Origin of the sequence: Vibrio sp. CyArs1 (genome assembly GCF_022432925.1) — a bacterium.
GTDB classification, from domain to species: Bacteria; Pseudomonadota; Gammaproteobacteria; order Enterobacterales; family Vibrionaceae; genus Vibrio; species Vibrio mediterranei.
Genome location: NZ_JAKRBO010000008.1, coordinates 57,672 through 173,014 on the forward strand (window position 1 = coordinate 57,672; position 115,343 = coordinate 173,014).

Sequence of the window (115,343 nt, forward strand, 5' to 3'; positions counted from 1 at the left end):
TCTATGTAGCGATGCCTCCATTGTATCGTATCGACTGTGGCAAAGAAGTGTTCTATGCCCTAGACGATGATGAAAAAGATGGCATTCTTGAGCGCTTAAGTAAGAAGAAAGCGAAAATTAATGTACAGCGATTCAAAGGTCTGGGTGAAATGAACCCGCTTCAACTTCGCGAAACTACGATGGATCCAAACACTCGTCGTCTGGTTCAGTTGACTATTGATGACGATGAAGCGACCGACGAAATGATGGATATGCTGCTAGGTAAGAAACGAGCAGATGATCGCCGTAGTTGGCTGCAAAACAACGGTGATATGGCTGAGGTATAACAATGTCCACTGAAATGTCTTTTGATGGCGTAGAACAACTGCCTCTGCGAAAGTTCACCGAAGACGCCTATTTGAATTATTCAATGTACGTCATTATGGATCGTGCATTGCCTTATATTGGCGACGGCCTAAAACCAGTTCAACGTCGTATTATTTATGCGATGTCAGAACTTGGTTTGTCAGCCGCAGCCAAGTACAAAAAGTCTGCTCGTACCGTTGGTGACGTTCTAGGTAAATATCACCCGCATGGCGACTCGGCTTGTTATGAAGCTATGGTATTGATGGCTCAGCCGTTTTCCTACCGTTACCCTTTAGTTGATGGTCAGGGGAACTGGGGTGCGCCTGACGATCCTAAGTCATTCGCTGCAATGCGTTATACCGAAGCAAAACTGTCTAAGTTCGCGGAAGTCCTGCTAGGTGAAATTGGTCAAGGCACGGTTGAATGGCAACCAAACTTCGATGGCACCATGAAGGAGCCAAAGATTCTTCCCGCTCGTTTACCGCATATCTTGCTCAATGGTATTACTGGTATTGCCGTTGGTATGGCAACCGATATTCCGCCACATAATGTTCGTGAAATTGCGGATGCGACCATTCATCTTATCGACAATCCTAAAGCCGATTTGCCGCAAGTTATGGACTTTGTTAAAGGTCCAGACTATCCAACGGAAGCGGAAATTATCTCGCCAAGTGCTGACTTAGAGAAAATTTATCGTACCGGTCGTGGCAGCGTGAAGATGCGCGCTGTATGGCATAAAGAGGGCTCTGATATTGTTATCACTGCCTTGCCACACCAAGTTTCGGGCGCAAAACTGCTAGAGCAAATTGCCAACCAGATGCGTGCTAAGAAGCTACCTATGGTCGATGATCTGCGCGATGAATCAGACCATGAGAACCCGACTCGTATTGTCGTGGTGCCACGTTCAAACCGCATCGATTGTGAACAGCTAATGAACCACTTGTTTGCATCGACCGATCTTGAGAAGAACTTCCGAGTTAACCTCAATATGATTGGTCTGGACAATCGTCCACAAGTGAAAGGTTTGGTTCAAATCCTATCTGAATGGATTCAATTCCGTCGCGAGACAGTACGTAAACGCCTTCAATATCGCCTAGATAAAATCCTAGCTCGTTTGCACATCTTAGAAGGTTTGTTGGTCGCGTATCTAAACTTGGATGAAGTGATTGAAATCATTCGTACCGAAGACGAGCCGAAAGCTGTGCTTATGGAACGTTTCGGAATCACAGATATTCAAGCTGATGCTATTTTAGACACCAAACTTCGTCATCTTGCTAAGCTTGAGGAAATGAAAATCCGTGGCGAGCAAGAAGAATTAGAAAAAGAACGTGAGAAGCTAGAAAAACTTCTGGGCTCTGAGCGTCGCATGAATACTTTGCTCAAGAAAGAGATTCAAGCGGATGCAGAGAAATACGGCGATGACCGCCGCTCGCCAATTGTTGAGCGTGCAGAAGCAAAAGCAATGACCGAGCGAGACCTTGTTCCTAGTGAACCTATTACGGTTGTACTGTCTGAAAAAGGCTGGATTCGTCATGCTAAAGGGCATGACGTGGATGCTAGCAGCTTGAACTACAAAGCTGGTGATAAGTATCTGGCCAGCGCGCGAGGTAAGAGCAACCAGCCTGCGGTATTCCTGGGCAGTGATGGCCGAAGTTATTCGCTTGAGTCACATTCGTTGCCATCAGCAAGAAGTCAGGGCGAACCAATTACTGGTCGTTTGAACATTAATGCTGGCACGAACATTCGCCAAGTAGTGATGGGTGAAGAGTCTCAGTTATGGCTTGTGGGGTCTGATGCAGGCTATGGCTTCGTTTGTAAGGGTTCAGATTTGCTTTCTAAGAACCGTAGCGGTAAAGCACTTGTCACGCTTCCACAAGGAGCTGAAGTGATAACGCCGTCAATGATCGGTGACCTAGAGTCAGACGAGATTCTTGCCATCACTAACCAAGGGCGTATGCTACTGTTCCCGATTAAAGACTTACCTCAACTTGGTAAGGGTAAAGGGAACAAGATCATCAACATTCCTTCCGCCAAAGCGAAAGCCCGAGAAGAGTTTGTTTCCCATCTCATGGCATTGCCACAAGGCGCGACTATCACGCTCTATGCAGGTAAACGCAAGCTCGGCTTGAAGCCTGCCGACTTAGAGAACTTCCGTGGTGAGCGCGGTAGAAGAGGTGGTTTGTTGCCTCGTGGATTGCAGCGTGTCACGCGCATTGAAGTCGACTCGGGTGAGAGTGCCTTAGAAGAAGTTCAAGAATAACTCGAACTTTACGACCAAATAAAAAAATCTCCGAGCTCGCTCGGAGATTTTTTTGAGTTCAAAGGATTAATCTATAGTCTGGTCGTTAAACGAATCCCTTTTACTCGCGAGTATCTTCGCCTACTGTAACAGGTACGGTAAGCTCTTTGCCATCACGAAGTAGCTTAACGTCAACGGTGGTGCCAGGTCTTAGATCTGTTACTAAATCTAGCACTCCCTGACGTCCATTGAGTTTGTTGCCATCTATCATGAGGACGATGTCTTGAACTTTGATTCCTGCTTTTGCCGCTGGGCCTTCAGGGTCTAAGCCAAGAACAATAATACCGCCAATATGTTCATTTCCTAGTAACCGAGCGGTTACCGAGTTAATGTCCTGCCCATCGATACCAATATAGCCACGGATCACTCGACCATCGGCAATAATCTTTTCCATGATTTTGCTGGCTAACTGGTAAGGAATTGCAAAAGAAATACCATAGGTTTCAAGGTCGGTTGCTTGTTGGAAAGAAGCCGTATTAATGCCAACTAGCTCACCAAGTGTGTTGACTAGAGCTCCACCTGAATTACCTTGGTTTATCGCTGCATCTGTCTGGATGAACGCTTGAATTCCACCGGCACTAATAGAAGAGCGTCCTGTTGCCGAAATAATACCAAAAGTAGTGGTTTGTCCCAGGTTATAAGGGTTACCAATCGCTAAGACAACATCGCCAACTTTAGGGGAATAATTGGGGTTGAGTGGGATTACGGGTAGGTTACCACCTTCAATGCGCAGAACCGCAATATCCGTGCGTTGATCTTTACCAACCAGTTGTGCTGCTGCCACTCGGCCATCTTGCAGCGCGACTATGATTTGGTCGGCATTCGCGACCACATGATAGTTGGTAATGATGTAGCCCTTGTCGCTAACAATAACGCCAGATCCCAGTCCTTGTGTGGATAGAGTGGTGCGGTCATTTTCTTTATACTGTCGACTGTAGATATTCACAACCGCAGGAGCGGCTTTACGCACAGCTTGGTTAAATGAAATCTGTAGGCTGCTATTGTCTGCAGGTTGAGCAGTCAAGTTTTGAGGTATGATGTTCTGTCTTAGAGAAGGGACGGCCAATAGTACTAATAGTGCGGTTACTAGACCCATAGATACCGATCGGATTAGAAAATTCAGCATCATTTCCTCTATTCAAACGCAAAAACCGATGTCGTTAACGTGTTCTTCCAATGACTTCTACTTTGCAAGCATAGTATTGAGAGGCGACTCAAACGAGTTAATTTCATGATATTAACTAAAAAACTCGTGTACATGAAACGACAGCTATAAAGCCAGAGGATATCATTTAAAACTTAAATAATAAAAGAGCAGCCCTAATCAGAGCTGCTCTTTCACTTAGAATTTACAATTTTGTGAGCTTCTAGCGTACAACTAAGTAAATGCTTCGGTCATCACGCTGGATATTGAGAGCTAAAACGCCAGGTTTCTTCTCAAGTATCTTACGTAGTTCGCCAACATTCTTCACCCGAGTACGGTTCACTCCGATAATGATATCGCCTTGCTCAAGTTGATATTGAGCAGCTGGAGACCCTTCCGCTACCGATTTCACTTTGACCCCTTCAACAGGGTCGCTCTTATCAGTGTTTGCGAATTCCGCGCCTGTTAGCCCTTCATGAAGTTTATCGGCCTTGGTAATGGTTTTAGCAGCTTCAGTAAGGGTGACATTAAAGGATTTTTCTTTGCCATCACGTATAATGCCGAGCTTAACTGTTTTACCAGCACCAAGCGTTGCCACTTTGGCTCGGAGCTCGCTGAAGGTCGAGATCTTCTTACCGTTAACAGACACAATGATGTCACCCGCTTCAAGTCCAGCTTTATCTGCTGCGCTGTCAGGGACAACTTGACTTACGAAAGCACCTTTACTGGAATCGTAACCTAGTGCTTCCGCAAGTTCCGAAGTGACTTCTCCACCTTGAACTCCCAGCATGCCGCGTTTTACTTCGCCAAACTCGATGATTTGTTCGGTTAAGTTCTTCATCATATTTGAAGGGATTGCGAAGCCTATCCCGACGTTACCGCCGTTAGGGCCAAGGATCGCGGTATTGATGCCGATGAGTTCACCTTTCAGGTTCACTAATGCGCCACCAGAGTTACCACTGTTAATTGCGGCATCGGTTTGAATGAAGTTCTCAAAATTTTCTAGATTCAGTCCACTACGACCCAATGCAGAGACGATACCAGAGGTAACAGTTTGACCCAACCCAAACGGGTTACCGATTGCTACCGTAAAGTCACCGACGCGCAGCTGATCTGAGTCGGCAATTTTGATTTCTGTGAGGTTTTTAGCGCCATCAACTTTTAGTAACGCTACATCTGACATTTCATCACCACCGACAAGTTCAGCATCGTACTCTTTACCGTCATGAAGTTTAACGCGGATATCTTCTGCGCCATTGATGACGTGATAGTTAGTAACGATATAGCCTTTGTCTGCATCTACGACAACACCAGATCCTAACCCTCTAAAAGGCCTTTCTTGTAATTGCTCGGTTGGGAAGTCAGGGCCGAAGAAAAAACGGAATTGCTCAGGCAAACTTTGACGGGAAACCTGAGTACCTTCAACAGCAATACTAACAACTGCGGGCGTAACTTGCTCTAGCATAGGAGCAAGGCTTGGAAGCTGTTCGCCATCGACAGATAAAGGTAAAGCAGCGGTTGCAGGTAGTGGGGCGATGATTGAACTCAAGCTTAACGATAGAACAGTTAATGCAAGCAATGGTTTTTTCATCATAAAACTCCTCTATGGATCAGTAAGGGTTATGACTCAACGAATTCTATAAAGTTCACTTGGGGTGGTGAATTAGCCAGCAATTTGTGTAATTGCTGGCCAATAGATGAGGATGTTACGAAGCTTTAGCGGTGACGGGCTCTTGTGAGACAGCTTCTGGAGCTTCAATCACTTCCTTCTTCTCTTCTCTAAGAAGTCCTGTCGCGCCATTAACGTAATCCTTTGGCGGTTCTTCTGTAGTGTTAGCATCGTTTATCGTTTCTACATTGTGTTCAGCAATCTTTTTGACAAACGGGTTATCTTGCTCGGGTAGGTTTGGCAGCAGCTCCGAAGAGGTCTTCGCCATGTGTTGATAAAGCTTAGTGTAGTCTTTCCCCAATGTATCAAGCATTTCAGCGGTTTGTGCGAAATGATCAGACAATTCTTGACGCTGTTGCTCCAGTGCAAACTTCGCGGACTCAAGGTCTTTTTGGATGGTCTTTTGTTTCTTGTATTGTGGAGTAGTCAGTCGAGAAATCACAATTCCTAGAATAGCACCAACTAGCAAGCCGACAATGGCATATATCCAAGGCATAACAGCTCCTTTATAATGTTTATTAACATGTGCGTTACCAAGCGGTTACACACGTCGTTTAGCCATGTTACTATGAGAATTCAAGCCAATAAAGCAAAATACGCTAATAATAACAGTTGGATCAGTGTTGCGAGTTATCCATGACGCCCATAGAAAAATACAATAATGATATTGAAACAAATGGTTTCCAAAGCGACCCCGCGCAGAGGGCTGCCGTTGAAGCCTTAGACCGTTTGCATCATGAGTACGTCGATTATTTGAACTTCGAAGCCCCTGCGTTAAGTATGATGCAGAAGCTGCTAGGAAAATCACCCGAGCAAGCTACTCCGCCACAAGGGTTATACTTTTGGGGTGGGGTAGGTCGAGGGAAAACCTACTTAATGGACGCATTTTTCGACAGTCTGCCGACGTCTCAAAAGATGCGAGTTCATTTCCACCGTTTTATGTATCGAGTTCATGATGAGCTAAAGCGCTTAGGTGATGTGCAAGACCCTCTAGAACAGGTCGCAGATACGTTTGCTTCTGAAGCGAAAATCATCTGCTTTGATGAGTTTTATGTTTCTGATATTACGGATGCCATGATTCTAGCCACTTTGTTGCAAGCTCTATTTAAGCGTGGTGTTGTACTGGTAGCGACGTCGAATATTCCTCCAGAAAACCTATATCGAAACGGTTTGCAGCGAGCAAGGTTCCTTCCTGCTATTACTATGATTCAGAAAAACTGTAATGTACTGAACGTCGATAGTGGTATTGATTACCGTTTGAGAACATTAGAACAGGCAGAGATCTATCATTACCCGTTAGATGCCGCTGCGCATGCCAATCTAAAGCGTTATTTTGGTCAGTTAGTAACAGAGGATCGAGTTCAAGAGCAATCAATAGAGATTAATCATCGAGACATCGAAGTGATTGCCTCTGCCGATGATGTACTCTACGCCAGTTTTGCACAGCTTTGCCAAACCATGCGCAGCCAAAATGATTACATCGAGATATCGAGAATTTATCACACTGTATTGCTGGCTGATGTTAAGCAGATGGATGCCAAGTTAGATGATGCGGCGAGGCGCTTTATTGCCTTAGTTGATGAATTTTACGAGCGAAGGGTAAAACTTATCATTTCTGCTGAGGTAGCCCTTGAGAATATCTATACTAAAGGTCAGCTGGAGTTTGAATTTAAGCGCTGTATTTCGCGATTAACGGAAATGCAAAGCCATGACTATTTGGCATCAGAGCACTTAGCTTGAGGTTTTTACCAATTTTGTCCAAAAAATAGATGATTTTTTCTTCGAGCTTCTCTATAATCCTGCGACCCACCGTTACTGCAGGCTAGTTTCTCTGAAACAAATAGCCGAGAGTTTCAACACTCGAAGGGGTGATGTATGGGCTCTTAGACAGTGGGAGCGAAAGCTCCTTAAGTGTAAATTTAATTAACGGGTTATTATTAGCATGAAAACTTTCGTTGCTAAACCAGAAACTGTAAAACGCGACTGGTACGTTGTAGACGCTGAAGGTAAAACTCTTGGCCGTCTAGCAAGTGAAATTGCATCTCGCCTACGTGGCAAACATAAAGCTGAATACACTCCACACGTTGACACTGGTGATTACATCATCGTTGTAAACGCGGAGAAAGTTACTGTAACTGGTAACAAGGCTAAAAACAAAGTTTACTACCGTCACTCTGAGTTCCCAGGTGGCCTAAAATCAATCACTTTCGAAAAGCTGATTGATCGTAAGCCTGAAATGGCTCTTGAGCTAGCGGTTAAAGGTATGCTACCACGTGGTCCTCTAGGCCGTGCTATGTACCGTAAGCTTAAAGTTTACGCTGGCGCTGAGCACAACCATGTTGCTCAACAACCACAAGTACTAGACATCTAATCGGGGATTTCGAAAATGGCAGAGAATCAATACTACGGCACTGGCCGTCGCAAAAGCTCAGCTGCTCGTGTTTTCATCAAACCAGGCACTGGCAACATCGTAGTTAACAAGCGTGATCTAGAAACTTACTTCGGTCGCGAAACTTCTTGCATGGTAGTTCGTCAGCCTCTTGAGCTAACTGAACTAACTGAGAAGCTAGACCTATTCGTTACTGTTAAAGGTGGCGGTATTTCTGGTCAAGCAGGTGCTATCCGTCACGGTATCACTCGCGCGCTAATGGAATACGATGAGACTCTACGTCCTGCTCTACGTGCAGCTGGCTACGTTACTCGCGACGCTCGTTGCGTTGAGCGTAAGAAAGTTGGTCTACGTAAAGCACGTCGTCGTCCACAGTTCTCTAAGCGTTAATTTTCTCCTTATCGAGAAGATTATGCTTTCCAGTTTCGACTGGATTGTGGATCAAAAAGCTCAGCCTTATGGCTGGGCTTTTTTGTTTATTGCGTTTATCTAACCTCTGAAAATTGCTCAACTCCTCATAACAGACTGTCCTTTTCCTCCCTTTTGTGAACTAGCAAGCGATTTCCTGCTATAGATGTTACGAAAAGGTAGCTTTATCTTGTCAAAAAGTAGGGTTTTCTTTATCATTTGCTATCAAATAAATACAACAAAAATTTGTACTTTGTTAGCCATGCTCTGCTGGTCGGAATCGATGTCTGAGCTGACTCAAGTAGCCAAAATAATAAACTAGATTTGGCTCGTTCAATTCAAGGAAAATAACCCAAGGAATGGTTCCCCGTAAGGTTATTTAACATGAAAGAGCAACTTGGATTCGCTCGGTATTGACCCAAAGGAGCAAATGGGAGAAATGTTGGATGAGCAATGCGCCTTTAAATAACGGTCGCAGGCGTTTCCTAACTGCTACAACTGCGGTTGTTGGTGGTCTGGGGGCAGCTGCAGTCGCCGTTCCTTTTATTAAATCTTGGAACCCAAGTGCCAAAGCTAAAGCTGCTGGTGCCCCTGTAGAGGTGGAAGTCAGTAAGCTCGAAGAAGGCCAAATGGTCCGTGTCGAATGGCAGGGTAAGCCCGTTTGGATCGTACGTCGAGCTCAATCAGTTTTGGACAACCTGACCACTATCGATGGTCAGTTACGAGATCCTAAATCTGTTGAAGAACAGCAACCTGAATATGCACAAAATGAATTCCGCTCAATTAAACCTGAGTATTTTGTTGCCGTCGGTTTCTGTACCCACCTAGGATGTTCACCTACTTATCTACCAGACACTTTTAGTGAACAAGTTCAAGGTGTACGTTCTGGATTCTTCTGTCCATGCCACGGTTCTAAGTTCGACATGGCGGGACGTGTATTCCAGAGTGTTCCTGCGCCACTTAACCTAGTGGTCCCTAAACATATGTATTTGAGTGACACGAAAATACTCATTGGTGTTGATGAGGGGGATGCATAATGCAAGCGTTACTTGATTGGGTAGAAAAACGTATACCTGCAATGAATGCTTATAAGAAGCATTTATCTGAATACCCGATGCCAAAGAACTTCAACTTTTGGTATCTATTTGGCTCTCTAGCCATGCTTGTTCTGGTTAACCAAATCCTTACAGGCATTTGGCTAACCATGAACTACGTACCTTCTGGCGAAGGTGCATTTGCATCTGTTGAATACATCATGCGTGATGTGGAATACGGTTGGCTACTGCGTTATATGCACTCTACGGGTGCTTCAGCATTCTTTGTTGTCGTCTATCTTCACATGTTCCGTGGCTTGATTTATGGTTCATACCAAAAGCCTCGTGAGCTACTGTGGGTATTCGGCATGCTCATCTTCCTAGTATTGATGGCAGAAGCTTTCATGGGTTATCTATTGCCATGGGGACAAATGTCATACTGGGGTGCTCAGGTAATTATCTCACTATTTGGTGCGATTCCTGTTATTGGCGACGACCTTACTCTTTGGATTCGTGGTGATTACATCATCTCTGGAGCGACGCTCAACCGCTTCTTTGCTCTGCATGTTATTGCTCTGCCTATCGTGCTACTTCTTCTTATCGTTTTACACGTTTTGGCACTTCACGAAGTCGGTTCGAACAACCCTGATGGCATTGAGACTAAGCTACCGAAAGGGACAATGGGCGACGATTATAAGACGCAGTTTAAGTTCCACGATTACTACAGCAAGAAATATGACATCATCGATTCCATTCCATTCCACCCTTATGGAACTGTTAAGGATATGGTGGGTATCGCAGGTTTCTTCTTCTTGTTCTGTTACGTGTTGTTCTTCAATCCAGAAATGGGCGGCTATTTCCTTGAGCCACCTAACTTTGAAGCAGCAAACCCTCTGAAAACGCCTGAGCATATTGCTCCTGTATGGTACTTCACCCCGTTCTACGCGATTCTTCGTGCTGTACCGGACAAGTTACTAGGTGTTGTTGCAATGGGACTATCGATTGTATTCCTATTCCTATTGCCATGGTTCGACCGTTGTAAAGTACGCTCTTATCGCTACAGAAGTAAGATTCACCTACTGAACATCATCCAGTTCACCATCAGCTTCATTGCTTTGGGTATTCTTGGTGCGCTACCTGCAACACCAACGTATACGCTGCTGGCTCAGATCTTCAGTTTAGGTTACTTCATGTTCTTCGTTCTGTTGTATTTCTACAGTAAGAATGAAAAAACTAAGCCATTACCAGAGAGGGTGACTTTCAAATGAAAAAGTGGATTGTAGTACTTTTCGCATTGCTACCATCTCTAGCACTAGCTGCTGGTGGTAATGTACATCTAGATAAAGCAAACAACGATCTTAGTGACCAAGCATCACTTCAAAATGGCGCGAAGCTGTTTATGAACTACTGCTTTGCATGTCACTCGACGCAATATCAACGTTATGAGCGTGTCGCGAATGACTTAGGTATCCCAGTAGATCTCGCAAAAGAAAACCTTGTTTTCGACCCAGAAGCGAAGATTGGTGATTTGATGGTGAATGCAATGCCACAGAAGCAAGCAGCGGCTTGGTTTGGTGCTGCGCCACCTGATCTAACACTTGTTGCACGTGTTCGTGGTGTTGATTGGCTATATACCTATCTGCGTTCATTCTATGTGGACCCAAGCCGTCCATTTGGCGTGAACAACGTGACGTTCCCGAACGTAGGTATGCCACACGTTCTTGAAGAGCTTCAAGGCATTCCAACTCCAATCTATGAGACGCAACTTGTTGATGGTCAAGAAGTCCAAGTGGTTATTGGTACAGAAACTGATGGCCGTGGTGAACTGAGTTCGAGTGAGTATGATGATGCCGTTCGCGACTTGGTGAACTTCCTAGAATACTCTGGTGACCCAGTGAAACTTGAGCGTCATGCGCTTGGTTGGTGGGTGATGGGTTTCCTAGTCATCTTCACCATTGTTGTAGTGTTGCTCAAGAAAGAGTATTGGCGTGATGTTCACTAATTGTGCTATAATCTCGCGCTAATTCCAAATTTGTTCACAATGGAGGCGTCGCCTCCATTGTTTTTTTGTAAGTATCCCGGAGGGCTCCATGGCTGTAGCTGCCAATAAACGTTCTGTGATGACTCTTTTCTCAAGTGCTACCGATTTATATAGCCACCAGGTTCGAATCGTTCTAGCTGAAAAAGGTGTCAGTGTTGAAGTTGAGTTAGTGGATGAAATGAACATCCCTGCTGAGCTTGCTGAGCTAAACCCATATAAGACCGTTCCTACTTTGGTTGATCGTGAGCTAGCCCTTTACGATTCAAAGATCATTATGGAATATCTTGATGAGCGTTTCCCTCATCCGCCACTTATGCCTGTTTACCCAGTTGCACGTGGTAATAGCCGACTAATGATCTACCGTATTGAGCGTAACTGGTACACGCTTGCGGAGAAAGTTATGAAAGGTTCTGCAGAAGAATCTGAGGCGGCTCGCAATAAACTACGCAATGATCTTCTGACACTTGCACCGATTTTTGCTGAGTACGAATACTTCATGAGTGAAGAATTCAGCTTGATCGATTGCTACCTAGCACCACTACTATGGCGCTTACCTGAAATGGGTATCGAGCTAATTGGTCCTGGATCTAAAGAGATCAAAGTTTACATGAATCGTGTATTTGAACGTGATTCATTCCTTGCTTCACTGACTGAAGCTGAACGTGAGATGCGTTTGGTTCGCTAAGTGACCATGGATATTGAAAAAATGACACCTCGCCGACCATACATGCTGCGTGCATTCTATGATTGGCTGGTGGAAAATGATCTAACGCCACACATTGTTGTCGATGCAATGTTACCTGGCGTTCGCGTTCCTCAAGAGTTTATTCAAGATGGTCAAATCATCCTGAATATTGCTCCTAGAGCAGTAGGTCAACTCGAATTGGGCAATGAAGCGATAACCTTCCATGCTCGATTTGGTGGCCGACCACACTCGGTTATCGTGCCTCTCTATTCTGTACAAGCTATTTATGCTCGTGAGAATGGTGCAGGAACAATGTTCGAGCCAGAAGATGCTTATCTTTCGATTGAGGAAGAGGAGACGATTGAGGCAACACCAGTTTCTGGCTTGTCTGTCGCATCTGAACCGGAAGTTACCGAGTCTGAAATAAACTCACCTGATGGCGATGATGAGCCACCAAAGCCGAAAGGCCGCCCTAGTCTTCGTGTGGTAAAATAGACGTTAGAATGAAAAAAAGCTGCAAGTGATTGCAGCTTTTTTTATACCTCAAGAATCAACATCTAAAGCCCTAACTATCGCTTCTACATCTTATGAGTCTTCATCTTGAGACATGAAAAATGCGTGCCACTGTATTAGACTAAAGTCTAACGCTGGTTAAAACTTGACCTAAAAGGAATAATCAGTAAACTACCAGTTCTTGAATATAGGTCACACTTTTTTACAAACACTTTTTCTTATTTCAAGAACGGAATTCTTCAAGTTTTTGACAAAATATATCAAGGATGTCAAATAGTTGGGTGGTAGAGGTTCGTTATGTACAATCACTTTTTGGTAAGACTTACCATTGGGACTCTCGTTGTTTTAGGTATTAAGCTGAGTGCATTATACTTTTTGCCTATGGTGCTACTATTGAATACGCACCACAAAGAGTTTTTTGGATGGTAAAAATCGGGGCTAGCCCCGATTTTTTTATGCCATTTCTATCTCATCAACCGTTGACTCAATCTCTTTCATCATTCGATATAGCTGTTCAGCAAGTTGCTGTTTCGCACCATCAAGATCTTTGTCTAGCGTTAGCTTCATGATCTTCTCATGTTCATCGAGGTTGAATAGCTGTGAGAAGTTTTTTGGTGAATGGGTTAACGAGATACGTCGATAACGTTTAACCTGCCTGATAATATCGCTAAAAAACTCAAGCATGTTCTTAGAGAAGCAACCACTTAATAGAGAACTGTAGAAGGCTTCTTGACGCTCTTCCCACTCTTGCCAATTGAAGTTTTCTGCTTGGAACTTAAAGCGCGATAGCTTATGGAACTCAGTCAGTATTTCCAGCTCCCAGCTTTCACTGCCTTCTTTGATTGATTTTTCTAGTAACACAGAGGACACAACCTTGAGGCTTTCATATAGGTCGTAGAGTTCGACCTTAGAAACAGGTGCAACCCAGCATCCTTTTTGCGGTTCAAGCTTTACGTACTTAATCCACGAAAGCTGAATTAGTGCCTCTCGGATAGGGGATGCTCCTACGTTATATTTTTCTTTAAGCTCCGCAACAACCAGCTTTTGGTTTGGTTTAAGCTCTCCGGAAAGAATATCCTGACAGATTAGCTTCGCTACTTTGTCTGTCAAAGTTGGGCTAGACACAATGCACCTCATTAACTTAATAGAATTACCTAAAAGCAACTCAGCAGTATGCTGTGTTGTAAAAACGTAAGGATAGTACAGCGTGTTGAAAAATTGGGCAAGATAATTATAAAAAAAAGAGGGCGTATGCCCTCTTTTTATAGATGTTCTGAATGTACTGTAAGAATTATAGTACGTGAACAGAAGCTGTGTTAGTTGTGCCTGAAGCTACTAGAGCACCAGAAACCATTACTACGATGTCGCCTTTCTTACCAAAACCAGACTCTAGAGCGTACTCTTTACCGTTTTTGTAGAACTCATCAGTGCTGTCGATTGAATCAACAAGAACTGGGCGAACACCCTTAGTAAGAACTAGCTGTGCAGCAGTCTTAGGGTTAGTTGTTAGCGCAACGATGCTTGCTGTTGGGAAGTATTTACGTACAGAACGTGCAGACTTACCACCTTCAGTAGCAACGATGATTAGTGGAGCAGCTAGCTTCTCAGCTGTGTCTACTGCACCTTTACATACTGCTTCTGTGATGCGCAGGCGTGGGCTGTCTAGACGAGAACCTAGCTCAGCTTTTAGTGCGCCGTCAGTACGGTTAGCGATTTGAGCCATGATAGTTACCGCTTCAACAGGGTATTTACCTTTAGCGGTCTCACCTGAAAGCATTACTGCATCAGTACCGTCCATGATTGCGTTCGCAACGTCACCCGCTTCAGCACGAGTTGGACGTGGGTTGTTGATCATAGAGTCAAGCATTTGAGTTGCAGTGATAACTGTCTTACGAGCACGGTTACACTTCTCAATCATCATTTTCTGAGCGAAGATTACTTCTTCAGCTGGGATTTCAACACCAAGGTCACCACGAGCAACCATGATACCGTCAGAAAGCTCTAGGATCTCGTCGAAGTTATCTACACCTTCTTGGTTTTCGATCTTAGAAATGATGTGGATGTTCTCGCCACCGTTTGCGTTTAGAACGTCACGGATTTCTTTAACGTCAGAAGCTTTACGAATGAAAGAAGCTGCAACAAAGTCAACGCCTTGCTCACAACCAAATTTTAGGTCGTTCTTATCTTTTTCAGATAGAGCTGGAAGCTGAACAGAAACGCCTGGTAGGTTAACACCTTTGTTTTCGCCTAGAGCACCGTTGTTAAGAACTTTACACTTAACTTCAGTTTCAGTAGTAGAGATAACTTCCATCTCGATTAGACCGTCGTCTACTAGGATAGTGTTACCAGCAGAAAGGTCTTGTGCAAAACCAGCGTAAGTAACAGCAACAGTGTCTTTGTTACCAACAACAGAGATATCTGTTGTGAAAGTGAATTCTTGACCAGCTACTAGATCAACGTCATTGCCGCCTTCTAGTTTGATAGTACGAATTTCTGGACCTTTAGTGTCTAGAAGAATTGCAAGTTGCTTACCAACGTTTGCCATAACTTCACGGAAGTTAGCAATACGAGTGCCGTGCTCTTCGTAGTCACCGTGAGAGAAGTTAAGACGCATAACGTTCATGCCTGCGTTTACTAGTTCAGTTAGCTTCTCTACTGATTCAGTTTTAGGGCCAATCGTACATACGATTTTGGTCTTTTTCATGGAAGATACTCTCCGGGTAAATATTATTACAATTTGAAAGTTAGTATTAGTCTCTCTAGAAGGCTAGGGATGCCCATAAATAATTCACATGAGCTATCAAATGTCTTGCCTATTTTGCTTCTTCTAGAAATGAAAGTCTTTCAACAAGTTTAGTCATTTTATGACCAACTGAGGCGCTTTCTAGGCCACTTTTTTTGAGCTAATCCACTATATTTCAGTAAGATTGCAAAAAAATAACCGCTAATTCTGTAATTTTTTTTCTTTTCGGGCACGAATTCTACCACCGAATTGATCAGATTTCACTGTGCATAACTTGTTTTAGAGCAAGGTTTCGGCGCTTAGTATTTAATTTTTGGATCAAAATAAATAATCCGGATGAATGGGCACCATTTGGTAACTTTTTTTCAAAATAGTAGTCCATACGGTACAAGTTCTTCCTTCATTGAAGCCAATAAACCCTGATGATATTGTGTGCTTTTTATGGCGATTTGTTGTTCGAAGACAACAGACTGAAATCAGGTGGTAAAATAAAATATGGCATCAAAGAGAATCAAATGCGTGATTTTTGATTGTGATGGAACACTGATCGATAGTGAACGTTTGTGTTTGCAAGCTATTGTAGAGGTGCTAAGCAGTATTGGCGTCGAGGTAAACTATGATGATGTCAAAGATCAGTTTCAAGGCGTGAAACTGGAAAAGATCTTCGGGGCACTGGTCGACGACAACTCCAAGCTTGCTAATGATGGTTTAGCTAAGCTTATTAGCCACTATCGACTGCGTTGTAAGGAGCTGTTTGCTGAACAATTAACGGTTATCGATGGTGTCTATGAAGTATTGGATGAGCTGAAGGCGAATAATATTGCGGTATGTATCGCATCAAATGCTCCCCATGAAAAGATGGCGTTTACGTTGCCGCTGGCTAAACTAGACCAGTACTTTGAAGGCACTGTCTTCAGTGCTTTGGATGCCAATGCATGGAAGCCCGATCCCAAACTGTTGCACTACGTGATGGACAAAATGCAAGTGAGCTCAGAAGAGTGTTTATTCATAGATGATTCTCTGGTTGGCATTCAAGCTGGCGTTGAAGCCAATGTAACCACGTTGTACTTTTCCCATGCGGAACCGCATAAAGAGACCACAATCAATAGCTCATATTTACATAGCATTACTGAAATGCACCAACTGCTGACCTTTATTCGATGATACGAAAATGAGTGGCTAATTATGTTTTTCTGGGCGGGTGGTCGATTGGTTGAGTAGCTGATTAGCCGCCACTAATGCTCCTCTCATACTGACCACAGATGCGTCTAGAATGTCGATTGCCCATAGTGGTAGTTTGCCTGAAATGGAGTAAAACGCCCATTGACCTTTTCTTCTATCTGAAACGATCCCGCAATTTCTGAGTACTGCGAGCGCTCGGGAAATCTTAGGCTGTGATTCTTGTAATGCTTCACACAGCTCCCCAACACTCAATTCAACCTCTGTAAAGATCAATAAAGTGATCATGAGGCGAGTCTGATCGCCTAAGCACTTATGTAGTACTAAAGGATCAAAATCTAAATCGTTAGTCGGTTGATGAACGGTAACAAACAAGTCGATGCGCTTTTGCAGATCATATAAAGACGCTTCGAAGGAGATATCAGAGAGTGACGTTGGCGCAGGAAGATCCCAATAAATACTTTCTTCAGTGTTCTCGAATACACCACATTCACGCTTCGCTGAAGAGCAGAGCGTAATTACATAGTCAAAATGCGTGTCTTTAAACTCGTCGATGGACTTTGAATACAGTTCATCGGTAGGAAAATCTGCATCGTTTAATGTCGATATTGTTCTTGCGTCAACCTGACTTGGACTGCTCCCTGCACTAAAGGCTTGATAAAACTCAGCATAATCGCGATTTATAATCGCTTCCGCTAGTTGCGAACGTGCTGAATTGCCTCGGCAGACAAAGAGAATCTTTTTAGTCATGGTTTCCTCAAGAGATTGAGCATCACGGTGTGGTTACAGGCAATATTATGAGAGTTATTTGCAGCTAAAGAAAGACCTTTCATCATTGAAAGGTCTTATCAAGCTATACGCGAGTTTTATAGCAGGAGCGGTTTTAAAGTAGGGGTTAAGCTGCGGTGGCTAGCTTACCATCTGCAATTGCTCTCAAGTTATCCATGGTTTCCGCATAACTAGTTGGTTTACCAAATAAGCCAGCAGTACCAAGGATAAAGTATTCGATTTTATCCTTAAGCAAATCGATGACTTCAGGGCTGATCGCACCATCAATAGCCAGCTTAGTATCGGTACCTTGTTTGTTGATCATGTCAATAATGCGATCAATTCGATTGAAAGCATTGGCAATGAACTTCTGCCCCGCAAATCCTGGGTTAACTGACATCACCAAAATTACGTCTGTGACATCAAGTACATCTTCAATCACACTCAGTGGTGTGCCTGGATTGATAGCCAGACCTGATTTAATACCTTTAGCTTGAATATTACCAAGCGTACGATGTAGGTGCGGTGGTGCCTCCGCATGAACATACATTAGGCTTGCACCGAGATCAGCAAACATATCAATGTACTGATCTGGATTGGACAACATTAGGTGCACATCGTATTCAATATCGGTTGTATTGCGGATAGCCTTAATATCTTCCGGGCCTAGGGCGAAGTTAGGAACAAAGTGTCCATCCATTACATCAATATGAAGCATATCTACTTTGGCTTTCTCTAGCTCAGCCAACTCTTGAGGTAATTTAGAGAAATCCACACACATCATTGAAGGACAAAACTTAGCCATGAGTGAGCTCCTTTTCGATGTCAGCAATTTGGTTAATACGATTCTGGTGACGGCCACCTTCAAACTCACCTTCTAGCCAACGGTCTACAATCATTTTAGCGAGCTCAATTCCTACGACGCGAGAGCCAAACGAAAGAATGTTGGTGTCGTTGTGCTCGCGAGAAAGCTGGGCGGTGTATGGGTCGCTGCAAACCACTGCGCGAATTCCTGGAACTTTGTTAGCGGCTAGCGAAATGCCAACACCTGTACCGCAAATCAAAATACCGCGCTCGGCTTGACCTGAAATTACTGAGTTTGCAACCGCTTTGCCGTATTGAGGGTAGTCTGTTCGCTCGGCAGATTGAGCACCTAAGTCGATCACTTGATGACCTTTTTGTTCTAAGTGACTAATAACGAGAGCTTTGTGTTCGAAACCTACGTGGTCACAACCAATAGAAATGATCATGTTTGTCTGTACCTTAACCGATGAATATGGCTTTAATTTTACGATAAAATTCACGTCTGTAAATATTTAAATTTCATTGAAATCGCCAATAATCATATAAGCAATTGAAAAATATAGGTTTAAAAATTCACAATAAAATTCACAATAGTGTAAATTTCATAAAATAATTTATTTTGTGATAAAGATCGTCGTCTAGCACGTAAAGGGGTGATAGATTGAAAAGCAATTACTCAATAAACAAATCGCAGGATGAAATGATGTCTTATTCGTTGATTGCAGAAGAGTTGGTTAACTCGTTAGGCGGTGAACAAAACATAGTATCGGTTGCGCACTGTGCAACACGCTTACGTGTGATGGTGGCGGATGAAGCCAAAATCGATAAAGAGAGGATTGAAGATACAGACAAGGTAAAGGGCGCGTTCTTTAACAGTGGTCAGTACCAAATTATCTTCGGAACTGGGACGGTTAACCGTGTGTTTGAAGCGGTTCAGAATCTCGATTTATCGACGTCTTCAAAGTCAGAAATTAAACAAGCAGCAAACCAACAAGGTACGGCGCTACAACGAGCGATTCGCACATTCAGTGATGTATTCGTCCCACTGATACCTGCCTTGGTAGCAACAGGATTGTTCATGGGGCTTCGTGGACTTGTGACGCGACCTGAAGTGTTGGCTATATTTGGCCTAACGCCTGATTCTATCCCAGCAAACTTTATCCTTTATACCCAAATTCTCACGGATACGGCGTTTATTTTCTTACCTGCGATGGTGGCTTGGTCGGCAAGCCGCGTATTCGGAGGGACTCCATTGATAGGTTTGGTGCTTGGCCTAATGCTGGTTTCTCCTGCATTACCTAATGCATGGTCGGTTGGTTTCGGTGAAGCAAATCCATTGATGTTCTTTGGCTTTATTCCAGTCGTTGGTTACCAAGGTTCTGTTATTCCAGCATTTATTGCAGGTTTCCTAACCGCGAAGTTGGAACGCCGCATTCGCTCAATCATGCCAGAAGCGTTTGATTTGGTGATGACTCCGTTCCTAACGCTGCTTATTATGAGTGCTGTTGCGCTTCTTGCTGTAGGTCCATTGTTCCACATCGTTGAAGTGACTATGGTAGAGGCAACTAAGTACTTGCTTGACCTACCATTTGGCTTGAGTGGTCTGATTATCGGTTTCGTGTGGGATTTGATTGTTATCACTGGTGTTCACCACGTGTTTAACCTGCTAGAAATCCAGCTACTAGCGAACGAAGGTAGCAACGTTTTCAACGCACTTATCACTGGTGCTATCTCAGCTCAGGGGGCAGCGTGTCTAGCAGTTGGTATTAAGACGCAGAGTAAGAAGCTTAAAGCGCTGTGTTTCCCATCAACGGTATCTGCTTTCCTAGGCATTATTGAACCAGCAATCTTTGGTGTGAACCTTCGTTACTATCGTCCATTCGTATTCGCCCTAGTTGGTGGTGCTGCTGGTGGTTTTGTGGCGCAAATTCTTGGTCTAGCAGCGAGCGGTATGGCAGTAACCGTTATCCCAGGCACGCTACTTTATTTAGATGGTCAGATTCTCTCTTACTTACTCGTTCACGCGGTAAGTTGTGGTGTGGCGTTCTCGTTGACTTACACCATGGGCTTCTCTGACAAGATGCTTGAAAAGAAATAAGCGATTTAATGATAAGCCTCCCTTAATGGGAGGCTTTGGAGTTTTTATGACAGATTCTCAATATTTCCTGCGAACCATCCAATCTTTGCTTAATGCCCCTAAACATGGAGAGCATGATCCATATCGTCCAGTGTGGCACTTCGCTCCACGTGTTGGTTTATTGAATGATCCCAACGGCTTGTCGTTTTTTAATGGTGAATACCATTTGTTTTATCAGTGGAACCCACTCAAATGTGAACATGGTGCAAAGGCTTGGGGGCTAGCAACGTCTTCTGACCTTATCCATTGGCAACATAAACCCTTAGCCTTGGCACCGACTGAAGACTATGAGATATCGGGTTGTTATTCCGGTTCCGCTATTGAAGTCGATGGTAAGCTTGAGCTGTTTTACACCGGTAATGTTAAATACCCAGAGGGTGGTCGAACTGCCTATCAATGTAGAGCACAGCTAGATGAGCAGGGCACGGTAACTAAACTTGGGCCGGTATTGTCATTGCCTGATGGTTATAGCGGTCATGTTCGCGATCCTAAAGTTTGGAAACGTGGCAATCATTATTACATGGTGCTTGGAGCAGAAGATCTGCAGCGGCGTGGCTTGGTGATTCTGTATCGTTCTACTGACCTGTATCAGTGGGAGAAATGTGGTGACATTTACGGTACTGACATTAACGGCAAGCAAGATGCTAACTTTATGCTGGAGTGTCCAGATCTCTTTGCTCTTGATGGTTGCGATGTCATGATTACTTGTCCAAAGACTTGGATAGATATAGAAGGCAAAGCGACAGAAACATTTGATGTTGAGGTCACTTTGGGTGAGCTCGATTACCATCAAGCGCTTTACAACGCTACTGGCAGCCGTTTGATGGACCACGGGTTCGATTTCTATGCGCCCCAAACCTTCGAAGATAACAAGGGACGTCGTATTTTGTTTGGTTGGATGGGCAAACCGGATGAGTTTGAACCTTATCAACCAACTATTGAATATGGTTGGATTCACCAAATGACCTGCCCGCGCAGATTAACCATTCTCAACGGTGAGCTGTTACAACAACCTGTTGAAGAATTGACGACGTTGCGCCGCAACCCACAATCGGGCACCTGCTTATCCACCTCTTTGGTTGGATTAAGTGCAGAATTGTTGCTGCAAGATATTGACGGAGCCACTATCACGATTGAGCTGTCCGACGACTTATCACTGTTAGTCACGCCTTCGAGTATCACAACTCGACGAAAGAACCTTAAAACAGGTTTATGGGAAGATAGAGCATGGAAGGGAAAAGCCTCTTCGTTGCAGCTGATGCGTGACCACTCATGCGTTGAAGTCTTTATCAATGATGGAAAAGCTGTAATGACCAGTCGTTTGTTTGGACAAGCAAGTAGCAGTGAGCTGCAATGTGGTTTCCGGTTCGAAAGTGATAAAGCAGTCAGCTACCAGCATTGGACATTAGAAGTTTAGCGATTCAAGTGCACACTCGTCACCGACAGGTGCAGAAAATCCAGTAGTTTTAGGGTTATAATGAAGGAAATACTTTGAGAGCTGTGTTGAAAGTTGTGAACTCGAATCAGGTAATCCCCAATATACGTATGATGATGCCGTCGCTGACTAAGACGGAACAGTCGATAGCGGAAAACTTTTTGCAGCCGCATTTTTTGCAAAAGTCGACCTCGATAAATGAGGTTGCCGAACGATTAAGCGTCTCTCCGGCGCTGATTGTCAAAGTATCGAAGAAGTTGGGGTTTAGCGGCTTTAAACAGCTGAAAGAGTCGTTATATGCGCAGAGCGAAACTCAGTCCTATGCGCCAAGTGAGCGTTTGTTGCCTGATGATAGCGCCGAGAAGATTGTGTCAAAGGTACTGCAAAACTCCATAAATGCCCTAACTGAGATCCTCAATTTTGTGGATGTAAGAATGGTCGATGCGGCTGCAGAGGCCCTGCTAAAGGCTCGAAATATCGAGCTTTTTGCAGTTGGTGGTTCAAGCATCATCTGTGAAGATTTTCAGCATAAGCTGCTACGTATTGGTATTAAATCATCGGTGCCTAAAGATCGTCACTTAATGCTGATGTCAGCGAGCATTATGACAGACCAAGACGTTGTATTGGTGGTCTCTCACTCTGGCCAGACGGTTGATCTCATGGATGCTGTGCGTCAGGCAAAACAGTCTGGTGCGACCGTGATTTCTATTACCAATAACTATCACGCAGAGCTGTCATCCTTGTCGGATATCCCACTTTATGCCCCAGCGTCGCCTGAGCCTGTACTTGGCAAAAACGGCACTGCACGTTTGGTTAAATTGGCGATGATCGACAGCTTGTATGCCACCATGGCAAGCAAAATGCCATCTTTAGCGGAAGAGAGCTTGAGCAAAACCATCAGAGCAGTAGAACGGCTACATCGCTAAATTTTTGTTAAATAAATAGTTTATTCTGCCAACTGAGCTCATCGACCGTAAGAAGTTGATGGGCTTTTCTATGTATCCCTATCCATTTAATTATGAAGGTTTTATGACAGGTCAAAAAGATCCTTGACTCTTAGTATATAAAAATTAATATATACGCATATCCATATATGAGTATTTAACTATGCTTCCACATGAGTTTTTCAAATTGATGTCTGATGAAACACGTATCCGAACCTTGTTGTGGGTGTCTGCGAATGAATCAGTCTGTGTGAATAGTCTTGTTGAGGCCTTGGAAGAGAGCCAACCAAAAGTCTCAAGACATTTGGCAATGTTAAGACAAGCTGGTGTACTAAAAGATACTCGTAAAGGGCAGCATGTTTTTTATAGCTTGGCGGAAGGGCTGCCAGGCTGGTTATACAGAACCTTGAAAGGGCTTGAGCAATCGAACTGCTTGCAAAGCGCTTATCAACTAAACTTTAACGAACTTGTGCCACCTTCTAAGTAGGTATTAGGCGTTAGTTCATCACCGAATGTATTAAGTAATTAAGAGATTGAGTTATGGCTATTAAAGTAGGTATTAACGGATTTGGTCGAATTGGTCGTTTGGCGCTGCGTGCTGCTTTCGATTGGCAAGAATTAGAATTTGTATTGATCAACGATGTCGCAGGCGATGCAACCACACTAGGTCACCTGCTTGAATTCGATTCAGTTCAAGGTACCTGGCATCATGATGTTACAGTCGAAGGTAATGAGCTTGTCATCGACGGTAAACGCATTAAAACCACCCAAGAGCGCGATATCGACGCGATCGATTGGTCTGACTGTGATGTGGTGATTGAAGCAACAGGTGTGCACCGCAAAACTGAATTCTTGAACAAATACTTAGATCAAGGCGTTAAGCGTGTTGTGGTTTCTGCGCCAGTGAAAGAAGCCGGTATTGCTAATATTGTCGTCGGTGTTAACGACGATATTTTCGACGCTGAAGCACATCGTATTGTTACCGCAGCATCGTGTACGACTAACTGTATTGCACCAGTTGTGAAAGTGATTCACGAAAAATTGGGTATTGAGCAGTCATCGTTTACTACGATTCATGACCTGACTAATACGCAAACTATCCTAGATGCACCACACAAAGATCTACGTCGTGCTCGCGCCTGTGGTATGAGCCTTATTCCAACAACGACAGGTAGTGCAACTGCTATCGTTGAGATTTTCCCAGAACTTAAGGGCAAGATTAATGGCCACGCTGTTCGTGTCCCGTTAGCGAATGCATCTTTGACTGACATTATATTTGACGTTAAACGTGACATCACTGCAGAAGAGGTTAACGCGCTACTGAAAGAGGCGTCAGAGGGTGAGCTGAAGGGAATTCTTGGCTTTGAAGAACGACCATTGGTGTCCATCGATTATAAAGGTGACCAGCGCTCAACGATTGTCGATGCTCAATCTACAATGGTGGTCGGCTCTCGTATGGTGAAAATCTATGCGTGGTATGACAATGAAATGGGCTATGCAACGCGCACTGCAGAATTGGTTCGTAAAGTCGGTCTAGCGGGGTAATGATGATGCATCCAACATGGGAACTTAAAGTAGATAACGCAGCGCTTGTATTAACGCCTTGTCCTGGTACTAAAGATGTGTCTCTGGATGATTCATTAGCGCAACTTAAAACTCAAGGTGTGACTGTGATCGTGACGGCTCTCGATAATCACGAGATGACGGAAGCAGGAGTTGCAGAGCTTGGTGCAAAAGCAAGGTCATTAGGAATCAAATGGTTTCAAACTTCGATTGAAGATGATCGCGCGCCAAGTGTTGAATTTGCAGCGGATTGGAAAGCAATTTCGCCAGAATTACATCAAGCGGTTGAGGCGGGTGAAAAGATTGCAATGCACTGCATGGGTGGTTCCGGACGTACTGGTCTTCTAGCGGCCAATTTGCTGCTAGAAAAAGGTTGGGATCTTGAGACGATTCGCCGTGAAGTGCAGGCATTACGTCCAGGCGCATTTACCAAACAGCCACAAATCGACTATGTAGAGAAGTTAGCGGCGACGTTCTAGTTGTCGCTAGTTTAACTTCTATCCTAATTATTGTATTAGTGAAAGCGGGAGCCTCGTTTTCGCTGAAACAGTAATTGGGTAGACCCCTGCTTGAGCAGGGATGACGTTGCTTTACTGAGTAGCTCTGTTTTACGCAAGTCACTCAACTTTACACGAGTAATTAAACCCTACTCAGGCAGAAGAATTATGTTGTCTAACCTTAGCAAAAGCGTTCGCCAGTATATGCTGGTCACTTTTAACTACTGGAATTTCACTATTACTGATGGTGCGCTACGCATGTTGGTGGTGCTGTATTTCCATGATCTAGGTTATAGCACCTTAGCTATTGCTTCTCTGTTTTTGTTCTATGAGTTCTTTGGTGTTGTCACTAACTTAATTGGTGGCTGGCTTGGGGCTCGCTTGGGGCTAAATCGAACCATGAATATCGGCCTTGGGATGCAGATCTTCGCTTTGTTGATGTTGGCCGTGCCGAGTGTCTGGCTAACCATCCCTTGGGTGATGGCTGCACAAGCGCTATCTGGAATCGCCAAAGATCTGAATAAAATGAGTGCGAAGAGCGCCATTAAGACGTTAGTGCCTGACGAACAGCAAGGTGCACTCTACAAGTGGGTGGCGATTCTAACTGGCTCTAAGAATGCACTGAAAGGGGCCGGCTTCTTTATCGGTGGTTTACTGCTCTCTGTGCTCGGTTTCCAATATGCCGTTGCTGCCATGGCAGCTGTGCTTAGTTTGGTGTTTATCGGCAGCGTACTTAGCCTAGAAAGTGATATGGGTAAAGCGAAAGCGAAGCCTAAGTTTAAGCAGATTTTCTCTAAATCGGAGAGCATCAATATTCTGTCAGCGGCACGCATGTTCCTATTTGGTGCTCGTGATGTCTGGTTTGTCGTGGCATTACCTATTTACCTTGGTTCAGTGTTCGGTTGGGATCATACATTAGTCGGTGGTTTTCTGGCTACGTGGGTAATTGCCTATGGCTTTGTTCAAGGCATTGCCCCAAAAATCACGGGCAAAGCCCAAGGAAAGGTGCCCGATGGCAGTGCAGCAATGTGGTGGGCATTAGCACTTGCGGCCGTGACTGGCATAATCGCTTATTGTGTTCAAATGCAATGGTACCCACAGGCTGTGATTGTGGTTGGATTATTGATTTTCGGCGCTATCTTTGCAGTAAACTCCTCGCTCCATAGCTATCTGATCGTCAGCTATGCCAAAGGTGATGGGGTTTCCATGGATGTAGGCTTTTACTACATGGCTAATGCGATGGGACGTTTAATTGGCACTGTGTTGTCTGGCTGGGTATTCCAAGTTGCTGGTCTTGCAGCATGTATGTGGGTCTCTTTTGCCTTCCTTGTGCTCACGACCATCATTTCGATCCGCCTACCTGGTGCTCCGAAAGCGATCGCTCAGTAAGTCATAAAATATCCACTTTAAAGAGTTAATCGTTAAACGACGATTGACTCTTTTTTATGTCAGGCGTATATTTATCGTCAAAATACGATAGAGGGTAGAGTGTGACGAATTGTACAGTTGATAATACTGAAATGTTCATTGCATCAGATGAGCAACTGGTCCAAGAGAAAACGCTGGCGGCACAAGCTAAGGCATTGTCCCATCCTGCTCGTATTCGTATCTTACGAATTCTGTCAGACCTAGAACGAGCCGGTGGTTGTTTAAACAGCGATCTAGTTTCTCAATTGGGTCTCGCTCAATCAACGGTATCTGAGCATTTACGTATACTTAAAGTCGCCGGTTTTATTAGTGCTGAGCCGATGCCACCGAAGGTGTGTTATCGAATCCAGAGAGAGGCACTCAGTGACTTTGCGCGTCTAACACAATCAGCCTTTGATTAAGCAAGCTTCTATCATTCTTTGATTATTGAGTCGGCATTGCCGACTTTTATTACTATAATTTAATCGTTATTCGACGATTGACGATATTGGAGAGTTAACATGTCCGAGTTAGCTATGGAACAACCGAAAAAGCTGGGCTTCCTTGATCGCTTTCTTACTTTATGGATCTTTTTGGCGATGGGAATTGGGGTGGTTCTGGGAGTTGCATTTCCGAGCCAGATTGAGAACTTGAATGAGTCAATGACGGTGGGAAGCACTAATATCCCTCTCGCCATTGGCTTGATACTGATGATGTACCCGCCATTGGCGAAAGTGAACTACGGCCTGATGGGCAGTGTGCTCCAAGACAAAAAGGCTGTGACACTTTCATTGGTTATGAACTGGCTGGTTGGCCCAATTCTTATGTTTGTGCTGGCACTGACATTTCTGGGTGATGAACCCAGCTTAATGACAGGTGTCATCTTAATTGGTCTAGCTCGTTGTATTGCTATGGTACTAGTATGGAATGACATTGGTGGTGGTAACAAAGAATACGGCGCAGCCTTAGTCGCACTGAACAGTGTATTCCAAATTATCACATATAGCTTCCTTGCTTGGTTATTCATTACGGTGTTGCCACCAAAATTTGGTTTCCAGGGGCAGGTCGTGGATATCTCAATGGGTGATATCGCTGAAAGTGTAATGATTTACCTAGGTATTCCTTTCTTGGCTGGATTTTTAAGTCGCAAGATCTTAGTCGCGAAGAAAGGAGAGCAATGGTACAACGAGACCTTTATTCCTAAGGTTTCACCGATGACGTTAATCGCACTACTGGCTACCATCGTACTGATGTTCAGCCTTAAAGGTGAGATGATAGTTGAACTACCAATGCAAGTAGTACGCGTAGCGATTCCACTTACGATCTACTTCTTTATGATGTTCTTTGTGAGTTTCTTTGTTGCTAAGAAGATGGGTGTTCCTTTCGATAAGAATGCGTCAATTGCATATACCGCGACGGGTAATAACTTTGAACTGGCCATCGCCGTGGCTATTGCCGTATTTGGCTTGAATTCACCTGAAGCATTCGCGGGGGTTATTGGTCCTCTGATTGAGGTGCCAGTGCTGATTGCCTTAGTGAACTTCACATTGAAAATGAAAAAACGCTACTAGTGCCAAAAATAAAAGTGAAAAGCTGAGCATTAGGCTCAGCTTTTTTATAATAGGACTTTAGGCTTTTTTGCGCGTTTATCGTGCTTACTTTGGTACATGGCAAGGTCGGCTTTCTTCAAAGTGATTCGTAAACTGGACTGGAATGCCGAATAGCCGATACTGTGGCAAAGCTCAGGGTAGGCTTGGAAGTCATCAATAAATAAGCGATGCAGTTTGCTTATAGATTGCTTTAATGTGTCTTCATTTTCATAGTGCGTTAAAACTACAAACTCATCCCCACCATATCGAACAATCACATCCTTATCAGAAAAGCTCTGTCGTAAGCAACGTGCGAACCTAAGTAGAACCAAATCGCCTTCACTATGACCCAAGTTATCGTTAATCTGTTTAAAGTTATCGAGGTCAATAACGACGCAGAATCCTTTTTTCCAGCGAATCGAACTGAGATAAGTCAGGTTTCGCAGTTTAGTTAATGGATCGGTATACGCTTTCTTTTCGAAGAACTTTGCTTCTTGATGCAGTTCAGAAACATCGAAGCTGGTGGTATAGATGAAAGACTCGCCTTCAATGTCGACTTTAAACTTCAGCACATTGTAGTAAAAAGTGGAATGTAAGCTTTGAAACTTAACGATTTTTGGAATGCATTGGCCGGACTCAATATAATCGATACTCGCGTCATGACATTCTTGAAGCATATTGGCTACATTTTCAGGAACCACTTGAGATAGCGCGTTTGCCGTCATCCCTATTGGGTTGATGTCGGTATACTGGCGCAACCAGACATTAAATTTATCATTAATATAGACGTATTCGTGGGACGAATTTCTAATCGACAGAAACCCCGGAAAATGGCGAAATAGTTCATTCGCTTGGTGATATGTCAAATCTGTCACTGCTAAATCTCACTCAAGTAAGTCCGATCTTCCTACAGCTGAAAAGCGGTCGATGTCGTTATCGTTTTTTCAGCCGTTTCTAGCATGCTCCCAGTATAAGAACTGTGATGCACATCCTCTTGTTGATAGTTATTGGAAAAGAATGACTTAGTTCTCATAGATGAGACTGTTTGAGAGAGGATAAAGCAGCCGAAGCTGCTTTGAAGAAGGTAACGTAGACACTAAATGGACATAGCATTGTGCTTGTTTAGATACTGTTTAGCGTGTTCAGATCCCATATAGCGAGCTAAGGATTTATGAGGTACCGAGGTGAGATCGACAACGATCAAACCATCCAATGCGTCATTGAAGTTGGGGTCGACGTTAAAACAAACCAACTTGCCGTTTAAGTTTAGGTATTGTCTTAACAAGACAGGTACGCTTTTTCCAGTGTCCAGTCTTGAGATAACGCGCGACAACAGTTGAACGTCCGCTAGAGCACCCAGTGTTTGAGGGCACCACTGTCTATGGCGACTTTGTTTAGGGGGATTAGACGCGCTTACATATCGTGCACTGTCATTATCGTAGTGATGCAAGGTCATTGTGTCGGTGAGGAGCTGGCGAGCGATGTCGCTATAGTCATTGCTAATACTCACCGGACCAAATAGATGAGTGTAGTTTGGATTTCGACGTACAAATTCCGCAATACCTTTCCACAACAGTAGTAGGGCGCTCATGCTCTTTTGGTATTCTTCTGCGACAACACTGCGTCCCATTTCAATGGATTTGCCCATTGTATTTAAGAAAGTGTGCTCGAAGTTAAACAGGGTGCGAGAGTATAAGGTGCGCATATCCCCTTGCTTAATGAGCTGACCAACGAGACCTAGACGATAAGCGCCGACCAACTTTTGTTTCTCCTTGTCCCAAACAAATAGGTGTTGATAGAGCTGATCAAACTGATCGATGTCTAAAGATTGCCCCGTTCCTTCTCCAACTTGTCGAAAGTTAATTTCCCTTATACGTCCGATTTCTCGCATCACCGCAGGAATGTGATCCATGGTGGTACAGTAAACCTCAAACTCACCGCTAGTAAGGAGTAAGTGCTCTTGAGGGAGGAGTTCGATGTCCTCAAGCAGATCGCTGAGGTGAGTTTCTGAGGCTATGGCTTGCTCACGTTGATGAGAAGAAAGTGAGCTATGGTTTCTTTCAGGATGTTGCTGATTGAGCAAATAGGTATTAAGGCGCAGATAACTAACTAGCTGCTGACTGTCTAGCGAACTCACCTCTTTAAACTTGATTTTGTTGCCAATTGAAATTCGGATGGCGGTGTTCTTTTTATTGAGAAGCTCGCGACCTAGCATGGCCGTTCTCAGCATCGGGTGGACCTTTCCTGCCAAGTAGAAGTGTTTGGAGTTAACGCCGCCGATATGCACTGGCACAGTGGTTGCCTGATTTCTTTTGATAAGGGTACTAACGGATCGGCTCCATTGCTTGTCCTCCAGTTGAAGCGATTTTCTGTCAACCAGTTGGGACACTTCGCCTGCAGGAAATACAAGCAGAAGGCCACCAAGTTCTAAATGTTGGTTGGCTTGTCGCAATGCTCTGGAGTTTGATCGATGTGCATTGGTTCCGTTGAACACATCTACGCCGATGAACAAAGGCTCCAGCTCCGGAACCAGTTTAAGAAATTCATTGGCAAGAATTTTCACGTCCTTGCGAATCTGCAGTAGCACCTCAGCCAAGATGACGCCTTCAACACAACCTAGAGGATGATTAGCTACGATGATGGTTGCTCCAGTTTTAGGTATCGTCTCACTACTGCCTGCTTCGATGCGATAATCAATACCTAGGATATCCAACGTGAAACGCAAGAAAGTCTCGGTATCACAATCTGCAGGACGTTGAGTGTATAATCGGTCTAAAACTGACAGGCCAGTAGCCCACTCAGTAACGTTTTCTGCTAGGCCTAGTGGAGACCTGCGCGGCAGACGAAAAGGACTGGTAGTTTCCATGACAACCTCTGAACATAAGCCAAATTAATGTGGTTAAAATGCTATGACGTTGATATGTCAAAATGGCGAACAGCAGATGGAAGATGGATGACGTGTTGATGTCAAAATCGTGACATCGAATTAGAGGGATATGAGACAGTGAGAAGAAAAAGCCCAGCAATGAGGTCGCTGGGCTCGATTTAGTTAGTTTAGAATGTTGCGTTCACGGACAGTTTGAATCGGCGTTCATTTCCGAAATGAACATCGTTGATCACGCCTGTCGAGCTACCTGATTTAGTGGTATATTCGCCACCACCACCTGTGCCAGCAACATACTCTTTATCAAAGAGGTTTTCGATATTGAATCGGAAATCCCACACGACATAATCGCTCTTAATTTTGTGTGATGCACCGGCATCAAAGCGCACGTAACCATCCAGTTTGACGGTGTTAGCATTATCAGCCCAGCGCTCACCTTGATAGAACATACCAAGGTTAAATGCCGTCGAGTCAGTCATCGCATAGCGAGTCCATGCAGAGCCACTCCACTCTGGAACGTTGGCTGGACGTTTATCTTGGTATTTATCATGTTTGTCGAAGTTTGCATCTAAGTACATACCGGTTGCCATCACAAACCATTTATCGGCGATTTGACCTTGTGCACCAGCTTCCACACCTTTATGACGCTGAGTACCATTTTGCGTGGTGATACCGTTTTCTGTGATACTGATATTTTCCTTCTCAATGTCAAATAGGGCTCCAGTAAGCAGTAGGCGATTATCCATTAGCTCCCACTTTGTACCTAACTCGTATTGACGACTTTTCTCAGGTTCCCGTTCTGTCACTGAGTTGTCATCGTTAACCACGTTTGAGACTGGATTGAAGCTCTCCGAATAGTTAGCATAAATGCTGCCGTTGTAGCTTGGATGGAAGATTAAGCCAGCTTTTGGTGAAAATGATTGGCTGTCATTAGCACCACTGATGATTTCGCCTTTTGAGTTTTTTCCATCGGCAAAGTACATATCATATCGACCGCCTACAAGTGCTTGCCATTGGTCATTGAAGGTGATGAGGTCTTGAGCATAAAAACCGTAGAAATGGTTGTTGCTCTCATAGGTAGACGTGGCATTGTTGTAGTCTAGACCCGGGTTTGTAGGGTTCTCACCAGGTTGCACACTAATTGAGCTGTCTTTCACTCTCTGCTGAGCATAGTCATAGAACTGGCCGTTAGTACCAAGCAAGACTTGGTGATCCACATTGAGAGCAGTGAAGTTACCGTGAAGATCTGCATGGAAAGCTTGAGTTTTCCAATGATCATGACGATCAAATGGGCTCATGGTGTAACTGCCATCAACGAGCGTATTAGAGTCTGGTGTCGGCATCGAATCATAGCGATGACGCTTCATGTCTTGTAAGTTGTAGCTTAGTTTGGCTTCCCATTGTGTATTGATATACAGATTAAGATCAGCACCAAAGTTTTCTACATCGTTGTTGATGAATGACCAGTGAGCGTCTCTGATGGTTTCTTTATCGCCAATTCGATTTCCATTTAGATCCAACCAAGAGCCTGAGTCGATCGGTGCATTATCTTGAGTCTTTTCGTAGTTGAAGGAGAGTAGGCCCCAGTCGTAAAGATCGGCTTCAATGACGCCATAACCTAGAAAACGATCGCGTTCTCGGTTATCACCCGTTGCGTACTTTCTACTTTCAACACTGTCTTGTTTTACTAGGACAGTACGGCCACGAAGTGTCCCTGATTCATTCAATTTACCGGATGCATCAACGTGATAGCGCGTGCTACCTAGATCGTCAAAATCTGCACCTACGTTAACTTTTGGAGTCGCAGTCGGCTTTTTTGACACCATATTAATCATGCCACCTGGCGCTGAGTTACCGTATAAAAGGCTGGATGGACCCTTTATAACTTCAATGCGATCTAAGGTTTCAATTGGCAGCATGTAGTGAGTGAATAGCGAGTGACCATTGCGCAAGTAACCATTGGTTGATGACAACTCAAATCCACGTAAGTAGAACGTTTCTCTATTCCATTTCTGTGAGCCTGCGCTGACACTAGCATCGTTTTGCAACGCTTCACCTAATGTGGTTGCCAGTTGCTCATCCAAAACAATCTCAGGAATCACGTTTACAGATTGAGGGGTTTCTAACATAGAGGCATCGGTGCGCATAGCACCTGAAGCACTGTCAACTTTATAGTCATCAAAGCTTTGCGCATGTACGACGAGTGTTTCATCCACACTCGATTTGTTTTGTTCGGCAAATGCTGGAGAGGTGTTAAGTGCGAGTACCACGGCACTGCAAAGTGTGGTCACTTGAAATTTCATTCTGGGCTTTCCTTGCTCGTAAAAATCGAGACAAATTGAATAATTTATTATTGGTATATGACATCATATTAGTAGCGAGGTGAATGCTAATGCTATTTATTATCATTTACAATATTGCTAAGTGTAACAATCTGTATCTTTTGAAATTTAAGCTGATGGATTGCATCAAACAGGTAAATAAGGTGTAATTAATTTGTTGATAAACAAAAGGATAACGTCAGTGGAATGGGGACAACAAAAACAATATGAATGCTATCGTTACCTTAAAACAGGCATGAAACTCAGTCTTTCTGTTACAGGTGAGGAATCGCTCAAAGGGCTACCTGCATCTTTAATCGGCTTTAAATTTGATAACTATCTGGTTGTGGATGCGCAAGAACTGGAACAAGAGACGATTTGTGCCTTGAGAGAAAAAGAAGTGATTGTCAGAGGATTGACGGATACGGGATACGGACATGTGGTGGCTTTTACTTGTCAGTGTATTGCCGATTCTAACGTACCTAGTAAACAGGTTTATCTTTCACCTCCTAATAACTTCGTGACTAAGCCCATTCGAGAGCATTCGCGTTATAAGCTTGCAATTCCTTGCTCTCTTTCGCTGGGTAAAGCGCAAACCGAAGCAACGATGGTGGATTTCTCGTTGTCTGGTTGTGGTATTTTTATCGCTTCCGAACATGATTTTTGCAAAGGGCTAGAGGTAAAAATAGATTGTGAGTTGAATCGATTTTTACCCGCAGGAATTACCTTCGAAATTGCGAGTATTAAAAAGCATGGCGTAGGTTCGTTAATCGGAATTCAATTCAACCAGCAGGTGTTAATGTCAAATAACCTAAAAATGACACTTGCCGAATGGTCTCTTCAAGCCAGTCATTAGGGCGAGTAGGCACTTACTTTTCACCTTAGTCGCGAACAAGGCTTTCTCTTCGCTTATTTCAAGGTGTAAACTGTGCTATATAAAGAGCAGATTTTTTCGATGGAACGTGCCAGTTTATGCGTATCTTTACCCTAGTGTTGTTAGTTGTTTTTTCTTGGTTGCAATATACTCTCTGGTTTGGAAAAAACGGTATCGTCGACTTCAATCAAGTTGAATCAGAAATCCAAGTGCAACAGCAAGTGAATCAAAACCTACAGACACGTAATAATGAGATGTTTGCGGAAATTGATGACCTTCGACAAGGGCTTGATGCCATTGAAGAAAGAGCACGACATGAACTTGGAATGATTCAAGACGGAGAGACGTTCTATCGCATCATAGGTGAGGATAACCAATGATACCTGAACACCATCCTATCATCGCTATTGTGCCAGCTGCTGGCGTGGGCAGTCGTATGCAAGCTGACGTCCCAAAGCAATACCTTAAGATTAATGACAAAACTATTTTAGAGCATACGGTTGATAAGTTGCTGTCACACCCAAGTGTCGAAAGCGTCATTGTCGCTGTTAGTGAAAATGACCCTTATTATTCTGGATTGTCATTTTTATCGGAAAAGCCAGTAGTGCGTGTTGCTGGTGGCAATGAACGTGCCGACTCGGTACTCGCTGCCATCGACTACGTTAAACAGCGTATCCCTAATGCGTGGTGTTTGGTTCATGATGCCGCTCGCCCTTGTATCACCTTGGCAGACATCAGTAAGCTGATTTATGAAGTGTCCGTGCACCCGGTTGGCGGAATTTTAGCTTCGCCCGTGAAAGACACCATGAAGCGAGCCGATGACGTCAATGGTATTGACCATACTGTAGAGCGAGTGGGTTTGTGGCATGCGTTGACGCCACAAATGTTCAAAGTAGAGCTACTTCATAGTGCACTTACTAATGCACTAGAGGAAGGAGTTTCAATTACCGATGAAGCGTCTGCTGTTGAGTGGACCGGGCTTTCTCCATTGCTAGTTGAAGGGCGTGGAGACAACATCAAAATTACTAGGCCAGAAGATTTAGCTCTGGCTGAATTTTATTTAATGAAAGAGGAAGTACAACAATGAGAATAGGCCATGGCTTTGACGTTCATAAGTTTGGTGGCGAAGGTCCTGTAATCATTGGCGGTGTGGCCATCCCTTACGAGCAAGGATTGATCGCACACTCTGATGGTGATGTTGCACTTCACGCTTTATGTGATGCCTTACTTGGGGCTATCGCCGCAGGAGATATTGGTCGTCACTTCCCAGATACTGATGCCGAGTGGGAAGGAGCGGATAGTCGCGCTCTACTTCGTGATGTGTACAGTAAAGTGAAAGCGAAAGGCTACGAACTGGTTAATGCGGATATCACCATCATGGCGCAAGCTCCTAAAATGGCTCCTCACATTGACAGCATGTGCCAAGTCATTGCACAAGACTTAGATACCGATATTGGTAACGTTAATGTGAAGGCAACGACAACTGAAAGATTAGGCTTTACAGGACGTAAAGAAGGAATTGCCACTGAAGCAGTGGTATTGATTAGCAAAATTACGTCTTAATAGGCAGCGATGATGACTGATGTTTTACAACACTTAGCCTACCTATACGGTAAGCCAACCACGACAGCCAAATTTAAAGCGACCAATGAAGATTTTGTGGTTCGCGAAGTACTTGGCTTCGAGTTCACAGGAGAAGGCGAGCATTTGATGCTACACGTTCGCAAAAATGGTGAGAATACCAGCTTTGTTGCCAACGAACTGGCAAGGTTTTGCGGGGTCAAGTCCAAAGATATAGGTTGGGCAGGTCTTAAAGACAGACATGCTGTGACAGAGCAGTGGTTGAGTGTGCATCTGCCGAAAAAGAATGTCCCTGACTTTTCCGACTTTCATAAGCAATATCCTAGTATTGAGATAGTAGCAACTAACTGGCATAACAAGAAGTTAAGACCAGGTGATTTAGCGGGGAACGAGTTTGATATTCGTCTTACGGACGTTTCTGATATAACGGAATTGAGCGCGAGATTACAGCAAGTCGAAGCGAGTGGTGTTCCTAACTATTTTGGTCAGCAACGATTTGGTAGAGATGGCGGCAATGTCACCGAAGCAAGACGTTGGGGACGTGAAAATGTACGAACTCGTAACCAAAATAAGCGCAGCCTATATTTGTCGGCAGCTCGCTCTTGGATTTTCAATGAGATTGTCTCTAAGCGCATCGAAGCTCAGAGTTTCGAGAGTGCAATCGCGGGTGATATTCTGGACGATAATGGCGTGATTACCGCTGCACTGGCTGGTGATAACGCACTGCCGACAGAGCAAGATGCTTTAACACTTGAGCAAAGCGCGGTAGATCAAGAGCCTGACCTCATGTTGTTGATTCGTGGTAATCGTATGCGACACGATCGCCGAGCTATCTTACTGAAGCCTGAATCATTAAAAAGTCAGCTAGAAGATGATGCCGTGACGCTTTCTTTCTTTTTAGACTCAGGTAGCTTTGCAACATCAATCTTACGAGAGCTGGCTCAAATAGAAGAAGTGGAACGACAATTCTAAACACATGGATATGAGTAAAAAACTTAGCATTTTAATCAGCAATGATGATGGGGTGCATGCCGAAGGCATTCGAGCACTAGCGAAAGAACTTAGTGATATTGCGCAAGTAACCATTGTTGCACCAGATCGCAACCGTTCTGGTGCCTCCAACTCATTGACGCTAGAACAGCCTCTGCGCGTTAATCAAATTGAGCCGGGTGTGTACTCTGTGCAAGGCACACCGACGGACTGTGTGCATTTTGCACTCAATGAGTTGATGAAAGATGACCTGCCTGATCTCGTGCTATCTGGTATTAATCATGGCGCAAACCTTGGTGACGATGTTCTGTATTCCGGAACGGTTGCCGCAGCTATGGAAGGGCACTTTCTTGGAGTTCAATCCATTGCATTTAGCTTGGTAGGCAAACAGAACTTTACCGCTGCGGCGATTATCGCTCGTCAGTTTGTGGAGCGACATCTTAAGCAAAGAGTCCCAACTAATCGCTTGTTAAATATCAATATTCCAGATTTTCCATTAGCGCAATTGGGTCAGGTTGAGGTGACTCGATTAGGCGCGCGCCATCATGCTGAGAGTATGATTAAACAGAAGGATCCACGTGGTCACGATATCTATTGGCTAGGTCCTCCGGGGAAAGAGCAAGATGCGGGTATAGGAACGGATTTCTATGCAATAGAGCATGGCCATATTTCCATCACTCCACTTCAGGTGGATTTGACCGCGCATGAATCAATTGGTGCAATGGAACGTTGGATAGCAGGGAGAGATTAAGGTAATGAATCCGCAAGCGGAACGACTCGTTGAGTTTATCAAAGGGCATGGCATTACCAATGGTGCAGTATTGGAGGCGATTCAATCTGTACCGAGAGAACAGTTCGTGTCTCAAGCGATGATACATCAAGCGTATGATAACAATGCGTTGCCTATTGGCGCTGGCCAAACAATATCTCAACCTTATATTGTCGCCAAAATGACCGAGCTTTTAGAGCTATCAAGAGAAACTAAAGTACTCGAGATAGGAACGGGTTCTGGCTACCAAACTGCAGTTTTAGCTCAAATAGTTGAGCACGTCTTCTCGGTAGAAAGAATCAAATCTCTTCAATGGGATGCTAAACGTCGCCTAAAGAGACTCGATATTTACAATGTCTCGACTAAACATGGTGATGGTTGGCAAGGGTGGAAAGCAAAAGGTCCTTTTGATGCGATTATTGTGACAGCGGCAGCGGCGACAGTCCCTGACGCGTTACTGTCTCAGCTCACAGAAGGTGGGCGACTTGTAATTCCTGTTGGTGATGATGAACAACAACTATTAAAAATTACTCGAAAAGGTGATAGTTTTAATAGCGAAGTTATTGAATTAGTAAGGTTTGTTCCTTTGATTGCAGGTGAATTAGCGTAAATGCAAAGCCGTTTGAAGGCCGTGGGTTCCGTAATTATGTTGTCCAGTGCACTTGTTGGGTGTGCTGGGCGTTCGCCTGCACCTGTCTCAGATTTGGGAGGCAGGTACGATAATGTCTCTCGAGGGAGCTATCGCGGTAGTTATTACGAAGTGCAAAAGGGTGACACCCTCTATTTCATCGCCTACAAAACGGATAAAGATGTTAAGGAACTGATTCGACTAAATAATCTTCGTTCACCTTACACCATTCATCCTGGTCAGCGCCTCAATTTGTGGCGACCTGTTTATACTCCTCCTGCGTACGCTGGCTCTGGTGCTGGGGAAGTGGCTGCGGCTTCTACTGCAACAGCTGCCGCGGGTTCTACCACCGCTAAAGCTAAGTCTTCTAACTCGCAATCCTCCAAAGCGAAGACGGGTAGTTCATCAACGCAAAATAGTCAAAAAACAGCCACTAAGAAGGTTGATCAATCAAAAACAAAGGAGTATGGTGACTCTAAAGGTAAACAAAATGTTAATAACACAAAACCCAATACGGCAAAACAGAGCACTGCTCAAACCAAGCCGAAGGCACCACCTAGCTCTAGCGGCAAAGTAACGAGCTGGCAATGGCCAACCAATGGACGTGTAATAAAGAACTTTTCTGCAGGGGACCAAGGAAATAAAGGTATCGACATTGCAGGCCAAAGAGGCCAAGCGATTGTTGCCACTGCAAAAGGAACCGTGGTTTATTCGGGTAATGCACTCAGAGGTTATGGAAATTTGGTTATTGTTAAGCATAACGATAACTACCTCAGTGCCTACGCACATAACGATCGGTTATTGGTATCAGAAGGACAAAGTGTAAAAGCCGGACAAAAAATCGCAACAATGGGAAGCTCCGGAACCAATAGTGTAAGACTGCACTTTGAAATTCGTTACCAAGGTAAATCGGTAAATCCTAAGCGTTACTTGCCGTAATTACCGTATACGTATTTACAATACGAAAGCTACTTGCAATTTGATTGACGTTATCAGAGAAGGTTAGCGACATAGTTTGTAGTCATGTTTTGCTAGCTCGCCAGGGGGAGGCGCTATGAGTATCAGCAATGCAGTAACCAAAAATGAAAACTTCGACGTTGAAACGGAATCAACGGAGATCGTCGAAAACGCACTTACCAACGATGAATCCATTTCTGACGATAAAGATATGTATGACGCATCGGCGAAAAGCCTGGATGCGACTCAGCTTTACTTAGGCGAAATTGGTTTCTCTCCATTACTTACCGCGGAAGAAGAAGTCCTGTATGCACGGCGTGCCCTAAAGGGTGACGAAGCCGCTCGTAAACGTATGATCGAAAGTAACCTACGCTTGGTGGTGAAGATCTCTCGACGTTACAGTAATCGTGGACTGGCGCTGCTTGATCTTATTGAGGAAGGAAACCTTGGTTTGATTCGAGCCGTCGAAAAGTTTGACCCAGAACGAGGCTTCCGTTTTTCTACTTACGCCACATGGTGGATTCGACAAACGATTGAACGTGCATTAATGAACCAGACTCGCACCATTCGTCTTCCGATTCATGTAGTGAAAGAACTCAATATCTATTTGCGTACTGCTCGTGAGTTATCACAGAAGCTAGACCATGAGCCTACAGCAGAAGAGATTGCACAGAAACTTGATAAGCCAGTCAGTGATGTGTCCAAGATGCTACGTCTAAATGAACGTATTAGCTCAGTAGATACACCGATTGGCGGTGATGGTGAAAAAGCACTCCTAGATATTATTCCTGACTCAACGCATTCAGATCCTGAAGTCTCGACTCAAGATGATGATATCAAGTCTTCGCTGATTCACTGGCTTGACGAGCTAAACCCTAAGCAGAAAGAAGTACTAGCTCGACGTTTCGGTCTGCTCGGTTATGAGCCATCGACGCTAGAAGAAGTAGGACGTGAGATTAATCTGACCCGTGAACGCGTGAGACAGATTCAAGTTGAAGGCCTACGTCGACTTCGCGATATCCTGATCAAACAAGGGTTGAATATGGAGTCACTGTTCAATTTTGATGACGATTAAACTTTTCGTCTCATAAACAAAAAAATACCGCCAAATTAGGCGGTATTTTTATCTGTGCGTAATGCTGAACTGTCTTATGCCCAGCCGTTTGGACTCTTCTTACGACGAGGAATGATGTGTGGAAGAATCAAGCCAAATAACAGACCTGCTCCAGCAACACCACCGCCATACATAAAGTAGCGCAGCAGTAGGTCTTCTTTCTGTGTATCCAGTTTTGCGCGTAGCTCACGGATTTCAGTTTGTGACGAGGTTAGCTGTGAGCTGATATCTGAGTAGTTTTGCTCAAGTTCAGCAATTTGCTTGTTACGTGCCTCTAGAGAGCTCACTAGACCATCTTTTTCGCTGTTTGCTGTTTGACGAGCGTTAGCCAGCAGTGATTTCGCTTCAGTCAGTTCTTTCTCAAGGCGCGGAAGACGCACTGCCATGCTCTCTTGAGTGGTCACATACTTAGTTTCAACCCAGCCTTTACGGCCACGGCTATCTTGAACTTGAGAGTAACCATTCTCTCTGTTAGTGGAGAGTAGTCGAACTTTGTCACCAGCATTGATGCTGCCAATGATTCGATATTGGCTGCTAGGGCCAGAATGCATGTAAGTAAATAGCTTGTCAGCAATATAACGATCCTGCGCCAATGCAGCAGGGGCTGCCAGTAATGACACCATGATCATGCAGATCAGTTTTTTCACAGTAAGTCCCTTAAGTGTTTCAATGGGGGAATGAACAAGAAAGTATCGTTCGCTTTGGTCGCGGGGACGTACTCTCAATTTGTAAATTTTTAAGAATGGGCAAATAGTATGAAGTTTCTTAACGGGGTGCAACAAAGAAGGGAGGCAAAGCCTCCCTTTATTTGAATTTGAGTCAAATATGACGTGAGCTTCACATCTCTCTGACTTTATTGCACATCGTGCTTATGCACCAAAGATGGCTTGCATTGCGTAGAAGAATACGACCGCTAGTAGTGCACCTGCTGGTAACGTCACAATCCAAGACGCTACGATGTTACGAACTACACCTAAGTTTAGTGCAGCAATACCGCGAGCAAAACCAACACCTAGAACCGCACCTACAAGTGTTTGTGTGGTCGAAATAGGAAGACCTGTACCTGAAGCTAAAACAACTGTACAAGCTGTTGCTAGCTGTGCAGCAAAGCCACGGCTTGGTGTTAGTTCGGTAATACCGGTACCAACAGTCGCCATTACTTTGTGGCCCATTGTTGCAAGACCTACAACGATACCGATACCACCTAGAGGAAGAATCCACCAAGCTATAGAGCTTTTCGCTGTAATTTCACCCATATGTTCTACGGTAGATACTACCGCAGACAGTGGACCAATTGCGTTAGCTACGTCGTTTGAACCGTGTGCAAATGCCATTGCACAAGCTGTGATAACCATTAGAACACTGAAGATACCTTCAACGCCGCTAAAGCCATGATCTTCCTCACGGTTAGCAAATTTACGCTGGATATAGATGTAACCACCGATCATAACGAGTGCTGAAACACCTGCAGCCCAGAACCACGCTTCCATACCTTCTAGGTGCAGACCTACGTGTTTAAGACCTTTTTTAATCGTTACCAGGGCGATAACCATGGTAGTAATGAACATGTAAACAGGCACAAAACGCTTTGCGTTAAACAGTGGTTTTTCAGTATCAAATATCAGTCGTTGTGCACTGATAAATATTACGTAAGCAAAAAAGCCAGAAATAACAGGGGTAATAACCCAGCTACCTACGATGCCTTTAACTGATCCCCAGTCTACCGCTTCAGTACCGACTGACACACATGCGAAACCAATGATGGCACCGATGATTGAGTGTGTCGTTGATACTGGCCAGCCCATGTAAGAAGCTAGAAGCAGCCATGTACCAGCGGCAAGTAGAGAGGACATCATACCGTAGACAAGAATGTCAGGTTGATGGGCGAACAGTGACGTTTCAATGACACCTTTACGAATCGTGTCAGTCACTTCACCGCCGGCAAGGTATGCGCCAGCAAATTCAAAGATCATCGCAATGATGATCGCTTGCTTAACTGTTAGAGCTTTAGAGCCAACAGAAGTACCCATTGCATTGGCAACATCATTTGCACCAATACCGATTGCCATAAGGAAACCGAATACTGCTGCAACAATAATTAGGATAGTGCCGTAGTTTGCAAGAATATCCATTGTAATACCTAGTTTTGTTTCATAACAAGCGGAGCAATTCTTTAGGCGCAGGGCAAACTCTTAAGCATTGTCTGTGCTCAACGCCTAATTCATCCTTGCTCTTTGTTACTTAGTTAACGTTCGATTAAGACCTAGACAGCATCACTTCAAGACGAGCGCCTACACGCTGGGCTTGATCTGCAATACCGCCGACCCATTCAAAAATCTTGTAGAGGAACATGACATCAATTGGATTCATGTCGTGCTCAATCGTCATCAATTGCTGACGAAGTTGGATCTGCATTGCATCAGTGTCATCTTCGATGATGTCTAGCTGATGAATCATTTCTGCTACAAGCGTAACTTCGCGGCCTTTAAAGCCAGTCTCTAACAGTTCATCAAGCTCGTTAATTACTTTTTGAGCTTGGTTAGCTGCATCAAGACAACGCTTCACATATGCGATGAAGTTTTCTTGCAGTGGAGCTGGAATGACGAGTTGTCGACCGTATACACGCCCGGCAATGTCTTTTGATAGGTTCGCTAACTTATCTTGCTGTGTAAGTAGCTCAAGCATGTCGCTACGATCCACAGGCATGAATAAACCGCGTGGTAGTTTTAGGCGTATTTCACGCTTAAGTACGTCCGCCTCTTTCTCTAGGTGAGAAATCTGCGCACGGATCTCTGCTGCTTTCTCCCAATCGCCCTGAGCACTAGTCTCAAAGAAGTTGATAAGATGAGAACAACATTCTGTTACGCACACTACGTGGCGCTGCAAAGGCTTAATAGGGGACTTTGCAAATAACCCCATAATTGTATTTACTGGCATGGTCATTCAACCTAATTAATATAACCTGAAATAAACATACACCAATTCATGGTGAAATGTTGAGCGATGGCTATAAAGGCGCGCATGGTAACCCATTAAAAGTCTGATTTAAACTGTTTTAGATCATCATTTGGGTGATATTTGTCACTTGCTGAACGCATCGATTGCTCATATCCTGTTGTGAGTGTCCCCGAAAGGTAAAACTATGGAAACCGAGATAGAACTGAAGTTTTTTGTTTCTCCTGAATTTTCAGAAACTTTGCGTAACAAAATTTCTGAAACAAAAGTACTTCAGCACAGTTGTCGTGAGTTAGGAAACACTTACTTCGATACTCCTGATAATTGGTTACGCCAACATGATATTGGCTTAAGAATTCGCCGTTTTGATGATGTTTTTGTTCAAACTGTAAAAACATCTGGACGCGTGGTTGCAGGTTTGCACCAACGTCCAGAATTTAATGCAGAACACACTTCCAACTCTCCATTGCTCACTCTTCATCCAGTAGATATCTATCCTCAAGGAAAAGATATCGATGTATTGCAAGCAGAACTGACACCTATTTTTGCGACAGACTTTACGCGTGAACAGTGGTTGATTGGTATGGCTGATGGTAGCCAAGTGGAAGTGGCCTTCGATCAAGGAGTGGTCTCTTCGGGTGATAAAACTTATCCCATTTGCGAAGTGGAGCTGGAGTTAAAATCAGGTCAGACCGATGCGCTATTCACATTGGCTCGCTCATTTATTGAAGACGGTGGTATTCGTTTAGGTAACTTAAGTAAAGCGGCGAGAGGTTATCGCTTGGCAATGGATTACGAAGGTGATCCCGTCAAGACAATGGATCTAGTCGACACAGTAGAAAGCGATAATGTTGAAACCTGCTTTATCCAGTCTCTCGAACATGCTCTAGCTCACTGGCACTATCATGAGCAAATTTACGTTGAGCATGAGTCCATAGAAGCGCTGCATGAAATTAGTCATGCACTAAGCTTTATTCGCCAGATTCTTACTGTTTACGGTGGTATTGTTCCTCGCCGTGCTAGTGCAATTGTACGACAGGAATTGAAGTGGTTAGAAGAGGAGCTAAGTTGGCTTAAGAGTTATGATCACTTCGAAACGTTACTTGAAGATAAAGGGCATGTTCTAAGAAAACTGGATGCAAGAAAGTATTTGGTTGCTGAGCTCAAAGAAATGGAGCAAGAGCTACCTGATCGTGAAGACATGCTGAAATTGATTCACTCGGCACGCTATGCAGGTCTATTATTAGACTTAAGTCGCTGGATTTTATCGCGAGGCTGGCAGCCGTTTCTTGATGACAAAGCTCGCGATAAGATGGCGCAAAATATTAAGCCGTTTTCCATCAAACAGCTTGCACGCACTTGGGCTGAATTGATTGAGGCTTTCCCGCCTGAGAAGCTTCTCACTCGACAGGATTACATCGACCAACAATATCGTTTGATGAGGAATCTCTACACCGGTGTTGGCTTTGCTAGCCTTTATAATACGGATGAGCGCAATAGTTTCCGGCTTCCTTGGGCTGATTTACTTCAGGGAATTGACGACTTACTGATGTTGGAGCCTTTGGAGCGCTTAGTCACAAAATTAGAAGGCGAAGAACAACAGCAACTAGAACGTTGGTTGAAACGCCAGGAGAGCTCCATACTACATGCGATGGAGCAAACGCGACAAATCAGTATTGAAGCCCAGCCTTACTGGCAGGATTAGTGGCTAATTAACTGCTACAAAAAAGAGGCGTGCTGCCTCTTTTTTGTTATTTATTGGAGTCCAGTGAATCCATTTTCTTTTCGATTTTCTCTAGCTTATGTAAGATGATTTCTTGTTGGTTTAATACCTTCTGTAGCATCACTTCTTTATGTTTAGAACGCCTTTCATCCATTGAGCTTGGTGAAGAAAGCAGCGAGGTAATCAAACCTGATGTCATACCAAACAAACCAACACCACAGATGATAATCACCCCAGCTAGCGCTTTCCCCAAACCCGTAACAGGGTAATGATCACCATAACCCACCGTTGAAACGGTAACAAAAGCCCACCAAACGGCATCACCGATATGCTGAATATTTGCTTCGGGATCATCTCCTTCCGCCCAGAGCATAAGCCCGGCACCTGCGGTTATCAGCAAGATCAGTAGCAATAAAATAGAGGCAATGGTGGTTTCGTGCTTATTTCGCGCCAGTTGTCTTAGTAGGGCTTCACCAGAACGGATAACCAAGATAACTCGAAAGATATGAAACACTCTGGCAAAACGTAGCGGCTCGATCATAGGTACACTAGCGACAAAATCGATCCAGTGGGTTTTCATAAATTGCAGACGATCTGTGGAGCGGATCAGATCTATGAAAAGCTGCAGCAGAAATAAACTACAGATTATAAAGTCTAGGCCGATAAGGACGGTACGCTCATCGCTATTGATAGGCGCAAACAACAAGGCTGAGATCACAAATAGTGCCATAAACGACAGAAAAAGTGACAATAAACTCAGAGGCTTAGTTTCAGTTTTGGTATCATTTGCTTTCATACGAGGCTCGAAATAAATAACTTGGGCTCATGCGTGCCATTTCCTTTAGCGAAGGTAACGTACAAGTAAATGACGTTGGCATCAAAGTTAGGTAAAGACACCCTAACTATATAATAAATAATGGAGAACGGATAATGACCACACTGGCATTTAAACCTTGGGAGCGTGTAATAACGGACGTGCGCTTAGTTCCTAAGATGTTGATGTTAATGATATTTAGTACGGTTCTGTTGGTTAGCAAGCAATTATGGGATGCCAGTACATTTTATGATTCATTGCTTGCTGCGACGCAAAGTGCAGAGGTCGCGCAACAGCATTATGAAGCCTACTTAGTTCAAGTGGTTTGGCAAACAGCATTGATGATTGTGCTTTTTGTCGCGCTCTTGTTATTCGCCGCTAAAACGATGTTAAAGCAAACCACATATCTTAGCGATGCTATCAAACGTATGGCGGACAAAGACCTGACCGTACCGGTTAATATGGATTGTAAAGACGAGTACGGTGACGTTGCTAGAGAGCTAGAACGCACTCGCGTTCAGCTACAAGATATCATTAAGACTCAAGTGGTTACTTCTCAAGAACTCGCGACACTCACTGAAGTGATGACATTAAGCATGTCTGAGACCAAAGAGTCTTCTCAAGAAGAGTTTAACGAAATCGATCAGCTTGCCACGGCAATGAGTGAAATGAGTTCAACGGTCCAGACGGTTGCAGATCACGCTCAGAATGCTTCTCAGCTAACAGAACAAGCTTCAGGGCAGGCATCGACAGGTCAACGTTTTGTTCAAGGCACTGTGACTAAAATGAGTGAGTTGTCGGATGATATCGCAGCTTCTGCGCAAGCGGTAAACCAAGTTGAAGAACGTGTTGAGTCCATCGGCAGTGTTGTGGGCACCATTCAAGGTATTTCAGAGCAGACTAACCTTCTAGCGCTTAATGCAGCTATTGAAGCTGCACGTGCAGGAGAGGCAGGCCGAGGCTTTGCTGTTGTTGCGGATGAAGTGCGCAATCTCGCTCAACGCACACAGCAGGCGACAGTAGAAATCCAAGAGATGATTTCTCAACTGCAATCAAGCGCCAATTCAGCGGTTGAATTAATGGAAAAGAGCGTGGTCGAAGCGGCCGACGGTGTAGAACTTGTCACCAATGCAGGTGTAGAACTTGATGGCATTGTGAATCAAGTCAATCAGATTAATGATATGAACTTCCAAATTGCCACAGCAGCGGGTCAGCAAAGCAGTGTTGCCGAAGAGATGAATCAAAACCTGACTAATGTAAGAGAGCTGGTCGAAGCGTCGGTTGTGGTTGTTACTGAGCTGTTGGAAACGTCGGAAATGATGCAGAATAACGCAACAGAACTCGATGGTAAGATTCAATCGTTTAGAGTTTAATTCGCAATAATAGAAAAGGGGTCACTGATTACAGTGACCCCTTTTTTGTATCCAACGAATGTGTGCACTGTAGCAACAAAAACTACAGTGCTAGTTTTCTTCTGCTGATTCTGTTTCCGCTTGTTGCTGTTGTAACTCTAAGACTTGGTTGTCAATTAGACGCGCTTTTCCTAAGAAAGCCGACATCAAAATAACCGCGTGCGTTGAATCACTGCTAATCGGTTGCAAGCTGTGTGCGTCGCGAATGAAAATTTCGTCTGGCTGAAGACCTGCTGCACGCAATTGATCACTTGCGTCTTCAACAATGGAAGCGTAATCATCACGACCACCGCGAATTGCACTGTTAATCCAACGCATGGTTTTTGCTAACACAGGTGCACGCTGGCGTTCATCCATTGTCAGATAACCATTACGTGAGCTCATTGCCAAGCCATCCATTTCACGCACTGTTGGGACACCGACAATGTCAATATTCATGGCAAGATCGCTCACCATTTGACGGATAAGCGCCAGTTGCTGGTAATCTTTTTCACCAAAGCAAGCTACGTCTGGCTGAACGATATTGAACAGCTTAGTGACGATAGTTGATACGCCTCTAAAGTGCCCTGGACGTGAAGCACCTTCAAGTATGTGAGAAATGCCTGGAACCTCAACAAAGCTCTGTTTATCCAAGCCTTGTGGGTACATAACTTCTGGTGTTGGCGTGAACAATAAGTCGACACCTTCAGCCGTCAACTTCGCCATATCTTCGTCAAGCGTGCGTGGATAGTTGTTTAAGTCATCCGCACGATCAAATTGCATCGGATTAACAAAAATGCTCGCGACGACGACATCAGCATGTTCGCGTGCTTTGCGCATTAAAGTAAGATGGCCTTCGTGCAAATTACCCATAGTAGGAACAAAGGCAATTCGACGCTGTTCGCGCTTAAGTAGTGCAATTTGCTCTCTAAGTTCAGCAATATCAGCTAAAGTTTGCATGATTCCCCCTAGGCAATCGTATGAGCGTCATCAGGGAAAGCGCCGCTTTCCACATCAGCGATGTACTTCGCGACAGCACTGCGCATATCACCAGTTTCTGCGAGGAAGTTTTTCGAGAACTTAGGCATGTAGTTCGCCGAAATACCAAACATGTCATGCATTACTAAGATTTGGCCATCAGTAGTGTTACCTGCACCGATACCAATAACAGGGACATCGAGCGCTTCTGTGATACGTTTTGCGAGCTCTTGAGGAACGCATTCCAATAGAACGATTTGAGCGCCAGCTTCTTGAAGAGCCAGTGCGTCACGTAACATTTTGTCTGCATTCTTCTGATCGCGACCTTGAACTTTATAACCACCAAAAATATTGACGCTTTGCGGCGTTAAACCTAGGTGAGCACAAACTGGAACAGCACGTTCAGTCAGCATTCTTACGGTATCAACGAGCCAATCACTGCCTTCAATTTTAACCATGTTAGCGCCTGCACGCATCAGCTTTGCCGCATTCTCACAAGCTTGCTCTGGAGTGGCATAGCTCATGAAAGGCATGTCGGCCATAAGAAGACAGTTTGGGCTGCCTGCACGTACACTACGAGTATGATAAACAACATCTTCTACTGTTACAGGAAGTGTGTCGTTGCGGCCTTGAAGTACCATACCTAGTGAATCACCCACTAGTAGAACTGGCATTTCTTGGCTTTCAAATAAACCTGCAAAGCTCGCATCATACGCGGTTGACGTTGCAAATTTACGACCTTCTTGTTTCCATTTAACAAGATCGTTGATGGTGACTTTTTTCATTTTTAATCCTTACTTAGGGGTTGGCTACGATTGCCAAACTCTGAGCCCATTACGTGACACATTGTCCACCAGTGTTTTGAGCTCAGTCCCGTCAGGGAGTTGTAAATTTGGTGCGATTTCCAGAAGCGGATAGAGAACAAACGCTCTCTCTTTCATTCCATAATGAGGAACGGTTAGGCGCTCGGAATCGATCACCTCATTGCCATAAAGAATAATATCTAGATCAAGAGTTCTTGGGCCCCATCTCTCATCTTTACGGACACGCCCTTGTTCCAGTTCGATCGCTTGCGTGCAATCGAGGAGCTCAAGTGGCGTTAATTCGGTAGAAATTTGCGCGACAGCATTAATGTAATCAGGCTGATTTTGTGGTCCCATTGGTGTACTGCTATAAAGCGAGGAGCAAATCGTGAGCTTACTCTTTGGTAAGTGCTTAAGTGCTTCAATCGCTTCGTTAGCTTGAGCTACGGGATCTGACAGATTGCTGCCAATCGCTATAAAACAAGTAATCATTACTCAGCGCTCTTAGATTTCTTCGGTGTTCTTCTGCGACGAGAACCAGAACGAGAGCTTGAACCACCAAGGTCATTGACCATGGCTTGACGCATATTACGCCCCGCTGATTGGAACGTTGCCCACCATTTTGCCAAAGCAGCCACTTCACCGCCTTCAATTTCGCCACGCATTTCGAGGAAATCAAAGCCCGCTCGGAACTTGTTAAGCTCCATCAGTCGGTAAGCTCGCTTGCCTGAACGACGAGGCAGTCGCAATTGCAGTTGCCATATCTCGCGAATCGTTGCGGTATGACGGCGCGGGATCGCTGTCGATTTGACTTGCTCATCGAGAATGCTATTGCTAGCTTCCATGATGGCGTCGTACTCAGACATGCCTTTTGACATTAATCGAGTGGCGTATTCCATCATTGGGTACCAAAGCATTGCAGCAAACATAAACGCTGGGTTTACGCGTTTACCTTCTTCGATGCGCTCATCGGTAGCGTCCAACACCAAGTCTAAGACTTGTTCAGTGCGAGAAGAATACTCTTCTGTAAAGTGCGGCGCTATGATTGGGAACAATTGTTGGAATAAATTGTATTCCCTTAATAGGTGATAGGTTTCTAGCCCATACCCAGACTGTAATAGCTTTAATGACTCTTCATATAAGCGAGCAGACGGGATATCACGCAATAATGGTGCAAGTTCTTCAATCGGCGCTGCTGTGTCTTCTTCAATGTCAAAATCTAATTTGGCAGCAAAGCGTATAGCGCGCAGCATACGAACAGGATCTTCGCGGTAGCGAACTTCAGGCTCACCGATAAGACGAATTAAACGATCTTCTAGATCTTCCATTCCACCTGCATAGTCGTGAATGGAGTAGTCGCCGATGTTGTAATACATCGCATTGATTGAGAAATCACGACGTTCTGCATCTTCATCAATAGAACCATAGACATTGTCGCGCAGTAGCATGCCTTCTTTGCTCTGTTGAGAAACGTTTTTTTCTTGTTCTTGATGGTGTCCACGGAAGGTAGCGACTTCAATAATATCGCGACCGAACATAATGTGTGCAAGACGAAAACGTCGACCAATGAGACGACAATTCCTAAATAGTTTTTTGATCTGCTCTGGCGTTGCGTTAGTGGCTATATCAAAATCTTTAGGTTGTTCTCCAAGCAGCAGATCGCGCACGCCGCCGCCAACGAGATACGCGTCATATCCTGCACCATTAAGGCGATATAAGACTTTTAACGCATTTTCGCTGATCTGCTTGCGCGAGATGTTGTGTTCGTCTCGGCTATAAGTCTGCAATGAAAGCTCGTGATAGACCGGTTGAACTTTTTGGGAATTTTCTTTTTTATTCATAATATTAACGCAATTTAGGTTCGCGAAATGACGCGGTTTTGGCGTACATTTCGTGCCTGACGCATGAAATTTGCCGCTTATGATAGCTTAGAGAGCCTCATTTGAGAATGGTGGTTTGATTTTGAGCTCATTTGGAAGTTGTAAAAGCTGCCAGTTTTCCACGCCCCACTGGATGATAGTCTCTATGTTTTCTGTTTCAATATGGCTATCAATGTTGAAACCAAGAAAACGCATTGCATTGAGTAATGTGGGTCTTGGATTGCCTAAATCAATAGCTGTGGCATGATTTTGTTTGGATAACTTGTTGCCATTATCATCAATTGCCAGTGGAAGATGCAGGTAGCTCACTGGTTCCACGTCTAATGTCTTATATAAGCTGATTTGACGACCTGTCGGTTCAATAAGATCAGCACCGCGAACGACTTCGGTGATGTTCTGATAAATATCATCGAGCACCACCGCAAGGTTGTAGGCAAACAACCCGTCACGACGCTTAATAATGAAGTCTTCTTCAGCTAGCGCTTTAGGGATATCCAGTTGGCCATATCGTTGGTCGATAAAGGATTCAACCGGATGGTGCATTTTGAGGCGGACCGCGCACTGATTGCTTGAACTCAGTGCTTTATCTCGACACGTACCTTGATAGTAGCCACCCAGTGCTTTTATTTGCTTTCTGGTGCACTCACAAAAATAAGCTTGCCCTTGATGAAGCCAATGGTCGATTTGAGCCTGATAAGCGTCCAACCGAGAACTTTGATAAAGAACATCACCATCCCAGTGCAATTGATAGGCTTCCAGTGTTTTTAAGATAAGCGAGGCTGCTCCAGCCACTTCACGAGGAGGATCAATGTCTTCTATTCGAACTAACCACTGGCCTGAATGGCTTTTGGCTTGGAAATAACTTCCCAAAGCGGCAATTAAGGAACCAAAATGGAGTGGACCTGAAGGAGAGGGGGCAAATCGACCTATGTACATAGTATTTGTTTCGTATGAAGTAGTGGATCAAAAAAGGGAGCGCTTGCTCCCTTTTCTTATCGCTTATTAGCCTTGCATTTGTCTTTCTTTGATTTCTGCAAGAGTCTTACAGTCGATACATAAATCGGCAGTAGGACGAGCTTCTAAACGACGGATACCGATTTCGATACCACAAGATTCACAGAAGCCAAACTCATCTTCTTCAATCTTGTTTAGTGTCTTCTCAATCTTTTTGATTAAGCGACGTTCGCGGTCACGGTTGCGAAGTTCGAGACTGAACTCTTCTTCTTGTGAAGCGCGGTCAACGGGATCAGGAAAGTTAGCTGCTTCGTCTTGCATGTGGTGCACAGTTCGATCAACTTCTTCCCTAAGTTGGTTGCGCCAAGCGCTCAAAATTTTTGTAAAGTGATCCATTTGAGCTTGTGACATGTATTCTTCACCAGCTTTCTCTTGATATGGTTCAACACCTGCAATGGCTAGGATGCCTAGCGCTTTTTTCTTAGTTTCTGGCATGCAGCATCTCCTACTTACACCTAGTCAACTGTGCGTACAGTTAATTTTAAGGCGGGTATCTATAGCAAAAAGAAATGCTGGTGGCAAATGAAGTTTGTTAAAGTTCTTATCAATGTGAAGTGAAATCACTTTTAGCTGAAATCGACCTTCGATAAGAGCGTAATTTCATTATCAAAAAACGCTGCCTTGTAACAAATTACCTCTACCCCTGCTTTCTCTGCTTGCTTGAGTAATTGTGAATATTTCGCATCTATATGGTGTGCCGCTGACACTTTTTCAATCCCTGAATGCAAAACAGCGAAAAATAATACAGCTCGATGTCCGGTTTGAACCATTTCTGTGAGCTCTCGCAAATGCCTTTGTCCTCTTGTGGTTTGTGCATCTGGAAAGTAGCCCTGACCGGTGGTGCTTGCATCATCAAGCAGTGTGACACTTTTTACTTCAATGTAGCAATCTGCGCGATCACTATCTTGTAATAAAATGTCGATTCTGCTGTTTTCTTGACCATACTTCACCTCGGTTCTCAACGATTGATAACCATTAAGCTCCTCAACAATGCCATTTTCTATTGCTTCAACAACTAAAGTATTAGCCCTAACCGTATTAACGCAAATTTTATGACCTGAGACGGTTTCCGTTAGCTCCCAACTATTAGGGTATTTTCGCTTTGCATTGTCAGAGGTGGAGTACCAAACGGTAGAGTCTGGGTCGGCGCAACCAGTCATTGCCCCGGTGTTTGCGCAGTGGATAGTGATCTGTTCTGTGTTGCTTAAATGGATATCAGCAAGAAAGCGTTTGTATCGTTTTATTAGCTTTCCTTGCTTTAAAGGAGGATCAAAGTGCATTTCGAGGCCATTTTTTATTAGAATGAGTGGCCACATTACAACATAAGGTCAAAGCGTTGTCACAGCTCCCTATAGAACAAGTGTTGCCTTCAATATTTGAAGCGATTTACTCATCGAATCAGATCATACTCAAGGCGGCGACTGGTGCCGGTAAGTCAACGTACTTTCCTGAAAAGCTTGTTGAAAGTGGACTGATAGACGGCAAAATTATCATGCTCGAACCGCGACGTATTGCGGCGAGGAATATAGCCATGTACGTAGCGTCGCAGCGTAGTGAAACGGTTGGTCAAACCGTAGGATACCGAATACGTGGTGAGAGTAAGGTAAGCAAGGATACAAAGTTAGAAGTTGTGACAGAGGGCATCTTAACTCGTATGCTGCAAGACGACCCTGAGTTAACGGGCATTGGAGCGATTATTTTTGATGAGTTTCATGAGCGTAGCCTGCATGCCGATACCGCACTCGCTTTTTCCCTTGAAAGCCAAGAGGCGCTGCGAGATGACTTGAAGCTGATTGTGATGTCTGCAACGTTGGAAGCCAATGACCTTCAACGTGTATTACCAACAGCAACCTTTATAGAATCCAGTGGACGCTCTTTCCCAGTGGAAACCCATTATGTGCCAATGAGCCGTAATGATAATCTGCCAATGTTTATGGCAAAACAAATAGAGAACCTGATGCTACGTGAGTCAGGTTCTTTGCTGGCTTTTTTACCGGGCGTTGGCGCCATCAAAAGAGTTGAAGAGCTTTTGAGCCAATCTGGTATCGAAGCAGATGTCTGTCCTTTATATGGGCAGTTGGATTTTAAAGCGCAGCAAAAGGCTATCCAGCCAGCTAAATCCGGGACACGAAAAGTCGTTCTTGCAACCAATATCGCTGAAACTTCCCTAACCATTGAAGGTATTCGCCTCGTCGTAGATTCGGGTTTAGAAAACCAATCTTGGTTTGATTTAAAGACCGGCGTTTCGAGACTTGAACAAACCCGCATTGCACAGTCCTCCGCGATTCAAAGGGCAGGACGTGCAGGTCGAATTGAGCCTGGGCTTTGTGTACGTTTATATAGTGAAACTCAGTTCAACTCACAACCTGAGCAAAGTACGCCAGAAATTCTACGTAGTGACTTGTCCGCATTGCAATTAGAACTGACCAAGTGGGGCTGCTCTGATGCAATGGATTTAGCTTGGATAGACCCTCCCAAGTCCACGCATCTACAGCAAGCCCAGTCGCTTCTTAGCAAGCTGCAACTTATTGATGAGAAGGGCAAGCAAACCGCACTTGGACATCAAGCTCATGAGTTGGGTGTCGAGCCTCGCCTTGCTAGCATGTTGCTACAGGCTAAGCAGTTAGGGTCTAAGACGCTCAATGTGGCAATAGCCGTATGCTGCCTGATTGAAGAGCCCGAACGCAATGAGCTGGATCTTACCCGTTCATTAACGCGCTGGCAGCAAGGCACTCACTCTCGCCGTGGCCCTCTTTCCCAAAGAGCTTCTATATTGGCGCAACGTTTATCGCATCGTTTTGTTTTAGAGGTGATGAATGAATCTTTACTCGGATTTGTCGCAGTGCTCGCATTCCCAGATAGAATAGCGGCAAGTCGCAGTGCAGCATCGGGACACTATTTGTTAGCAAATGGGCATGGAGCAAGTGTCGATAATCAGCAACCATTAGCGAAGTCACTTTACTTGGCCGTTGTTGATTTAATGAAAACTGGTCAGGGAAGTAGTCAGATTTTTAAGGCGTTGCCGCTGGATATTGAGCTGCTTTCGACAACAGCACCGCAATTAATTGATGAACTCTCTGTGGTGGATTGGGATGATCAGAAAGGTCGCTTAGTTGCCAGTGAACAACGAAAAATTGGCGCGATTGTTTTGCATCACAAAGAGATTCCCGTTCCAGAAAAAGCGGATGTTGAAGCTGCGCTGCTTGGCTATGTTAAGCGTAAAGGCTTAGCTGCGTTAGACTGGAGCTCTGACGCGCAAGCGCTTTGTACGCGCGTCATATGTGCTTCGGACTGGCTCCCAGATGAAGGTTGGCCGGATATGTCTGAGCAAGCATTGTTCGACGAGCTTGAGACGTGGTTATTACCCTTCATGACTGGCATCAAGAATGCCAAACAACTTAAGAAGTTGGATGTAATGGCCGCATTACAAGCCCGCTTAGGTTGGGATAAACAACAACGACTCAATGAGTGCCTCCCGACACATTTGGTGGTTGCCTCTGGCGGAAGAAAGAAAATACATTACCAAGTTGGTGAAGCTCCGACGTTGTCGGTGAAGCTGCAAGAAATGTTTGGCGAAAAGTCATCACCTACTATTGCGCTAGGTAAACAAGCGATTGTGTTAGAACTATTATCTCCAGCTCAACGTCCGTTGCAGATAACCAGAGACTTGGCGGCATTTTGGCAAGGCGCCTACAAAGAAGTACAGAAAGAGATGAAGGGGCGTTACCCGAAACATCCTTGGCCTGATGACCCAATGAATCATCAGGCAACGAGTAAAACTAAAAGACAATTGAATTCATGACAGTAACGAAAAAGTTGGCACCTAGTGGTAAAAAGCCAGCACCAAGAAAGACCACCACAAAATCGGCTCCTAAATCGAAAGCCAAAAGCAGCAAACCTAAGCGTAAGCCGAGTCGGAAAAAACCGAAACAAGGGTGGGGGAAACGCCTGTTCTCAATCGGTTGGAAACTGGCTTTGGTTGGCGTGGTCGCTCTTGGCGCGGTGTTTTACTATCTTGATCAAGTGGTTAAAGAGCGCTTTGAAGGCAATTTATTCGAGTTGCCAACAGTGGTTTATGCTCGTGTGCTCAATCTGTCTGTCGGCGACAACATCACGATAGCTCAGCTACGTAATGAACTGGACGTATTGAACTATCGTAAGGTATCTCAACCGCGCCATCCAGGAGAGTATTCCTCGTCTTCCACCAAGATAGAACTGATTCGCCGTCCCTTCGAATTTGCCGACGGTCCAGAACCCGATCGTCATGTGATGTTGTATTTTAACGATGGGTCATTGTCTAGAATTCAGTCGTTGGAAAAGAAAGGCGATCTTGGCTTTCTAAGAATTGAACCTAAGATGCTTGGGATGCTCGAGAAAAAAGCCGATGAACAACGCTTGTTTTTAAGGCGTGATCAATTTCCAGAAATCATGATCGACGCGTTATTAGCAACGGAAGATCGTGATTTTTACCAACATGATGGCATCTCTCCTACTGCCATAGCTCGTGCGTTTTTTGCTAACATTCGTGCTGGCCGTGCGGTACAAGGGGGCAGTACGCTAACACAACAGTTGGCTAAAAACCTGTTCCTCACCAGTGATAGAACCTTATGGCGTAAAGTAAGAGAAGTGTTTATCGCACTCATTCTTGATTATCGCTATAGCAAAGACCAAATCTTAGAAGCATATTTAAATGAAGTTTACCTTGGCCAAAGCCGCGGTGAGGCTATTCATGGTTTTGGGCTAGCGTCTCGTTTGTATTTTGGTCAGCCACTACAAGAGTTGAGAATTGACCAGCTTGCGTTATTGGTGGGTATGGTAAAAGGGCCATCGTACTACAACCCTATTCGTCATCCAGAGCGAGCTAAGCAGCGCAGAGACTTAGTGCTGCGTTTAATGATGGATCAGAACATGCTGACCGGACGTGAGTTTGAAATGGCAGCCTCTCGTGATCTCGACTTGCAGAACAATCCACAAATTGCGAGCCGCCAACCAGCGTATTTTCAGCAGCTTAACCGTGAGCTGAATAGCAAGCTAGGCGATAAGCTACGTGGTGGCAAAGGCATTCGAATCTACACCTCTCTGGATCCTGTTTCACAGGACAAGTTAGAAAAGGCCATTGCTAAGCGGGTACCTCAGTTAGAGAAAACATCCGGTAAAGGTCTTGAAGCGGCTGCTGTTGCGGTGGACAGAAATACTGGAGAGATCCGAGCTATGGTGGGCGGTAAGCGTACTGGTTACAGTGGTTTCAACCGAGCGTTGAATGCGAGTAGGCCAATTGGTTCGTTAGTCAAGCCTGCTGTCTATCTTACTGCGTTGGAACAGCCGCAGAGCTATGATTTGGCATCGACACTTCAAGACACTCCGATAACTTTGAAAGGCAGTCAAGGTAATGTTTGGCAGCCACGAAACTACGACCGTAAGTTCCGTGGTGATGTGCCGCTCTATCAAGCGCTTGCAAAATCCCTTAATGTCCCGACTGTGCGCTTAGGTATGTCTCTCGGTATTAAGCCGGTTTCCGAGACATTAGTGCGCTTAGGTGTAGATGCGAATGAGATCAGGCCTGTTCCATCCATGTTCCTTGGTTCGCTGTCGTTGACGCCATATCAAGTGGCGCAGATGTTCCAAACCATCGCTAACTCAGGACGACAAGCTGAGCTATCGGCTTTACGTTCAGTCGTTACTGTAGAGGGGGAAGTGCTCTATCGATCTCTACCAAAAGCCCAACAGAAGGTCCCTCAGCAAGCAGCATGGCTTACCACCTTCGCGATGAAAAAAGGGGTAGCTGAGGGAACAGGACGTTATCTGAATAGTCAGTTTGCATGGGCAGCACTGGCAGGAAAAACGGGTACTAGTAATGACACTCGTGATAGTTGGTTTGTTGGTGTCGATGGACGAGAGGTAACGACAATTTGGGTCGGGCGTGATGATAACAAGTCGACTAAACTCACAGGGTCTAGTGGTGCATTACGAGTGTATTCTGACTATTTGAAAGCTCGAATTCCGGAGAAGTTAACATTACCTTGGCCTAAGAACATCAGCATGATTGGTTTCTCTAAACAGCGTAGCGGTGCACTGGAACTTGATTGCGGAAGCCAATTTGAATTACCCGTCTGGGATGAAGGTGGAAAACTCAAAGCGTCCTGTGACAACCAACCCAAACAGTGGATAAAAAACCTGTTTGATTGGTGATTTCAACTACGTTTAATTATGAAGAGAATTTGCTAATTACCTGATATATTGGATTAACCATAATAAAAAGCGCTTTTAGGGATGAATGTGAAACGCCTGACTCAGTGGCTAGTAGCCGTCGCTCTCCTGTCCAGCAGTGGATGGGTGTTAGCAACCGAAAATACCGATAACAACGCAAAGGAACTTGACCGTCCTAAGATAGGATTGGTTTTGGCAGGCGGTGGCGCGAAAGGGGCTGCGCACATTGGTGTTCTAAAAGCTCTAGAAGAAATGCAGATTCCTGTTGATATCATCACGGGCACGAGCATGGGGGCCTATGTGGGTGGCCTTTATGCGACCGGGATGAGTGCCGATGAGATTGAAAGCTTCATCTATACCGTGGATTGGAATAATGGATATCGCGACCGCGTCAGCCGCAGTCAACGCCGAGTTCGCGATAAGGAGTCGGAAGACCGCTATCAAATTCGCACCGATATCGGTTTACATTTTGGCTCGATAGAAGCCCCAAAAGGGGTGGTACAAGGCCAGAATATGTTACGCATTCTGCGCAAAACTACGGGCAACCTTCCTGAGTTTAAATCGTTTGATGACTTGGCCATTCCTTATCGCTCGGTAGCGACGGATATACTAAAACTTGAGCCTGTTGTACTGGATAAAGGTTATCTAGTGGACGCAATGATGGCGAGTATGTCGGTGCCGGGCGCACTACCTCCTTATGAGCTAGATGGCTATTTACTGGTTGATGGTGGGGTGACCAATAACATGCCTGTCGAGCTGGCGAAGCAAATGGGTGCGGATATTATCATCGCGGTTGATATCAGTAGTGATTACAAAACCCGAGAGGATTTCAGTAGCTTCTTAACTGTTGGCGAGCAGCTATCCAATTATTTGGTACGCCGCAGTACAGAAGAGCAAATGCAAGCTCTGGATGACAACGACATCTTAATGCATCCAGATGTGGGACAGATCGCTACCACCGATTTTTCAGCGATGCCGAAAGCGTATGACTTAGGGTATCAAGCGGCTTATCGTAATGAGAAGCAGCTTAAAGCTCTGACCGTAAACAGTGCTAAGTTTCAGCATTACATCGATGCCAAACAGTTAGCACGCAAAAAGTTGGTGTACGGTGATGAGAACGTAGTCGATAAGATAGTGATCAATAACCAGAGTCACTACAGTGATGAGTTAATCAAAAGCCGTCTGGGGCTGGAAGCGGGTGAGATTCTAGAAACCGATGAGATAGAGAAGCATATCGAGGAGCTCTATGCGCTCGATCGTTTTGAATTGATCACATACCGTTACGATGATAAAGGCGATGAAACAGATCTTGTTGTCGATGTAAAAGAGAAATCTTGGGGTCCAAATTATATGGACTTTCGTTTCTACCTTGAAGAAGACTTCAATGCGAACAGCTTCTATTCGATCGGTGTTACCACTAACTTTACTGACTTGAACGATCGCGGGGCAGAGCTGAGAGTGAACGCGGACTTTGGTACTGACAAGCGAGTGGAAGCAGAGGTCTACTCGCCATTCATGTTCAATCAAGACTTTTTCTTGTTAGGTGGCCTTCGCTACAACAGCGACAAGCGAAATGTGCTCTGTCAATTAAACTCTAGCGGGGATGGTTGCATGGAGCCAGCTCTTGAAGGCAATGCTGATTTTATTCCAGTATCGTATCGAGAGTGGGAAGGAGAGTTTGCGGTTGGTTATCAACCAGCGCTATGGCAAGAAGTGAAAATTGGTGCAAGGTATACGACTGGTGAATCGTATGTATCACCTTTACCTTCTGCTGGTACGTTTGATTTTGATCGTCGAGGTATTTTTGCCAACTACAAACTGGACACGTTAGATGATTATAGTTTGCCGACAAAAGGCTGGTTGGTGAATTTAGAGTATTTGCTATCGAGAGACAGTGGCGACCAAAACATCCAAACTGAACCTTCAGAATTTTCTGATAACGCCTACGAAATTAGCATTGCTACTAAATATGCAAAAACCTTTAATCGTAATACCTTAGTCGGCTCTTTCGATTACGAAATGATCGAGACGGAAAACGACTCATTGCCAGTGAGCCCAAGAGAACTTGGTGGCTTTTTGAATATGTCGGGTATTCCTCGTAATAGTTTGATTGGCCAGAACAAGCTCTATGGTAGTCTCGTGTATCGCTATCGCTGGTTCGATAACGACTTTGGCATGTTCCAATCCCCAGTTTACTTAGGAGCAAGTGCTGAGTACGGCGGTGTCTGGGATGGCGACCGTTCGTTGTCTAATGCGCCACTGTATCTGGCAGGGTCGGTCTTTGCTGGCATAGACTCTCCTGTCGGGCCTATTATGCTGTCTTATGGTCAAGTAGAAACAGGGTTACGCTCGTTCTATTTGATTATTGGAGCTGCTTATTAAACGTCATTATCACTCCAGATTATGTTGAATATAAATACTCTAAATGAAGGGTAGTATTGCAGCGACCTGCTGCAACTTTAGTCGCAAAATGCTTGTTTTTACTCAAACTTGCAATGTTGGTCAAAATGATAAGATTTTAATCTAACGTTAAATTTGCTATCCTTCGCCCCACAGTTTGGCCTCTCTGGCACTGCTGATTCAGTTACTTGATGACGAGATAAGGCGAGGGAGAGCCAAGTTTCCAAGGATGTCCACTCCTAATTCTAATTATTAAGGAGGGACCGCAATGAGAGGAAAAAGTCGTGCTTGAAGCCTACCGTAAACACGTCGAAGAGCGTGCTGCCGAAGGAGTTGTCCCAAGACCCCTGGATGCCGAACAAGTTGCTGGACTTGTTGAGCTATTAAAGAACCCACCTCAGGGTGAAGAAGAGTTTATTCTAGACCTCCTCGAGAACCGTATTCCACCTGGTGTTGATGAAGCTGCTTATGTTAAAGCAGGTTTTCTGACGGCTGTAACTAAGGGCGAAGTAGAATCGCCACTAGTGAGCCGTGAAAAAGCAGCTGAACTCCTAGGCACCATGCAAGGTGGTTATAACATTGAATCACTGATTGCCTTGCTTGACGATGCAGCGCTAGCGCCAATTGCCGTTAAAGCACTGTCTCATACGCTACTAATGTTTGACGCTTTCTATGATGTAGAAGAGAAAGCAAAAGCAGGTAATGCCTACGCAAAACAAGTTCTAACGTCTTGGGCTGAAGCGGAATGGTTCCTGTCTAAACCAGAGCTACAAGAGAAAATTACGTTGACAGTATTCAAGGTGACGGGTGAAACCAACACTGATGATCTGTCGCCTGCACCTGATGCATGGTCTCGTCCAGATATTCCAGTACATGCCTTAGCGATGTTGAAAAACGTACGCGATGGCATTGAACCGGATCAACCAGGTTCAATCGGTCCAATCAAACAAATTGAAGCACTTAAAGGCAAAGGCCATCAACTTGTTTATGTTGGTGACGTGGTAGGTACAGGTTCTTCTCGTAAATCAGCAACCAACTCCGTGTTGTGGTTTATGGGTGATGACATTCCAAACGTACCAAATAAGCGTGCTGGTGGTTATGTACTGGGTGGCAAGATTGCGCCAATCTTCTTCAACACAATGGAAGATGCAGGGGCACTGCCAATCGAAGTGGATGTAACTAAGCTGAACATGGGTGACGTGATTGACGTGTATCCATACCAAGGCAAAGTATGTAACCACGATTCAGGTGAAACCCTAGCAGAGTTTGCACTAAAAACAGACGTACTGATTGATGAAGTTCGTGCTGGTGGTCGTATTCCACTTATCATTGGTCGTGGTCTAACAGACCGTGCTCGCCAATCTCTAGGCCTTGAGCCGTCAGAAGTTTTCCGCCGCCCAGTAGCTGTTGAAGAGTCAGATGCTGGCTATACATTGGCTCAGAAGATGGTTGGTAAAGCCTGTGGCGTTGAAGGTGTTCGTCCGGGGACTTACTGTGAGCCGAAGATGACGACGGTTGGTTCTCAAGATACGACAGGCCCAATGACGCGTGATGAACTAAAAGACTTAGCATGTCTAGGCTTCTCTGCAGACCTAGTAATGCAGTCATTCTGTCACACCTCAGCGTATCCAAAACCAGTCGATGTGAATACTCATCATACACTGCCTGATTTCATCATGAACCGTGCCGGTGTTTCACTGCGTCCAGGTGATGGTGTTATCCACTCTTGGTTAAACCGTATGCTTCTACCAGATACCGTTGGTACAGGTGGTGACTCACATACTCGTTTCCCTCTTGGTATTTCTTTCCCAGCAGGTTCTGGCCTGGTCGCGTTTGCTGCGGCAACCGGTGTTATGCCTCTTGATATGCCAGAATCTATCCTTGTTCGCTTTAAAGGTGAAATGCAGCCAGGCATCACACTTCGTGACCTTGTTCATGCGATTCCTTACTATGCGATTCAGCAAGGTCTATTGACGGTTGAGAAAGCCGGTAAGATCAACGAGTTCTCTGGTCGTATCCTAGAGATTGAGGGCGTTGAACATCTAACTGTTGAACAAGCATTCGAACTTTCTGATGCTTCGGCTGAGCGTAGTGCTGCAGGTTGTACCGTTAAACTGTCTCAAGAGTCCATCGAAGAGTACTTGAACTCAAACATCACTATGCTTAAGTGGATGATTTCAGAAGGCTATGGTGACCGTCGTACTATCGAACGTCGTATTGTTGCAATGCAAGAGTGGCTGGCGAGTCCTGAACTAATGCAAGCGGATAGCGATGCAGAATACGCTCATGTTATCGAGATTGATCTTGCAGACGTGACGCAGCCAATCCTTTGTGCACCAAATGACCCAGATGATGCTCGTCTACTTTCTGAGGTGCAAGGGACAGAAATCAACGAAGTCTTCATTGGTTCTTGTATGACTAACATTGGTCACTTCCGCGCTGCTGGTAAGTTGCTTGATAAATACAATGGTCAACTAGATACTCGTTTATGGATTGCTCCACCAACGAAAATGGACCGTGACCAGCTAACGGAAGAAGGCTACTACGGTATCTTTGGTCGCGCTGGGGTTCGTATCGAAACACCGGGATGTTCTTTGTGTATGGGTAACCAAGCGCGTGTTGCTGACGAAGCGACAGTTATGTCTACGTCGACTCGTAACTTCCCGAACCGTCTTGGTACTGGTGCTAATGTATACCTTGCGTCAGCTGAACTTTCTTCAGTCGGTGCAATCCTAGGTAAGATTCCAACGAAAGAAGAATACCTAGAGTACATGAAGCAGATTGACCCAACGGCAGCAGATACATACCGCTATCTAAACTTCCACCGTATGGGCCAGTACACAGAGAAAGCAGACACAGTCATCTTTCAAGAGCCTGCTTAATGGTGAATTATAGAGCTTGCTAAGAGCTCTATACTGAATAAAAAAACGGCCACTTTGAGTGGCCGTTTTTTTATGCGCTGAGTTAGTGATTTGCTCTAGGCTAATTGGTCAGCAACTTTTGCAGCTTGTCGCGCAGAGCAATAATATGGTCACGCTCTGGGCCTTGACGGTGACAATGGTCGAGTATGTATTCTACTGAGCTGAGTACTGTGCGCCAACGAGGTGTTTTAGGTAAAGTCTCTACGCGCAAATACTTATCCAATGTGCGCGTTTGCAAGGTACTGCGGTCCAAGTAAACACGCCACAAGCCACTTTGTTCAGCAAAGGCAAATTTGCTTTGTCCAGTAACACTTTCCCAATACTCCAGCGCATTGGTCATGGTATCTACCAATAACTCGCGCATCAATTCAGGACGAGACTTCTCTTCATCGACGGCTTTATCCGCTAATTGAGTAAATTCTCCGCCCAGCTCTTTGAGTTCCAGCAGTTTCGCCTTATCACCTTCAATCGCATATCGAGATAACGCATCAATAGCGGTTTCTAGGTTCTTCACGCGCGTTTGATCTAGGGACTGCCCTTGTTCGAATATGTAAATGCTCTTTAACCCCGAACCTTCAGGTAAGGTGAGAATATCGGTGTTTATATGTTGGCGTACATCATCGACAAAAATATCGATATCGCCGCAATAATGCTCCTGAGACAAGTGAATAAATTTAGGCGCAATTAGCTCTTCAACATTGGAGCGTTTGAGCTGTTCAACACTGCGTTTAAACATACGTCCGGCACTTTGGTTAGCAAACTGTACCTTGAGGTCTTCTCGGATGCATAGAATCGCTTCCGGCGCACTATCGAGTTGCTCGATCAAACGCCCTTGTGTTTCTAACAAACTTGCTTCAACCAACGCACGTTGCTTGATTTCATACTTGAGAAGTTGATTTTCGGCGCGTCTCTCTTCAGCTTTGCTTGCTTGAAGGTGAGCGGCGATGCGTGCCGCTAGCTCCGGCTTACTGAACGGTTTTGCAAGGTAGTCATTGGCACCGAGTTCAAAACCACGAACTCTGTCTTCTGATTGATTCAAAGCAGTGAGCATAATGATAGGCAGCGCGGCATGATCGTATTGTTCACGAATGGTTTCACACACTTCAAAGCCACTCATTCCAGGCATCATAATATCGAGTAGCAGTAAGTCTGGTTTTTCATGCTCAATGATATCCAGTGTTTCTAAGCCATCTTTGGCCAATTTCACTTGATAGCCTTCTAGTCTTAAAAAGCTCTCTAGGATACGTAAATTCACTGGCTCATCATCCGCGACAAGCAACACTGGTCCATCAGGATTCTCTGGAAGGACTTCCTCTTCCTCGTGATTGATCTCAGTCGGCTCGGCGATATGGAAGTGACTATTTTGTCCTAATTGAGACATATGCTCTATTTCTTCCTGTGTCGCTAAAGGAAGGGTGAAGCTGAACGTGGTGCCAACATGAGGCTGACTACTGACATAAAGAGAACCGCCCATTAACTCAATAAGCTGTCGACTTATCGATAAGCCAAGCCCTGCACCTTGGCGGTAATGACCTGAATCATGGCCAGCTTGAACCAACGGCTCGAAAATATGTTCAAGCTGTTGAGCAGGAATCCCTTGGCCGGTATCCACAACTTGCACTCGAATATGATCATCCATGGCGGTGGCCGATAATACGATCTTACCTTCATTGGTGTATTTGATGGCATTACCTACAAGGTTATAAAGTACCTGTTCTAAGCGTTGTGGGTCGGCTGAGACATAAGGCAATGGTTCGAGGACTTGATTGATAATTCGAATCTTCTTTTCACCAAGCAAGTGATGTGACAGCTCCAAGACCAGCTGTGTTGCACCGGTTAAGCTGATAGCAGAACGCTCAATATCTAAGTTGCCGTAACGCATCTTGTGATAATCGAGAAGATCATCCACCAATCCAGCAAGGCGCTGGCCACTGTTAACAATGATATCAAGTTGATATTTATGGTTGGCTCCGATTGGTCCATTGGCACCTGAGATCATTGCCTCTGCAATCCCAATCATGCCGTGAAGTGGAGTGCGAAGTTCGTGAGAGGTGGTTGCAAGGAATTCATCTTTCAGCTTGTTTGCTAGCTGTAATTCTTCGTTTTGCTTTTTAATCGTGACTAAATTCTGCTCTAGCTCTTGGTTCTGACTCTTAATGAGCTCGATCTTCTCTTTTATTGAGCGCCTCATACGCTCGAAACTCAGAGCCAATCGGCCAATCTCATCTTTACGGTCTGCGCTAATAATCGAAGGTTCTAAGTCTCCACCAGAGGCTCTTTCGGCTGCCCAAGTAAGCTTAAGCAGTGGCGACGTAATAAAGTTAGAAAGGTAGTGTGAAGCAATGACAACCAGCACAATCGCGGTCAGCATTGCAATAACAAACAGTTTTTCTAGTTGCTTAACGCTAGCAAAGGCGATGGCCTCTGGTGTTTCGGCAACCAGTGCCCAATTGGTTTCATTGAGTTGAATAGGAGTGAATGCCGCAAAGTAGTCTTCGCCTTTGGCATTGGTGTAGCTACCCACCATGGTGAGACCCGATAAGGCTTGTGAGATAACTTCGTTGCTGTTGTCTATGGTGTCTTGTTCAAGCCCAAGTATCTTGGCGGCATGGTCACTACCGACCAGCAGCAGCTTAATATCATCTGGTTTGCCGTCAGTGATGAGTTTAGTGATTCCTTTGATGGGAAGCCTGAACATGGCATAACTGTGAAGATAACCTTGCTGGATAATCGGTGCACCAAGCCAAGCGTACTGTTGGTCATCTTGTAGGGCAAAATCGGAAATAACAACCGGGGTGTACTCTTCGTTTTCTTTGCGCTTGTGAGTGACTTCAGATTTCAAACGATCAAAGGTTTCGCCAAGGATCTGAGTTGAAAACTCGCCCGTTTCTAAATTTGTGCCGTAATAGCGATTTTTATAGACGGAGTAGGTGACGTTGCCTGCAAGATCAACCAGTATGATGTCATCAAAATCTGAGCGTTTCAGGTGCTCCATAAACGCCCTATGATAGCGCTTGTGTAGAAGACGGTAGCGCTCACTTCCTACATAACTACTAGAGTCTGGAAGGATTGCGGTTTTTACTTGATTGCCTGAACCTTGAATATAGCGTTCTTGCGCATGTTCTCTTGCTTGTTCTATATCGTCACCGAGGCGCTGAAACGCATTTACCAGTCCATAGAATCGTCCACCACTGGCATAAGCGAGTTCTGAACGTACGAATCCCATGACTTCAGACTCTTGAGCTTGAAAGTAGTTGATCAACTGCTGTTTTTTAGTATCTCTTATCGATACCAGATGAGAGGTACTTTGATCTTTTAGATCCTGACTGTGTGCGTTGAGAAAGAATAGCGCGATGACCGTCAAGGGTGTAATGCTGAGCACCAAAAAAGCCATCATCAAGGTGTTTTGCAGTCGCTTGAATTTCTGTTTTCGATACAACTTGAACATATTTATCGCTTAGCTCTCGGTATGACGAATTAAGAAAGAGTTAACCTTAGCAATTTAATGACTTTTTTTTCTTTGACAAGTAAGTTGGCGATAAACCGTGTTGAGTAACACAAAAATAACGTATGCAATCAGCTTTGTGGTGTAAGAAAGGGCCTAATGAAGCGAGTTATTTAAATGAATTCAATTGGTTGGTGAAAGGGTTGAGAATACCAACCAATTGGATTCTTGATGACTTATTTTGTTGCGTGATAGATAGCAAATTTACGATTTTTATCGACAGTGTGACAGTGACCAAATTGCTGCTCAATAATAGGGGGGTATTTGAGGAAGCTATTGGCGACAATCATTAACTGCCCTTTGCTATTCATATAGTTAGGTGCGTCAGACAATAAGGTTTCTGTTGCTGAATAACTGGTATCTAAGCCAGCGTGAAACGGTGGATTACTGATAATAAAGTCGAGTCCTGGGGTGACATCGGAGTAGACGTCTGACGCAAATACCTGCCCTTCTAAATTATTCGCTAATAGAGTTTGCTTACTTGATTCAATGGCAAAGGCATTGATATCACACATATTGAGTTCAATATCGTTATATTTTAGCCCCATGTAAGCGCCAATAACACCGGCACCACAACCAAAGTCGAGCACTTTACCTTTCAGTTCAGGTAGGTTGTTTAGGAGCAGCTGACTACCACTATCAAATTCACCGTGACTGAAGACGCCTGGCAGGCTTTTAACTGTGATGGGTAATCCATTGAGCTCTACTTGGTAGCTTTTAAACCAGTTTTTAAGCTCAAATGACTCGGGGGCTGACTTACACATGCCCCAGTAAAATGAGCAACGTCGAGCTGAGTCATATTTGTTCATTGGTCCGTAAGGCTTGAACATTTTTTCGATGCTCTTTACGCCAGAGCGATTTTCACCGACAACAGCAATCTCAGTGTCGTTGCCAAGTTTTGCTAGTGCCATTTCCAGTAGCATTTGCGCTTCGGCTTTCGCTTTTGGCCAGTAGAGTAAAATCATATCGGCATCAATGTCACTCGATAATGAAGCGCCGAACAACGTCGTGATTTTACTTGAAGAGCTTAACATGCGGTAGGTGATGTAATTACTGGTAAATACTGTCACCTTGTCGCAGTGTTTACTAAGCTCGATAGGGAACTGATCTTCTATTTCGCCGATGACCAATACACGCTTTTGTGCGAAGTATTCGAGTTGCCTTTCCGCGATTTGACTAGGTGCGATGTAGGTTGCCATGACGAGTTATCTCTAGAAGTAAAAAGGGAGGGGATTCTCTCACAAAGCCCTCCCTGAAAAAAGTGTCTAGCTGTTATCTTGTCCGTCTAAGAAGTCTTTAAATTCTTCTTCGTACATATTGAACAGAACCATAGTGATGGCAAAGATAAGAGGGCCGTAAATTAATCCAATTAAGCCAAATAGATGAATACCCCCTAAGAGAGAGAAGAATATCATCAGAGTATTCATACCCGCACTTCCCTGCATTAGCAGCGGGCGTAGTACGTTATCAATAGAGCCGACGACAGCGATGCTCCAGACAGCTAAGAACAAGCCCCATGTGGTATCGCCAGTAATGAGCAAGTAAGCGGTAGCTGGTATCCATATAAGTGCGGTCCCTACAACAGGAATAAAGGACGCAAAGCCCATCATTGTGCCCCAAAACAGCCCAGGGAACCCTGCTATCCACATACCAAAACCACCTGCAGCTCCTTGAGCTATCGCGGTCAAGAATGATCCCATGACCGCTGATTTCGACACTTTTTCAATCTCATTCAATAGGCGATCTTCTTGACTGCGCGAGAACGGCAGAATATGGCGAATCGCAGCGATGATTTTGTCGTGGTCACGCAATAGGAAAAACAGAACAAATAACATCAAGAAGAAGTTCATCAGGAAGTTTGTTGCGTCACCAAGAATTTTTGCACTAGTCGCAACTAAATTCGAACCTAGCGAAGTCGCAAACTCAGCCGCTTTCTGAGCAATATCTTGTGCGTTAATTGCGTCAAAAGGTAGGTAGTCATTGATAAAAGACAACCCTTTCTTTACCCAAGGGTGGGCGATAACCTCTTGAATACCACCGCCAGTGACCCATTGATACATGTTTTGAGAAAACACGGAACCCTGTTGAACGATAGCACTAAATACTAAAAGTAGAGGCATAACGATAATAAACGTCAATACAATACATGAGAGCAAGGCGACGACGTTTTTGTGCTTCGGCATTTTGCTCTCAATCCACTCATGAATCGGGAACATCAACAGAGAAAGGATGAACGCCATAACAATGGAGTTCATATAGGGTTCAACTAATAAATAACAAGCAAACGCTGCAAACAGAAGGGCAAGGATCAGTACCCAGTGGCTAGCAGTCACATTCATTTTATTCTTCACAACGTTTCCTCAGACCTTCTTAAAGAAGGGGTAATGACTTTATGACAAACACCTACAGACGAGGCGTTTTTACTTAGTTATAGTGGTCATATAATGGACGCAAAATGTTGATCGATCAACGTTAATTACTTTTCATTCATTGGCTTTACGGAGGGGATATGGGGTGTTGTAGCGACGACAAGAAGTGTCAATCGAATAAGCGTCAAAAACGTGCTATTCCTTGGTTTTCTCTGACCATTGCAGTGCTCATTATTCTGGCATTGTTTAATTGGCAGGCATAAAAAAGGGCTGATTAATCAGCCCTTAAGATATTTTTCAATGCTTGCTTATGCTTCGCTAGCAATGATGGCGAAACAGCGATCAGCTGCTTCTAATGTCGCATCGATTTCTTTAGAGCCGTGTGCCAACGATGTGAAGCTGGCTTCAAATGCTGATGGGGCTAGGTAAACACCGTGGTCTAGCATTAAGTGGAAGAAGCGTTTGAAACGTTCAACATCACACTTAGCCACTTCTTCATAGCAAGTGATAGTTTCTTGCTCAGTGAAGAAGAAGCCGAACATGCCACCTACTTGGTTCACGACTAGTGGTACACCGTGTTTGTCAGCAAGTTGCTTAAAGCCATCAGCAAGTTGTTTGGTCTTGTTCGCTAGGCGTTTTTCATTACCTTCTTCAGAAAGTAGCGTCAAACAAGCGTAACCTGCCGCCATCGCAATTGGGTTACCTGACAGCGTACCTGCTTGATAAACAGGACCTGTCGGTGCGATGTATTGCATCACTTCTTTACGACCACCGAAAGCACCAACTGGCATACCGCCACCAATGATTTTACCGAGCGTGGTTAGGTCTGGCTTGATGTTGTAATGTGCTTGTGCGCCACCTTGAGCAACACGGAAACCTGTCATTACTTCATCAAAAATAAGTAGAGCACCTTCGTCATCGCAAATCTGACGTAGACCTTCATGGAAACCCTCCACTGGCGGAATACAGTTCATATTGCCTGCAACAGGCTCTACGATAATACAAGCGATTTCGCCTTTGTTTGCTTCAAACAGAGCTTTAACGGAATCTAGATCGTTGAAACGTGCAGTCAGTGTGTATTTAGCAAAGTCAGCTGGTACACCTGGAGAGCTTGGTTGTCCAAGTGTTAGTGCACCTGAACCAGCTTTAACCAATAGACTATCTGCATGACCGTGGTAGCAACCTTCGAATTTAAGAATTTTGTCACGACCAGTGTAGCCACGCGCTAGACGAATCGCACTCATGGTTGCTTCTGTACCAGAACTTACCATGCGCAGTTGTTCCATTGATGGAACCAACTTGCGAACTAATTCCGCCATGTTGATTTCCATTTCAGTTGGTGCACCGAAACTTAATCCACGTTGCGCTGCATCAATCACTGCATCACGAATTGCAGCGTGGTTGTGGCCTAGAATCATAGGACCCCATGAACCTACGTAATCAATGTACGCTTTACCATCAGCATCAAAAATCAATGGACCATCGGCACGTTCGATAAAAATAGGTGAACCACCTACGCCGTTGAAGGCACGAACCGGAGAATTAACACCGCCCGGGATGGTCTGTTGCGCTTTTTCATACAGCTCAGCTGATTTGGTCATGGAAAGTTCCTCTTTGCTTGTTCGGACCAAGTTGAGCAGCATTGTACATCTCCGCACAGATTCTAGTAGTGTTTTGAGCACATTTTCGTAAATTAGCGTTTGAATCTGCTGTAAAGCTAATTTGCTTTTGCGTAATACTTGAACGAAGCAGTCAGGTATTAGATAATCTGGTGCAATAACTTTAAAAATTATATGCAAGGTCTGGTGAGCAACTGGGCCGTCGTTTTTCATCGCAGGGGATATCTGCCCATCATTAGGTTGTGGTAGGGTGTTATTTGCGATTGAGTAGCAAGAGAGGTTCCCGTGAGTGATGTAGCTATTCCTTTAGATTTTTCAGATGCCGCGGCAACGCGTGTACAGACCCTAATTGCAGAAGAAGAAAACCCACAGCTTAAGCTTCGCGTTTATATTACGGGTGGCGGTTGTAGTGGATTCCAATATGGTTTTACGTTTGATGAGAACGTGAACGAAGGTGACACGACTATTGAGAAATGTGGTGTAACTCTAGTGGTTGATCCAATGAGCCTGCAGTATTTAGTTGGTGGTGTGGTTGATTATACTGAGGGACTAGAAGGTTCTCGTTTCTTCGTGAATAACCCAAATGCGACCACAACCTGTGGCTGTGGCGCATCTTTTAGCGTATAGCAAATAAAAAGGCGAACCATGTGTTCGCCTTTTTTGATCTCGCTTTTAACATTGTGAAAAATTCCCCATTAAGAGCAGATTAGGAGAGAAGTTTAGTTGTCTATTTCTCTAGGCTGAGTAAAGTAGTTCAGTCACCACATTAAACATAGGATGTTGTTTAATGTTTGATTGCTAATAATTTTTTAGAACTAGTTGCCTTAGAGCAACGTATCTAACCGTTAGCGTCAAAAACACAATTATAAGGAAATGATTATGCCAATCAGTCAATCTGGCAGTTTTTTTTCGAAACGTCCTTGGCTTATTTCTCTGCTCTGTATCTTCATACTTAGTGTGTGGCTAGGTTTAGGCGTGTTAAAAGCTGAAGAAAATCAATCTACCGCACCTTCCGATGATCCTGCGCCTCTAGCTCGCGTTGTATATCAAACTTTTAATGCTCAACAAGTCGAGAAGAAAATCGATCTCTACGGCCGAACAGCGCCAGATCGTACCGCGAAATTGGGTGCTGAGATTGCAGGTAAGATCACTAAACTGAATGTACGAAAAGGTGACTCAGTTAAAGCAGGTCAGTCAATCGCTCAAATCGATCTCGGTGATTTGCAGATGCGCTTAGAGCGTGCTCAAGCGATGCTAAATGTCAGACAGCAAGAATTCAATGCCTCTAAATCTTTAAAAAGCAAAGGACTTCAAGGAGAAGTAGCTTACTCAACCGCTGCCGCAAATTTAACTGAAGCGAAAGCTATGGTGAGTGCGGCGAAATTGGCATTACGCAATACATCAGTCAAAGCTCCATTTACCGGTATTGTCGACCATCTATACATTGAACTTGGTGATTTTGTTTCGGTTGGTGACCCTGTGGCGACGCTGATTGATTTAGAAACGTTGATCATCGAAGCGGATGTTAGCGAGAGACATATTCAGCAATTGGTCACTAGCCAGCCATCGCAAATCCGCTTTATTAACGGTGATGAAGTGACTGGAAAGTTGCGCTATATCTCTCGAGTTTCTTCCGAATCGACGAATACTTTCCCGATTGAAATCGAAGTACCAAATCCTAATCAACGTATTCCGGCTGGTATCAGTGCTGAGGTTGAACTTGCGTTAGATGAGCAATTAGCGATTAAGATTACGCCTGCAATGCTGGCGCTAGATGAAAGTGGCAACCTAGGGGTGAAAACTCTAAAGGAAAATCGAGTCGCCTTTATACCGATTCAGCTTGTTAAAGCTGAGCAAGATGGCGTTTGGCTGACCGGACTGGGCAAGCAAGTTGACATTATTGTGCTCGGACAGGGGTTTGTTCGTGATGGCGACAACGTTGAAGCCATCAGTGTTGACCAAGCCAATCAAATTGCCCAGCAGCAAGAGCAATAAGGAGCTGCTATGTTTGCATTAATTGATGCGGCGCTGTCTCGCTCCAGAACCATGTTGAGTTTACTGGTTCTAATTTTGATTGCTGGTATTGCGACTTATAACTCGATACCAAAAGAGTCGAGTCCCGACATTACCATTCCAATCATTTATGTTTCTGTTAGCCACCAAGGTATTTCTCCTACTGACAGTGAACGATTGTTAGTCCGCCCCCTTGAAAAAGAGATGCGCTCCGTAGAGGGAGTGAAAGAGATGACGGCGACGGCTTCAGAAGGGCATGGCTCAGTGACGTTGGAATTTAACGTCGGTGTCGATCTAGCCAAAGCAATGGCCGATGTCAGAGATGCGGTAGATTTAGCGAAGCCTAAGCTACCTGATGGCAGTGATGAGCCGACGGTAAACGAAGTAACCCTTGCCTCTGAGCAACCTGTGTTATCAGTCGTTCTTTACGGTACTGTTCCAGAGCGCACAATTGTTCAACTCGCTCGCCAATTGCGGGATAAGTTGGAGAGCTATAGGCAGATCCTTGAAGTGGATATCGCGGGTGACCGTGAAGACATCGTTGAAATCGTTGTCGATCCATTGTTGATGGAAAGCTATGGCTTAGATCAGGGCGATATCTACAATTTAATCGCATTGAACAATAAGGTGGTGGCCGCGGGTTTTGTCGATACTGGATATGGACGTTTTTCCGTTAAAGTTCCTTCCGTATTTGATAGCTTGAAAGATGTATTAGAGCTACCGGTTAAGGTCGATGGCAAACAGGTGATTACTTTTGGTGATGTGGCGACAGTGCGCCGCGCATTTAGGGATCCTGACAGCTTTGCTCGTTTAGATGGTCGCTCGGCAGTGGTACTCGATGTCAAAAAGCGCTCGGGTGAGAACATTATTGAAACGGTAGATCTCGTTAAAGAGGTATTACGCCAAGCGCAAATGCTACCGGAGTGGCCAAATAACCTTTTGGTGAAATTCACCAAAGATGAATCGAAAGACGTAAAGATCATGCTTAATGATCTCCAAAACAATATTCTTTCGGCCATCATTTTAGTAGTGATCGTCATTATTGCTATTCTTGGTGTACGCACGGCCTTGTTGGTAGGGATATCAATTCCCGGCTCTTTCCTAACGGGCTTATTGGTGCTATCAGTATTTGGTTTAACGGTCAATATTATCGTGCTGTTCTCACTAATCATGGCTGTGGGGATGCTGGTTGATGGGGCCATTGTTGTAACGGAGTTTGCTGACCGTCGAATGCAAGAGGGTACCCCTCGTAAACAAGCTTATCGTGACGCTGCAAGGCGAATGGCTTGGCCAATTACAGCCTCAACGGCCACTACGCTAGCAGCTTTTGCGCCGCTATTATTCTGGCCGGACACCACCGGCGAATTTATGAAATTCCTACCGTTGACTCTTATCGCAACCCTTACTGCATCGCTTGTCATGGCACTGTTGTTTGTACCTGTGATCGGTGGTTTGATTGGCAAGCCTCAGTATGTTTCACAGAAGCGCCAGCAACAGATGGTTGCGTTACATAACGGTGAATTTGATCAAGCAACCGGTATCACTAAGCTCTATTACCACACACTAGATATTGCCATCGGTCACCCATTGAAAATACTGTTGTTGGCGATTTTGATGGCGATAGGGGTCGGGTTCGCCTACAACAAAGCGGGTCTAGGTGCCGAGTTCTTCCCTGAGGTAGATCCTCCTTACTTCAATGTAAAAGTGCGTTCTCACGGTGACTTATCGATCAAGGAGAAAGATGAAGTGATGAGAGTGGTGGAACAGGTAATGTTTAACCACAAAGAATTTGAGAGCGTCTATACCAAAACCGGTGGTAAGGATGAAATTGGTACGATTCAGATCACTCCGGTTGATTGGCAAGATCGTCGTCGTGTGAATGTTATTATCGAAGAGCTCAAGCAGACCACGGATCAGTTTGCTGGTGTCGAGATCGAGTACAAATTCCCAGACGCAGGACCGCCTGTTGAACACGATTTAGAAATTGAGCTCTCAGCGCGTTTCCCAGAAAAGCTCGATGAAGCCGCTAAAATGATACGTCGCTGGGCTGATGGTAACTCTAAGCTGACCAATATCAGTGATACCTCGAATAAGCCGGGTATTGATTGGCAAATTGATATCAGTCGCGATGACGCGTCACGGTTTGCTGCAGATGCGACTCTGGTTGGAAATACGGTACAGTTTGTCACTAATGGATTGAAAATTGGCGACTATTTGCCTGACGACTCGACGGAGGAGGTGGATATTCTCGTTCGATTCCCAAGTGACAAACGAGATATTGGCCGATTTGATGAGCTCCGTATCAAAACCCCAGCGGGATTGGTGCCTATTACCAACTTTGCAGAGATAACTCCTCAGCCTAAACAAGATACGATCAACCGTTTAGATGGCGTTCGTATTATTAGTGTTAAGGCTGATATGGCTGAAGGGTATAACCTCGCGGTCGAACTGCCAGGGTTTCAGCAGCAACTGAGTAATATCGATTTACCAGCCGGTATCGATTATAGAATTCGTGGTCAAAACGAAGAACAGAAGAACTCATCTGAATTCCTACAAAGTGCGTTTTTGGTTGCACTAGCGGTGATGGCATTGATTCTGATAACTCAGTTTAATAGTTTCTATCAAGCCTTCCTTATCTTAAGTGCCGTTATATTCTCGACAGTGGGGGTATTTGCAGGTCTGCTTATTTTCCAGCGACCATTTGGCATTATCATGTCGGGAATTGGGGTTATCGCTTTAGCTGGGATCGTCGTGAACAATAACATCGTGCTTATCGACACATATAACCAACTGCTAAAACGAGGATTAGACAAGCGAGATGCCATATTGAGAACCGGCGTGCAGCGTTTGCGTCCCGTCTTATTGACTACAGTAACGACCATACTTGGCCTTATGCCAATGGTGCTGGAGATGAATGTCGACATCATTAACCAAAAAATAGAGTTTGGGGCTCCGAGCACTCAGTGGTGGTCGCAGTTAGCAACAGCTATCGCTGGTGGTTTGGCATTCGCGACAGTATTGACATTAGTATTAACTCCTTGTTTGTTAATGTTAGGAAAGCGAGAAGAGAAGCAATCTAAACCATCCATCTTCAAGCGTTGGCGCTTTAGTAAGAGAAAGCCTCCAGTAAAAGCGGCTTAAAAACGTAGAGCCTTCAAATTTGAAAGCCTCCTTTGGGAGGCTTTTGTTATTTCTGCAGATAGCTTTGTTGTGAATTATCCAACTCAACGATAGGTTTGCGCGGTTTTTGGTGCTATTTGAAAGAATTTAATACTGAATTTTCATTGATGTCCTTGTTGATCGTTTGGCTAGTGGTTCAAGCTTGTAACAAATGTTTGCAAAACGACTCATAAAAAGTGGAGTGTGTTTTTTGAGAACTTGATAGGGTTAGATCTTGTGCTAATAAAGAGTTAAAGTTGTTGCGTAAACGAATGGCTTGTTATGACAAGCTAGGCGTGACATAGCCGAAAGTGAGTAATTTCGATTTAGGCTACGAATAAGACCTAACTATGTAATGCCAGCTCAGCAATAACCAAATTGCTGCGATAACTGGTAAGGAGACAATATGGCAGATTCAACCCCAGAAATGCTATCTGGTGCAGAGATGATCGTACAATCTTTGATTGACGAAGGTGTTCAACAAATCTTTGGCTACCCAGGTGGTTCCGTTCTCGATATCTACGATGCGCTGCATGAAAAGCGCGAAAACATTCAACACGTACTCGTTCGTCACGAACAAGCTGCAACCCATATGGCTGATGGCTACGCACGTGCAACCGGTAAACCTGGTGTTGTATTAGTGTGTTCTGGTCCTGGTGCAACCAATACGATTACTGGTATTGCAACCGCATACATGGACTCTATCCCTATGGTCGTTATCTCTGGTAACGTACCAAATAACCTGATTGGTAATGACGCATTCCAAGAGTGTGACATGGTGGGTGTTTCACGTCCGGTGGTCAAACACAGCTTTCTAGTACAACGTGCAGAAGATGTACCTGAAACATTAAAGAAAGCGTTCTATATCGCCTCTTCAGGTCGTCCAGGTCCAGTTGTTGTTGATGTTCCAAAAGATGTCATGAATCCGCAAATTAAGTTTCCTTACGAGTATCCGGAAACGATTAAGATGCGCTCTTACAACCCGACAATGACGGGTCATAAAGGACAAATCAAAAAAGCACTAAAAGCGATTCTAGAAGCGAAGAAACCGGTGCTTTATGTCGGTGGTGGTGCGGTGATGTCAGAAGCCGACCAGCATATCATTAAGCTAGCTGAAACGCTTAACTTACCTGTTATTAGTACTTTGATGGGGCTAGGCGCGTTCCCTGGTACTCACAAAAATGCACTAGGTATGCTGGGTATGCACGGCACCTACGAAGCGAACTTGGCAATGCATAATGCTGATCTGATTTTTGGTGTAGGTGTACGTTTTGACGATCGTACAACTAACAACCTTGATAAGTACTGCCCTAATGCCAAAGTGGTTCACATCGATATCGATCCATCGTCGATTTCTAAAAACGTTCGTGCTGACCTGCCGATTGTTGGCTCTGCAGATGTGGTGCTTGAGACCATGCTTAGATTGCTTGTGGAGCAAGGCGGAACTAATGATGAAGCAGCGCTTAATGCTTGGTGGGATGACATTGCAGGATGGCGAGCGCGCAACTGCTTAGGTTATGAGACCTCAGAAGAACGCATTAAACCACAACAAGTTATTGAAGTGCTGCACAAACTGACTGGCGGTGATGCGTATGTCGCGTCGGATGTTGGCCAGCACCAAATGTTTGCAGCGCTTTATTACCCATTCAACAAACCTCGTCGTTGGATCAACTCTGGTGGTCTAGGGACCATGGGCTTTGGCTTCCCTGCAGCCATGGGCGTGAAATTTGCGCATCCCGATGAGGAAGTGGTGTGTGTCACCGGTGACGGCAGTATTCAAATGAATATTCAAGAGCTGTCGACGGCGATGCAATACGATGTGCCAGTTAAGATCATTAACCTAAACAACCGTTTCTTAGGAATGGTAAAACAGTGGCAAGACATGATTTATCAAGGTCGTCACTCAAACTCATATATGGACTCTGTTCCAGACTTTGCTGCGATTGCAGAAGCTTACGGCCATGTTGGGATTCGAATCTCCAACCCAAGCGAGCTTGAGTCTGGTTTGAAGAAAGCGCTAGAAATGAAAGATCGCTTAGTGTTTGTCGATATCAATGTTGATGAAACAGAACATGTTTACCCAATGCAAATTAAAGGGGAAGGCATGGATAAGATGTGGCTAAGCAAAACGGAGAGAACATAATATGAGACATATCATTTCACTACTAATGGAAAACCAACCGGGTGCACTTTCTCGAGTGGTAGGTTTGTTTTCTCAACGTGGTTATAACATCGAGTCACTCAACGTATCACCAACGGATGATGAAACTCTGTCTCGTCTTAACATCACGACTGAGTCAGACGAAATGGAACTTGAACAGATTCAAAAGCAGCTCCACAAACTTATTGATGTTCTAAAGGTTCAAGAAGTAACTGAGTTTGACCATATTGAGCGTGAGCTGATGATGGTGAAAGTAAAAGCCAGTGGTTTCGCTCGTGCGGAAGTAAAGCGTACTGCAGATATTTTCCGTGGTCAGATTGTTGATGTGACGGCTTCTCAGTATACCGTGCAACTCGCGGGCACCGCAGAGAAGTTGGATGCGTTTGTTTCAGCACTTTCTGAAGTGACTGATGTGGTGGAAGTTGCACGAAGTGGTATCGTAGGTGTTGCTCGTGGTGAGCGAGCACTTAAGCCATAGAGTTAAAGACGAACCACAGATATTAAAAAAGCGAGCATCAAGCTCGCTTTTTACGTTTAAAAGGACTTTAACCTTCTATTTCATGAAAAGGTGCAGGCTCTTCAATAATTGGTCTCATTTCTTCTTCAGGTTCGGTATTTTTAACCGGAGCTTCTGGCTGTTTTGTTTCTTCAACCGGAGCCTCAGTATTGAGTTTGTCTTGCTGCTCACTAAATTGGAAAGCACGAATAACTTGGTTTACCCCAGAGACGTTACGAGCGATTTCAGTGGCAACATCTGCATGCTCTTTAGAAACGTAACCGAGTAAGAACACTTCTTTGTCTTCAGTGATGACTTTAACTTTTACACCGTTAAGGCGCTCATCGGTCAGCAACGCTGACTTCACTTTTGTCGTTAACCAACTGTCATTACTGACACTAGTGAAGCTGATCGGATCTTTAATTCGAATTTGGTTATAAACTCGTTTAACGCCTTTTAAGCCTTTAACTTGCGCTTCGAGTTGGTTGCTTAGTGCTTGGGTCTTAGCTTGTCCCATCAGAACCACGGTACCGCGTTGAGAACTTGCAACCACACGTACTTGACCTACGTAGGGGGCTTTATTGCTCATCCCCGCAACTTCGGATTCTAATGAGTTATCGTTCCAAATCTCTTTTGTGGTTCGAGTATCAGTCACTAAATTGACAGTGGTTGCTGCGCCAGCGACAAACAAGCCCGCACATCCAGGCAACATGATGCTAACCAATAGCAAAGTCAGAACTTTGTACATCTTCATGGTATTACTCTTCGTGGGAAGGGAATAGAACTTGGTCAATAAGATCGCATAAGCAATGCAGAGTTACCATATGCACCTCATGAATGCGTGCGGTTCTGTGAGATGGGATACGGATTTCCACATCATTCTCACCCAGCAGACCTGCCATTTCGCCACCGTCCTTACCAGTAAAGGCGATGATGGTCATATCTCTAGTTACTGCGGCTTCCATAGCTTTGATGACGTTTTTACTGTTACCACTGGTGGAAATCGCAAGCAGTATATCTCCAGCTTGACCAAAGGCGCGTACTTGCTTGGCAAAGATATCTTCGAAGTTATAGTCGTTTGCTACTGCGGTCATTGTGGTGCTATCGGCAGTTAGAGTCATAGCAGGTAAGCTGGGACGTTCAGTTTCGAAGCGATTCAGTAAGCAAGAGACAAATTGTTGGGCGTTGGAAGCTGAGCCGCCATTACCACAGCAAAGAATTCTGTGACCGTTGAGTAGTGTTGCTACCATGGCTTGTGCAGCGTGGGTAATAACGTCAGGAAGCGCTTCTGCAGCCGCAATTTGAATTTGAATACTTTCAGTGAAACTTTCTTTAATGCTATCGCGCATGGTTATCCTTGAGTGATCGCGTTCTTTATCCAGTTAATGTCATTGCCTTGCTGATGAATGGCAACGACATCGAATCGAAAATCAGTATCGTAGGGCGATAAGCCGTTTTGCAGCAACCAAAGGGTGGCAGCTTTTTGAAGCTTTCGTGCTTTAGAGGGTGTCACCATCTCTTGAGCTAAGCCATACTGAGTGCTTTGACGATACTTTACCTCGACAAAGACAAGAGTGGAACCGTCTTGCATGATGAGGTCCACCTCACCGCATTTAGCGGTGTAATTCTCCGCTAAGGCTACTAGGCCTTGTCGACCCAGATAGTCCTTAGCGAGAATTTCGTAGTTTTTGCCAACCGCTCTTTTATTGGCTGATCGGTTGTTCCACGGTAGCAGTGCCATCCGTACCTTCTTCCGTATTAGGCGCTTGTGTCTCAGAAGCTTCCGTTACTTGAGTTGGCTTTTGACCATATACACCCCACGAAATTTGGCGCTGTACAACACAGTCAGAATCAACGCTCAATGTGCCAGTTTGGCCATCTACAGAATAACCTTGAACGGCTTTTAACTGCGGTAGTTCTTTAGTTAATGAGTAAGCATCCATCCCCAATGCTTGCAGACGTTTCTCTGCATTCGAGCTCTTCGGCCAGAACTTGGTCATTTGTGCGTCAAGCTGAGGATCTTGGTCAATTAGCAGAGGGATATCACTGTAGACTACGCCAGTGAGATCCTCGTATTGACGTTTACTAGTGTGGCTATGTGAATCAGCAAACAACTGAGGTTGCTGCGCATCTGGGTTAATCGCCACTTCAATAAACGGTTTGATCAACGTCAGGTCTGCACTATTGGCAACGATATAAACAGAGTCAATATCGCGACGGCTACGTGGTTGATTCTCTAGCTTCATGCCTGTCAACGCTTCCATTTGGGCGATACGTTGCTGACTTTGCTGAAGACCGAATACATTATTGATGGTTTTTTGCAGCTGAGCGCGATTTCCATATTGTGCAATAGCCACTTTGTTGTCACTGACTTTCGCCCATTCTTCTTCAAATGCTTTCACTACGCGGTCACCGAGGTTGCCTCTTGGTGCTAGGACCAGAGGATACTCATAGTTACCTTCAGAAAGATGAGCGGCGGCTTGCGCTACTTCTTGCTCTGGGGAAAGCGTTAGGTAACACATCATTTGTGATGGTTCTAACTCGCTAGGAATATTGAGTGCAAGTGCTGGAATTGGCGTTTCAGATTGTTTTTGTGCTTGTTGCAGCTTCTCAACGTTTTCTTTGATAAGTGGACCAACAATGAAGTCCACTTCATTGGCAATTAGTTGTGCTTTGATATCTGCTGGAGCCGTTTCATTAGTATCGATAACGGTAAAAATTGCCTCTGGGTCGCGTTGCTCATCGTCCATCATTGCCATCATAAACCCATCACGAACTAGCTGCGCTTGTTTCGCATATTTGCCCGTTAATGGAAGCAGCAGTGCAGTGCTGTGAGGCGTCGTGATCTCTAAACTTAAAATGTCTAAGATACTTTGTGGGGTGTATTCAGCAGCGGGATGGTCCGGGTTCTCGGCCAACCAGTTCTTTAAGGTATTTTGTAGCTGTGGAAGGCTACCACCTAGTGCTTTCATATAAGTTGCAAGCTGTAACCAGCCATCAAGAACTTCTTCTTTAGGTTCTGCGACTAGGGTTGAAAGCTGCTCAGCAGAATACTGGTTGAGGTTATTCCAAATCTCATCATTGATGCCTTGCTGATCTTCGCGTGGAGCGAAACCTGACATGGCAATCAATTCTCGGCTAGCCTCAAAGTAGCGGCCTAATTGGGCCAGACTTTGCGCTCTTAACTCGTAGTAGCGTTGCCATTGCTGTTGGGCAAGAGGCCATTCCGCAGGGAAGTTCAGTTGTAGATATGCATCCTGTGCATTACCTTGCGCTAGGTTAAGCTCGGCACGAGCTAATTGCCATTCTGCTTGCTGAATAACGGTTAGGTTTTGTTTGGCTAGACGATTAGAAAGTCGCTTAGCTTGTTCGTAGTTGCCTTCTTGAATCGATGCTTTGAACGCTAGAATTAGCCATTCATTAGCAAAACCACCTTGATCGGCATCGGCACGCATTAAGTACGTTTCAGAAGATGCGGTTGGAGCAAGGGTGATATCAACACTCGTTGGGGCGCTTGGCTGAGTAGAACAAGCGGCAATGGACAAAGCCAATGCAATTGGAGTCAGTAGGCGTGTTACACTATTTCTCTTTGGGTTCATCATTGCCATGAGCTCTTTAATCACTATTCGTGTAAAATCATTATATTAATCGTTGAAGTGCTGGTAAACAAATGACAAGCAACAAAACCACTTATATTGAGCAACCAACGCTCTTTATTGTACCGACTCCTATTGGAAATCTCGGTGATATCACACAAAGAGCGCTCGATGTCTTAAACAGCGTCGATATTATTGCTGCTGAAGATACTCGTCATACGGGTAAACTTTTATCGCACTTCAATATTCAAACTAGGACATTTGCGCTCCATGATCACAATGAGCAGCAAAAAGCACAAGTTTTAGTCGATAAATTGTTAGCGGGCGAATCCATCGCATTGGTTTCTGATGCGGGTACGCCACTGATCAGCGATCCAGGGTACCATTTAGTGTCTCAATGTCGTCAAGCGGGCGTTAAAGTTGTGCCATTACCTGGTGCGTGTGCCGTAATAACTGCCTTGAGCGCCTCAGGTCTGCCATCTGATCGATTTAGCTTTGAAGGTTTCTTGCCTGCAAAAAGCAAAGGTCGTAAAGACAAGTTTATGGAAATCGCTAAGGCAGAGCGTACCTGTATTTTCTATGAGTCACCACATCGAATCACTGAGTCGTTGGCAGATATGCTTGAAGTTCTTGGTCCGGAGCGTGAAGTTGTATTAGCACGTGAGCTGACAAAGACTTACGAAACCATACAGGGCCTGCCATTAGGTGAATTGGTTGAGTGGATTGAAGAAGACGAAAACCGCAAGCGCGGTGAGATGGTTTTATTAATTCATGGATACCGCGAACCCGTGACGGACACGCTACCTGACGAGGCTACTCGAACCTTAGCTATCTTAGTTAAAGAGCTACCATTGAAGAAAGCTGCGGCAGCAACGGCAGAGATTTATAACCTGAAAAAGAACGCATTGTACAAATGGGGTTTAGAAAACCTTGAGTAATTGCTCGCGCTCCGCTACAATCCGCGCCCTGAAGTTGACTGGATAGTCGCTGCTTCGTTGACGTCCCCTTGAGCTTGTCTTGGGGGAGACTGACGGAGGGGAGGAACGTCCGGGCTCCACAGAGCAGGGTGCCAGGTAACGCCTGGGGGGCGTGAGCCCACGACAAGTGCAGCAGAGAGAAGACCGCCGATGGCTCCATTTCTTCGGAAGGAGCACAGGTAAGGGTGAAAGGGTGCGGTAAGAGCGCACCGGACGACTGGTAACAGTTCGTTGCAAGGTAAACTCCACCCGGAGCAAGACCAAATAGGCTTCCACATTGCGTTGCTCGCGTATGGAGGCGGGTAGGTTGCTCGAGCCAGTGAGCGATTGCTGGCCTAGACGAATGGCTATCACCGCTTCGGCGGATACAGAACCCGGCGTACAGGTCAACTTCACCTATTATAAAAAAACCCATTACAAATTGATTTTGTGATGGGTTTTTTGCTTTTTTATCACCTATCTTTACGTTAGGCTGAACTTAACCAGATGACGTTACTGAAGGAAATCAGTACACTTGTCTACTTTGCCTTTAGCAACTCTCGAGATCACCAATGAGCGAATCATTCCAACACATTTCGGTACTACTTCATGAATCTATCGATGGCTTAGCCATTAAACCTGACGGTATCTATATCGATGGGACGTTTGGACGTGGTGGTCACAGTCGTCAAATTCTTTCACAATTGGGTGAAAATGGTCGCCTTTATAGTATTGACCGAGATCCTCAAGCGATTGAAGAAGCGGGTAAAATCAATGACCCACGATTCACCATTATTCACGGCCCGTTTTCTGGTATGTCAGAATATGCGGAACGCTATGATTTAGTTGGTAAAGTTGACGGTGTATTGCTGGACTTAGGTGTCTCTTCACCACAATTGGATGATGCGGAACGTGGTTTTAGCTTTATGAAAGATGGCCCACTGGATATGCGCATGGACCCAACATCAGGCATGCCGGTTTCTGAGTGGTTGGCTCAGGCTGAGCTAGATGATATCACTTGGGTTATTCGTGAATTTGGTGAAGATAAGCACGCTCGTCGAATCGCTAAAGCGATTGTTGCTCATCGTGAAGATGAAGAGAAAGAGCCACTTACTCGCACAGGCCAACTAGCGAAGTTAATTTCTGACGCGGCACCAAAAAGCTTCAAAGAGAAGAAGCACCCAGCGACACGTTCATTCCAAGCGTTTCGTATCTATATCAACAGTGAACTTGAAGAGATCGATACTGCTCTAAAAGGAGCTGCAAGCATTCTAGCACCAGAAGGTCGTTTATCTGTGATCAGTTTCCACTCGTTGGAAGATCGCATGGTAAAGCGTTTTATGCGTAAAGAAAGTAGAGGCCCTCAAGTGCCTCACGGTATTCCGATGACGGAAGATCAAATTCGTGCCTTGGGGAGTGCAAATCTAAAAACAATTGGTAAAGCACTTAAACCATCCGATCAAGAAGTTGAAATGAACACGCGATCACGCAGCTCTGTACTTCGAGTTGCAGAAAAACTGTAGCGGACAAGTGGATGTCTAACGAGCCAAAACACAACTTAGCCAAACTCATCGGAATAGATATCATAACGGTGGGCCGAGTACCTTTAATGGTATTGCTATTAATATTCGCGTCAGCGATGGGGGTCGTCTTTGCTACTCACCATACTCGCCAGGCAATTAACCAAAAAGATGTGGCGCTCCAAGAGCGTGAAAGGCTTGATAATGAATGGCGCAACTTACTTCTTGAAGAAAATGCGTTGTCTGAACATAGTCGAGTCCAAGCGATGGCAAAGCAAGAACTGGATATGAAGCGTCCTGATGCTGACAAGGAAGTAGTGGTTTCCCTGAAATGAAAGGCAAAAAAGTTGTAAAACCCTCCAACAAGAAGAAAAGTACACAAACTGCGGAAGCTCCAACGTTGATTGCATGGCGCTTTCGTCTCATCTTAGGTTGTGTGTTATTAATCTTCACTGCACTGGTAGCCAGAATCGGCTATATCCAAGTTATCGAACCGGATAACTTAATCAAGCAAGGCGATTTACGTTCGGTTCGCGTTAAAGCACTTCCCTCTGCCCGCGGCATTATTTCAGATCGCAATGGCGAGCCCTTGGCGGTCAGCGTTCCAGTTCAAGCGGTATGGGCCGATCCTGCTACAATATTTAAAGATAATGGTTTGGCAAAACTTGACCGTTGGCATGCCCTAGCGGATGTACTTGGTCTTGACCGACAGGCCCTTATCAATAAGATTGAGAAAAACAAAACTCGCCGCTTTATCTATCTGCAACGCCAAGTCAGCCCAGCCATGGCAAAGTACATCAAAGAGTTAAAACTCTCGGGAGTTGGACTGAAAGCTGAATCTCGCCGCTATTACCCTGCTGGTGAAGTCAGCGCGCACTTAGTTGGGGTCACTGGCATTGATGGTCATGGTCTCGAAGGGGTGGAGCGAAGCTATGATAAATGGCTGACAGGTGAGGCGGGTAAACGCATTATTCGTAAAGACCGTTATGGTCGAGTCGTAGAAAATATCTCTCTAGAGGAGCGCGAAGAAGGTAAGCCGCTCGAACTTACTATTGACCAGCGTTTGCAAGCGATTGCTTATCGCGCAGTAAAACAAGCCGTTGCTGATTACCGCGCAACCTCAGGCAGTGCAGTGATTATCGATGTGAAGACTGGCGGTGTGTTGGCTATGGTCAATGCACCATCATACAATCCTAACAATCGCTCCTCTCGTCAATCCTTTACCATGCGTAACCGAGTGATAACCGATGCGATGGAACCGGGTTCGACCGTTAAACCGTTTGTTGTGTTAGCCGCTTTAGAAGCGGGTGTAGCCGATGAAAATACCGTGATTGATACCGGTAATGGCATCATGCAAATTGGTGGGAGTCGTGTTCGTGATACTTCAAAAGTTGGTAAGGCTAACTTGGCGAAGATTCTTCAAAAGTCCAGTAACATCGGTGTGGCTAAACTTGCGTTGGAAATGCCACTGCAAGAGCTATTGGGAATGTATAGCTCGATCGGTTTTGGCCAGCTTTCTGGGTTGAACTTAGTCGGCGAAACCACCGGTATTTTCCCTAACCGTCGCCGTTGGTCTCAATTTGAAATTGCTACACTTGCCTTTGGCTATGGTATTTCGATTACTCCACTGCAATTAGCGCATGCCTATGCGACATTAGGTAATGGCGGGTTGTATCAACCAGTGCATATTATCGAGAATAACCAGCAAGATTTATCGAAGCAGGTCATAGATCATCACTACGCGGTTGAAGTATTACACATGCTAGAAGCGGTAACTCAACCAGGTGGTACAGCGACGCGTGCTGCCGTTCCTGGATATCGTGTTGCAGCCAAAACAGGTACATCACGAAAAGCAGCAGCAGGTGGCTATAGTGACGAATACGTGGCAATTACGTCGGGTGTTGCTCCTGTGAGTGACCCTCGCATTGCACTTGTTGTGGTGATTAACGAACCACAAGGTGATCAGTACTATGGTGGTGCCGTTGCTGGCCCAGTATTCTCAGAAATTATGAAAGGCTCGCTGCAAATATTAAATGTAGCGCCTGATGAAAATCAGTTTCAAAAATAGGTGAAAACAATGTTGACCTCTTTGACATTGGCAAAACTGCTAAAACCTTGGGTTAGCGAAATGGAAGGCTCAGTGAGCTACTTGTCACTTGATGACATAGTCGTTTCCAATTTGGAATTAGATAGCAGGGCTATTCAACAAGGCGATAGCTTCGTCGCTATCATTGGTCATACTGTCGATGGCCGTCTGTTTATCGAAAGAGCAGTGCAAGCAGGCGCTACGTCTGTGCTGGCTCAAGCAGACAGTGAGCATAAGCATGGTGAAGTGACCTATATTGGTGACGTGCCAATTATCCATCTCTACCAACTCGATACGCTGCTTTCTGTCATCGCGGCACGCCTATATCAATATCAGCAACAAGTCATTGGTGTAACTGGGACGAATGGCAAAACCACCATCACCCAGCTTATTGCTCAATGGATTGATTTACTCGGTGATAAAGCCGCCATTATGGGCACGACGGGCAATGGCTTCTTAGATCAGCTTGAAGAGGCAAAAAACACCACAGGCAATGCCATTGATGTACAGCGAATCTTAGCAAAGTTAGATCAGCAAGGTGCGCACTATACAGCGATGGAAGTGTCTTCTCACGGCTTAGTTCAAGGTCGCGTTGCCGCTGTGCCATTTAAGCTGGGTATTTTTACCAATCTGAGCCGTGATCATCTCGATTATCACGGCACAATGGAAGGATACGAGGCCGCGAAGAAGCTCCTGTTTACCGGCCATCATTGCGAACATGCGGTTCTCAATATTGATGATGTCGTTGGTCGCCGTTGGTTGTCGGAACGAAGTGATGCCATCGCGGTGTCTGTTGAAGGACGTCAAGAGGGTAAAAGAGGGCTGTGGGCAACAACAGTAGAATACAGCGATAGCGGAATCTCACTTGAATTTGATGGTTACTTTGGGCAAGGCAATTTGCATGCACCACTGATTGGTCAGTTTAACGCTAGCAATCTCATGCTGGCGTTTGCGTCGTTATTAGCGCTCGGCTTTGATATCGAACATCTGCAACAAACTGCGCCGAAACTGCAACCAGTGCTTGGCAGAATGGAACTATTCCAAACCACTAGTAAACCTAAAATAGTTGTCGATTATGCTCACACCCCCGATGCTCTTGAAAAAGCGCTGTTGGCGTTGCGAGTACATTGTGAAGGTAAACTTTGGGTGATTGTCGGCTGCGGTGGTGACAGAGATAAAGGTAAACGACCAATGATGGCGGCGATCGCTGAACGCTTAGCTGACCACGTTATTCTTAGTGATGATAATCCTCGAAGTGAAGACCCTGCTGCTATTGTCGAAGATATGTTGGCCGGTATGAGCCAACCGCAAGCTGCTATTGTTGAACACAAACGGTTTGATGCGGCGCAGGTGGCGATGAACCAAGCTGGGGCATCGGACATTATTTTACTCGCTGGTAAAGGTCACGAAGACTATCAGGTTATTGGCACCGAAACGGTGCATTACTCGGACAGAGAATCGGCCGCAACATTATTGGGACTTACATTATGATTGCATTAACACTATCTGACATTGCCAATATTGTTGAAGGTACGCAGAGTGGCGGTGAGGTTCAAATCCAAGAAGTCACGACAGATACTCGTGCGATTCAGTCTGGAGCACTGTTTATTGCGTTAGTCGGTGAGCGCTTTGATGCTCACGATTTTTGCCAGCAAGCTGCTGATAAAGGTGCCGCCGCACTCATTGTTGAACGTCAACTGGATATTGATATTCCGCAGGTTATCGTAGCAGATAGTAAAGTTGCACTTGGCTTATTAGGGGCTGAAGTGCATCGTCGTTGTGGGACAAAAACTCTTGCCATTACTGGTAGCTGTGGCAAAACCACAGTAAAAGAGATGGTGGCGAGTATCTTATCTGGCCTTGGACAAGTGCTATACACAGCTGGCAACTTCAATAATGATATTGGTGTTCCACTGACATTACTTCGCAGCACACCACAAGATGACTTTTCTGTTATCGAACTAGGTGCGAATCATATTGGCGAGATTGCTTACACCACGGCGCTGGTGAAACCTGATATTGCCATGGTTAATAATGTGGCAGAAGCGCACCTAGAGGGCTTTGGTTCTCTTGATGGCGTGAAAACTGCGAAAGGTGAAATTTACCAGGGTCTTACAGCCAACGGGACAGCGCTGATCAATCTCGATAGTCAAGGTGAGTCGATTTGGTCAGAAGTTTTACAAGATAAAAACCTTATAACGTTCTCTAAACAAAACACTAACGCCGATTTTTATGGCTCTGACATAGCGATGTCATCAGAGGGCTATCCGTTATTTACACTGCACACACCAATCGGCAATGTCGAACTGCAGTTGTCATTGCTAGGTGAGCATAATGTGGCGAATGCCGTTGCTGCGAGTGCTTTGGCGATTCAATGTGGTGCGACCTTAGAGCAAATCAAAATAGGTTTGCAATCGCTAAGTAAGGTTAAACGTCGTGTTGATGTCGAAAAACTTACTGAGCACATTACCTTAATTGATGACAGCTATAACGCCAGTGTGCCTGCGATGAAAGCGGCGGTTGACTTGCTTGCACAGTTTAAGCAAGGGCAGCGCTGGTTGATTCTGGGTAATATGGCAGAATTGGGGCATGAAAGTCTTGCACTTCACAAAGAAGTCGGACAACATGCTGCTCCTTTCGCATTTGAACATGTTTTGACCTATGGTGAAGATGCGAAGATTATCAGTGACCTATGTGGTGGTATGCATTTTCAGAGTCACGACAGCATGCTTGAATATATCGAGCGCAATTTAACACAGCTAAACCAGACCTCTCATACCTTATTGGTGAAAGGGGCACTAAGTGCAGGCATGTACACCATTGCTAATGCACTGAAGGAGACTTACACATGATTATTTGGCTTGCGGAATTACTACAGCCATACTTTTCTTTTTTTCGACTGTTTGAATACCTGTCATTCAGAGCCATAGTCAGTGTGTTAACCGCTTTAGGGTTGTCCTTATGGATGGGACCTAAAATGATTGCTCGCCTGCAAATGTTGCAAATCGGTCAAGTTGTTCGTAACGAAGGTCCTGAATCGCACTTTAGTAAGCGCGGAACGCCAACCATGGGCGGCGTGATGATCTTGTTTGCGATTACATTAACAGTGTTGTTGTGGTCTGACCTAAGCAACCCTTATGTTTGGGCTGTATTGGTTGTTTTACTTGGCTACGGCGCAGTGGGTTTTGTCGACGATTATCGCAAAGTTGTCCGTAAGAACACTGATGGTTTGATTGCTCGTTGGAAGTATTTTTGGCAGTCAGTTATCGCTCTGTTCGTGGCTTTCGCTTTATATGCTCATGGACAAGATACGGCTGCAACTCAGCTGGTTGTGCCTTTCTTCAAAGACGTAATGCCGCAGATGGGGCTGTTTTATATCGTCTTCACCTATTTTGTTATTGTAGGCACAAGTAACGCTGTAAACCTGACGGATGGTTTGGATGGCTTGGCTATTATGCCGACAGTACTTGTAGCGGCGGGTTTTGCGGTTATTGCTTGGGCTACGGGCAACGTTAACTTCGCTAACTACCTACATATTCCTTATATCCCATATACCTCAGAGTTGGTCGTTGTATGTACCGCAATGGTTGGTGCTGGCCTTGGTTTCCTTTGGTTTAACACGTATCCAGCACAAGTGTTTATGGGTGATGTTGGCTCACTGGCACTTGGTGGTGCACTTGGTGTGATTGCGGTGTTGGTTCGTCAAGAGTTTGTGCTTGTTATTATGGGCGGTGTATTCGTAATGGAAACGCTGTCGGTTATTCTTCAGGTAGGTTCATACAAACTGCGTGGCCAGCGTATTTTCCGTATGGCGCCTATTCACCACCACTACGAGCTAAAAGGATGGCCGGAACCACGTGTTATTGTTCGTTTTTGGATTATTTCAATCGTACTAGTTCTTATTGGATTAGCCACTCTTAAAGTACGTTAGAAACGCAGTAGGACAATCAGTTCATGGATTCTTGGCAAGACATAAAGCAAGTCGTTGTAGTTGGGCTCGGTATTACCGGGCTCTCTGTCGTTAATCATGTTAGTAAAAACCATCCTGACGTGACTGTTCGTGTGATGGACAGTCGGGAGAACCCTCCCGGTGCTGAGCAGTTGCCAGAAGGTGTAGAACTGCATGCTGGAAGCTTTAATACTGAGTGGTTGAATCAAGCAGACCTGATTGTTTGCAACCCTGGTATTGCTTTGGCAACACCAGAAATTCAGCAGGCACTGGAAAAAGGTATTCGCGTTGTTGGCGATATTGAACTGTTTGCGTGGGCAACTACCAAGCCTGTTATTGCTATTACAGGCTCCAACGGTAAAAGTACAGTGACCGACCTAACAGGGGCAATGGCCAAAGCTGCGGGTATCAATGTCGGTGTTGGCGGTAATATTGGTGTTCCTGCTTTAGATTTGCTGGAACTGAATGCCGACTTGTATGTCCTAGAATTATCTAGCTTCCAACTCGAAACAACCTATTCTCTAAAAACCAAAGTATCGACATTTTTGAATCTGTCCGAAGATCATATGGATCGCTACCATGGGATGGAAGATTATGCACAAGCGAAACGACGTATTTTCTTCAATGCAGAACATGCTTTGGTGAATCGTGATGAGTCAGAGACTTCCCCTGAGCTGGCCGGGCTTCCTGTAGCAACGTTTGGTTTTAATGAGCAAGACTTCGGTATGCGTGAAATCGACGGACAAGTCTGGCTAGTCGATAACGGTGAAACCATTATTTCCACCGACCAACTTCGTTTGGTTGGCAAGCACAATTGGTCCAATGCGCTGGTGGCCTGTGCATTGCTCAAACTGAGCGGTATCGACTACCGAAAAGGTTTGGCGTGTTTAGCTGCGTACACTGGTTTGAGTCATCGTTGCCAAGTGGTTGCAGATGAAAAGGGCGTCAAGTGGGTGAATGATTCCAAGGCTACTAACGTGGCGAGCACACTTGCGGCGTTATCTGGCTTAACCTTAGAGGGTAAACTGTATCTTTTGGTAGGTGGCGTTGGCAAAGGCGCTGACTTTTCTGAGTTAGCCAAACCACTGTCTGAGCTGAATGTGAAGTTGTGCTGTTTTGGGAGAGATGGTGAGGAGTTCATGGCCTTGCATCCAGCGGCGGTTCGATATGACACGCTCAACAATGTCCTAACCGATATTACACCCGAACTGCAAAAGGGTGATATGGTTATGTTATCTCCAGCTTGTGCAAGCTTTGATCAGTTTGCCAATTTTATGGCTCGTGGAGATGACTTTACCCAGCTGGCTCAGCAATTTTCAAAACAAGTTAGTTAAACGGACTCGCTACTATGTTCCATCAATTTCGACAAAGGGTAACAGGTTGGTTTTCACATCCAGCTCCTGATGCCCTCTACGATAGACAGTTAGTGTGGTTAGCGTTTGCATTGATGATTACCGGCTTGGTTATGGTAACATCGGCTTCTTTTCCTATTAGTTCAAGACTCACTGACCAACCATTCCACTTCATGTTTCGACATGCGATTTTCTTGGTGCTAGCGCTTGGGACATCGTCCATTGTTTTGCAAGTTCCAACGGAAAAATGGTTTCGTTACAGTACTTATTTGCTTGCACTGTCGATATTTCTTCTGGTCGTCGTATTGGCCGTCGGGAAGTCGGTTAATGGTGCTTCGCGCTGGATCCCTCTTGGGCTCTTTAACTTGCAGCCCGCTGAAGTCGCTAAATTGTCACTGTTCATTTTCATGTCGAGCTATCTGGTTCGCAAGCAAGATGAGGTAAGGCAATCCTTCTTTGGCGGCTTTATCAAACCTATCATGGTGTTTACTACCTTTGCTATTTTGTTGCTTGGTCAGCCTGACTTAGGAACCGTGGTGGTAATGTTGGTGACCCTATTTGGTATGCTGTTTATAGCGGGCGCAAAGCTGTCTCAGTTTATCGCGTTATTGGTAGCTGGTGTTGGTGCGGTTATTGCCCTGATCTTGGTGGAGCCCTATCGTGTTCGCCGAGTGACATCTTTCCTTGACCCATGGGAAGACCCTTTCGGAAGTGGCTACCAGCTAACACAATCATTGATGGCGTTCGGCCGCGGTAATTTGATGGGGCAAGGGTTAGGTAACTCGGTGCAAAAATTGGAGTACCTGCCTGAAGCGCATACTGACTTCGTATTTGCGGTTTTAGCTGAAGAGTTAGGTTTTATTGGTGTGCTTCTCGTGTTGATGTTGGTGTTTGCTTTGGTGATTAAAGCTCTGTACATCGGCAAGCGTGCCTTTGAGAAGAAGCAACTGTTTGGGGGCTATCTCTCTTTTGCCATCGGAATTTGGTTTGCTTTTCAAACGTTAGTCAACGTTGGTGCTGCTGCTGGTATGGTTCCTACCAAAGGTTTGACATTGCCCTTAATCAGTTATGGTGGCTCCAGTCTTATAATTATGTCCGTTGCGGTGTCGATACTGCTACGTATCGACCACGAATGCCGTCTGTTACCAGACATAGATGAACCTACACCTCAGGAAGCGCCTCCTGAGAAAGACAAGAAAAAAGCCAAAGATGAAAAAGAATAAACGTTTGATGGTGATGGCTGGTGGTACTGGTGGTCACGTGTTTCCAGGGCTTGCTGTTGCGCATCGACTACAAGAACAAGGTTGGGAGATTCGCTGGTTAGGAACGGCTGATCGTATGGAAGCCGACTTGGTTCCCAAGCATGGTATTGAGATCGATTTCATTAAAGTGAAAGGTCTTCGAGGACAAGGAATTACCAAGCTTATGAAAGCGCCATTTCAGATATTTAGCGCTATATTACAGGCTAGAAAGCACCTAAAAAAATGGCAACCGGATGCCGTGTTAGGCATGGGTGGTTATGTGAGTGGCCCTGGTGGTATTGCGGCTTGGACCATGGGCATTCCAGTTGTATTACACGAACAAAATGGTGTAGCGGGATTAACCAATCAATGGTTGTCGAAAATTGCCAAGAAAGTATTCCAGGCGTTCCCTGGTGCATTCCCTAACGCTGAAGTAGTTGGGAACCCAGTAAGACAAGATTTAATTGATACTGAAGAACCGCAACAGCGACTTGAAGGCCGCAAAGGTGATATTCGTATTCTTGTCATGGGTGGCAGTCAAGGTGCACGTATTTTAAACCAGACGCTACCTCTCGTAATGGCAAAGCTTGGTTCAGGCTACACAATCCGTCATCAAGCGGGTAAAGGTAATAGCGAAGAAGTGGCTGAGCTATATCGCTCCAATGCAGTTGACAATGCAGACGTTACTGAGTTTATCGACGATGTTGCCCAAGCCTATCGTTGGGCTGACCTAGTAATTTGTCGCTCTGGTGCTTTGACTGTCTCTGAACTAGCTGCGGTCGGCGTAGGCGCAATATTTATTCCATTTATGCACAAAGATCGGCAGCAAGCACTTAATGGTGATCACCTAGTGCACAGTGGCGCTGCCTATATGATTGAACAGCCGGATTTAACGGTAGAAAAATTGGCGCAACAGGTAAAACAGCTCGATCGACTGCAACTACTAGAGCTTGCGAAGAATGCACGAAAAGCCGCTAAACTTGATGCAGATACACGCGTCGCCCAAGAAATTATCGAATTAACAAAATAGATTGACGAGATTTAATCCATGACACAGCAACATACTCAAGACCTAGCACAAATACGGGCCCTGATACCTGAAATGAGACGAGTGAAGTGTATTCACTTTGTCGGAATTGGTGGTGCTGGCATGAGTGGTATCGCAGAGGTACTGCTTAATGAAGGCTATCAGATTACCGGTTCAGATCTTGCTGAAAATGCTGTGACAGAGCGTCTGACTCAAAAAGGTGCCACTGTCTATATTGGCCATCAGGCGAGCAATATTGAAAATGCAAGTGTGGTAGTGGTGTCTACGGCTATCGATCCAGAAAACCAAGAATTAGTTGCTGCAAAAGAGCTGAGAATTCCTGTAGTTCGCCGTGCTGAAATGCTAGCGGAATTGATGCGTTTTAGACATGGGATCGCTGTGGCTGGTACGCACGGTAAAACCACGACGACCGCACTGGTTACTCAGATATATTCGGAAGCTGGAATGGATCCGACGTTTGTTAACGGTGGCTTGGTAAAAAGTGCTGGTACTAATGCTCGATTAGGCTCAAGCCGAATATTGATCGCTGAAGCGGATGAAAGTGATGCGTCTTTCCTTCACCTGCAACCGATGGTGAGTATTGTGACTAATATTGAAGCTGACCATATGGATACCTATGGTGGAGACTTTGATACGCTAAAACAAACCTTTATCGATTTCTTACATAACCTGCCTTTCTACGGTCAGGCGGTGATGTGTGTTGACGATCCGGTAGTTCGTGAATTGATTCCAAGTGTTAGTCGTCAAGTGATTACTTATGGTTTTTCTGATGATGCAGATGTGCGAATTGAGAACTATCGTCAAGACGGCCAGCAAGGTAAATTCACGGTTGTCAGAAAAGGCCGAGAGAACTTAGAAATTACTCTAAATATTCCAGGTCAACATAATGCTCTTAATGCAGCGGCGGCGATTGCTGTTGCAACGGAAGATAATATTGCCGATGAAGCTATCGTTAACGCCATGTTAGGGACTGAAGGTACTGGCCGACGCTTTGAGCACCTTGGTGAGTTTGAAACAGGTAACGGTAAAGTGATGCTAGTGGATGACTACGGCCATCACCCAACAGAAGTGGATGTTACGATTAAAGCGGCGCGCAATGGCTGGGCTGAAAAACGCTTAGTGATGATTTTCCAACCTCATCGATATAGTCGTACTCGCGATTTATATGATGACTTTGCCAATGTGCTGGAACAAGTTGATGTTTTAGTGATGTTGGATGTTTATTCGGCAGGAGAGGCTCCGATTGCTGGGGCTGATGGACGCTCACTATGTCGTACTATTCGTACAAGAGGTAAGTTGGATCCTGTTTTTGTTCCAGACGTGAATGCGTTACCATCTGTTTTATCGAATCTTTTGCAAGAAGGCGACCTTCTTCTGACGCAAGGTGCTGGTGATATCGGTAAAGTAGCCAGAAAGCTTGAGCAGATGAAGTTAGATATCCAGCTAATGCAGAATAGTTAGCAACGTCAGTTCAATTAGTAAAAAACTTAACTGTTCGACCGAGCTATCGAGAATTTTGATCGCTTAGTCGAACATTTTTGTTATTTCAATGTGTAAAAGCCGATATTTCTTAGGTTCAGTGTTTGATAGTTTGATATTCATTAGTATAATCCTAAGGTTAACAATATTAGATTAGACTCTTATTCCACTATCTTAAGGAAAGGCGAAGAGAAGTTAATAAAGGACCAAAGAGTTTGACTGAAACTTCAGAGAGCAGTGCAGAATCAACGCGTCGAATTACCTTGTTTTCTAAACATGGGGTCGGGGCTGTTTTTTTATTAGCTGTAATCACCGTAATAGGTTCAACACTTTATTCCACCATTAGCTGGATGTGGGACGACCAGCGCCTCCCTTTATCAAAGATAGTGTTGCAGGGCGATTTAACTCATGTAACTGCCAAGGATGTGCAACACGCATTTGCCAACCTTGAACACATTGGCACTTTTATGTCTCAAGACATCAATGTGCTGCAGCAAAGCGTCGAGCAAATCCCTTGGGTATCTCAGGCCTCCGTTCGCAAACAATGGCCAGATACAGTAAAAGTCTTTCTTACAGAGCATCAGGCTAGTGCCATCTGGAATGGTATTGATATGTTAGACACAAACGGTGTTGTGTTTAGCGGTGATGTGTCGGCAATTGAAGAGCAGAAAGTAAAACTTTATGGGCCAAAAGGCACTGAGTTACAAGTACTTCAAACTTATCGAGACAGCAACGGGCAATTAGCACCGCTTGGGTTATCCATATCATCATTGGTACTGAACGAACGCCGAGCTTGGCAAGTTATTTTGGACAACGGTATCCGTTTAGAGTTGGGTAAAGACTCGATGCAGGAGCGCTTGGAGCGCTTTATTTCGCTTTATCGAAAGTTGGGCGATCAAGTCTCTAAAATTAGTTATATCGACTTAAGATATGATACCGGCGCTGCGGTTGGCTGGTTCCCTGCGGAAGAGGCTGGAACCGCTCACGCAGAGAGCAAAAAAGTAGGATGACTGGTATTACGTATCGGTAGAGCAATTTATCGATACCTAAGTTCAGTTTGGACATTGAGCAACAAGATTGTTCGCTGGAAATTGAAATATCTATAACAAAGAGAGTACAGATGACGAAGACCACGGATGACAATATTATTGTCGGTCTTGATATAGGCACTGCAACTGTATCTGCGTTGGTCGGTGAAGTATTACCCGACGGTCAGGTCAATATCATTGGTGCTGGCTCCAGTCCTTCTCGAGGCATGGACAAAGGCGGTGTAAACGACCTAGAGTCAGTGGTTAAATCCGTGCAGCGTGCGATCGATCAAGCTGAGTTGATGGCAGAATGCCAGATTAGCAATGTATTTATTTCTCTTTCAGGCAAGCATATTGCGAGTCGAATTGAAAAAGGCATGGGAACCATTTCTGAGGAAGAAGTGTCACAGGATGATATGGACCGAGCGATTCATACCGCGAAATCCATTAAAATTGGTGATGAACAACGTATTCTTCATGTGATTCCTCAGGAATTTACCATAGACTATCAAGAAGGGATAAAAAATCCGCTTGGCTTGTCTGGTGTTCGAATGGAAGTGAGTGTTCATCTGATTTCTTGTCACAATGATATGGCAAGAAATATCATCAAGGCTGTTGAGCGTTGTGGATTAAAGGTAGAGCAGTTGGTTTTCTCTGGATTAGCTTCCAGTAACGCTGTTATTACTGAAGATGAACGAGAGCTGGGCGTTTGTGTCGTAGACATTGGCGCGGGAACCATGGATGTCTCTATTTGGACCGGTGGTGCACTTCGACATACAGAAGTGTTCTCTTATGCTGGTAATGCGGTGACCAGTGATATTGCATTTGCATTTGGTACACCTCTTAGTGATGCAGAAGAAATAAAAGTAAAGTATGGTTGTGCTCTAAGCGAACTAGTGAGCAAAGATGATACAGTTAACGTTCCAAGCGTTGGTGGTCGACCTTCTCGTAGTTTGCAACGCCAAACATTGGCAGAAGTGATAGAACCACGCTATACAGAGTTAATGGGACTAGTAAATCAAACCATTGATAATGTTCAAGCTAAACTAAGAGAGAATGGTGTAAAACATCATCTAGCAGCAGGCGTGGTCTTAACGGGCGGCGCAGCACAAATTGAAGGGGTTGTGGAGTGTGCAGAGCGCGTCTTCCGCAATCAGGTTCGTGTAGGCAAGCCTTTAGAGGTTAGCGGTCTCACGGACTATGTAAAGGAGCCGTATCATTCTACGGCCGTTGGATTACTTCATTACGCAAGAGACAGTCAGATCAATGACGACAATGATTATAACGAACCAAAACGTCAATCGGTGTCGACAATCTTTGGAAAGTTGCGTAATTGGATACAAAAAGAGTTTTAACCTGAGTTGCAGGAAAACGGAGATAACAAATGTTTGAACCGATGATGGAAATGTCTGACGAAGCAGTCATTAAAGTAGTTGGAGTCGGCGGTGGCGGTGGTAACGCTGTAGAACACATGGTTCGTGAGTCAATCGAAGGGGTTGATTTCATTAGTGTGAATACGGATGCTCAGGCACTTCGCAAAACGAGTATTAGTCACGTCATTCAAATCGGCGGCGATATTACAAAAGGCTTGGGTGCGGGTGCAAACCCACAAGTTGGACGTGATGCAGCTCTCGAAGATAAAGAAAGAATTAAAGAAAGCATTACTGGCGCCGATATGGTATTTATCGCAGCTGGTATGGGTGGTGGTACTGGAACCGGTGCAGCTCCCGTTATTGCTGAAGTAGCGAAAGAGCTTGGTATTCTTACTGTTGCGGTGGTGACTAAACCATTTAGCTTCGAGGGTAAAAAGCGTCTTGCATTTGCAGAACAAGGTATTGAAGAGCTATCAAAGCATGTTGACTCTTTAATCACTATTCCAAATGAAAAGCTACTTAAAGTACTAGGTCGTGGCGTTACGCTTTTAGAAGCCTTTGCAAGTGCGAACGATGTTCTTAAGAATGCCGTTCAAGGTATTGCAGAGCTAATTACTCGCCCAGGTATGATTAACGTCGACTTTGCGGACGTACGTACTGTGATGTCTGAGATGGGTCATGCGATGATGGGTAGCGGTGTTGCTAAAGGCGAAGACCGTGCAGAAGAAGCCGCTGAAATGGCGATTTCTAGCCCGCTTCTAGAAGATATTGATCTTGCTGGTGCTCGTGGTGTTCTAGTGAACATTACTGCAGGTCTGGATATGCGTTTAGACGAGTTTGAGACAGTCGGTAACACAGTGAAGGCTTTTGCTTCTGATAATGCAACAGTGGTAATTGGTACTTCGCTAGACCCTGATATGAGCGACGAAATTCGCGTGACTGTGGTTGCTACTGGTATCGGTAATGAACGCAAACCTGACATCACGCTTGTTGCAGGTGGTAAAACACCAGTAACAGCAAGTCAGCCACAACAACAAACGCAAGCTCCAGCTGCGAAAGTTGAAGAGAAAGTGGCACAAACTTTGCCTGTAAATAGTCAGGACAAGGTTGAAGTGAACACACCGAGTCATTCGGGATCAAATGCACCTGCATCTGGCGCGAATACTAGTGCTGCACCTAAACCTGAAAAGGAAAGTGGCTACTTAGATATTCCAGCATTTTTGCGTCGTCAAGCAGACTAAGCTGTCTGCTTAAATTTGACACAGCTCAAAAATCTGGTAGGATTCGCGGTTGCTTACATAATCAACCGTGATTTGTAGCGTTGAAGAAGAGGTTTGTAGATGATCAGACAACGTACGCTTAAAGAAATAGTGACTACTGTAGGAGTGGGTCTCCACTCTGGCCGTAAAGTAACACTAACTTTGCGTCCAGCGGCTGCTAATACTGGTGTCGTTTACCGTCGTACTGACGTGAATCCGCCTGTGGATTTTCCTGCGGATCCTCTTTCTGTGCGCGACACAATGCTATGTACTGCGCTTGTTAATGATGACGGTGTTCGTATTTCAACAGTCGAGCACTTGAATGCAGCATTAGCGGGTATGGGCATTGATAACATCATCGTTGAAGTTGATGCGCCTGAAATCCCTATTATGGATGGCAGTGCAAGCCCGTTTGTATACTTGCTACAACAAGCAGGCATCGAAACTCAGAATGCACCAAAACGTTTCATCCGTATCAAGAAACCAGTGCGTTTCGAAGATGGTGATAAGTGGGCAGAGCTTCGTCCATACAACGGTTTCCGTATGGATTTCGAGATTGAGTTCAACCACCCTGCAATTGATGCTGACGAACAGCGTCTGCAGTTTGATTTCTCGTCGCAAGGCTTTATTAAAGATATCGCTCGCGCTCGTACTTTTGGTTTCATGCGTGACATCGAGTACCTACAATCACAAAATCTTGTGTTAGGTGGTAGCTTCGATAATGCTATCGTTCTTGATGAATACCGTATTCTTAACGAAGAGGGTCTTCGTTTCGATAATGAGTTTGTTACTCACAAAGTGTTGGATGCGATTGGCGATCTCTATATGGCTGGTCACGCGATTGTTGGTGAGTTCTCTGCGTATAAGTCAGGTCATGGTCTAAATAACCAACTACTGCGTGCGGTATTGGCAGACCAAGAAGCGTGGGAATGGGCTACATTCGAGGAGCAAGCTGGTTCTCCAGTTGCTTTTGCAGAACCAAACATGGTTCTCGCTTAAAAAACTACTAGTGTTTAAAAAAACCAGACCTTGAGTCTGGTTTTTTTATGCCTATTAAACAGTGATGTGGCAGTTTTTTGCCTGTTGAACTTTACTTAACAGTGGCAAAGATCTGCAGTGGATCTTCGTGATCTTGCAGTTTGGCTGCTTTAAATGAAACTCGCTGTGCAGTTTAAGTTTTCACTTTTGATGTATGCTGCCGCTATCTCCGTTTAGAAATATCCGCCACAATGCTGCGCTGAATGCGGCTTTATATTACAAAACTTCCAAACACATCAAACTAATTACGGTTAGTTTGTATTGAAGCTTGGTTGTTAGGGCAAAAATTCCTTAAACTATGTGCCATTAATTGGTATATCTGCCTTGAAATTTAACAGCTTGAACTCAATATCAGTTGGTATAGATTTTATCTCAGTTAGGTCAGTAGACCCTAGTCGAGACGGAAGGCAATTTTAATAGGTCGATATGATCTAATGGTAGAGAGAATAAAAACACAATGATTACTAACCTACTGACAAAGGTCATCGGTAGTCGTAACGACAGAACACTGCGTCGACTAAGAAAAATCGTAAAGCAGATCAATAACTACGAGCCACAGTTCGAAGCATTGTCTGACGAAGAACTGAAAGCAAAAACAGTAGAGTTTCGTGAGCGATTGGATAAAGGTGAAAACCTAGACCAACTTCTGCCAGAAGCATTTGCCACAGTTCGTGAAGCGTCTAAACGTGTCTTCGGGATGCGCCATTTCGACGTTCAGCTTATCGGTGGCATGGTGTTGAACTCTGGTCAAATTGCAGAGATGCGCACTGGTGAAGGTAAAACGCTAACAGCAACTTTGCCTGCTTATCTAAATGCTCTACCGGGCAAAGGCGTTCACATCGTAACTGTGAATGACTACTTAGCAAAACGCGATGCTGAAACAAACCGCGCTCTATTTGAATTCCTAGGCATGAGTGTTGGCGTGAACGTGCCAAACATGCACCCGCAAGAAAAGAAAGAAGCTTATCAAGCGGACATTCTATACGGTACCAACAACGAATTTGGTTTTGACTACCTACGTGACAACATGGCTTTCCGTGTGGAAGACCGAGTTCAGCGTGAGCGATTCTTTGCTGTTGTCGATGAAGTGGACTCAATTTTAATTGATGAAGCTCGTACTCCACTTATTATTTCAGGTCCTGCTGAAGACAGTTCAGAGCTATATACACGTATTAACACGTTAATTCCTCAGCTTGAACAACAAGATCAAGAAGACTCAGAAGAGTACCGTGGTGATGGTCACTACACGGTTGATGAAAAATCAAAACAGGTTCACTTAACCGAAACAGGTCAGGAGTTTGTTGAAGAACTATTGATCAAGAATGGTTTGATGGAAGAGGGTGACACACTTTACTCGCCAACCAATATTAGCCTATTGCATCACGTGAACGCAGCCCTTCGTGCTCATGTTTTATTTGAGAAAAACGTTGACTATATCGTTAACGAGCAAGGCGAAGTAGTTATCGTTGATGAGCATACTGGTCGTACTATGCCAGGCCGTCGTTGGTCTGAAGGTCTTCACCAAGCTGTTGAAGCGAAAGAAGGGGTGAAGATTCAAAACGAAAACCAAACACTTGCTTCTATTACGTTCCAGAACTACTTCCGTCTTTATGAAAAACTGTCGGGTATGACAGGTACGGCAGATACTGAAGCGTTTGAGTTCCAGTCTATCTATGGTTTAGAAACAGTTGTTATCCCAACCAATAAACCAATGGTTCGTGATGACATGGCTGATGTGGTTTATCGTACTGAAGTTGAAAAATTCAACGCGATTATCGAAGACATTAAAGAGCGCAGTGCAAAAGGTCAGCCTATTCTGGTTGGTACGGTTTCGATTGAGAAGTCAGAGCTGTTATCTAATGCGTTGAAGCAAGCTAAGATCAAGCACAACGTTCTTAACGCGAAGTTCCACGAACGCGAAGCTGAAATCGTTGCTGAAGCGGGTACGCCAGGTGCGGTAACTATCGCAACTAACATGGCGGGTCGTGGTACCGATATCGTATTGGGTGGTAGCTGGCAGTCTAAAGTTGAACAGATTTCTGAGCCTACGCAAGAGCAAATCGATGCCATTAAAGCAGAATGGAAAGTGATTCATGATCAAGTTCTTGCTGCTGGTGGTCTACATATCATTGGTACAGAACGTCATGAATCTCGCCGTATCGATAACCAGTTACGTGGTCGTTCTGGTCGTCAAGGTGATGCTGGTTCGTCTCGTTTCTATCTATCAATGGAAGATCAACTACTCCGTATATTCACTTCTGATCGTATGGCTAGCCTTATCCAAAGTGGTATGGACGAAGGTGAAGCGATTGAAAGTAAGATGCTATCACGCTCTATTGAGAAAGCTCAGCGTAAAGTGGAAGGTCGTAACTTCGATATCCGTAAGCAACTGCTTGAGTTTGACGACGTAGCTAATGACCAGCGTAAAGTAGTCTACGAGCTTCGTGATGAATTAATGACGGCAGAAGACATCAGTGAAATGCTTGAGCAAAACCGTGCTGATGTGTTCACTTCTGTTATCGATGAGTACATCCCACCTCAGTCTCTAGAAGATATGTGGGATATCGAGGGTCTAGAAGAACGTCTGAAGAACGACTTCGATTTAGAGCTTCCAATCAAAACTTGGCTTGATGAAGATGACAAGCTCTATGAAGAAGCACTTCGTGAGAAAATCCTTGATACAGCAGTAACGATTTATCAACAGAAAGAAGAAACTGTTGGTGCACAAGTACTTCGTAACTTTGAAAAATCGGTCATGCTGCAGACTCTAGATACGCTATGGAAAGAGCATCTAGCGGCTATGGATCATCTACGTCAAGGTATTCACCTTCGTGGTTATGCTCAGAAGAACCCGAAACAAGAATACAAGCGTGAGTCGTTTGAGTTGTTTGAGCAACTGTTGGATTCTCTGAAATTTGACGTGATAACTATACTTTCAAAAGTACGTGTGCAACAGCAAGAAGAAGTTGAGCGTATGGAAGCTCAGCGTCAAGCGCAAGCAGAGGCGGCAGCAGCAAAAGCACATGCTCAACACGCGGATGCTGAGAACCAACTTGCTGATCACTCAGAAGAGTCTGGTGATGATTCACAACAGCCTATGGTTCGTGAAGAACGTAAGGTGGGGCGCAATGAGCCATGTCCTTGTGGATCTGGTAAGAAATACAAACAATGCCATGGTAAGATTAACTAAACCATGATGTAAAAATGAAGAGTCGCATTATGCGGCTCTTTTTTTAATCTGAATTTACGAGAAACACAGAAATAGGTGGGGAAAAACGTGAAGCGAGTTCATATCGTTGCCGCGATCATCTTTAACCAAGATAAGTCGCAAATCTATATCACTAAACGTCCTGATAATCTTCACAAAGGCGGCTTTTGGGAGTTTCCTGGGGGTAAAGTCGAGTTAGGAGAATCAGTCGGCGAGGCGATAACTCGTGAGCTGTTCGAAGAGATCGACATAAAAGTTAAAGAGTTTGAGTTGTTCGAGCACCTACTTCATGACTACCCAGAAAAATCGTTGAAGTTTGATTTTATCTCGGTGACGTCGTTTGACAATGAACCATACGGAAAAGAGGGGCAGGAAGGCTGTTGGGTAAATATTGCCGATTTACCGAATTATGCATTCCCCGAAGCGAATGTACCCATCCTAAACAAAGTGGTCGAAAAATACCGTTAAAATCTGTAACGACTCTGGTAGCCCTAGTGTCTTTGCGTTACATTGGTAGCAACATAAACAACGGAGAATAACGCAATGGTAAGAATTGCGATTGCAGGAGCAGCGGGCCGTATGGGTCGCAACCTAGTGAAAGCAACGTTTCACAACAATCAGGCTGAAGTAGGCGCAGGTTCTGAACGCCCAGAGTCATCTTTAGTTGGTGTTGATGTTGGTGAATTGTGTGGTGAAGGGCGATTTGACGTCGCTTTGGTGGATGATCTTAACAAGTCTATTGATGACTTTGACGTTATCATCGATTTCACCGCGCCAAAAAGTACCCTTGCGAATCTAGAGCTATGTAAACAGCATGGCAAAAAAATGGTGATTGGTACAACTGGCTTTAGCGAAGAAGAGAAGGCGATCATCGATGAGGCTGCTCAGTCTGTGCCAGTGGTTATGGCGCCGAACTACAGCGTAGGGGTTAACCTTGTCTTTAAGCTTCTTGAGAAAGCGGCGAAAGTTATGGGCGATTACTGCGACATCGAAATTGTTGAAGCACATCACCGCCATAAAGTAGATGCTCCATCTGGTACTGCTATCGGTATGGGAGAAGCGATTGCAGGCGCAATGGGTAATGAACTCAACGATGTAGCCGTCTATGCTCGTGAAGGCATCACTGGTGAGCGTACTCGTGACGAAATTGGCTTTGCTACGATTCGAGCTGGCGATATTGTTGGTGAACATACCGCTATGTTTGCTGATATTGGTGAGCGCGTCGAGATTACCCACAAAGCGACCGATCGCATGACGTTTGCCAATGGGGCCGTTAAAGCTGCAGTATGGCTCAATGATAAGCCTGCGGGCTTTTATACTATGACTGAAGTTCTCGGTCTCGATAGCATTTAACGAAAAGCGCCAGTCGGCGCTTTTTTTATATCTCATGGCATCGAATCTCAAAGCTCAATTGTTTTACATAATTATTCTCAAGGTCAGTATTGTTCTAGGGTATGAATAGCCATCTCGCTAAATCGACCAAAAACACAATAACTGTACAAAATAAATGGATTTATGTGTAAGTTTTGTAGCTTTGAGATAAAAACCGTCTCTTATGTCTTATTTTTATATGTTAACTTGTTTCGGTTAACGTTTGCGTAGTGATGAGGTAAAAATTGCGGGGTTGTTATTAACTTTGCTAGCACGAAAAACTATGCGGAATCATAACTGATTGATTTTTGCTCTTGAAATGTGTTTTTTTGAGGGTTTAGAGTAAAAAAATGGTCAATGGCGATAAAATTTAATTTTATTTTTCGGCAGTTGTTGACACTTGTCACGGGCATCATTAGAATACCGCCAATTTGTCTGAACTACCTAAAAGCGCTTATTTATAGCGAAGAGGAAGGCAAATCTGCAATTTAATTTAAAATTTATGCATTTTTATTCTGGAGGTTGTCTTGAGTAAATCAGCACTGTTAGTCCTAGAAGATGGGACAGTGTTCCACGGTGTTTCCATTGGAGCAGATGGTTTATCCGTTGGTGAAGTTGTTTTTAATACCTCGATGACGGGGTACCAAGAAATCCTCACTGATCCTTCCTATTCTCAACAGATCGTAACTCTTACTTATCCTCACATTGGCAATACTGGTACTAATAAAGAAGACGAAGAGTCTTCAGCAATCCACGCACAAGGCCTTGTGATTCGCGATCTTCCTCTTATCGCATCAAACTTCCGTAACGAACAATCCCTTTCAGACTATCTCAAGTCTCAGAACATCGTTGGTATCGCTGATATCGATACACGTAAGCTGACTCGCCTTCTTCGTGAAAAAGGTGCGCAGAACGGTTGTATCGTAGCGGGCGCTAACCTAGATGAAGCTCTAGCACTTGCTAAAGCAAAAGAATTCCCTGGCTTGAAAGGTATGGATCTTGCGAAAGAGGTTACAACAAAAGAAACGTATCAATGGAAACAAGGTTCGTGGACGCTCGAAGGTGGACTTCCTGAAGCGAAAGACGACAGTGAATTGCCATATCACGTTGTTGCCTACGACTTCGGTGCCAAGCGTAACATCTTGCGCATGCTTGTTGACCGCGGCTGCCGCCTAACGGTGGTTCCAGCGCAAACTTCAGCAGAAGAAGTGCTCGCGCTTAACCCAGATGGCGTGTTCCTATCGAACGGCCCTGGAGACCCAGCACCTTGTACTTACGCTATTGAGGCAACTAAGACTTTCCTAGATAACGGACTGCCTATCTTCGGTATCTGTCTGGGTCACCAAATTTTGGCGCTAGCATCAGGTGCACAAACTGTGAAAATGAAGTTTGGCCACCACGGTGCCAACCATCCGGTAAAAGATCTCGATCGCAATGTAGTGATGATTACCTCTCAGAACCACGGTTTTGCTGCTGATGAAGAGACGTTACCTGAAAACCTGCGTGCGACGCACAAGTCTCTATTTGACGGTACGCTTCAAGGTATCCATCGCACTGATAAGCCGGCATTTAGCTTCCAAGGTCACCCTGAAGCAAGCCCAGGTCCACACGATGCTGCACCATTGTTTGACCACTTCATTGAACTGATTAAAAAACACAAAGCGTAATTCGGAGTAGTTGAGAATGCCAAAACGTACTGACATTAAAAGTATTCTAATTCTTGGTGCTGGCCCGATTGTTATCGGTCAGGCTTGTGAGTTTGACTATTCTGGCGCACAAGCGTGTAAAGCGCTACGTGAAGAAGGTTATCGAGTTATCCTAGTGAACTCGAACCCTGCAACAATCATGACTGACCCGGACATGGCGGATGCGACGTACATCGAACCTATTCAGTGGGAAGTTGTTCGTAACATCATCGCTAAAGAACGTCCTGACGCGGTTCTACCTACAATGGGTGGTCAAACCGCGCTGAACTGTGCACTTGACCTAGAGAAGCACGGCGTACTTGAAGAGTTCGGTGTGGAAATGATTGGTGCAACGGCCGACGCTATCGATAAAGCAGAAGACCGTTCTCGCTTCGATAAAGCGATGAAATCAATTGGCCTAGAATGTCCACGCGCTGATACTGCGAAAACTATGGAAGAAGCGTACGCGGTTCTTGATATGGTTGGCTTCCCTTGTATCATTCGTCCTTCTTTCACTATGGGTGGTACTGGTGGCGGTATCGCATATAACAAAGAAGAATTCGAAGAAATCTGTCGCCGTGGTTTAGACCTTTCCCCAACGAACGAACTTCTTATCGATGAATCACTTATCGGTTGGAAAGAATACGAAATGGAAGTGGTTCGTGACAAAGCGGACAACTGCATTATCGTTTGTGCGATTGAAAACTTCGACCCAATGGGTATTCACACGGGTGACTCAATCACAGTCGCACCAGCGCAAACGCTGACAGATAAAGAATATCAATTAATGCGTAACGCTTCTCTAGCGGTACTGCGTGAGATTGGTGTTGAAACAGGTGGTTCAAACGTTCAGTTTGGTATCAACCCGAAAGATGGCCGTATGGTTATCATCGAGATGAACCCACGTGTATCTCGCTCTTCTGCTCTAGCGTCTAAAGCAACGGGTTTCCCTATCGCCAAGATTGCAGCGAAACTAGCGGTTGGCTTCACACTAGATGAACTGATGAACGATATCACGGGTGGTGCAACACCAGCATCGTTTGAACCAACTATCGACTACGTAGTGACCAAGATTCCTCGTTTCAACTTCGAGAAGTTTGCTGGCGCTAACGACCGTCTAACAACACAGATGAAGTCAGTTGGTGAGGTAATGGCGATTGGTCGTAACCAACAAGAGTCGCTACAAAAAGCGCTTCGTGGCCTAGAAGTTGGCGCGACTGGTTTTGACGAAATGGTTGACCTTGATGCTCCAGATGCATTGTCTAAAATCCGCCACGAGCTGAAAGAAGCTGGTGCTGAGCGTATTTGGTATATCGCTGATGCATTCCGTGCTGGTCTATCTGTAGATGGTGTCTTCAACCTGACACAAATCGACCGTTGGTTCCTAGTTCAAATCGAAGAGATTGTGAAACTAGAGCAAGAGTTGCGATCGAAAGGTTTTGCAGGTCTTGATAAGCAAGAGCTAAACAAGCTTAAGCGTAAAGGTTTTGCTGATGCGCGCCTATCTAAGATTCTAGGTGTAGCGGAAAGCGAAATTCGTCGCCTACGTGACCAATACGATATCCACCCAGTGTACAAGCGCGTTGATACTTGTGCGGCTGAGTTCTCTTCTGATACCGCTTACATGTACTCCTCTTATGATGACGAATGTGAGGCGAATCCAACAGATAAAGACAAAATCATGATCCTAGGTGGCGGTCCAAACCGTATCGGCCAAGGTATCGAATTTGATTACTGTTGTGTACACGCATCTCTAGCACTGCGCGAAGACGGTTACGAGACCATCATGGTTAACTGTAACCCAGAAACGGTTTCTACTGACTACGATACATCTGACCGTCTGTACTTCGAACCAGTTACACTGGAAGATGTATTGGCTATCGCTCGAGTAGAGAAACCGAAAGGCGTCATCGTTCAGTACGGTGGTCAAACGCCTCTGAAACTGGCTCGTGCTTTAGAAGCTGCTGGTGTGCCAATCATTGGTACTAGTCCTGACGCTATCGACCGCGCAGAAGACCGTGAGCGTTTCCAAGTAGCTGTAGACCGTCTTGGTCTTCTACAACCAGAAAACGCAACAGTTACGACAATGGAGCAAGCGGTAGAGAAATCTCGCGAAATCGGCTTCCCATTGGTTGTTCGCCCATCGTATGTACTAGGTGGTCGTGCAATGGAAATCGTTTATGACGAGCAGGACCTACGTCGTTACTTCAACGAAGCTGTGAGTGTTTCGAACGAGTCTCCTGTGCTACTAGATAGCTTCCTAGACGATGCCGTTGAAGTTGACATCGATGCACTATGTGACGGTGAGCGAGTGGTTATCGGCGGTATTATGGAGCATATCGAACAAGCAGGTGTTCACTCTGGTGACTCAGCATGTTCACTTCCTGCATACACGCTAAGCCAAGAAATCCAAGATACAATGCGTGAGCAAGTTGAAAAGCTAGCGTTTGAGTTGGGTGTTCGTGGTCTAATGAACACTCAGTTTGCGGTTAAGAACAACAAGGTTTACTTGATTGAGGTTAACCCACGTGCAGCGCGTACCGTTCCGTTTGTATCGAAAGCAACAGGTGCACCTATTGCTAAGATTGCTGCTCGTGTTATGGCGGGTCAATCTCTAGAGTCGCAAGGCTTTACTAAAGAGATTATTCCTCCTTACTACTCAGTGAAAGAAGTGGTACTGCCATTCAACAAGTTCCCTGGCGTTGACCCACTATTAGGTCCAGAAATGCGTTCCACTGGTGAGGTAATGGGTGTCGGTGCGACATTTGCTGAAGCTTATGCGAAAGCAGAGCTAGGTTGCGGCAATGTTTACCCTGAAGGTGGTCGTGCGCTACTGTCTGTTCGTGAAGGTGATAAAGAACGCGTAGTTGACCTAGCTTCTAAGCTAACTAAGCTTGGCTACCAACTAGATGCAACACACGGTACAGCAGTAATCTTAGGTGAAGCAGGTATCAACCCTCGTCTTGTAAACAAGGTACACGAAGGTCGTCCACATATCCTAGACCGTATCAAGAACAACGAGTACACCTACATCGTTAACACGGCTGCAGGTCGTCAAGCGATTGAGGACTCAAAAGTTCTACGTCGTGGCGCGCTAGCGGAGAAAGTGAACTACACCACAACGCTAAATGCAGCGTTTGCAACCTGTATGTCTCATACCGCGGATGCGAAGTCGACAGTGACATCGGTTCAAGAGCTTCACGCACAAGTAAAAAGTGCTTAATAGATAAAAACTAAGAAGCAGGTCTAGCGCCTGCCTTTTAGACAACCTCATTGCCCGCTCATTTGAGCGGGCTTTTTTGGTTCTAGATCTCCTTTTAATAAATCATTCTTTATGGGAATAGGTTTCTATCCTTGCTTTCGCTAGTGTTCATTTTTTTTACAAGTAAAATCACAATATTATTGATATTTGAGAGCATGTAATGGAACTTACGATTGAGATTCTAGCCTTGTTGTTTTTTGTCGCAGGATTAGCGGGCTTTATTGATGCGATGGCTGGTGGTGGTGGGTTACTTACTCTTCCTGCTCTCCTGTCAGTCGGCGTTCCCCCAACTCAAGCATTGGCAACTAACAAGCTGCAAAGCTCATTTGGTAGCTTTTCAGCAACTTGGTATTTTGTGCGTAATGGTATTGTTGACCTCAAGGAAATGCGACTTGCGATTCTATGTACTTTTGTAGGATCTGCAGTTGGTGCTGAATTAGTACAGCATATTGATGCAGGAGTGCTGACGAGCTTGATTCCAGTTTTACTGCTGGGGATTTCTCTGTACTTTTTGTTGGCTCCACAAGCAGGAGAGGGCGGTGGTAAGCCTAAAATGTCAGAAACCCTATTTGCCTTTTCTGTAGGTACTGGTGTCGGATTTTACGACGGCTTCTTTGGACCGGGTACCGGTTCTATCTTTACCATTTGTTTTGTCGCCATCGCACAACTGTCGATTGTTCACGCTACAGCAAAAACCAAAGTACTAAATTTTACTTCCAATCTAGCCGCATTAATCTTTTTCATTATTGCAGGCTTACCGGTTTGGGAAATCGGCTTAGTTATGGCAGTTGGCGGTTTTTTGGGTGCCAGAATGGGAGCTAAGGTCGTTGTATCTAAGGGGAAAAAATTCATCCGCCCATTGGTTGTGATCATGTCAATGGTCATGGCATTGAAGCTACTTTGGGAACAGCATCCTCAATGGTTTCAATCACTGTTCTAACTCGTTCTAATTTCAGTGCTGAAGGACGATAAACAAGGTGCACGGGACGTGTCAACGTGGCAAGAAAATCGAAGTCAAAGCAAAGCCCTTCATCAATGTGAAGGGTTTTTATAATTGATAAAGGAACCAAAGCGGCAGAGACACCTTTGATTGCCAACTGGGCTGCTGCAGTATAGGAGTCCATCTGCATGCTTGGAATAATACCCGCTTGTTGAAGTAAGCCCGCTTGATAGGTATTGGCCGGATTGTTGAGGTCGTTAGTGATGAGCTTAGCGGGCGGTGCGGTAAGCGGTTGATGGCTCACGACTCGAAACGGTTCGTTGAATAGATGGGTAGCATGCAGGCCAAGACGACTATTAAGATGCCCTGCACAGAGTCCAATCGCCGCGTCCCCAGCTTTAACGTGTTCAATGATTCGGGGCGTATGGTTGGTGGTAATGGTGAGGAATGGGTCTTTAAGCAGCAACGTGGGAAATACTTCACTGAGATAACCTGCCACTAAGGTTTCCGAACAATCCACGCGAATAATCGTTTGATCATCAAGGGTCTGCTCTTCAGCAATTAATCCGCGAAGCTCATGCAAACTTGGACCAACACGGTCGATAAGAGAGAGAGCGTCAGGAGTTAGTTTTATTTGCCTCCCTTCTGGCTCGATTAACTTTTTACCAAGTTTTCTCTCTAGATTGGCTATTCGCTTACTGACTGCCGACTGGCTGATATATAGCCTGCTGCCAGTACGGCTCATGGTTTTTTCTTGTGAGAGCACAAGTAAGGTTTCAATGCCTTCCAATAGCATACGCTTTGATGAAAATTGGGAATGGATTTTATTATTCTAACATAACCTGACGACGACGTTGGTAGACTAAGTCAGCAATTCGGCGACCAAAGTAATGTGCAGTTTCTAAGTCATTAGGGTGAACTTGCTCATTGTCATCGTAGCTTGCCACTAAGCCAATTGAGGAGCCTGTGCGGTTCAAAGCTTTGTTATCTGTGTGTTTTGAAACATCTAACCCTGCCCAAATCATACCGTGCTGGCAGGCTAAGGCAAAGAAACCAAGCAGCGTTTGTTGTTGCTCACCATTGAGACTACCGCCCATGGTAAATCCTGCGGCAAGCTTATTACGCCAATTGAGTTGGACATATTCATCGCTACTCGCATCCATAAACGCCTTAAATTGAGCGCTGGCCGAACCCATGTAAGTAGGACTTCCGAAAACAATAGCATCGAAATGCTTTAGTGATGAAAGTAAATGATTATTGACGTAACGACCCTCTTCAATATCACAGCTCTCAATCTCAAACAGAGTGGCACTATAGAGCGCACACTCGATGCCACTTTGAATGGCTTTTGCGAGTGCTCGTGTCGCTCCACTCTTAGAGAAGTAAACAATAGCGATGTTTGACACCTCAATCTCCTACATAGGCTGTGTGAGTTCAACGCGATAGTATTCATCGTCTTCATCTTTAATAAAATCGACAAAATGGTGAATGCTGTCTAGTTCATCTTCCACATAATGGGAGACATAGAGCAACTGGCTTAAGTTTTCTTTGGCTATCATATCGAGGGCATTCATTACCAGCTTACGGCCTAGAAAATCAAGCCCTTGATAAGGCTCATCCAAGATAAGGATAGTAGGCTGCTTGATGATAGCTCGAGCAATTAAAAGGAGTCTTTGTTGACTATATTCGAGGGACTTAAAAGAACGGTCGTGCAAGTGCTCCATATGAAGCAGCGTTAACCACTCTTTCGCCGCATCTATCTGATTTTGGCTAGGCTTATCATAAAGTCCGATAGAGTCGAAAAAGCCCGATAGCAAGACTTCCAAGGCGCTGCAACTGACACGATATTGCAAGTGAAGTGCAGAAGAGACCATGCCAGTATGCTGCTTGATGTCCCACACGGTTTCTCCGCTGCCGCGCTTCAAACCATAAATCAGAATGTCATTGCTATAACATTGTGGATGATCGCCAAAGATCATGCCGAGCAATGTACTTTTTCCACAACCGTTTGGTCCACGAACTTGCCAGTGCTCTCCATTGTTAATCTGCCAGTTCACGCCGGAGAATATTTTTTGGTCGACGTATTCTACGTGTCCGTCGGTAATTTTAACCAAGGGATCTGGAAACTTCGATTGATGTTGATGCTTACGAATTAGCGCAAGCCATTGTTCGCTTTGCGCTGAAGATTGAGCCAGTAGCTGTGAAATGACAGGGTGAGCGCGCCATTGCTGATAGCTTAGTTGCTCGGTCAATGTACCATCTTCAAACATGGCGACATGATTAACCCAAACAGGGATTTCATCTTCCCTTGAGGTGATCACCACCAATTGAATATGCAGTGATAGGTCGCGAAGGTAGTCGGCGAGCATCTTGCGATGCAGCGTATCTAAGCCGACAAATGGCTCATCCAAAATAAGCAGTTTAGGTGAGGTTGCTAATGCTCTGGCTAACATAACGCGACGTGTTTCGCCGGTTGATAGTTGCTTAAAGCCTCGCTCTTTTAAGTGCAAAAGATCCAGCTCTTGAATCAACTGCTCTGCTACAGTTTCGTTGCTGGCAAACTCGGATACCAGTTGAATCACGGTGCGACCAAAATCGATTCGATCCATAAAGTCGGTATCGTCATTGGCATTTTCCAGTTCAAGTAATCGCTGCTGTTCTGCTAAAGAAACTTGTGCGATGCCGGTTTGTAAACCAAGAATCTCCCCTTCTTTAGGAAGGATTTCTTGGCACAATAAGTCGCCTAATAAGGAGCCTACATTGCCTTGGGTTTCAAATACTGCCCAATGTTCACCAGATTGAATGCGCCAATCTGGAATAGAGATAGAACCAGCTTGGTCAAAAGAAACGTGATTGAAGATGACATCCATAGACTTTTCCCTGTCATTGGTCTGAGAGACGATGAATGAACCAACATACTAAAGCGAAAGGGAAAAATGAAGAGTAAAAGCTAGAGATTGTTATCTCTAGCTTTTGGTAATCAGGTTACTTATCTAAAGCAAACGTAGGTAAGGATAAGTGCCAGCGAATAGCGCCTAAGCGAATAACCAGCGTTGCAACAATACAACACAAGAAGGCCACTTCTGAAGAAGCACCAAGTAACAGAGCTGAAGTATGGAAAACACCACCTATGATACAGGCTGTTGCGTATACCTCACGGCGCAGTACCATAGGGACCTCGCGAGCCAGCACATCCCGAATAATACCGCCACCGCATCCGGTAATTACCCCCATAATGACTGCAACCATATAGGAGTCTTGGAATAGCATTGACTTCTCAACCCCGATACCGACAAAAACCGCAAGACCAACGGCATCGCACACTGGTAACACGTACCAAGGAAGTCGACGTGGATGGCGAATCAATAGCATGGTCAAAATACAGGTGATGAAAATGACCCAAAGGTAAGTGTTGTCGGTGATCCAGAAAACTGGCGTTGCACCGAGTGCCATGTCTCGAATCGTGCCGCCACCTATCGCAGTGACGCTGCCGAGTACCATTACACCAAAAGGATCCATCCTGAGTCTTCCTGCGAGTATCACTCCTGATATCGCAAACACTGCCGTACCAAATAAGTCGACCAAATAGAGCATGGAGTCCACAGCTAGTTTCTCACTGAAGCATTAAAAGGAAAGTTCGCCAATTTTACGGGATTTAACGATTGCGCCTAGTGGTTCGTAGCTGAATGTGATCTATCTCTCAATTATTGTTGAGTTCTTACCTGATCCAGATATTGGCAAACCTGTTGTATGGCAAGAAGTGTTCTTGGTGTTGGTCTGTTTAGCCAGTCAGACGTCAGTGACCACACATGATGTTGGCTAACTGCTGGTAACTCCTGCTGCCACTTGTGCCACATGGTGCCGTTTTTAATGGCATGTTCTGAAGTAAAAATGGCTTGGGGCTGGCGAACTATTACCTGTTCAGGGCTGACTTGTGGATAGGGGGCTTTGCTATCGGCAAAAATATTTTCACCACCACAAAACTCAAACACTTCGCTCGGCCAACTGCCCTGCGCTAAGGTGATAATGGGCTTTTCACTTAGCTGGTAAAAGTAGCGAACGGGTGTTTCTGTGTCATATTTTTGCTTTAACTGCGCTAAACCTCGGCGAAATTCTTGGGCTGCGTTTAAGCCAATAGAAGGGTCATCGGCATATTGGCTTAACTTCTCGATGTTGATAGCGATATCATCGAGAGTTTTGGTTTGTGAGTAAAATAGGTTAAATCCCAGCTTTTCTAGTTTCTCCAATTCACGTGCAGGGTTTCCCGCTGGCCAGACAAGAATGAGGTCAGGTTGCATCGCCACGATTCGTTCCAATTTGATACCTTGGTAATTGGCCACTCGCTCCAACTCTTTCGCTTGCTCCGGATAGTCACTGTATTCACTTACTGCGATAAGCTTATCGCCAAGCCCAGCGGCATACGCCAGTTCCGTAGCATGAGGAGCTAAACTGATAATACGTTGTGTGTCTGCTAGGGCATGTTGAGTTGCCAAAAAAGTAATGACAAGTATTAGCCAATTCTTCATGAAATTAGAAACCTCTGTGAATGATAAACATGACTAGGCTCTGCATCACTAGCCAAAAATAGATACGCCAAGCAATGTGTTTCTGCAACAAGGCCAAGTGATAAGCCGACGGTGCTACTTTTCCGCCGATACGTGCTCGCTGAAGTTTTTCACCTTGATAGATAGCTGGCCCACCAAGAGCAAGCTCAAAACGGTGTGCACAGCCACTGATGAGCCAAGCCGTGACTGGGTTATGCCACGATTTAGCTTGCATTATGGCGTGTTTAATAGAGGTAATGGGCAGACCAGCAAACATGAGTATTGAAAA

98 protein-coding genes and 1 other RNA gene (2 of these 99 cut by a window edge) are annotated in these 115,343 nt (G+C 44.9%); 63 read left to right on the forward strand and 36 right to left on the reverse strand.

What is annotated here, in order from left to right:
- Together parE and parC are read left to right on the forward strand one after the other, a co-directional pair.
- On the forward strand, window positions 1-326 hold the 3' portion of the coding sequence (gene parE, locus MMA19_RS20685) for a DNA topoisomerase IV subunit B (protein WP_038224343.1). It extends 1,555 nt beyond the left edge of the window; only the last 326 of its 1,881 coding nucleotides appear in the window; its start codon lies off the left edge, out of view; the stop codon is at window positions 324-326.
- 2 nt (window positions 327-328) lie between these two features.
- Window positions 329-2,605 carry a DNA topoisomerase IV subunit A gene (gene parC / locus MMA19_RS20690; protein ID WP_240207115.1) on the forward strand — a complete coding sequence of 759 codons (2,277 nt, stop codon included), beginning with the start codon at window positions 329-331 and terminating at the stop codon, window positions 2,603-2,605.
- Window positions 2,606-2,705: 100 nt separating this feature from the next.
- Here the strand turns inward: parC and degS are convergent, their stop codons facing one another.
- The 3 genes from degS to zapG all read right to left on the reverse strand — a co-directional run bounded on the left by degS (window position 2,706) and on the right by zapG (window position 5,953).
- A complete protein-coding gene (degS, locus tag MMA19_RS20695; RefSeq protein WP_038222997.1) occupies window positions 2,706-3,770 on the reverse strand; it encodes an outer membrane-stress sensor serine endopeptidase DegS in 1,065 nt (354 codons plus the stop codon).
- 241 nt (window positions 3,771-4,011) lie between these two features.
- Window positions 4,012-5,379: a Do family serine endopeptidase gene (locus tag MMA19_RS20700; RefSeq protein WP_006074467.1), complete on the reverse strand. Its 1,368-nt coding sequence runs from the start codon at window positions 5,377-5,379 to the stop codon at window positions 4,012-4,014.
- Between the two features lie 115 nt (window positions 5,380-5,494).
- A complete protein-coding gene (gene zapG / locus MMA19_RS20705; protein WP_063606634.1) occupies window positions 5,495-5,953 on the reverse strand; it encodes a Z-ring associated protein ZapG in 459 nt (152 codons plus the stop codon).
- A 140-nt stretch (window positions 5,954-6,093) separates the two neighbouring features.
- Between zapG and zapE the strand changes: the two genes are divergently transcribed.
- The 8 genes from zapE to sspB all read left to right on the forward strand — a co-directional run bounded on the left by zapE (window position 6,094) and on the right by sspB (window position 12,509).
- A complete protein-coding gene (gene zapE, locus MMA19_RS20710; RefSeq protein WP_124940279.1) occupies window positions 6,094-7,197 on the forward strand; it encodes a cell division protein ZapE in 1,104 nt (367 codons plus the stop codon).
- Window positions 7,198-7,399: 202 nt separating this feature from the next.
- Window positions 7,400-7,828, forward strand: a complete 429-nt coding sequence (rplM, locus tag MMA19_RS20715; protein WP_006075739.1) for a 50S ribosomal protein L13 — start codon at window positions 7,400-7,402, stop codon at window positions 7,826-7,828.
- Window positions 7,829-7,843: 15 nt separating this feature from the next.
- On the forward strand, window positions 7,844-8,236 hold the full coding sequence (gene rpsI, locus MMA19_RS20720; RefSeq protein ID WP_006075740.1) for a 30S ribosomal protein S9: 393 nt from the start codon (window positions 7,844-7,846) through the stop codon (window positions 8,234-8,236).
- A gap of 464 nt (window positions 8,237-8,700) precedes the next feature.
- On the forward strand, window positions 8,701-9,291 hold the full coding sequence (petA, locus tag MMA19_RS20725; protein WP_038224352.1) for a ubiquinol-cytochrome c reductase iron-sulfur subunit: 591 nt from the start codon (window positions 8,701-8,703) through the stop codon (window positions 9,289-9,291).
- Window positions 9,291-10,556, forward strand: coding sequence for a cytochrome bc complex cytochrome b subunit (locus MMA19_RS20730; RefSeq protein WP_006075655.1), 1,266 nt, complete (start codon window positions 9,291-9,293; stop codon window positions 10,554-10,556). The genes petA and MMA19_RS20730 overlap by 1 nt, the downstream gene beginning before the upstream one ends.
- The gene (locus MMA19_RS20735; protein WP_240207116.1) at window positions 10,553-11,290 is read left to right on the forward strand and encodes a cytochrome c1; all 738 of its coding nucleotides are present in this window, start codon (window positions 10,553-10,555) and stop codon (window positions 11,288-11,290) included. Before MMA19_RS20730 ends, MMA19_RS20735 begins: the two co-directional genes overlap by 4 nt.
- A gap of 88 nt (window positions 11,291-11,378) precedes the next feature.
- Complete coding sequence (gene sspA, locus MMA19_RS20740) at window positions 11,379-12,014, forward strand: stringent starvation protein SspA (protein WP_006075657.1); 636 nt, start codon at window positions 11,379-11,381, stop codon at window positions 12,012-12,014.
- A 6-nt stretch (window positions 12,015-12,020) separates the two neighbouring features.
- Entirely contained in the window at window positions 12,021-12,509 is a 489-nt protein-coding gene (gene sspB / locus MMA19_RS20745; RefSeq protein WP_240207117.1) for a ClpXP protease specificity-enhancing factor, read from the forward strand.
- Window positions 12,510-12,980: 471 nt separating this feature from the next.
- On the opposite strand, the gene MMA19_RS20750 is transcribed toward sspB, so the two are convergent.
- Complete coding sequence (locus tag MMA19_RS20750) at window positions 12,981-13,664, reverse strand: GntR family transcriptional regulator (protein ID WP_031493684.1); 684 nt, start codon at window positions 13,662-13,664, stop codon at window positions 12,981-12,983.
- Window positions 13,665-13,818: 154 nt separating this feature from the next.
- Window positions 13,819-15,231, reverse strand: a complete 1,413-nt coding sequence (gene pykF / locus MMA19_RS20755) for a pyruvate kinase PykF (RefSeq protein ID WP_006075666.1) — start codon at window positions 15,229-15,231, stop codon at window positions 13,819-13,821.
- A gap of 534 nt (window positions 15,232-15,765) precedes the next feature.
- Here pykF and MMA19_RS20760 point away from each other — a divergent pair.
- A complete protein-coding gene (locus tag MMA19_RS20760) occupies window positions 15,766-16,434 on the forward strand; it encodes an HAD-IA family hydrolase (protein ID WP_096442808.1) in 669 nt (222 codons plus the stop codon).
- A 15-nt stretch (window positions 16,435-16,449) separates the two neighbouring features.
- Here the strand turns inward: MMA19_RS20760 and MMA19_RS20765 are convergent, their stop codons facing one another.
- The 3 genes from MMA19_RS20765 to rpiB all read right to left on the reverse strand — a co-directional run bounded on the left by MMA19_RS20765 (window position 16,450) and on the right by rpiB (window position 18,467).
- Window positions 16,450-17,199 (reverse strand): metalloregulator ArsR/SmtB family transcription factor, encoded by a 750-nt coding sequence (locus MMA19_RS20765; protein ID WP_240207118.1) that lies wholly within the window; start codon window positions 17,197-17,199, stop codon window positions 16,450-16,452.
- A 145-nt stretch (window positions 17,200-17,344) separates the two neighbouring features.
- Window positions 17,345-18,022 carry a ribulose-phosphate 3-epimerase gene (rpe, locus tag MMA19_RS20770; RefSeq protein ID WP_006075705.1) on the reverse strand — a complete coding sequence of 226 codons (678 nt, stop codon included), beginning with the start codon at window positions 18,020-18,022 and terminating at the stop codon, window positions 17,345-17,347.
- Window positions 18,015-18,467: a ribose 5-phosphate isomerase B gene (rpiB, locus tag MMA19_RS20775; protein ID WP_038225066.1), complete on the reverse strand. Its 453-nt coding sequence runs from the start codon at window positions 18,465-18,467 to the stop codon at window positions 18,015-18,017. Before rpiB ends, rpe begins: the two co-directional genes overlap by 8 nt.
- 257 nt (window positions 18,468-18,724) lie before the next feature.
- Here rpiB and MMA19_RS20780 point away from each other — a divergent pair, with 257 nt between their 5' ends.
- The 9 genes from MMA19_RS20780 to arsB all read left to right on the forward strand — a co-directional run bounded on the left by MMA19_RS20780 (window position 18,725) and on the right by arsB (window position 27,575).
- Window positions 18,725-20,119, forward strand: coding sequence for a sucrose-specific PTS transporter subunit IIBC (locus tag MMA19_RS20780; RefSeq protein WP_240207119.1), 1,395 nt, complete (start codon window positions 18,725-18,727; stop codon window positions 20,117-20,119).
- Window positions 20,120-20,165: 46 nt separating this feature from the next.
- Complete coding sequence (locus MMA19_RS20785) at window positions 20,166-21,575, forward strand: sucrose-6-phosphate hydrolase (protein ID WP_031494668.1); 1,410 nt, start codon at window positions 20,166-20,168, stop codon at window positions 21,573-21,575.
- A gap of 83 nt (window positions 21,576-21,658) precedes the next feature.
- Window positions 21,659-22,519, forward strand: a complete 861-nt coding sequence (locus tag MMA19_RS20790; protein ID WP_240207170.1) for an SIS domain-containing protein — start codon at window positions 21,659-21,661, stop codon at window positions 22,517-22,519.
- 181 nt (window positions 22,520-22,700) lie between these two features.
- A complete protein-coding gene (locus MMA19_RS20795; RefSeq protein WP_006072614.1) occupies window positions 22,701-23,024 on the forward strand; it encodes a metalloregulator ArsR/SmtB family transcription factor in 324 nt (107 codons plus the stop codon).
- A gap of 53 nt (window positions 23,025-23,077) precedes the next feature.
- The gene (locus MMA19_RS20800; RefSeq protein WP_240207120.1) at window positions 23,078-24,082 is read left to right on the forward strand and encodes an ArsJ-associated glyceraldehyde-3-phosphate dehydrogenase; all 1,005 of its coding nucleotides are present in this window, start codon (window positions 23,078-23,080) and stop codon (window positions 24,080-24,082) included.
- Window positions 24,083-24,084: 2 nt separating this feature from the next.
- Complete coding sequence (locus MMA19_RS20805) at window positions 24,085-24,579, forward strand: cyclin-dependent kinase inhibitor 3 family protein (protein ID WP_236110207.1); 495 nt, start codon at window positions 24,085-24,087, stop codon at window positions 24,577-24,579.
- A gap of 186 nt (window positions 24,580-24,765) precedes the next feature.
- A complete protein-coding gene (gene arsJ / locus MMA19_RS20810; RefSeq protein WP_062459920.1) occupies window positions 24,766-25,986 on the forward strand; it encodes an organoarsenical effux MFS transporter ArsJ in 1,221 nt (406 codons plus the stop codon).
- 131 nt (window positions 25,987-26,117) lie between these two features.
- On the forward strand, window positions 26,118-26,426 hold the full coding sequence (locus MMA19_RS20815; protein ID WP_050798630.1) for a winged helix-turn-helix domain-containing protein: 309 nt from the start codon (window positions 26,118-26,120) through the stop codon (window positions 26,424-26,426).
- Window positions 26,427-26,525: 99 nt separating this feature from the next.
- On the forward strand, window positions 26,526-27,575 hold the full coding sequence (gene arsB, locus MMA19_RS20820; RefSeq protein WP_006072623.1) for an ACR3 family arsenite efflux transporter: 1,050 nt from the start codon (window positions 26,526-26,528) through the stop codon (window positions 27,573-27,575).
- A gap of 44 nt (window positions 27,576-27,619) precedes the next feature.
- Here arsB and MMA19_RS20825 read toward each other — a convergent pair whose 3' ends face one another.
- From MMA19_RS20825 to MMA19_RS20835, 3 genes are all read right to left on the reverse strand, one after another.
- Complete coding sequence (locus tag MMA19_RS20825) at window positions 27,620-28,468, reverse strand: GGDEF domain-containing protein (RefSeq protein ID WP_240207121.1); 849 nt, start codon at window positions 28,466-28,468, stop codon at window positions 27,620-27,622.
- Window positions 28,469-28,689: 221 nt separating this feature from the next.
- Window positions 28,690-30,459 (reverse strand): GNAT family N-acyltransferase, encoded by a 1,770-nt coding sequence (locus MMA19_RS20830; protein ID WP_240207122.1) that lies wholly within the window; start codon window positions 30,457-30,459, stop codon window positions 28,690-28,692.
- Between the two features lie 188 nt (window positions 30,460-30,647).
- Window positions 30,648-32,780 carry a TonB-dependent receptor gene (locus tag MMA19_RS20835; RefSeq protein ID WP_240207123.1) on the reverse strand — a complete coding sequence of 711 codons (2,133 nt, stop codon included), beginning with the start codon at window positions 32,778-32,780 and terminating at the stop codon, window positions 30,648-30,650.
- 220 nt (window positions 32,781-33,000) lie between these two features.
- Here MMA19_RS20835 and MMA19_RS20840 point away from each other — a divergent pair, with 220 nt between their 5' ends.
- The 9 genes from MMA19_RS20840 to rpoS all read left to right on the forward strand — a co-directional run bounded on the left by MMA19_RS20840 (window position 33,001) and on the right by rpoS (window position 39,672).
- The gene (locus tag MMA19_RS20840) at window positions 33,001-33,654 is read left to right on the forward strand and encodes a PilZ domain-containing protein (RefSeq protein WP_006072630.1); all 654 of its coding nucleotides are present in this window, start codon (window positions 33,001-33,003) and stop codon (window positions 33,652-33,654) included.
- A gap of 116 nt (window positions 33,655-33,770) precedes the next feature.
- A complete protein-coding gene (gene ftsB, locus MMA19_RS20845; RefSeq protein ID WP_006072631.1) occupies window positions 33,771-34,052 on the forward strand; it encodes a cell division protein FtsB in 282 nt (93 codons plus the stop codon).
- Window positions 34,049-34,759 carry a 2-C-methyl-D-erythritol 4-phosphate cytidylyltransferase gene (ispD, locus tag MMA19_RS20850; protein WP_038224046.1) on the forward strand — a complete coding sequence of 237 codons (711 nt, stop codon included), beginning with the start codon at window positions 34,049-34,051 and terminating at the stop codon, window positions 34,757-34,759. The genes ftsB and ispD overlap by 4 nt, the downstream gene beginning before the upstream one ends.
- Window positions 34,756-35,235, forward strand: a complete 480-nt coding sequence (ispF, locus tag MMA19_RS20855; RefSeq protein WP_006072635.1) for a 2-C-methyl-D-erythritol 2,4-cyclodiphosphate synthase — start codon at window positions 34,756-34,758, stop codon at window positions 35,233-35,235. The genes ispD and ispF overlap by 4 nt, the downstream gene beginning before the upstream one ends.
- 12 nt (window positions 35,236-35,247) lie before the next feature.
- Window positions 35,248-36,225: a tRNA pseudouridine(13) synthase TruD gene (gene truD / locus MMA19_RS20860; RefSeq protein ID WP_240207124.1), complete on the forward strand. Its 978-nt coding sequence runs from the start codon at window positions 35,248-35,250 to the stop codon at window positions 36,223-36,225.
- Window positions 36,226-36,229: 4 nt separating this feature from the next.
- The gene (surE, locus tag MMA19_RS20865; protein WP_006072638.1) at window positions 36,230-36,994 is read left to right on the forward strand and encodes a 5'/3'-nucleotidase SurE; all 765 of its coding nucleotides are present in this window, start codon (window positions 36,230-36,232) and stop codon (window positions 36,992-36,994) included.
- A gap of 4 nt (window positions 36,995-36,998) precedes the next feature.
- The gene (locus MMA19_RS20870) at window positions 36,999-37,622 is read left to right on the forward strand and encodes a protein-L-isoaspartate(D-aspartate) O-methyltransferase (protein WP_038224039.1); all 624 of its coding nucleotides are present in this window, start codon (window positions 36,999-37,001) and stop codon (window positions 37,620-37,622) included.
- A complete protein-coding gene (gene nlpD, locus MMA19_RS20875) occupies window positions 37,623-38,579 on the forward strand; it encodes a murein hydrolase activator NlpD (protein ID WP_240207125.1) in 957 nt (318 codons plus the stop codon). It begins immediately after the preceding gene.
- Between the two features lie 115 nt (window positions 38,580-38,694).
- On the forward strand, window positions 38,695-39,672 hold the full coding sequence (gene rpoS / locus MMA19_RS20880) for an RNA polymerase sigma factor RpoS (protein ID WP_240207126.1): 978 nt from the start codon (window positions 38,695-38,697) through the stop codon (window positions 39,670-39,672).
- A 74-nt stretch (window positions 39,673-39,746) separates the two neighbouring features.
- On the opposite strand, the gene MMA19_RS20885 is transcribed toward rpoS, so the two are convergent.
- The 3 genes from MMA19_RS20885 to MMA19_RS20895 form a co-directional block, all read right to left on the reverse strand.
- Window positions 39,747-40,358 carry a TIGR04211 family SH3 domain-containing protein gene (locus tag MMA19_RS20885; protein WP_062459906.1) on the reverse strand — a complete coding sequence of 204 codons (612 nt, stop codon included), beginning with the start codon at window positions 40,356-40,358 and terminating at the stop codon, window positions 39,747-39,749.
- Window positions 40,359-40,580: 222 nt separating this feature from the next.
- Complete coding sequence (locus tag MMA19_RS20890) at window positions 40,581-41,843, reverse strand: inorganic phosphate transporter (protein ID WP_062459904.1); 1,263 nt, start codon at window positions 41,841-41,843, stop codon at window positions 40,581-40,583.
- 124 nt (window positions 41,844-41,967) lie between these two features.
- Window positions 41,968-42,648 (reverse strand): TIGR00153 family protein, encoded by a 681-nt coding sequence (locus MMA19_RS20895; RefSeq protein WP_038222611.1) that lies wholly within the window; start codon window positions 42,646-42,648, stop codon window positions 41,968-41,970.
- Window positions 42,649-42,853: 205 nt separating this feature from the next.
- Between MMA19_RS20895 and MMA19_RS20900 the strand changes: the two genes are divergently transcribed.
- Window positions 42,854-44,371 carry an inorganic triphosphatase gene (locus MMA19_RS20900; protein ID WP_171393349.1) on the forward strand — a complete coding sequence of 506 codons (1,518 nt, stop codon included), beginning with the start codon at window positions 42,854-42,856 and terminating at the stop codon, window positions 44,369-44,371.
- 46 nt (window positions 44,372-44,417) lie between these two features.
- Here MMA19_RS20900 and MMA19_RS20905 read toward each other — a convergent pair whose 3' ends face one another.
- The gene (locus MMA19_RS20905) at window positions 44,418-45,185 is read right to left on the reverse strand and encodes a potassium channel family protein (RefSeq protein WP_038224029.1); all 768 of its coding nucleotides are present in this window, start codon (window positions 45,183-45,185) and stop codon (window positions 44,418-44,420) included.
- 134 nt (window positions 45,186-45,319) lie between these two features.
- Here MMA19_RS20905 and MMA19_RS20910 point away from each other — a divergent pair, with 134 nt between their 5' ends.
- A complete protein-coding gene (locus tag MMA19_RS20910; RefSeq protein ID WP_038224027.1) occupies window positions 45,320-46,576 on the forward strand; it encodes a methyl-accepting chemotaxis protein in 1,257 nt (418 codons plus the stop codon).
- Window positions 46,577-46,666: 90 nt separating this feature from the next.
- On the opposite strand, the gene panC is transcribed toward MMA19_RS20910, so the two are convergent.
- The 7 genes from panC to sfsA form a co-directional block, all read right to left on the reverse strand.
- Window positions 46,667-47,554 carry a pantoate--beta-alanine ligase gene (panC, locus tag MMA19_RS20915; protein WP_240207127.1) on the reverse strand — a complete coding sequence of 296 codons (888 nt, stop codon included), beginning with the start codon at window positions 47,552-47,554 and terminating at the stop codon, window positions 46,667-46,669.
- 8 nt (window positions 47,555-47,562) lie between these two features.
- Window positions 47,563-48,357 (reverse strand): 3-methyl-2-oxobutanoate hydroxymethyltransferase, encoded by a 795-nt coding sequence (panB, locus tag MMA19_RS20920; RefSeq protein ID WP_240207128.1) that lies wholly within the window; start codon window positions 48,355-48,357, stop codon window positions 47,563-47,565.
- Between the two features lie 24 nt (window positions 48,358-48,381).
- Window positions 48,382-48,867, reverse strand: coding sequence for a 2-amino-4-hydroxy-6-hydroxymethyldihydropteridine diphosphokinase (gene folK, locus MMA19_RS20925; protein WP_240207129.1), 486 nt, complete (start codon window positions 48,865-48,867; stop codon window positions 48,382-48,384).
- Complete coding sequence (gene pcnB / locus MMA19_RS20930) at window positions 48,867-50,216, reverse strand: polynucleotide adenylyltransferase PcnB (RefSeq protein ID WP_038224020.1); 1,350 nt, start codon at window positions 50,214-50,216, stop codon at window positions 48,867-48,869. The genes folK and pcnB overlap by 1 nt, the downstream gene beginning before the upstream one ends.
- An 87-nt stretch (window positions 50,217-50,303) precedes the next feature.
- Window positions 50,304-51,191 carry a tRNA glutamyl-Q(34) synthetase GluQRS gene (gene gluQRS, locus MMA19_RS20935; protein WP_240207130.1) on the reverse strand — a complete coding sequence of 296 codons (888 nt, stop codon included), beginning with the start codon at window positions 51,189-51,191 and terminating at the stop codon, window positions 50,304-50,306.
- Between the two features lie 66 nt (window positions 51,192-51,257).
- On the reverse strand, window positions 51,258-51,704 hold the full coding sequence (gene dksA / locus MMA19_RS20940) for an RNA polymerase-binding protein DksA (RefSeq protein ID WP_006072667.1): 447 nt from the start codon (window positions 51,702-51,704) through the stop codon (window positions 51,258-51,260).
- Window positions 51,705-51,835: 131 nt separating this feature from the next.
- Entirely contained in the window at window positions 51,836-52,549 is a 714-nt protein-coding gene (gene sfsA / locus MMA19_RS20945; RefSeq protein ID WP_240207131.1) for a DNA/RNA nuclease SfsA, read from the reverse strand.
- 56 nt (window positions 52,550-52,605) lie between these two features.
- Here sfsA and hrpB point away from each other — a divergent pair, with 56 nt between their 5' ends.
- The 4 genes from hrpB to acnB all read left to right on the forward strand — a co-directional run bounded on the left by hrpB (window position 52,606) and on the right by acnB (window position 62,758).
- Window positions 52,606-55,071 carry an ATP-dependent helicase HrpB gene (hrpB, locus tag MMA19_RS20950; RefSeq protein WP_240207171.1) on the forward strand — a complete coding sequence of 822 codons (2,466 nt, stop codon included), beginning with the start codon at window positions 52,606-52,608 and terminating at the stop codon, window positions 55,069-55,071.
- Complete coding sequence (gene mrcB, locus MMA19_RS20955) at window positions 55,068-57,458, forward strand: penicillin-binding protein 1B (RefSeq protein ID WP_240207132.1); 2,391 nt, start codon at window positions 55,068-55,070, stop codon at window positions 57,456-57,458. Before hrpB ends, mrcB begins: the two co-directional genes overlap by 4 nt.
- Window positions 57,459-57,539: 81 nt before the next feature.
- The gene (locus MMA19_RS20960; RefSeq protein WP_124940249.1) at window positions 57,540-59,858 is read left to right on the forward strand and encodes a patatin-like phospholipase family protein; all 2,319 of its coding nucleotides are present in this window, start codon (window positions 57,540-57,542) and stop codon (window positions 59,856-59,858) included.
- 302 nt (window positions 59,859-60,160) lie between these two features.
- Entirely contained in the window at window positions 60,161-62,758 is a 2,598-nt protein-coding gene (gene acnB, locus MMA19_RS20965) for a bifunctional aconitate hydratase 2/2-methylisocitrate dehydratase (protein WP_240207133.1), read from the forward strand.
- Between the two features lie 100 nt (window positions 62,759-62,858).
- On the opposite strand, the gene MMA19_RS20970 is transcribed toward acnB, so the two are convergent.
- The 3 genes from MMA19_RS20970 to MMA19_RS20980 form a co-directional block, all read right to left on the reverse strand.
- Window positions 62,859-66,245 carry a response regulator gene (locus tag MMA19_RS20970; RefSeq protein WP_240207134.1) on the reverse strand — a complete coding sequence of 1,129 codons (3,387 nt, stop codon included), beginning with the start codon at window positions 66,243-66,245 and terminating at the stop codon, window positions 62,859-62,861.
- A 233-nt stretch (window positions 66,246-66,478) separates the two neighbouring features.
- Window positions 66,479-67,501, reverse strand: a complete 1,023-nt coding sequence (rsmC, locus tag MMA19_RS20975; protein ID WP_240207135.1) for a 16S rRNA (guanine(1207)-N(2))-methyltransferase RsmC — start codon at window positions 67,499-67,501, stop codon at window positions 66,479-66,481.
- Between the two features lie 66 nt (window positions 67,502-67,567).
- The gene (locus MMA19_RS20980; protein WP_240207136.1) at window positions 67,568-68,653 is read right to left on the reverse strand and encodes an AI-2E family transporter; all 1,086 of its coding nucleotides are present in this window, start codon (window positions 68,651-68,653) and stop codon (window positions 67,568-67,570) included.
- Between the two features lie 158 nt (window positions 68,654-68,811).
- On the opposite strand from MMA19_RS20980, the gene MMA19_RS26580 reads away from it, so the two are divergent.
- The gene (locus tag MMA19_RS26580; protein WP_261359919.1) at window positions 68,812-68,934 is read left to right on the forward strand and encodes a hypothetical protein; all 123 of its coding nucleotides are present in this window, start codon (window positions 68,812-68,814) and stop codon (window positions 68,932-68,934) included.
- A 45-nt stretch (window positions 68,935-68,979) separates the two neighbouring features.
- On the opposite strand, the gene hemL is transcribed toward MMA19_RS26580, so the two are convergent.
- Window positions 68,980-70,272, reverse strand: coding sequence for a glutamate-1-semialdehyde 2,1-aminomutase (gene hemL / locus MMA19_RS20985; protein WP_124940246.1), 1,293 nt, complete (start codon window positions 70,270-70,272; stop codon window positions 68,980-68,982).
- A 303-nt stretch (window positions 70,273-70,575) separates the two neighbouring features.
- On the opposite strand from hemL, the gene erpA reads away from it, so the two are divergent.
- From erpA to ilvN, 5 genes are all read left to right on the forward strand, one after another.
- Entirely contained in the window at window positions 70,576-70,917 is a 342-nt protein-coding gene (gene erpA / locus MMA19_RS20990) for an iron-sulfur cluster insertion protein ErpA (RefSeq protein ID WP_006072684.1), read from the forward strand.
- 252 nt (window positions 70,918-71,169) lie between these two features.
- A complete protein-coding gene (locus tag MMA19_RS20995; RefSeq protein WP_240207137.1) occupies window positions 71,170-72,285 on the forward strand; it encodes an efflux RND transporter periplasmic adaptor subunit in 1,116 nt (371 codons plus the stop codon).
- A 9-nt stretch (window positions 72,286-72,294) separates the two neighbouring features.
- Entirely contained in the window at window positions 72,295-75,444 is a 3,150-nt protein-coding gene (locus MMA19_RS21000) for an efflux RND transporter permease subunit (RefSeq protein WP_240207138.1), read from the forward strand.
- A gap of 424 nt (window positions 75,445-75,868) precedes the next feature.
- The gene (locus MMA19_RS21005) at window positions 75,869-77,605 is read left to right on the forward strand and encodes an acetolactate synthase 3 large subunit (RefSeq protein ID WP_006072689.1); all 1,737 of its coding nucleotides are present in this window, start codon (window positions 75,869-75,871) and stop codon (window positions 77,603-77,605) included.
- Between the two features lies 1 nt (window position 77,606).
- Window positions 77,607-78,101, forward strand: coding sequence for an acetolactate synthase small subunit (ilvN, locus tag MMA19_RS21010; protein WP_240207139.1), 495 nt, complete (start codon window positions 77,607-77,609; stop codon window positions 78,099-78,101).
- Window positions 78,102-78,168: 67 nt separating this feature from the next.
- On the opposite strand, the gene MMA19_RS21015 is transcribed toward ilvN, so the two are convergent.
- From MMA19_RS21015 to MMA19_RS21030, 4 genes are read right to left on the reverse strand one after another with little or no spacing between them, the layout of a single operon-like run.
- Window positions 78,169-78,867 (reverse strand): BON domain-containing protein, encoded by a 699-nt coding sequence (locus tag MMA19_RS21015; RefSeq protein ID WP_240207172.1) that lies wholly within the window; start codon window positions 78,865-78,867, stop codon window positions 78,169-78,171.
- Between the two features lie 10 nt (window positions 78,868-78,877).
- Window positions 78,878-79,468 (reverse strand): phosphoheptose isomerase, encoded by a 591-nt coding sequence (locus MMA19_RS21020; protein ID WP_006072694.1) that lies wholly within the window; start codon window positions 79,466-79,468, stop codon window positions 78,878-78,880.
- Window positions 79,469-79,470: 2 nt separating this feature from the next.
- Entirely contained in the window at window positions 79,471-79,860 is a 390-nt protein-coding gene (locus MMA19_RS21025; protein WP_006072695.1) for a YraN family protein, read from the reverse strand.
- The gene (locus MMA19_RS21030; protein ID WP_240207140.1) at window positions 79,823-81,721 is read right to left on the reverse strand and encodes a penicillin-binding protein activator; all 1,899 of its coding nucleotides are present in this window, start codon (window positions 81,719-81,721) and stop codon (window positions 79,823-79,825) included. Before MMA19_RS21030 ends, MMA19_RS21025 begins: the two co-directional genes overlap by 38 nt.
- A gap of 68 nt (window positions 81,722-81,789) precedes the next feature.
- Between MMA19_RS21030 and rsmI the strand changes: the two genes are divergently transcribed.
- The 22 genes from rsmI (at window position 81,790) to MMA19_RS21140 (ending at window position 110,510) form a co-directional block, all read left to right on the forward strand.
- Complete coding sequence (gene rsmI, locus MMA19_RS21035; RefSeq protein WP_006072698.1) at window positions 81,790-82,653, forward strand: 16S rRNA (cytidine(1402)-2'-O)-methyltransferase; 864 nt, start codon at window positions 81,790-81,792, stop codon at window positions 82,651-82,653.
- A 30-nt stretch (window positions 82,654-82,683) separates the two neighbouring features.
- Window positions 82,684-83,090: RNase P RNA component class A (gene rnpB, locus MMA19_RS21040), an RNA gene on the forward strand.
- A gap of 153 nt (window positions 83,091-83,243) precedes the next feature.
- On the forward strand, window positions 83,244-84,194 hold the full coding sequence (gene rsmH, locus MMA19_RS21045; protein WP_240207141.1) for a 16S rRNA (cytosine(1402)-N(4))-methyltransferase RsmH: 951 nt from the start codon (window positions 83,244-83,246) through the stop codon (window positions 84,192-84,194).
- 11 nt (window positions 84,195-84,205) lie between these two features.
- Entirely contained in the window at window positions 84,206-84,526 is a 321-nt protein-coding gene (gene ftsL, locus MMA19_RS21050; RefSeq protein ID WP_006072704.1) for a cell division protein FtsL, read from the forward strand.
- The gene (locus MMA19_RS21055) at window positions 84,523-86,259 is read left to right on the forward strand and encodes a peptidoglycan glycosyltransferase FtsI (RefSeq protein WP_006072706.1); all 1,737 of its coding nucleotides are present in this window, start codon (window positions 84,523-84,525) and stop codon (window positions 86,257-86,259) included. The genes ftsL and MMA19_RS21055 overlap by 4 nt, the downstream gene beginning before the upstream one ends.
- 9 nt (window positions 86,260-86,268) lie before the next feature.
- Entirely contained in the window at window positions 86,269-87,768 is a 1,500-nt protein-coding gene (murE, locus tag MMA19_RS21060; protein WP_240207142.1) for a UDP-N-acetylmuramoyl-L-alanyl-D-glutamate--2,6-diaminopimelate ligase, read from the forward strand.
- Window positions 87,765-89,129 (forward strand): UDP-N-acetylmuramoyl-tripeptide--D-alanyl-D-alanine ligase, encoded by a 1,365-nt coding sequence (gene murF / locus MMA19_RS21065; protein WP_171392122.1) that lies wholly within the window; start codon window positions 87,765-87,767, stop codon window positions 89,127-89,129. The genes murE and murF overlap by 4 nt, the downstream gene beginning before the upstream one ends.
- A complete protein-coding gene (gene mraY, locus MMA19_RS21070) occupies window positions 89,126-90,208 on the forward strand; it encodes a phospho-N-acetylmuramoyl-pentapeptide-transferase (protein ID WP_006072711.1) in 1,083 nt (360 codons plus the stop codon). The genes murF and mraY overlap by 4 nt, the downstream gene beginning before the upstream one ends.
- 23 nt (window positions 90,209-90,231) lie before the next feature.
- Entirely contained in the window at window positions 90,232-91,560 is a 1,329-nt protein-coding gene (gene murD, locus MMA19_RS21075) for a UDP-N-acetylmuramoyl-L-alanine--D-glutamate ligase (RefSeq protein WP_240207143.1), read from the forward strand.
- A gap of 14 nt (window positions 91,561-91,574) precedes the next feature.
- Window positions 91,575-92,801, forward strand: a complete 1,227-nt coding sequence (ftsW, locus tag MMA19_RS21080) for a cell division protein FtsW (protein WP_006072713.1) — start codon at window positions 91,575-91,577, stop codon at window positions 92,799-92,801.
- Window positions 92,788-93,849: an undecaprenyldiphospho-muramoylpentapeptide beta-N-acetylglucosaminyltransferase gene (murG, locus tag MMA19_RS21085; protein ID WP_240207144.1), complete on the forward strand. Its 1,062-nt coding sequence runs from the start codon at window positions 92,788-92,790 to the stop codon at window positions 93,847-93,849. The genes ftsW and murG overlap by 14 nt, the downstream gene beginning before the upstream one ends.
- A gap of 18 nt (window positions 93,850-93,867) precedes the next feature.
- Complete coding sequence (murC, locus tag MMA19_RS21090; RefSeq protein WP_006072717.1) at window positions 93,868-95,328, forward strand: UDP-N-acetylmuramate--L-alanine ligase; 1,461 nt, start codon at window positions 93,868-93,870, stop codon at window positions 95,326-95,328.
- Window positions 95,329-95,603: 275 nt separating this feature from the next.
- Entirely contained in the window at window positions 95,604-96,356 is a 753-nt protein-coding gene (locus tag MMA19_RS21095) for a cell division protein FtsQ/DivIB (protein ID WP_050798631.1), read from the forward strand.
- Window positions 96,357-96,466: 110 nt separating this feature from the next.
- Window positions 96,467-97,729, forward strand: coding sequence for a cell division protein FtsA (ftsA, locus tag MMA19_RS21100; protein WP_038223983.1), 1,263 nt, complete (start codon window positions 96,467-96,469; stop codon window positions 97,727-97,729).
- Window positions 97,730-97,758: 29 nt separating this feature from the next.
- Window positions 97,759-98,988, forward strand: a complete 1,230-nt coding sequence (ftsZ, locus tag MMA19_RS21105; RefSeq protein WP_031495612.1) for a cell division protein FtsZ — start codon at window positions 97,759-97,761, stop codon at window positions 98,986-98,988.
- 99 nt (window positions 98,989-99,087) lie between these two features.
- Window positions 99,088-100,005 carry a UDP-3-O-acyl-N-acetylglucosamine deacetylase gene (lpxC, locus tag MMA19_RS21110; RefSeq protein WP_031494089.1) on the forward strand — a complete coding sequence of 306 codons (918 nt, stop codon included), beginning with the start codon at window positions 99,088-99,090 and terminating at the stop codon, window positions 100,003-100,005.
- Between the two features lie 496 nt (window positions 100,006-100,501).
- Entirely contained in the window at window positions 100,502-103,234 is a 2,733-nt protein-coding gene (secA, locus tag MMA19_RS21115; RefSeq protein WP_031494088.1) for a preprotein translocase subunit SecA, read from the forward strand.
- Window positions 103,235-103,321: 87 nt separating this feature from the next.
- Window positions 103,322-103,720, forward strand: coding sequence for an 8-oxo-dGTP diphosphatase MutT (gene mutT / locus MMA19_RS21120; RefSeq protein ID WP_240207145.1), 399 nt, complete (start codon window positions 103,322-103,324; stop codon window positions 103,718-103,720).
- A gap of 75 nt (window positions 103,721-103,795) precedes the next feature.
- A complete protein-coding gene (gene dapB, locus MMA19_RS21125) occupies window positions 103,796-104,605 on the forward strand; it encodes a 4-hydroxy-tetrahydrodipicolinate reductase (protein ID WP_006075634.1) in 810 nt (269 codons plus the stop codon).
- Window positions 104,606-105,150: 545 nt separating this feature from the next.
- Window positions 105,151-106,290: a glutamine-hydrolyzing carbamoyl-phosphate synthase small subunit gene (gene carA / locus MMA19_RS21130; protein ID WP_240207146.1), complete on the forward strand. Its 1,140-nt coding sequence runs from the start codon at window positions 105,151-105,153 to the stop codon at window positions 106,288-106,290.
- Between the two features lie 16 nt (window positions 106,291-106,306).
- Window positions 106,307-109,531, forward strand: coding sequence for a carbamoyl-phosphate synthase large subunit (carB, locus tag MMA19_RS21135; protein WP_006072883.1), 3,225 nt, complete (start codon window positions 106,307-106,309; stop codon window positions 109,529-109,531).
- A 199-nt stretch (window positions 109,532-109,730) separates the two neighbouring features.
- On the forward strand, window positions 109,731-110,510 hold the full coding sequence (locus MMA19_RS21140) for a TSUP family transporter (RefSeq protein WP_240207147.1): 780 nt from the start codon (window positions 109,731-109,733) through the stop codon (window positions 110,508-110,510).
- On the opposite strand, the gene MMA19_RS21145 is transcribed toward MMA19_RS21140, so the two are convergent.
- The 6 genes from MMA19_RS21145 to MMA19_RS21170 form a co-directional block, all read right to left on the reverse strand.
- Entirely contained in the window at window positions 110,452-111,306 is an 855-nt protein-coding gene (locus MMA19_RS21145; RefSeq protein WP_038223974.1) for a LysR family transcriptional regulator, read from the reverse strand. The genes MMA19_RS21140 and MMA19_RS21145 overlap by 59 nt on opposite strands.
- Before the next feature lie 31 nt (window positions 111,307-111,337).
- Window positions 111,338-111,922: a flavodoxin family protein gene (locus tag MMA19_RS21150; RefSeq protein WP_240207173.1), complete on the reverse strand. Its 585-nt coding sequence runs from the start codon at window positions 111,920-111,922 to the stop codon at window positions 111,338-111,340.
- A gap of 3 nt (window positions 111,923-111,925) precedes the next feature.
- Window positions 111,926-113,380, reverse strand: a complete 1,455-nt coding sequence (locus tag MMA19_RS21155; protein WP_006072888.1) for an ATP-binding cassette domain-containing protein — start codon at window positions 113,378-113,380, stop codon at window positions 111,926-111,928.
- A 115-nt stretch (window positions 113,381-113,495) separates the two neighbouring features.
- Window positions 113,496-114,113 (reverse strand): TRIC cation channel family protein, encoded by a 618-nt coding sequence (locus tag MMA19_RS21160; protein ID WP_062459856.1) that lies wholly within the window; start codon window positions 114,111-114,113, stop codon window positions 113,496-113,498.
- Window positions 114,114-114,214: 101 nt separating this feature from the next.
- Complete coding sequence (gene btuF, locus MMA19_RS21165; RefSeq protein ID WP_240207148.1) at window positions 114,215-115,036, reverse strand: vitamin B12 ABC transporter substrate-binding protein BtuF; 822 nt, start codon at window positions 115,034-115,036, stop codon at window positions 114,215-114,217.
- Between the two features lie 4 nt (window positions 115,037-115,040).
- Window positions 115,041-115,343: the 3' portion of a cobalamin biosynthesis family protein gene (locus tag MMA19_RS21170; RefSeq protein ID WP_006072891.1), read on the reverse strand. Its footprint extends 651 nt past the window's final position; only the last 303 of its 954 coding nucleotides appear in the window; its start codon lies beyond the right edge, outside the window — the gene reads right to left on this strand; its stop codon occupies window positions 115,041-115,043.

Coding starts and splice junctions, on each gene's coding strand:
- zapE (WP_124940279.1), top strand. CDS start 6,094: ATGACGCCCATAGAAAAATACAATAATGATATTGAAACAAATGGTTTC.
- ilvN (WP_240207139.1), top strand. CDS start 77,607: ATGAGACATATCATTTCACTACTAATGGAAAACCAACCGGGTGCACTT.
- murD (WP_240207143.1), top strand. CDS start 90,232: ATGGATTCTTGGCAAGACATAAAGCAAGTCGTTGTAGTTGGGCTCGGT.
- murF (WP_171392122.1), top strand. CDS start 87,765: ATGATTGCATTAACACTATCTGACATTGCCAATATTGTTGAAGGTACG.
- rpiB (WP_038225066.1), bottom strand. CDS start 18,467: ATGATCATTTCTATTGGTTGTGACCACGTAGGTTTCGAACACAAAGCT.
- MMA19_RS20900 (WP_171393349.1), top strand. CDS start 42,854: ATGGAAACCGAGATAGAACTGAAGTTTTTTGTTTCTCCTGAATTTTCA.
- MMA19_RS20870 (WP_038224039.1), top strand. CDS start 36,999: ATGAATCCGCAAGCGGAACGACTCGTTGAGTTTATCAAAGGGCATGGC.
- MMA19_RS20785 (WP_031494668.1), top strand. CDS start 20,166: ATGACAGATTCTCAATATTTCCTGCGAACCATCCAATCTTTGCTTAAT.
- petA (WP_038224352.1), top strand. CDS start 8,701: ATGAGCAATGCGCCTTTAAATAACGGTCGCAGGCGTTTCCTAACTGCT.
- MMA19_RS20970 (WP_240207134.1), bottom strand. CDS start 66,245: ATGTTCAAGTTGTATCGAAAACAGAAATTCAAGCGACTGCAAAACACC.
- nlpD (WP_240207125.1), top strand. CDS start 37,623: ATGCAAAGCCGTTTGAAGGCCGTGGGTTCCGTAATTATGTTGTCCAGT.
- MMA19_RS21000 (WP_240207138.1), top strand. CDS start 72,295: ATGTTTGCATTAATTGATGCGGCGCTGTCTCGCTCCAGAACCATGTTG.
- arsB (WP_006072623.1), top strand. CDS start 26,526: ATGTCCGAGTTAGCTATGGAACAACCGAAAAAGCTGGGCTTCCTTGAT.
- MMA19_RS21030 (WP_240207140.1), bottom strand. CDS start 81,721: ATGATGAACCCAAAGAGAAATAGTGTAACACGCCTACTGACTCCAATT.
- MMA19_RS20815 (WP_050798630.1), top strand. CDS start 26,118: ATGTTCATTGCATCAGATGAGCAACTGGTCCAAGAGAAAACGCTGGCG.
- ftsL (WP_006072704.1), top strand. CDS start 84,206: ATGTCTAACGAGCCAAAACACAACTTAGCCAAACTCATCGGAATAGAT.
- MMA19_RS20780 (WP_240207119.1), top strand. CDS start 18,725: ATGTCTTATTCGTTGATTGCAGAAGAGTTGGTTAACTCGTTAGGCGGT.
- MMA19_RS21145 (WP_038223974.1), bottom strand. CDS start 111,306: ATGCTATTGGAAGGCATTGAAACCTTACTTGTGCTCTCACAAGAAAAA.
- pykF (WP_006075666.1), bottom strand. CDS start 15,231: ATGAAAAAGACCAAAATCGTATGTACGATTGGCCCTAAAACTGAATCA.
- pcnB (WP_038224020.1), bottom strand. CDS start 50,216: ATGAATAAAAAAGAAAATTCCCAAAAAGTTCAACCGGTCTATCACGAG.
- murC (WP_006072717.1), top strand. CDS start 93,868: ATGACACAGCAACATACTCAAGACCTAGCACAAATACGGGCCCTGATA.
- MMA19_RS20750 (WP_031493684.1), bottom strand. CDS start 13,664: ATGAGGTGCATTGTGTCTAGCCCAACTTTGACAGACAAAGTAGCGAAG.
- degS (WP_038222997.1), bottom strand. CDS start 3,770: ATGCTGAATTTTCTAATCCGATCGGTATCTATGGGTCTAGTAACCGCA.
- MMA19_RS20760 (WP_096442808.1), top strand. CDS start 15,766: ATGGCATCAAAGAGAATCAAATGCGTGATTTTTGATTGTGATGGAACA.
- ispD (WP_038224046.1), top strand. CDS start 34,049: ATGATACCTGAACACCATCCTATCATCGCTATTGTGCCAGCTGCTGGC.
- rsmI (WP_006072698.1), top strand. CDS start 81,790: ATGACAAGCAACAAAACCACTTATATTGAGCAACCAACGCTCTTTATT.
- MMA19_RS20905 (WP_038224029.1), bottom strand. CDS start 45,185: ATGAAAGCAAATGATACCAAAACTGAAACTAAGCCTCTGAGTTTATTG.
- carB (WP_006072883.1), top strand. CDS start 106,307: ATGCCAAAACGTACTGACATTAAAAGTATTCTAATTCTTGGTGCTGGC.
- sspA (WP_006075657.1), top strand. CDS start 11,379: ATGGCTGTAGCTGCCAATAAACGTTCTGTGATGACTCTTTTCTCAAGT.
- MMA19_RS20830 (WP_240207122.1), bottom strand. CDS start 30,459: ATGGAAACTACCAGTCCTTTTCGTCTGCCGCGCAGGTCTCCACTAGGC.
- MMA19_RS21020 (WP_006072694.1), bottom strand. CDS start 79,468: ATGCGCGATAGCATTAAAGAAAGTTTCACTGAAAGTATTCAAATTCAA.
- rplM (WP_006075739.1), top strand. CDS start 7,400: ATGAAAACTTTCGTTGCTAAACCAGAAACTGTAAAACGCGACTGGTAC.
- MMA19_RS21055 (WP_006072706.1), top strand. CDS start 84,523: ATGAAAGGCAAAAAAGTTGTAAAACCCTCCAACAAGAAGAAAAGTACA.
- rpe (WP_006075705.1), bottom strand. CDS start 18,022: ATGGCTAAGTTTTGTCCTTCAATGATGTGTGTGGATTTCTCTAAATTA.
- MMA19_RS20835 (WP_240207123.1), bottom strand. CDS start 32,780: ATGAAATTTCAAGTGACCACACTTTGCAGTGCCGTGGTACTCGCACTT.
- rsmC (WP_240207135.1), bottom strand. CDS start 67,501: ATGGCAACCTACATCGCACCTAGTCAAATCGCGGAAAGGCAACTCGAA.
- surE (WP_006072638.1), top strand. CDS start 36,230: ATGGATATGAGTAAAAAACTTAGCATTTTAATCAGCAATGATGATGGG.
- rsmH (WP_240207141.1), top strand. CDS start 83,244: ATGAGCGAATCATTCCAACACATTTCGGTACTACTTCATGAATCTATC.
- MMA19_RS20805 (WP_236110207.1), top strand. CDS start 24,085: ATGATGCATCCAACATGGGAACTTAAAGTAGATAACGCAGCGCTTGTA.
- MMA19_RS20730 (WP_006075655.1), top strand. CDS start 9,291: ATGCAAGCGTTACTTGATTGGGTAGAAAAACGTATACCTGCAATGAAT.
- MMA19_RS21155 (WP_006072888.1), bottom strand. CDS start 113,380: ATGGATGTCATCTTCAATCACGTTTCTTTTGACCAAGCTGGTTCTATC.
- mraY (WP_006072711.1), top strand. CDS start 89,126: ATGATTATTTGGCTTGCGGAATTACTACAGCCATACTTTTCTTTTTTT.
- MMA19_RS21140 (WP_240207147.1), top strand. CDS start 109,731: ATGGAACTTACGATTGAGATTCTAGCCTTGTTGTTTTTTGTCGCAGGA.
- MMA19_RS20735 (WP_240207116.1), top strand. CDS start 10,553: ATGAAAAAGTGGATTGTAGTACTTTTCGCATTGCTACCATCTCTAGCA.
- ftsZ (WP_031495612.1), top strand. CDS start 97,759: ATGTTTGAACCGATGATGGAAATGTCTGACGAAGCAGTCATTAAAGTA.
- folK (WP_240207129.1), bottom strand. CDS start 48,867: ATGATTACTTGTTTTATAGCGATTGGCAGCAATCTGTCAGATCCCGTA.
- btuF (WP_240207148.1), bottom strand. CDS start 115,036: ATGAAGAATTGGCTAATACTTGTCATTACTTTTTTGGCAACTCAACAT.
- MMA19_RS20895 (WP_038222611.1), bottom strand. CDS start 42,648: ATGCCAGTAAATACAATTATGGGGTTATTTGCAAAGTCCCCTATTAAG.
- secA (WP_031494088.1), top strand. CDS start 100,502: ATGATTACTAACCTACTGACAAAGGTCATCGGTAGTCGTAACGACAGA.
- rpsI (WP_006075740.1), top strand. CDS start 7,844: ATGGCAGAGAATCAATACTACGGCACTGGCCGTCGCAAAAGCTCAGCT.
- MMA19_RS20890 (WP_062459904.1), bottom strand. CDS start 41,843: ATGGATATTCTTGCAAACTACGGCACTATCCTAATTATTGTTGCAGCA.
- lpxC (WP_031494089.1), top strand. CDS start 99,088: ATGATCAGACAACGTACGCTTAAAGAAATAGTGACTACTGTAGGAGTG.
- ftsB (WP_006072631.1), top strand. CDS start 33,771: ATGCGTATCTTTACCCTAGTGTTGTTAGTTGTTTTTTCTTGGTTGCAA.
- mrcB (WP_240207132.1), top strand. CDS start 55,068: ATGACAGTAACGAAAAAGTTGGCACCTAGTGGTAAAAAGCCAGCACCA.
- MMA19_RS20960 (WP_124940249.1), top strand. CDS start 57,540: ATGAATGTGAAACGCCTGACTCAGTGGCTAGTAGCCGTCGCTCTCCTG.
- dapB (WP_006075634.1), top strand. CDS start 103,796: ATGGTAAGAATTGCGATTGCAGGAGCAGCGGGCCGTATGGGTCGCAAC.
- MMA19_RS20795 (WP_006072614.1), top strand. CDS start 22,701: ATGCTTCCACATGAGTTTTTCAAATTGATGTCTGATGAAACACGTATC.
- MMA19_RS20700 (WP_006074467.1), bottom strand. CDS start 5,379: ATGAAAAAACCATTGCTTGCATTAACTGTTCTATCGTTAAGCTTGAGT.
- MMA19_RS21015 (WP_240207172.1), bottom strand. CDS start 78,867: ATGTACAAAGTTCTGACTTTGCTATTGGTTAGCATCATGTTGCCTGGA.
- gluQRS (WP_240207130.1), bottom strand. CDS start 51,191: ATGTACATAGGTCGATTTGCCCCCTCTCCTTCAGGTCCACTCCATTTT.
- ftsA (WP_038223983.1), top strand. CDS start 96,467: ATGACGAAGACCACGGATGACAATATTATTGTCGGTCTTGATATAGGC.
- MMA19_RS26580 (WP_261359919.1), top strand. CDS start 68,812: ATGGGGTGTTGTAGCGACGACAAGAAGTGTCAATCGAATAAGCGTCAA.
- sfsA (WP_240207131.1), bottom strand. CDS start 52,549: ATGCACTTTGATCCTCCTTTAAAGCAAGGAAAGCTAATAAAACGATAC.
- dksA (WP_006072667.1), bottom strand. CDS start 51,704: ATGCCAGAAACTAAGAAAAAAGCGCTAGGCATCCTAGCCATTGCAGGT.
- rpoS (WP_240207126.1), top strand. CDS start 38,695: ATGAGTATCAGCAATGCAGTAACCAAAAATGAAAACTTCGACGTTGAA.
- hemL (WP_124940246.1), bottom strand. CDS start 70,272: ATGACCAAATCAGCTGAGCTGTATGAAAAAGCGCAACAGACCATCCCG.
- MMA19_RS21025 (WP_006072695.1), bottom strand. CDS start 79,860: ATGGCACTGCTACCGTGGAACAACCGATCAGCCAATAAAAGAGCGGTT.
- truD (WP_240207124.1), top strand. CDS start 35,248: ATGACTGATGTTTTACAACACTTAGCCTACCTATACGGTAAGCCAACC.
- sspB (WP_240207117.1), top strand. CDS start 12,021: ATGGATATTGAAAAAATGACACCTCGCCGACCATACATGCTGCGTGCA.
- ispF (WP_006072635.1), top strand. CDS start 34,756: ATGAGAATAGGCCATGGCTTTGACGTTCATAAGTTTGGTGGCGAAGGT.
- murE (WP_240207142.1), top strand. CDS start 86,269: ATGTTGACCTCTTTGACATTGGCAAAACTGCTAAAACCTTGGGTTAGC.
- ftsW (WP_006072713.1), top strand. CDS start 91,575: ATGTTCCATCAATTTCGACAAAGGGTAACAGGTTGGTTTTCACATCCA.
- MMA19_RS20800 (WP_240207120.1), top strand. CDS start 23,078: ATGGCTATTAAAGTAGGTATTAACGGATTTGGTCGAATTGGTCGTTTG.
- zapG (WP_063606634.1), bottom strand. CDS start 5,953: ATGCCTTGGATATATGCCATTGTCGGCTTGCTAGTTGGTGCTATTCTA.
- MMA19_RS20765 (WP_240207118.1), bottom strand. CDS start 17,199: ATGACTAAAAAGATTCTCTTTGTCTGCCGAGGCAATTCAGCACGTTCG.
- panB (WP_240207128.1), bottom strand. CDS start 48,357: ATGAAAAAAGTCACCATCAACGATCTTGTTAAATGGAAACAAGAAGGT.
- murG (WP_240207144.1), top strand. CDS start 92,788: ATGAAAAAGAATAAACGTTTGATGGTGATGGCTGGTGGTACTGGTGGT.
- MMA19_RS20995 (WP_240207137.1), top strand. CDS start 71,170: ATGCCAATCAGTCAATCTGGCAGTTTTTTTTCGAAACGTCCTTGGCTT.
- MMA19_RS21005 (WP_006072689.1), top strand. CDS start 75,869: ATGGCAGATTCAACCCCAGAAATGCTATCTGGTGCAGAGATGATCGTA.
- MMA19_RS20910 (WP_038224027.1), top strand. CDS start 45,320: ATGACCACACTGGCATTTAAACCTTGGGAGCGTGTAATAACGGACGTG.
- parC (WP_240207115.1), top strand. CDS start 329: ATGTCCACTGAAATGTCTTTTGATGGCGTAGAACAACTGCCTCTGCGA.
- arsJ (WP_062459920.1), top strand. CDS start 24,766: ATGTTGTCTAACCTTAGCAAAAGCGTTCGCCAGTATATGCTGGTCACT.
- panC (WP_240207127.1), bottom strand. CDS start 47,554: ATGCAAACTTTAGCTGATATTGCTGAACTTAGAGAGCAAATTGCACTA.